The organism is Paenibacillus silvestris (genome assembly GCF_009882985.1).
Classification (GTDB): Bacteria; Bacillota; Bacilli; order Paenibacillales; family NBRC-103111; genus Paenibacillus_E; species Paenibacillus_E silvestris.
The window spans coordinates 576,717-668,128 of record NZ_WTUZ01000039.1 but is presented as its reverse complement, the minus strand read 5'-3'; the positions used below and the strand labels follow the sequence as shown (position 1 = coordinate 668,128).

Genomic DNA, 91,412 nt, shown 5'->3' with positions numbered 1-91,412 from the left:
TCTTATAGGCAGGTTGCCTACGTGTTACTCACCCGTCCGCCGCTAAGCACCGAAGTGCTCCGCTCGACTTGCATGTATTAGGCACGCCGCCAGCGTTCGTCCTGAGCCAGGATCAAACTCTCCATAAAGATCTCCCCAAAAAGTGAAGCGAACCTCCGTAGAGAATTCCGATTACTTTTCGGGGACCCCGTTAAGGGTCAGACGATCGCTCGTCTTTATATCTGAAAGCTTAATAGCTCATTGACTTGCTAGCGAGATTATTCATCTCTTTAAAGTCGATTACTCGACTGTGCTTACTCACTCGTTGTTCAGTTTTCAAAGATCAATTTCTTTCGTTCTCTGCCGCGTTACCGAAGCAGCGAGAAGTAATATACCATGTAAGAATTTCAATTGCAAGCACTTTTTTCAAATCTTTTTTCCCATCTATTCAACAAGTTATTTCTCACTTCTTGTAAGACAGGTTTCATAATATACCATGGATATCTAGGTAACACAAGCACTTTTTTCCGCAAAAAAGACGGCCACCTAGGACAACAAAAATTGCCCAAGACAGCCGCAGCTTTTTACGGAATATAGGTCACACCCTCTGAATAGTTATTGTTTGCGTTCCATATAAGGTACTCCTGAACACCTGCATCGTGCAAAGCTTTAATTTGTGCATCTACCTCAGGCTTGCCGTATTTGATGTAATTGCCGGCCCCTAACCAGCTTGCTGTAAAGTCTTGAATCCAAGGACGCGATTGCGGTGGAGACTGGAGCTGCGCAAACTTCGCTTTCTCTGCCTTCATATACTCAGCCACAAGGTTATACGGTTCTTTGTCAGGTTTTGCGATGCCGAAATAACCGCTAGACCAATGGCTCGGATAAATCATAGATGAAATTACATCTACCGAGCTAGAGATGCGATTAAAATTCTGGCCGATACCTGGAGCCTCAGGCAATGTGGCTGTGTACCCGAATATATCAACAGAGACATCTACGCCGTACGGTTTAAGTTGGTCTTTGGCATAGGCAACAAAATCGCTGACTGCATCAACACGAAGCTGTGTCATACGTGCCTTATCACTAAAATCCGGCGCTTTGGGAGCTCCTTTTTTAAGGTCAGACACGCTCTTTTGGGCATCATCCATAACTTTTTTATTGGCATCGTTCTTCTCTACATTGTAGGCATTCACAGCCTCTGCCAATTTTAATTCGAAGGAAGCTAGATCATCTTGGTACTTCTTAGTAGCCTCAGCGTAGTCCTTTTCCTGCTGCACAAACTTCATAGGTTTCTTATCCTTGTAATCACCCATTGCGTATTTAAGGACACTGTCTCTGCTTTCAAAGCCCTCCGGGAAGCGAACATAATCAAATTGGATCTCTTTAAAACCAAGTTCTGCAGCTAATTTGGCTACTTCAACATTATGCTCCCACGTTTCTTTAAGAAATGGATTGATAAAACTATCCCCATTCGAATTACGCCAAATGCTGCTGCCATCTATAAAAGAAAGGTCCGACCGTTTTTTGGCCATAACCGTATCCTTAAAGACGACGATTCGAGCAATCGGATAGATTTTATGCTCCTCGAGTGTTTTCAAAAGCACTTTGGGATCCTTGATGTAAGACTGGCCAAATTCAGCAAGCTTCCCCTCCGGCTTAAACGTGATATAGCCATCATCATCCTTCATATCTATTACCATGGCATTTAAATCCGTGTTATCAACGAGTGAAAGGAGTTTAGACATACGTTCCCCGCCAGCTGACCAACCTGTTACATAAATTCCGCGTACCGCATCTGGATAGTCAAAGTGCGTTGGGGGGTTAAACCCAGGTGCTTGTGTTGCTGCCGGCGTAGGCGAGAGCGCGATGGGAGAAGCTGAGGGCGATGCCATAGGTGTTGGTGCGGGCGTCAGCGTGGGTGTAGGCTCTGGGGTGGTTACAGAAGGCTGCTCCGCTACATTCGGTGTGGTCAAAGCGTCTTTGGACGACAGACAGGCTGACAACGTGAGAACTAAACCTAACATCAAGCAAATAAGTACTTGTTTCTTCACCTTGTTCTCCCCCTATTTCGAAGCATGCTCTGGAAATTCTATGCTCATACTTGAAGTATTCGGGAAGCGACAAAACTATGCTGCACAGGCCCTCTCTCGATAAAAAAAAGAGCAGCTGCAATCGCAGGTCTGCTCTTTTAACTATATTTCTGTATCTAACGAATTACACCGTTGCAGCATGATTCTCACGAGCAATCTTCGTCGCTTCAACCATGTTGCGCAAGGAGGCAACTGTCTCTTCAAGACCACGTGTTTTCAGTCCGCAATCCGGATTAATCCAGAACAATCGAGCGTCCAATACGCGTAGTGCTCGTTCGATCATACCCGTCATTTCTTCTACACTTGGAACACGTGGACTATGGATATCATACACCCCTAAACCGATGCCTAGCTTGTAAGTATTTAGCTCAAAACTATGAATCAATTCACCATGGCTGCGGGATGTCTCGATAGAAATAACATCAGCATCCATCGCTTCAATGGAGTCAATCATGTCATGAAACTCGCAATAGCACATATGTGTATGGATTTGTGTTGTTTCATGTACGGTGCAAGTGGTGATGCGGAAAGCCTTGACCGCCCATGCAAGGTAGTCAGCTTGCTCTTCTTCTTTCAGCGGCAATCCTTCGCGAACAGCTGGCTCATCGACTTGAATCATGCCAATGCCTGCTTGCTCAAGAGCCTCCACTTCTTGTCTCAGCGCATAAGCCAATTGATAAGCAATCTGCTCACGCGGGATATCGTCACGAACGAACGACCAGTTCATGATGGTAATCGGACCTGTGAGCATCCCTTTGACAGGACGGGAAGTTTTGGACTGCGCATACTTCGTTTCTTCAACCGTCATTTCACCCGTGAACGCCACATCTCCGAAAATAACTGGCGGCTTCACGCAGCGTGAACCATAGGACTGTACCCAGCCATTCTGTGTAAAAGCAAAACCAGCCAGCTTTTCTCCAAAGAATTCAACCATGTCGGTACGTTCAAACTCTCCGTGTACGAGCACATCCAAACCGATCTCTTCTTGCAAATCAACCCAAGTGTCGATCTGATCACGGATATATTGCGCATACTGCTCGTTGTTCCACTCGCCCTTACGCCACGATTGACGCGCTTTGCGCACTTCTGCGGATTGCGGAAAGCTACCGATTGTCGTAGTCGGAAAAATAGGCAGCTGCCATTTGGCCTGTTGAGCTTGATGACGCTCGGCAAATGGATGGGAACGCTCAGGTTGCTGATTGTTTAACGCTGCGACAGCTTGCTGAATGTTAACGCGGTTGCGTTCCTCAGACTGCTGCAAAGCTTGGATAGCAGCTTCACTTTTGATTATTTCATCTATATCGCTTTCGGAGCTTGAAGCTAATGCTTTCGTTAAAAGAACAAGCTCACCGAGCTTTTCATCTGCAAATGCAAGAGCATTTTTCAATTCGGATGTAAGTTTTGTCTCGCGTGCAGTCGTTACAGGAACATGAAGTAGGCTGCATGAGGACTGTACAATAAGACGATCTGGAGTTACGAGTTTAGTTAGCGCAGTAAGCAGCTCCAGCTTCTCACGAAGCGACGCTTTCCAAATACCGCGTCCGTCAATAACACCTGCACCTAACACCTTGTCAGCTGGGAAACCAAGCGTTTTGATGGCTACTAGATTGCCTTTGTATCCATGTACGAAATCAAGTCCAATTCCTTTAACCGGTAATTTTACAATGTCAGTATAGTTCTCTACCGATTCAAAATAGGTTTGCAGCATGATGTTAAGGCTCGGAACAGCTGCAGCAATCGTTTCATAAATTTTCGTCAACCGCTGTAAATCATCCTGGCTTAATTTGGTTACAAGAATTGGTTCATCTATTTGTACCCACTGTACGCCCTCTTCGGCAAGTTCTTGGAGAACTTGGACATAAAGCGGAACCAATCGCTCCAACCATGTATCCGTCTCTGATGCACTATACCCTTTAGAAAGCTTGAGGAAAGTCAATGGTCCAACAATGACAGGTTTTCCTTCGATACCAAGCTTTTCCTTAGCTTCTCTATATGCTGCAAGAGGTTTATTCTCCGTAAGCACAGGCGAAGCATCCGTCAATTCAGGGACGATATAGTGATAGTTCGTGTTAAACCACTTCGTCATTTCGCTTGCTGCGGCCCCCTTCGTTCCACGAGCTACGCCATAATAAACTGATAAAGGTACAGCGCCACCCTCATAAGAGAAGCGTTTCGGGATAATTCCGAACATAGCGGCTGTATCCAGGATATGATCGTAATAACTGAAATCATTAACCGGAATCAAATCGATCCCCTTCTCTTGCTGTTTACGCAAATGATTCAAACGTATTTCTTGCAACCGAGCTTGGAATTCAGCCTCTTCAAGCTTGCCTGACCAGAATGCTTCCAAAGCTTTCTTCCATTCGCGATCTTCACCAATACGTGGGTATCCCAATACACTGCTCTTCGTCATCATTCAAACCCCTCTTCAATTTGTTATATAAAAATTAACACAAATTGATAGATATAAAGTAATTCGAATAACATATATCTAGCTATAGTTTGGGGCTATAACGTTCCTTTCGAACAGTGCTTGGAAGGTGCATGGCATTACTTGGAAATCGCCACCTTTAGAGCTTCAACATAAGCTGCGCCTAACTTCGTTAACATCGTATTTTTATGAGAAATCCACCCCACATGAATGGTTTCCTCGCAATCTAATGGAACAGGAATGATCTCGTTACCGTTCAAATCGGCGTTCAAGACACCCGTTGAAATCGTATAGCCATTCAGTCCAATTAATAAATTGAAGAGCGTAGCGCGATCCGTCACTCGTATGCTTTTCTTATGGGAGATCGTACTCAGAATTTCCTCTGAAAAATGAAAGGAATTATACTCCCCTTGATCAAAAGACAGGTAAGGATATTCCTGAAGCTGCTCGATGGTGACCATCGACTGATGGGCCAATGGATTTTTGATACTAATAAATACATGTGGGTTCGCCTTAAACAAGCTGTTGAATTGCAAATTGGCGGCTTTAAGCATCTTATTGATCACTTTTTCATTAAACTCATTCAAATATAAAATACCGATTTCGCTTCGCAGCGTTTTGACATCCTCGATGATTTCATATGTTTTGGTTTCACGCAGCGCAAATTCATATTCGTCTAATCCAAATTCTTGGACCAAGCTGACAAAAGCGTTTACCGCAAAAGCGTAATGCTGGGTGGAAACGGAGAAATGCTGCGGAGATGGCTTCGCATTCAAGTACCGACTTTCCAATAATTCAGCCTGTTCGACAACTTGCCGCGCGTAGCTTAAGAACTCAACACCTTCTTTGGAAAGTGTTATGCCTTTATTGGATCTTTCAAATATGGAGATTTGTATTTCTTCTTCTAGATCCTTGATCGCATTGGATAGGCTGGGCTGCGTAATAAACAACCTTTTGGCAGCTTCATTAATGGATCTGCGGTTCGCTACTTCAATTACATATTTTAATTGTTGCAGAGTTGTCATCGCTATCCCCCTAGGATTCAATTAGGCCGTATTTTAACTTTATTCGATCAAGCTTGGATAACATAGGTTTCGCAATGAAATACAAGAAAATTACCGTAGAAACAGCATGTATGAGATCAAAGGGGAATCCTTGCAGATAGGCTAGCAAAAACATTTCTTTGGTTGGCTGTAAAGGGGACATGAGCACAGAAGCTGGGTTCAGAAGACCTCCGTAGATGAAAAATGTAGTTAACCCTCCGAAAATGCATAGCGCTACCTTATTTCTCCTTAGAATACCTTTCTTAAATAGCAAGCCAGCCAGAAAGCCGATGATACCGAAGGCGAACATCTGCCATGGCGTCCACGGACCTTGTCCAAAGAAAAAATTGGAAACGAACCCAGTAACAACACCAACAAGAAAGCCCGCTTCTGCTCCTAAACACACACCAGCAATAATCACCATCGCAACCACGGGTTTAAACTGGGGAACCATAAAAAACGCCGCTCTTCCGGCCACTGCTATTGCACATAAGACAGCAATTACGATCAGTTCTCTCGCTTGGGGTTTTCTAGATTCAAATAACATCACGAACGGCAGCATGGTTTCAAGGATAACCAGTAAGCTAATAAAATAGTACTTCCGATCATTCAAATAATAAATACCAAACCATATGGTTAACGGTATGATTAGCAAAATTATAAAAGATGCGACGATCGTTCTTTGTGATAGCTTCCTTTTATCAACTGGCGTTTGATCCGTTTCATTAATTTCTTGGGAGGATGTTTCTTTCTTAGTAATAAGCAGTGACTCCGGTACTTTCCTGGTTCTAATAGGCATCTGTGGCACAGTTCCACCAAGAGCCCGAATCACATCCTCCGTCGTAACCGCACTGGGAATCAAATGCCTGGCCATTCGGCTTGCGGCCGTTGTGTAGAAGCTATTGATAGTGAAAAATTCCTGTGGCGTTCCTTCTGATACAATCTTGCCATCAAAAAACATCGCACATTTATCCGCAAAGGAAGCACAAAACTCCACATCGTGGCTCACCATAATGATGGCCGTTCCTGCGAGCTTGAGGCTCTGAAGAATCTCTCCCAGCTTGAGCTTGAAGTGGTTGTCCAGCCCCTTAGTAGGCTCATCCAACAGCAGGATCTTAGGCTCAAGAAGTAAAATCTTCGCAAGCGCAGCTCTCTGCTGTTCGCCTCCGGACAAGTCATAGGGATGGCTTTGTAATAGATCCCCAAGCTCACAAAGTTCAGTCACTTGCTTTATTTTCTCTTGCAAAACCGCTTTGTCGATATTTCTGCCAACAAACATTTCTCGAAGATCCGCTTCTACCGTTTTACTTACAAAAAGCGTTTGTGGATTTTGCGGAAGTACCCCAAGCAAGCCACCGTATTTCTCATTGTCAGATAGATCTTGAATCTTTCTGCCACCTAGTCTAACTTCTCCCCTGTATGGCTTTTTCAAGCCTGAAATGAGAGATAATGCGGTCGTTTTGCCGGCACCGTTCCCCCCTAGAATGGCATATATTTCACCTGAACGAACGGATACGGACAAACCTTTTACGATATCAGCAGCTGCTTTTTCATACCTAAACCAAGTTTCCCTCAGCTCAACTGCGACTTCACCCGTTTGATTCGTTTGCTTCTTTTCCGGCGTAGTTGTAAGGATATGAGTAGTCTGTGCTAGCTCATCCAACCATTTCCTGCCTTCCCGAACCGTAATTGGACACTCCAAATGATTAGGGATATGAGAATAAATTCTCATTGGCGCAGGCATCGCGAAGAACATCGCATCCATCGTATCATTCAGTACTTTGCCCACATTCCTGGGTGTATCAAAGGTAATTACTTTGCCGTTGTCCAAAATGGCTACCTTGTCAGAAACAGGCAGAAGTTCCTCCAAGCGATGCTCGGAAATGATGATCGTTGTTCCTAGCTCTCTATTGACCTTCACTAGTGTATTCAGAAAATCAGATGAAGCAATAGGATCAAGTTGACTCGTTGGTTCGTCCAAAATTAAAACCGAAGGCTGCATGACCATCACGGAGGCCAAGTTTAAAAGTTGCTTTTGACCACCCGAAAGCTCTGAGACGGACTTATGAAACCAGGTTTGCATGCCGAAAAAGTTAGCGATCTCAGAAACCTTCAGCCTGATGGCAGGCGTACTGTATCCTAAACTTTCTAGCCCGAAGGCCAGCTCATGCCACACTTTATCGGTAACAATCTGATTATCCGGTGACTGGAATACGAAGCCGATCTGAGAGGATTGTGTTCTTGTATCGACCATGCCAAGATCAACACCTTCGAAACGGAGCATGCCGCTCCTTTTGCCATGAGGCGCTAGCATCGTTTTAAAATGGCGCAGCAGTGTCGATTTCCCACAGCCTGACTTCCCGCATAAGGTAATAAATTCACCTTGTTCAATCGTTAAAGAGATGTTGTCCAGTGCAAATTTATCGCTACTAGGATAAGAAAATGTTAAATTTTCGATTGCAAAAGCTTCCACTTCCTATCCTCCCATACATTCATAATTAAAGGAATTGCACACATTAAGGCATAACAGCATAGGGAACTAATCATAAAAATGGAAGTTTCATGACCTTTCATCGACGGATAATATCTGAAATACAAGGCTCCGCGTAATGAACTTATCAAAACATAACCTCCTACAATGATTAAAGCACCAAGAGCCCACTGATCACGCCGGTCAAATGTATAGTTGGAATAAGCCGTTCTTCCCTTCAGGCCGTATCCGCGGCTTCTCATGGAATCCGATGTTTCAATGGCATTTTCAAGTACCCAGGTTATCATGATCGACATGATTCGGATGCCATGCCTGACACGCGAAATCACACTGCCATTGGAAATATCTCTGCCAATACATTTTTGTGCATCCGAAACCCTTTGGAATTGCTCTTTGAATGTCGGTACAAATCGCAGCACCATCGAAAAAATTAATGACAAAGCCGGGATGAGTTTGCCAAACAGATAGATGAACTTATCGGATGTCATCACAGCATTGTAACAAGAAAACCAACTAATGACCGTTATCAGCATAGTAGCCGAAGCCGCGCCAAACGTAATAGATTCCAACGTAAGCGGATTCCCGTTGTCCAAATAAGTTAGAATCGTTACGCCTTCGTGATTAAACGCAGGGTTGATAAGAGCCGTTACAATCAACATTGGCAGCATAACCAGAAAATTAAACCGAATCGCCCTCTTCCCGTTTAAGTAGATGGAGTAGGCAAAGGAGAAAAAAAGTGAAATTAGCAAGCAGGCTGGATGCAAGAAAAACATCGAACAACCAACGACCATCACAAAATAAAGGAAGTTAACAAGAGGATGATAGCTTGAGAAAACATCTTTCATTGTTTTGTTGCTCCTAAAGCATTATAGGTGTCGCCAACATCACGTCCTAAATCACAGGTATAGACCCATTCAATGACGTCGCCTTCTTTCAACTGATACCGACTGCTTCCATAATTGGGAAACCAGCCATTGACCTTAAACATCCAACCTGAGAGTTCTCCGACATCAAATTCATAGAGATTGTTGATCCCTTCGATATAGGCGGAATTGTAGATGGGGGTATTCACAAACTCCATATGAATTTTATGCTTTTTCATTTCCCTTTGCAGCACATTAAATACAGATTCGCCTTCATAGAAAGTTACCTTCGTGGCTGGAAAGATGACCCCATCCTTCGGAACCAATTCCACCTTTTCCTTATCCAGCAGTTTCATGTTATCCAAAATAGTCAAGCAAGTAACGGACATCGTGGCTGTCATTGCCTTGTCAGAAATTTTGATGTTCTGTGGCTCAACAGGCAGAGGTTTACCAGACGGAACTGGTTCTGTTAAGTATTTATCTTTCCCTGTCTTAGGGTCAATCTCTTGCTTAACAGCAGGTTGGCTGGCAGCAGATTGACTAGCAGAAGCTGATGGTGTTTCTTTTATAGAATCTTTATCGCTCTCTTTAGCAGGTACAGCCTCTGCCTTTGCTGGTGACGGCGTTTGCGTAGACGCTGCGTCTGGCGGCTTCATCGTACTTACCGGCTGATCCTTGGTTGACGGGTCTGCTGAAGGTTCTGCTTGAGAAGAATCAGGCTGCTGGCCCGCCTGATTCCCCACTTCAACTGCTACCTGAGATTCCTGCTGTTTCTCCGGTTGAAGAGAAGCTTCCGCCGTACGTGCAGGCAGTTTCCCAGAGTTGCTCGGTTGCGGTCCCATAAACAGGTAACTGGTTACGAGCGCAACCACGATAACGATGGCCGAAACTAATTTCGTTTTCGTTATTTTCATTCGATCACCTGTTTCACAAAAGTTTAGATCCCATCAATAGATGGTATAGCATTTCAGATACTTCACTGCGCGTTACAGCCGCTTCAGGTAGGATCTCTATCATTTCTTGCGATAAAATATGTGCTTTGTAAGAAAAAGCTAGACTTGCTCTTGCCCATTCTGCCGTTTTCGTGTAGTCCGTAAACTGAGCAAGCATATCCCGTATTTCGATGTCCTGTACATTCGTATCCATGCCACTGAGTTTGGCTGCACGGGCAACCATCACAGCAGCTTCCTGCCGGGTAATCGTTTGTTCAGGAGTAAATGTATCCGCTGATGTTCCTTGGATGAGGTTATAGCTGTAAGCCGTGCCTACATAGGGTGCATACCAGCTTCCTGCAGAGACATCTTTGAAAACATCCGCTGCCTTGGGTGCCAGGCCTAAACTTCTGGTTACAATGGCAGCAAATTCAGCTCTTGTCATTGTTCGATCCGGTGCAAATTGGGTGTCAGATATGCCGTTAAGAATATTTCTGGCAGCCATAGCTTCTATAGACTTCTGATTAACATGCCCTTGAATATCAGCAAAAGTTCCGCCAGGACTAAGGATGACGCTTGGTTTAACATCTTTATTTTTATTCGGTAATCCTCCGTTTTCCGGCGTCGTGGTTTCGTTGCCCGGATTCGTCTGGGACCCCTTTTTCACATCTGCCATGTTGTAGAGACTAGTTTTCCCTGCATCTACCCTTTGTACGTTGACCAACGTATAAAATGCCTGCTCCGTAGACATCAGATTTTCACCGCTGCCGTCAGCCGTATGCAGAAATCCCTGTCCTTCTCGATAATAACTTAACAAGGTGTCGATAAGATTGTGACCACTTTTAGTAAATCTAGGGTCTTCCGGATCGATACCAAGCTCACATAAAGCCATGAGAACTTGCGCCGTGCTTTCCAAATTTTCAGTCCCCCAGCTAGCATAGCCCCCTGAGCTATTCTGCAGTTTGGACAGTGTTTCAATAGCCTTAACTGTTGCTGTTTTCACGTTATCCCTATTCTGATACTTAGCGAGAGCTTGCAAAGCCATACCCGTAACATCAGGGTCAGCTTTGTTGCCAGATAAAGCAAATCCCCCGTCTGCGAGCTGCCTTGCCAGAATTTCATCGATATACATTTCCCTAGTCGCCTGGGTTTTCGCGTTCTTGTTCATAGGCAACTTATATTTACCTGAATCCAAGGCAATAAGGGCGAAAATCGGCCCGTTAATGCCCTGCCATATCGTTTTATCGAAATCCGCTAAAGGCTCTAACAGGTTATAGCCCGCTACATTTGAAGGATCTTTGCCGATAGCGGTTAATGCTATAATCACTCTCGAATACTCCGTGTATTTCTTGTCATGCAAAACGCCGCCAAGCTCCTTAACATACTTTTCTACGACCTTGTAGTAATTATCATAATAACTCTGCGGCGTTGAATATCCTGATCGAGCAAGCCCTATAATTGCCCATTCTCCGCCTATTGAGCCAACCTCCGGTTCTGAAACGGTTTTGGTAAGATAGGACGCAGTGTTGGAAATAGCCTGCGAAATTTCAGTTTTATCCGCTGTTGCAAAAACTTGAATCGAACTGGTTAAATAAAGACAAAGAATAAGAAGTAGTGCTGAAAGCTTTTTCAAAGTTCTCACTTATATCCCTCCATTACTCATCATACATATTAGAGAAGGAGCAGAAATTATTCTGCTCCTTCTCCCTGCGCTCTGCAAGCCTATAATTCCATACTATCTTTTTTTATAAGCTCTCATAGCAACGACAATCGCCATTTCTCTTGTCACTTTGTCATTCCTCTTTCCTACCAAATTTGGACAACAGCGCAAAAAAGCCACCCTAAAAAACTAGGGTGGCTGTACATCCATACGTTCGCACGAATAACATGTTGTAATAGTAAGAATTATGCCGTGGCATAATCTATTGTTGCTAATTCCCACCCCCAAAGAATTAGTAACCTACTATAAATAAAGGCAGGTCTCCTGGCTCATGCGTCATCGCTTCTCTTTCGCCTTCCCAATCTCGTGAACAAGTCAGTGGCATATGAAAGAGTTACTCGGCAATTACAGTGGTGGGACCGCGTCGGCTTGTACCGAACTTCCCTTTTAAGCAAGCATCCAAATCGTATACTTGCACCCTTATTTAGCATATTATCTTTTGTCATCGCTAATGTTATATCGTTTATTTCGTTTTGTCTACTTCATAATTTATTTCATAGCATTCAGGACAAGCCTTGTAACTATCACCAATAAATCGATGATCCTTAATCCATTCGGAAACGATCTTGTAAACATTATCTTTCATATAAGGACTAAAAGTGCTGTCATTCATAATCTCAACTTGCTTCGGAATATCATCTACTAACATGATACCATTTGTTTCAAAACCGTCCGGAAGATCTCTAAGAACACTGACCGTGGAAATATAAATATTTTTCACAAACACGAGATTCTCATTTTCAAAAATTAGATATTGTCCAACTTTCTCAATCGCATCGAGCTCTCCGCCAGCCTCTTCCTGCATCTCCCTTCGAACTGTTTGAAGAATTGTCTCGCCCCTCTCTCTTTTTCCTCCAGGCAGCTCCCACCCCCGGCAGTTATGTCTAACAAGAATCAATTTACCTTGAAAAAAAGCAAAAATCAGAACACAATTAGCCTCTCCAATAAGGCAATCCCTTGATAAAATAATCTTTTGATTCAGCAAAGCACCCGGAAATTCATACTTCACTATGCCCACCAACTTTTTGTCTGAAATTTTCTTATAATAAAAAAAGTATTTGATCCAAAGATCAAATACTTGGCCCAGAGCTAAATCTAAATTTAGTAGCTCAACCCTGGATATAATGGGAATTGCGCCGTCAGATCACTTACCATCCCGCGTACTTGGTTATGCACAGCTTCGTCCGTTGGATTTTTCAATGTTAACGCCACAATTTCGGCAATTTTTTTCATAGCTTCTTGATCCATGCCACGGGCGGTAACAGCTGGCGTTCCGATTCGGACTCCGCTAGTAATCATCGGCTTCGCAGGGTCAAAAGGAATGGCGTTCTTGTTCACGGTTACTCCTACTTCATCCAGTAAATGTTCCGCTTCCTTACCTGTGATGTTCAGGCTACGCAAGTCGATCAGCATCAGATGATTATCTGTCCCTCCGGATACAAGATTGACACCTTCTGCCAATAGTTCCTCTGATAACGTTTTGGCGTTAAGAATAACATTTTGAGCATACGTTTTAAAATCTGCGTGGAGCGCTTCACCAAAAGCAACTGCTTTAGCGGCAATAATATGCATCAAGGGTCCGCCTTGCGTCCCCGGGAATACCGCTTTATCAATCGCTGCAGCCCAAGGCTTGCGACAGAGAATCATTCCGCCGCGGGGTCCGCGAAGCGTTTTATGCGTAGTTGTTGTTACAAAGTGGGCGTGTGGAACTGGGCTAGGATGCAACCCTGCCGCAACTAATCCGGCAATATGGGCCATGTCCACAAAGAACAAGGCTCCTACATCATTTGCAATCGAACCTAATGCTTCAAAATCAATCGTGCGAGGATATGCGCTGGCACCAGCCACAATCATACGAGGCTTATGCTTGAATGCCAATTTGCGTACCTCGTTGTAATCAATATACCCATCACTTTCTCTTACACCATAAGGAATAAAATTATACAAGATACCTGAAGCATTAACAGGGCTACCATGGGTTAAGTGACCACCATGCGCCAAGTTCATGCCAAGAACCGTATCGCCAGGCTTCAGAGCAGCTAAATATACCGCCAAATTGGCCTGTGCGCCAGAATGTGGCTGCACGTTGGCATGTTCTGCGCCAAATAATTCATTTGCACGATCACGCGCGATATCCTCAACGATATCTACATACTCGCAGCCGCCATAGTAACGTTTACCTGGATAGCCTTCCGCATATTTATTCGTCAGAACCGTCCCCATCGCTTGCAGCACAGCTTCGCTGACGAAGTTTTCAGAAGCGATCAACTCAATTTTGTCACGTTGACGGCCGATTTCCAGATTCATTGCCTCAACAATTTTAGGATCTTGTTTGCGTAATTGTTCCACAGTAAATTGCTCCTTAGCATCATATTCTACAATTTGTTATAAAGAAGATATCATAGAGATGTGGCTATAGAGTAACTGGATTTACCTATATCTAGATATAGGTAATGGCTATATCAAAAGCTAATCACCCGATCACACAACCGCTTAATCAACTCCTGCTCGTGACTAATCACCAAAACGCCAGCACGCTGCCGTTCAGCAAAGCTCAGCACCGCACGCCAGATCTGCGCTTGTGTAATGGCATCTAACATGGTGGTCATCTCATCAGCAATGAGATAACGCGTTTGCTCCCCCAGCGCTCTAGCCACACAAATCCGCTGCAGCTCCCCTCCGGACAGCTCGTTCGGATATCGATCTAACCAGTCGTCTTCAATCGATAGTTCCGATTGCATAGACGGGTCTATCACCCCTGATTCTTGCAAGGTTTTCCGCAGTTTCCACCGCGGATTAACCGCTTGTTCAGGATGCTGCAGCACGAGCTGGACAGGGTTCCGCAACCCTTTCCCCTGTCCGTGTGGAACACCGTCCACGCTTACGCGTCCTTCTTGCAGTCCCACATGGCCTGCAAGTAATTGCCCTAGCGTGGACTTCCCGCAACCACTTGGCCCGATGAGTCCTACGATCTCTCCGGCTTCCAAATGAATATCGAGGTTTCGGAACACCCACGCCTCTTTCCCATAACGATACCCCAAAGATTTCCCCTCAAGCACTATGTATGCACCTGACCCTTCCGCTTCTTACTGTGCGCGACTCGGGAGGGAACTGTTCACATTCCGAGGTGGCTAGAGCGCATCGTGGAGCAAAAACACATCCCGTCGGCAGCGCATCAGGCAGCGGCTGAGCCCCAGGTAAAGGAACAAATCCGTTGCCGGGGAGCGCTCTCCATAACGCTTGGGTATACGGATGACGCAGCCTCTCCCCATCCCCTGTGAAATCACTGCGGGATGCAATTTCAACTACCGTCCCCGCATACAACACAGCAATCCTATCAGCTATCGTTAAAGCAGCTTCAATATCATGCGTAATCAACATCACCGCACACCCTTCCTCCGCCAGCTGCTTGAATCGACCTAACGTCTCACGCATAGAAGAAGGGTCCAGCCCCGGTGTAGGTTCATCTGCAATCAATAGTTGAGCACCACTTACTGTTGCCGTTGAGACGAGAATTTTCCGGGCCATTCCTCCCGAGAGCTGGAAGGGAAACAGTTTAGCGACAAAGTCGGATAGCTTATATTTGTTAAAAGCCTTCTGCTGAAGCACGGCGGGATCTCCTCGCCGAACCGCTTGTTTGACTTGATCTCCAACCCGCATTAAGGGATCCAAATACTGCACGGACTGAGGGATCAGCGCTATGTCTTTCCCACGCAGACTTTGCTGCCTGTCAGCAGTCAGCTTCTCACCTTTAAAGTTAATCGTCCCCGTAACCTGAGCATTGCGAGGAAGTATGCCCAAGATGGCGTGAGCTAGCAGACTTTTGCCGGAACCACTTGAGCCTACGACGGCTAGAATTTCTCCTGCCTCAATAGAAAGTTCCAATTTATGAATAGCTACCGTATGTATGGGGCGATAATGGCGGTCCAACCGATGAAAGCTGATCGAAAGTTCACTGACTTCCAACATAGAAGTGACTCCCTCTTTTCCAGGCTTAAAATTTGTTTAATGCTCATGTGCACGTCTTGGATCTACCCACATCTTCAAGTTCTCTCCCAACATGGCAAAAGCCCTAACCAACAACAGCAAGCATAAGCCAGGGAACAACGCCAACCACCACATACCAGAGGATAAATAACGCATCGATTCAGATAAAATAATGCCAATCGCCGGCTCATGCGGGGAAAGTCCCATCCCGATGAAAGTAACGGCAGCCTCATGCAAAATGGCATGAGGAACGATAAGAATAAGCCCGACCAATAGTTGGGGCAGCAAGTGAGGGATGATATGTCTTGTCGCAATCCACCAACTGGATTTACCGAAATTACGCGATATGGAGACATACGATGCCGAACGAATCTGCATCACCTCAGCACGTATAACCCTTGTTAGACTAGGCCAGTGCGTTAGTGCCACACCTATGATAATCCCTTTGGCACCTCCACCTAGAACAAAAGCAATTAACAGCAGCGTTACAAGATGAGGGACACTGAGAAACAAATCCGTCAGCCAACTCACGAGTCGATTCACGGTTTTCCCCATTACAGCAGCCGAAAGCCCCATAATTCCGGCAATAATAACGCTTGAAGCTCCTGCAACAACCCCGACCCCAAGGCTAAGTGCCAGTCCTTTGATCGTACGTGTTAACATATCTCTACCTAACCAATCCGTTCCAAAAGGGTGCGCAGCAGATGGCGCGAAATTACGCTGAGCCAAGTTGGTAGACAAACCTGAAGCATCCATCCAAACAGACATCGCGAAAATGGTAAGCAAGACAAGGAAAGCAGCAAGCGAAGTTAACCCGAGCTTATGACCGGCATGAAACCTTGGATACCTCGCCCTGTTACCGCTTATAACATGCTTCATGACTTCCCGCCCTCTTTCATTCTGGGATCAATAAGGCGATAACTCATATCAGCCATCGCATTTCCTGAGTAAACGAACACGCTACTAAACAAAACAATGCCTAACAAGAGCGGAACATCGCCTCGAAGTCCCGCCTCCACAGCCGCATGCCCAAGCCCAGGATACGAAAATACCTGCTCAGCAAGAACGGCTCCGCCAAATAGCTCACTAAACGAAGCAAATTGCAGAGTAATTGCGGGAAGTGCCACATTTCTGAGCCCATGTCTCCAAAAGATTTGGAAGCCCCGCTCCCCTCTTGCTCTTGCAAATGTCCAATAATCTTGATTGATAACATCAATGAGCTTTTCTCGCGTATGCAGAGCAATTGCCGCAACACCGGTTACACTAAGTGTCAATGCTGGCAGCAGCATATGACGGATGCGATCGAGCAGGTTGACATCATCTGATGTAACCCCGGCAGGAACAGCTAGACCAACAGGCAGCCATCCGAGCCATACCGCAAATACGAGCATAAAGAGTAAGCCAATCCAAAAGGTAGGTGTCGAGGATAGCGTATAGCAGTACCAACGGATAAGCCGATCGATCCAAGTATTCCGATTCATAGCAGCAAGGACGCCTGAAACAAACCCGATGATACCAGAGAGCACCCAAGCAGTCCCCATAAGCGCAAGTGAGGCAGCGAATCGTTCGCCAATCACCTCTAGCACCGGTCTTCTGTAGATCATGGAGGTTCCCATATCACCGCTTGCCACAGCGCCCAGCCAGTTCCAATACTGCTTTAACGGGGGTTCATTCAATCCCCAGTATTGCATGATTATTTCTCTTTGTTCAGCACTAACCTTCATCATATCGGCACCTACATAAGCTTGGACGGGGTCAATAGGTGAGAAGTGAATGAGCATAAATGAAACGGCGCTCACAGCAAGTAAAAGCAAGATCAGTCCTAGTCCTTTTCGTAAAAGGAGGGGAGCCATCATTCGGCTTACACGTTTTACGAGTTCCATTGCCAATCCTCGATGTTATCCGTTACCGGCCAGCCATGACCATGCGGATGGATTTTTTGCTTGCCAATATCAAGTCCTGTTTTCACCAAGTACAAATGATCCAGATTAATCAACCATGCCCAGGGTGCATCACCTAACGTGCTTAAGCCGGTTTCGCCATCCCATTGCGCCTTTTTCCATAAACCCCATGCCTCTTTTTCATTGGTTGCTCTCAAAGCTTGGCTCATATATCCCTCAACCTTCGCGTTGTTGTAGTACCCAGGGTTATAATAATCCACTCCACCATATTTACTGCTGTAAACGTTGTACATCTCCAAAGGATCATGACTTCCCCATCCAAATAGAACGGGATTTGCATGCATTTGCTTCTCGATGTCATCCCAGCTCTTGCCTTCTGCCTTCACTTCAATGCCCAGAGGCTTCAACATATCTGCCGATGCGATAGCAAGCGATTGACGCGTGACATCACTGGCAGGATACAGCAGATTAAACGCTGCTTTCAGCGTTCCTTTTTCAACGACTCCGTCATTATCCGTATCCTTCCAACCGTTATCTGCGAGTATTTTCTTCGCAGCATTCATATCCGCATCTGCAAAAACGGCTTCGGGATTAAACCAAGGAAGACCGTCATTTAAGGTATAGGCCGGAGTACCATGACCTTCAAGTATCCCTTGAACCAACGCCTTTCTGTCGAGCGCCACATTAATCGCCTTACGAATGGATACGTCCGCTGTGACATCGTTGCCGATCGGGTAACCGTCTTTCGTCTTCTCTCCAGATTTTACAAAAGGAAACATAATGCCTCGATTGTCCACGGTCGCTGCTGTTTTTAATTCCATGCCGTTCACAGTTTGCTTGGAGAACGCCGCAGGAATCGCAGCCATATCGACCGTTCCCGCTTTGGCTGCTGCAAAGGCGGCATCTTCACCAAGGAAAAGGAAGGTGACCTTTTCAAAAAACGGCTTCTTCCCATAGTACTCTTGGTTCACTTCAACAATCAGCTGCTGCCCTTTGTCCCATTGGACCCATTTGTACGGACCTGAGCCGACTGGTTTATTGGCATAATCCTTGCCGTGGGCATGCTTGGGCACAATGCCTGTTGAAACAAGCATTTGCGTAAACGTAGATTGCGGCTCTTTCAGTGTAAATTTAATGGTTGCCTCATTGGGCGCTTCTACACTCTTGACATTGCTCAAATCAATGGCAGATCCGCTGGACGCAGCGGTTTGATAGGTATATACAACATCTGCAGACGTTAGTGGTTGACCATCACTGAACTTGACATCCTTGCGCAATTTTACTGTCCAAATGATGCCATCTTGGCTAACCTCATAACTTGTAGCCAGATCATGTGTAATATTCAAAAGGCTGTCACGTTTAAGTAGTGTGCTTTGGAACAATGGCGAACCGTATCGCCCCCACCCTGTTGTTGGGTCAAAACCGGCTTCGGGCTCACCGCCGATAGCTAGAATGAGTTCTTTCTTGCCTACCTCTGCCTTTGGCTGTGCTTCTGGTTTTGGCTTCTCCACTGTACAGCCACTCATACAAATTGTGGTAGTTAATAGAATCAAAAAAATGACTAGCCGATGTCTCATTTTCATTCCCACCTCTCAATGTTCACGTGTGCAGTAGCACGATTAATTGAAATAGTAGCACAAAAATGACGGCTAGTCATTATCCATTTCATCGAAATTTCGTACCTGTCAACAAAAGAAAGATGAGCACCCTCATCTTCCATTCTGTAAACTTCATATGCTTCCTAAGCATCCACGAATTCCGTCACAGCATTCGGCAAATGATCCTCAAAGTGACGCCAATCAACGAGCATCTCGGCATCCGTCAACAAACAGGCATCCAGCGAAGCTGTAATGTCTGCCCGATCCATCTCGATCCCAATGAATACGACCTTATTCATTCGATCCCCGTAAGTGGCATCCCAATACGGGATCTGGTCCTCTTCCTCCTCGAGGATAGCTTCTCTTTCCTCGTCTGGAAGCGCAGCTATCCAATACCCTGCGGGTCCGAACCGAACAGAGGGACCTGCTTGGCTTAGGTTTTGGGCCTGATCGTTCCGAGTAGCCAGCCACATAATCCCCTTGGCTCTCACGATCTCTGCAGGCCAATCCTCCATCCAGCTCATCAGCCGCGAAGGCTCGAAGGGCCGAGCTCTTTCGTACACGAAGGATGAAATGCCATATTCCTCCGTTTCGGGCGTATGCTTTTCCTTCGCCAGCTCCTTCATCCAGCCTGCGGATGTGCTAGCTTCATCAAAATCAAAGAGATGCGTATTCAGAATGTCCGCTGGCGCCACCTGTCCATGCATAGAGCGAATAAACTTGGCTTTTGGCTGCAGCGCGCGGAGTACGCCTTCCAGCTCATTCAGCTCCTCTTCCTCCAGCATGTCGCATTTATTCATAATCAGCACATCGCAGAATTCGATTTGATCGATCAGCAGATCCACCACTTCTCTTGTGTCGTCTTCCCCAACAGCTTGACTTCGTTCAAGCAGCGTTTCGCCTGAAGAATAGTCCGTCCAGAAACGATAGGCATCTACAACAGTCACCATGCTATCCAACCGACAAAACTGGGAAAGGTCTATGCCCTGCTCCTCATCGATGTAGGTGAAAGTTTGAGCTACTGGCAAAGGTTCGCCGACACCGGTTGACTCAATCAGGATATAGTCGAATGTATTCATTTTGGCAAGCCGCTCCACTTCCCTCAGCAAATCATCCCGCAGCGTGCAGCAGATGCAGCCATTGGACATTTCAACCAGACTCTCATTCGTCCGAGACAGCCCGTTACCCTCACGAATAAGCCCAGCGTCGATATTAACTTCACTTAAATCATTGACGATAACCGCAACTTTTAAGCCATCCCGATTATGTAAAACGTGGTTTAACAGCGTGGTTTTACCTGCTCCCAAGTACCCGCTCAAAACCGTAACTGGTATTTTATGATCCGACATATTCATTCTCCTTTATTAGTCATTCAAAGCTTTCTTGAGTGCTTCCAAATTCTTAGTCATAATCGCGATGTAATCCAAATTTTGCTTCATATCTTCATCCGTCAAACCTTCTACCGGGTTCAGCACATCCGTTTTCGCATTGATTTCTTTGGAAATTGTTTGGGCCACTTTTGGATCAACTAACGTTTCAAAGAAAATGGTCTTAACTTGATTTTGTTTGGCAAAATCGATGATTTCAGCCATTTTAGCCGGTGAAGGCTCCTCTTCTGGCGAGAGTCCAGCGATTGGCACTTGGGTCAATCCATATTCTTTGGCCAAATAACCGAATGCGGCATGCTGCGTCACGAAATCTTTCTGTTTCGCCGTACTGAGACCCGTTCGGAAGGACTCATCCAAGGCTTTGAGCTTCGCGATGTAAGCATCGGCATTTTTCCGATAATCCGCAGTGTGTGCAGGATCAGCTTGAGTCAGACCAGCCGCAATGGACTCCACCTCTTTCTGAGCGAGAACAGGACTTAACCAAACATGCGGATCCAGGATTTTACCATCAGCAGCCTCTTTGTGGTCTTCATCTTTATGGTCCTCTTCTTCTTCCGGCAGTCCTTCCATTAAGTCGATGCCTTGGCTGGCTTCAACGACAACACGCTTCTGATTGTCTGCACTCGCAAGCGCTTGTTCGGCCCAGCCTTCCACGATTCCGTTGAAAACAAATACATCCGCATTGCTGACTTTCTTCATATCTTTGGCGCTGGGCTCCCAATCGTGCGGCTCGGTACCCGAGGGTATCAAAGCGATAACGTCTGCATGCTCGCCAGCTACTTGCTTGGTGAATTCATACATTGGATAAAAGGTGGTGACCACGTTGAGTTTACCGGTGGCCGAGGACTGAGCTGCACAGCCTGATAAAATGAGTGTGGATACAGTGGTGAATACGAATGAATTTGCGATCCATGATTTTTTCATTGTGATTTATTCCTCCAAATAGGTTGAAATGATGATGATTAAGCAGACTCCTGCGAAGCTGGAAGCAGAGCGCTGAATGCCGTTTGTTCGGCTTGAAGACTTTTTTGGTTGCTCGCTTTACTGAACTTTACGATCAACTTTTTGATGCTTAAACCAGCAATTAAGACGATTAATAACAGAATCGCAATGGTTCCACCGGGTGGTGTGCTTAGTTCATAGGAAGCCGTAAGACCTGAAAAAACGCCAACCAAGCCAATCCCCATCGCGATAAAAAGTGACGAAACAAAGCTAGGCGCGATACGAATAGCCAGTGCTGCGGGAAGAATAATTAGCGCCGATACAAGGAGCACACCAACAATAGGCATAGCAGCGGCAACGATCATGCCCGTTAGAACACTGAAGCCAAGTGAAATCCATTTGACAGGCAGTCCATTCGTTTTCGCTGTATCTTCATCGAATGTCATTTGATAGAGCGGCCGGCGAAATACGAAGAAGAAGAGGCCGCCTATGAAGGCAACGATGAGCATGAACAACAGCTCTATTTCATTGACAGCAACAACGGAACCGAATAAATAGGCGGAAAACCCTTTATTGATACTTGGATTAAGGCTCATAATAATGACAGCGGAAGACAAGCCGCCAACCATGATGATCGCAACAGAAATCTCACTATAGGATTTATAGGATCTTCTCACATATTCAACAGCAATTGCCCCCAGGGTTGCCACAACAAATCCGGATAACGTAGGGTTGATGTGCAGATAAGCACCTCCTGCTACTCCCGCCAAGGAGACATGCGAGAGCATATCCGCCATGAGCGCTTGCCTTCGAAGCATCAAATAAACGCCAAGAACTGAACCTATGATTGCGATTAACCCACCGGCACAAAATGCCCGCTGCATGAAGTCGTAGTGCAGCATTTCCATCCGCCATCCTCCTTTCTTTCCAGTTCAATGATGCGATTGAGGTAAGGGGCTACTTCGTCAAGACTATGCGTCACCATAATAACTGTGCGTCCGTGAGCTTTGACTTGATGGTGCATAAGTTCATAGAACCCGAACCGGCTACCTTGATCCATCCCCGTTGTAGGCTCATCCAGTACAAGCATATCCGGCTCTTGGGCGAGTGCTCTGGCGATGCAGATCCGCTGCTTCTGTCCGCCAGAAAGCTCCCCTATTTTGCGTTTCCGCAAATCCCACATGCCTACCTGTCGCAGCGCCATCTCCGTCAATCGGTCATCTTCTTTCAGAAGCTTCCGGAACCAAGAGCCGCTCGCGTATCTGCCTGAACGAACAAACTCAAGGATTGTGCTGGGAAATCCACTATTGAATGCTGAGATTTGCTGCGATACATAACCGACCCGCAGCCTCCTGCCCTCTTCGTTCGCAGATGATAAGAACACCTTCCCCTTCCATGGTTCAAGCAAACCCAACATGAGCTTAAGCAAGGTTGACTTCGCTGCGCCATTGGGACCAGTAACGGCAACAAATTCACCTGATTGAATCTCAACATTAGCATCTTGTATACAGGGAATATCGTTATATCCGAACTCCACCTCTTTCAAAGAAGCCACTAACATACGTACAATCCTCCTTGAATGTAAAATTTACGAATAAACATTAATAAAAAAAGCAGCATCTGCTTATACATGTAATAGTGATGGCCATCATTCCTTAAATCGTAAATATTACTATTACAACGACAAATATAGCTTGTAAAAAAGACGTTGTCAACAACGAAATCAACGGATGCCCCCCTTCTTGCCTTTTATTTTAAAAGCTTATCTTGCAGCTATCCCTTATTTGTACTACAATCTAATTCGTAAACATTACTTTTAAGAAATGTGAAAAGGAGTCCTCTTATGAGTAAAGTACCCGTAATCATATTAAGTGGATTTCTAGGCAGCGGTAAGACGACTCTGCTCCTGCGCATGCTCCGAGAAGCCGCTGATTTTCGCCTCAAGCCAGCCGTACTTATGAATGAATTAGGGAAACAAGATGTCGATGGCCACCTTCTACAGGATGCTTCTCCAGATCTCCTACTGACCAAACTGCTCGATGGGTGCATCTGCTGCAGCAAAAAAAGCGATATCCAAGATTCGCTTAAACAACTAATAAAACGCAAGCCGGATGTTATTCTCATCGAATTAACTGGAGTCGCTAACCCGGAAGAAATCGTCGATGCCTTGACAGAACCTGCCCTGCTGCCCCATGTGAAACTTCACAAAGTCATCACCGTCCTCGACGCCGAAAATGTGCTTGCGTACAACAGCATCTTTGCTTCAGATCGAGAGCTCGTCCATACGCTTAGGAGACAAATCGAGGTTGCCGACCTTCTTCTATTGAATAAAATTGATCTCATCTCAGACAAGCAGCTGAAGTCTATTGAGAAAACCGTGCGAAAATTCAATCATCAGGCTTTGTTACTGCCAACGACATTCAGTCAACTGGATTTAGACATCATTTTCGGCAGCCTACAATCCAGACAATCACAGCCCCCAGCAGCAGCACCTAATTTGAATAAAGGCTTACACATGCGCGCCATTAAAGCTTTCAAAGAACCGCGTCCGGCTTCTAAGCACGCCACTTCCTTTTCACGTGTTCAGACACTTACCATCCAGATTGAACATGAGGTTGTGGTCACCCAGAGCCTTGTGGAGCATTACTTAGGGAAATGGGGAAAATCGCTTCTTCGCGCCAAAGGCTATTTACGCATCGGCTCCAAACGTGAAGCCTATCTGCTGCAATTTGCAGGCAAACGCACGAATTGGCTCCCGACTGCTTATCAAGAAGCGCCTTATCTTGTTCTCATAGGGCTTGATTTGGATGTGCAATTGATTGAGGATGACTGGAATAAGCGGCTGATTGACTCTCAAACCAATTGAAATGAAGGAGCCTTTTCTAATGCCGAACACCGTATTTCGAACAAGCATGCACGTCTTGACTGCCCTTATTTTCGTGCTCCTTGTCCTCATCTTTTGGAACCAAGATGTATCCCTGCCGGATGTCCTGCAAACGGAGCAAATCCAAGCATTTAAAACTATTTTTATTAGTATCCTATTAGAAGCGATCCCTTTCATTGTAGTAGGCGTATTGCTCTCATCGCTGCTTCAAACGTTTGTTTCCGAACAAACCATCCGCCGATTTATACCAAAGAACCCTATCCTCGGCATTTTATTTGCCTGTTTGTTAGGTATCCTTTTTCCCATGTGCGAATGCGGTATGATCCCTGTCGTGCGTAGGCTTATTCTCAAAGGAATGCCTGTTTACATAGCCGTTGTTTTCATCATAACGGGTCCTATTATTAACCCCATTGTTTTTGCAGCCACATTCATGGCGTTCCGAAATCACCCTGCTATGGCGTACTCCCGTATAGGACTAGCTTTTGCTGCCGCTGTTATCATCGGGCTTTTCCTTTATCGTTTTATCAAAAGCAATCCACTGCGTAACAGCCGCGCTAACTTCTCGAATCAAGCTGATTGGGAGGGGCATCAGCATCAAGGTAGCGGCTTCTCTAGCAAAATCAACACCTTTTTCGTCCACGCTTCTGATGAGTTTTTCGAAATGGGCAAATATCTCGTGTTTGGTTCCCTGCTTACCGCTCTAATTCAAATCTTTATGCAGCGCGAAAGCCTGCTTGCGATTGGACAGGGTCCGATCAGCTCCCATGTGTTTATGATGGGTTTCGCCTACATTCTGTCTCTATGCTCGACTTCGGACGCCTTCGTCGCTTCCTCATTTCAGACTTCGTTTACGCCTGGATCTCTGCTAACCTTCCTGGTATTTGGTCCCATGCTGGATTTCAAAAGCACGCTCATGCTGCTTTCTGTCTTTAAATCTAAATTTGTGCTCCTGCTCTCGATTTTGATTATCATTACAGTTCTCAGCTGCTCGCTGCTCGCCCAGCATTTCTTGTAAATTTGGCTTTCAAGGAGGAATAACGTTGAGTCAAGCTCGCTTAATTAGTTTCCATTACTTCTTACGCACTGTAATTTTGTTGGGATTCTCAAGCTACATTGTGATCCTTTCCAAGTCGGATACCCTTACGTATTACATTGCGCCGCGAATGATGATTTATGTGAAAGTTGCTTCCGTTATTTTGTATATCATTGCTTGCTTTCAAGGGTACATGGCCTTGCGTGCCTACTGGGGAAGGCCTGTCACATGTGAATGCGAGCAGCCCGTTTCCCGCTCCGTTTTGCGGAATACACTAGCCTATGGACTGCTGATTTTGCCGCTTTTAGTAGGCTTTGTGCTTCCAGATACTGCCTTAAGCAGTACGATGGTAGCTGCCAAAGGGATGAATCTTTCCGCTTCCAAATCGAGTCTTACGACGACGACAACGGTGACAACAACAGCGCCTCCAGCACCCACAGTGGCTCCAGCCAGTTCCAGCCCCGTTGTGACAGCTCCTCCTGACACGGAAGCGGACTTACAGCAATTATTTCATGCTGATAATGAATGGGACGAAGACTTTTCCAAAATCGGCATGATCCTTTATAAAAAGGATACCATCGTCGTTAAACCTGAGATTTACATGGAGATTCTCTCTACGATCGACCTATTCAAGGCTAATTTTATCGGCAAAAAAATCGAACTCACTGGCTTTGTCTATCGGGAAGACAATATGACAAGCAATCAATTTGTCGTTGGCCGATTTGCGGTTAGCTGCTGTTCCGCGGATGCAACTCCCTACGGTGTAATGATTGACTTCCCCACTGCCGCGACGTATCCCAAGGACATGTGGGTCAAGGTCACGGGTACTGTTCAAAATGGCAGCTACAATGGCAACGATATTTTCGTCATCAAAGCCACGCAAATTGATAAAATCACCGCGCCGAGCTCGCCGTATGTTTATCCTAACTTTGAACCGTTGAAGGAGCTTCAATGAGTAATGAGCAACGTTGCACGTCTCGGTCGTCCGGAAGAAATAAGGGAACTCCATTCCCTTATTTCTTCCAAAAGCCACGTTTCGGGCGTGGCAGGCGAACTACAGGGTCCTATTTCACCCAAACCGCCGAGGTTTCTGCCCACAGCGACGAAATAAAGGACCACAGTTCCCTGGCGAAGACGGATACGGCTATTTTCAGCAAAATAACGGCCTGTAGTTCCCCCTGCTGGGTAGGCGGGGCGGGAGATGTTGTAGCAGGTGCCGCAAGATTTGATAGTGAAGGAGCGGAATGGCGACTAATGTTTTGCGCCATACAAATCCTGCAAAAAGTGCAGCTAAATTGGTGATTTCTGCTTATGTCGGGTAAAAGGCAAGGAATAACATGTACTTTTTACATGTTTATCTCTGGAAACGGCAAAAGTGAGATCATTTTGCTGTACTTTTTGCAGCTTGTCTTGTGCTGTTGGATGGGACATCTCTTTCTCGGGAGCGAGACTCTCACGTCGGGGATAAGCTTGTTTTGCGACGTTAACTTCTACCCGGCTCATTTCCCACACGTTAGCGGTGAAAACAACGTTACAGCGCACTTTGACCGTGGCTGCAGCTCCCACGCCATTGACGTCAAAAAAAAAGAAGCTGGATCATCGATCCAAGCTTCTTTTTGATGCGTTTTATGTGAAAGGAGAATTTAACCATGCTGCAGGCAATACTTCATTCCATTTTTAAATTCCAACAATTTGGATATCATTTTTCTAAGCGAACATTATCCGGTAAACAGGTTCTCTATCTTTTTCGTTTTCACGCAATAAATAATAGTATGCCCCGAAACATAATAAATATACATGCCGAAAATTTTATTTATAGCGGCACTCTCATTTCCGCAACCGATACCCGCCTCTGCTCCAGCTTTCTGGCTTTCGCAGGACGTATCACCGGCTCCTCTTCACCTGCTTCAATGATGCGGGCAATGAGCCGCTCTCTCAATTCAGCCGTAATGCTTGCGTAACTTTCCACGCCGATTAGATTGCTAAGCTCATGCGGATCCGCATGCAGATCATATAAGAACTGCTCTTCATAGACATCAGAAGCAGCATCCTGCCAAGCATTCTTATCCGGTGCATGGACGCTATATTTCCAACGATTCGTCCGTATAGCTCGACCTACTTCGGATTCACTAATTTGTATAAAGGCTTCCTTCGGCCAATCCACGCTTTTCTTCTGCGCCAAAGGTAAGATGGATCGACCTTGCATGCTCTCAGGCACAGGAATGCCAGCTGCATCTAGAAGTGTTGGCGGCAGATCCAACAAGCTAACCAACTCTTGAATTCTGCCTCCTGCTTGAAAGCCTGGCCCCATCAAAGCCGTTGGCACCCTAATCGAGCTATCGTGGCAGGAGCGCTTATACTCAGAGTTACGCGTCTTGAAATGACAACCGTGATCGGATGTAAACAGCACGATCGTATTGTCCAGCAATTGTAAGCTCCGCAATGCATCAACCAGACGACCGAAAGCTTCATCCAACCGCTTAACCATCCCGTAGTAGCCCCCTAAGTGCTGATGGGCAGTTCCACCGAGCGCTGCGAGATCTGGCGGCATCCAACGACCACTATATTGATCCTCATACCCGATTGGAGCCGGGTAGTTGTCAAGATGATTTTGGTGATGGGGCTCAATATAAGACAGGAATAGGAAAAATGGATCTTCCGACTTCTCCTGACGGTTCCGTTTCTGCTCTTTATGAACAAATTGGATAGCGGCATCCGTTAAAGCATCGGCTCGGTAACCTGGCAGGTACACCGGTTCATTCTCATTATTGTACATGACCGTATCGTACGCATCCGAAGAAAATTCCAACACATTAGAAGCTAACCAATGCTCGTAGCCACCCCTCTGCTCCTCAGGTACAGGTTCTGTATTCGCCAAATGCCATTTGCCAATATACCCAGTACGGTAGCCAGATTCACGAAAATAGTGGGCTAATGTCTTGTTTTCCGCAGGCAGCGGAATACCATTTCGATAACATCCCGTAGAGGTTGCGTACCTTCCCGTTTGCAGGCAGGATCGAGCAGGACCGCACACGGGTTGGCATGTGATTGAATGATTCACGTGTGTACCCTCGACGGCCATCCGGTCGAAATTCGGGGTAAGTCCAAGTGGATTGCCATGCACCCCTGTGGTATCCCATCTTTGTTGATCGGTAAAAAATACAATAACATTCGGGCGCACTGCTCCCTTTTCTGCCATAAACATCCCATCTCCTTCATTTTATCTGCCTAAGATTTTTTTCCAAGTTACCATAATCCTTGATCGCTGAATCGACGCGCCAGCCAGTTGGTGAACAAGAGCAGCAGTAAACCCGCCAAGGACTGAAATAGTCCTGCAGCAGTTGCAATCGAGAAACGTCCCAAACTCAAACCTACCCGGTACACATACGTGTCCAAAATATCGGCAACATGAAGCACAACATCGTTAGATAAAATAAAGACCTGATCGAAGCCAGCCGACAATATTTGTCCTGTTCGGAGTATCAGCATAATAACGATCGTCCCCGATATCGCCGGAAGCGTCACATGACTAATTAGTCGGAATCGATTAGCTCCATCCATGCGTGCCGCCTCATACATCTCTGGATTAATGCCTGCGATGGCCGCCAAATAAATGACAGTTCCCCAACCAACTTCCTTCCAAATATGGGAGACTACGAGCAGCGACCGGAACGATTCTGGCTGCATAAGTGGGGAACTGCTGAATCCTAACCACGCAAGCAGTCCCGTTCCCGGTGACAGGATGGCGAACAATATGCCTCCAAGAACAATCCACGATAAAAAATGCGGGAAATACAAAATGCTTTGAATAATCCTTTTAAACCTGCGGTTGATGACCTCATTCAGTAAAATAGCTAGTGCGATGGGTGCAGGAAAACCAAAGATTAGCTTATAAAAACTTATGAGTAACGTATTGTACAGCGCATTCCAGAAATCCCCTGTGGACCATAGAATTCGAAACCATTTCAGCCCGACCCAAGGGCTGCCCATAACCCCCTGCGTTAATTTATAGTCCTTGAAGGCAATGATAACGCCACCCATCGGAACATATTTGAACACGATAAAATAAATAAGACCTGGCAGCAGCAGCGCGTAATAATATTTATATTTCAGCAGCTTTCGAATAAGAGAGCTTGGTGGCGCTGCTTTTGCGCGTAATACCGAGGGCTTGGAATGGCTGGCTTGGCTGCTCATATGACACCTCCCTTGTCTAACCGCAGTTTGCGGTATTCACCTGGTGTGATTTTTTCCCATTTTTTGAAAAATCGAATAAAGCTCTGCACATCGTGATAGCCGATCTGACCGCATATTTCCTGCAAGGAATATTTGCAATTCCCTTCGAATAGCAGTTCCTTGCTTTTATCAATGCGCAGCCGGGTTAAATAATCGAGTGGTGCTTTCCCTGTCTCCGCACGGAACATTCGGCTTAAGTAGCTGGAGCTGACACCGACATGATCGGCAATATCAGCGATAGATTCGATCCGGTCATAATCAGTTTGCATATAGGCAATAGCCTTACTGATGTATGTATTGCTCATTTTATTATCCTGAAACTGTTCGAGCAGGTTCATAATATCGGAGATATACCCATAGAAAAGCTCCTTCACTTGACCAATATGCTGGCATTCACTAACGGATTGGAACCTTAAATGAACTTTATCGAGCGAATAACCATCCTCGTACAGCTCTTGCACGATAGCCCCCATCATCAAAGTGATGGTGTCTTGCACGTCATCTCGCGAATAGGATTTGCCTACCATATAGCGGTCGAATAATTCGTCGAGGGACAACTTGGCTGACTCCCGGTCTACCGCCTTCAGACGCCGCAGAAGTTCCTTCTGAATCGCGAGCGGATAGCTCCATTTTCTAGCATCGACCGAATCTTCAAAAAAGACGCAATCTGTTTGGTACGTCCAAGCCGTATTATGCAGCGCGCGTTTCGCCTCGTGGTACGACTTGTTCAAACCGTTCATAGCCGAATAAATGCCCCCGAAGGCAATCTGCACAGTGATTCCGAACTCCTCCAGCCCGATCCGGTTCACCGCCTGGCAGCAAGCATCCAGTTCCAGCTTAAGCTGGGTCATATAAGTAGACACTGGCACATTCAGAATAAACCCGAACTGGTGGTTTTCAAGGATTGTACCTACAGCAAAAAGTCGCTTCCGCAACTCATTCTCAATCGTGCTGAACAGCAGCAATCGAATCTCGTTGTAATCTTCCTGGTCCTCCAATAACTGCATGTCTGCCCGAACGATGAACGCCGCATAATAAGCATGCGGGAAAACGATTCCGAGATGCTGAAGCCGATTAGCCATCACCGAAGTTTCGAAGACACGATTGGTTAAAATGTCATAGATCAACCGGAAACGGATGATCGGTTTACTCTGCTCCAGCGTTTGTTTGATATAGCGGTTCTCTGAAACAAGCTCTCTGATCGCTTCGGCAACCAGCTGGCTCTCATCTTTTTTCACCATATTGCCTGGGTAGTCCGCCTGCTGATCAACATAGTCCCTCACCATGTTCTTCCATGGCCGAGTGAATCGAATACTATAGAGGCAGGCAAGCGCTATACTGATCAGCAGGATAACTGCTGCAACTTGAACGGCAGCATGCATCTTGCTTTTCCAAGCAAGTTGGTAAACCGAGTAGGGGATACGTTCGGCAACCAACCACGGATTTGTATCAGATCTAGCATAGCTGAGGAAATAGGTCTCATCTTCCCCCTCTATTTTCACCATCCCTGAGGAACCTGGCAGCGAATGTCCATCATTCATAGATCGTAAAGCCGTCGTGAATCCTCTACTTCTGGCATTGCTCTCTGAAAGAACGACATAGCTGTCGCTGTCCATGATCATCATCTTGCTGCTATCGACATTCGCATAACGAAACAAGGCGTCGAAGAATGCTTGACGCTTCACATTCAGAATGAGCTCCCCAAGCGGTTCTTTCGCAGTTAATGGCACGAGTCGATGGAAAGTCAGCAATTCAACTGGCTCCGAAGGCGACGTATCCTGCAGGCTGCGCACCTGATAGCCCTTGCTGCTACTCTCTTGGAAGTTAGTAGTCACGATTTGCTTATCAAAGAATTGATCCAACGCATAGAGGCCTTCGTTCGTAGTCAGAATGCGGTTGTTTAGACGAAAATACAAATAAACAGAATACAACAGATTGTTGGAATTAACTTCATCTTTCAGCTGATTTTTTAATAGGCCATATTGCAAAATCGTGTACGGAAAGGGATTCGTTAATGCCTCATTAACTCCGGGCTTCAGAGAAATTTGCAAGGATAGCTGCTCAATATTCTCTATTAATGATTCCGCATGTTTCATCATCCCCGAAATCTCTCCCTGAGACGATCGCGCAAGCTCGGATTTGATATCGTGAGATACAATCATCAGGTACGACGAACCGACCGCCAAAACGAGGATCACTATGATAGTCATATATGAGATAAGCATTTTATTAAACATAGACAGTCCCCTCTTTCTTTTTCAAGCAGAATTCGATTCGTCGTCCTTTGGCTATTTGAGCCTTATTTCGCTTTCTTCCATTCGGCATTGACTTGCTTCTCGATTTCCTGCCCGCCCTCTTGGTAATACCGTTTGACTAGTTCATCCCACTTATCGACGGACCATGCACCAGTGACAATTTTGGCAAAATACTCATCCCAAAGCTTCTTGATATCCGGATAATCGTTCATTGCTTGAACGCTCTTCCAGAACTCGTTGTGAACCAGATTTTGAGGATCGTTGGAAACCGTCATAGCCGCTGTCGCTTCTTCCGTTAACCAACGGCGGTCTACAACTTGCAGGAAGCGAATTGGATTCGAATACCCTTTCTTATACAACTCGGAATAATTCGGGACAAGCAGCTTAATTTTGTTTTTGTCTTTATCGAATTGATAATCCTCATTCTCAATCCCATAAGTGACGAGATCAAAGCCTGGACCTGCCGACCAGTTGATTAACTCGATCAGCTTCTCGGGATTCTTAGCTTTGGCTGATATCGCCCGGATATCGCTATATGCCGGCGAGTTCTCGGCTGCCCCCTTTTTCCCATTCGCACCAGCTGGTGGTGTAAGGAAGGAAAGCTTGGCCGTTGCAACCGTCTTCTTCAGAGCGCTATAGTTTGCTCCTGTCGGATCTGCATCAAACGCTGTTCCCTCGAAGATGCCCGCTTTGGAATTGATGATCTTTTCGTTCATTTGCTTCGATTCCATGATGGGGAACTCTGGATCGATGATGCCTTCTTTGTACCAGCTTTGTAACAAAGCAAGCGCTTGCTTCGTCTCCGGCAGCACCATTCCCTGCTTCAGCTGTCCGTCGCGCTGCTGCCAGAACGTCGGAATAACACCGAAAGCGCCGAATACCGCGCTGAAATAATTACCATTAGCGCCTGCTCCCAGAAGCTTGTTAGTCGTGATGCCGAAGGTATCCTTTTTCCCATTCCCATCTGGATCATTGAACGTGAAGGCCTTGAGTACATCATGAAGCTCCTCCACGGTGGTCGGCGTTTTCAGCTTGAGAGTATCCAGCCAATCCTGGCGTATGACCAGCCCGTTCACGTTAGGTCCATTGAAGGTCTCTGGACGGTACCCCGGCGGCAAGCCGTACAGTTTGCCCTTATATTTCAGAATCTCCAAATCTTCAGGCTTCAGAAACTTCGTGACATTAGGCGCATTCTTTAACAGGTCGTCCAGTGGCAGAATCAAGCCTTCATCCGTCAATCTGTTTAATGTCAGCAGATCCGGCACACTGAAGTAATCCGGCAGGTCCCCGGAAGAAGCAAGCAGATTGAGCTTGGTCTTATACTCCTCGCCAGAGGCCATTGAAATATTGTAATCAATCCCTTTGATTCCCGCCTGATCCAGCGCAGCCAATACCTTTTGCTTCGCTGGACCGCCGTCTGCAGGGTATTCAGGTGCTTGAAAGTTGCGGAAAATCTTAAATGTGACCTTAGCGGAGTCACTGCCGGAAGCCTTATTTGGCTGAGCTTCCGTGCTAGCGGCATTCTCGGACTCGGGGTTACTGCTGCACGCAGCTGTAAGGCTAGCTGCAAGCGTCAAGATTAGAATCGATTTATATGTACGAAATGACATGGTATTTACTCCCCCTATTCAATCTTATTCAAAGCTAGTCAACAATAATATAAAGTCTGAAGCTGATCTTAAGCTTTCACCGAACCGATCAGTGTCCCCTGTACGAAATACTTTTGTAAAAATGGATAGACAATAAGGATCGGCAGCACCGCCATGATGGTCGTCGCTGCAATCACCGATTCTGTCGATGAGCCCGTGCTTTCCCCCGTCATTTGGGCAATTGTCTGTCCGTTGATAATGTCCCGCAGGAGCACGGGAAGTACGTACTTGCTTTTGTCATTCAGGTAATAAAGCGCCTGCAAATAGTTGTTCCAGTAACCAACGGCTTCCCACAATGCAATTGTAGCGAGTACAGGTTTAGAGAGCGGGAGAATCACACTGCCAAAAATACGAATGGCATGAGCCCCATCCATGGTCGCCGATTCATCCAATTCTCGGGGAAGCGTTCGAAAAAAGCTCATCATAACGATCACGTTATACGCCGATATAGCCGTCGGCAGAATCAACGACCATAAGGAGTTGATCAGTCCGACGCTTTTAACCAGTAAATAGGTAGGAATAATTCCACCGCTGAACAGCATCGTGAACAAAATAAGCAGAACGAACATTTTTTTGCCGGGTAAATCTTGTTTAATAAGTGGAAAAGCAGTTGCCGCCGTCAAAAATACGCCGATCAACGTGCCAACTAGGGTAATAAATAAGCTGTTTCCGTACGCTAGCCATAAATACCGAGAATGTAAAATGTTGACGTAAGCATCTGTAGTAAAATCTCTCGGCCATAAAAATAGGCCGCCTTTCATCGCCTCTTCCATGCCGCTGAAGGACACCGCCACTTCCCGCCACATTGGATATAGCGTGACCAGGGTCAACACGCTCAAAAAAAGGATATTCAAAATCGAAAATAGGTTGCCTCCTTTTTGTCTCATCTGCTACTTCTCCTCCATCGAACTCTATTGTCACTCGGTTAATTCCGACTAATTTAATTATGTATAAAACGAGGGCGTGAATATATAATTAGTTTCTGAACCAATGATTAAAATTTGAATTCACCACTTTAAAAGCTTGTCCCATCAAGGGTTTGTCAAAAAGTTAATAAACGAAAAACCTACTTGGTATTGTATAACGAAAACCATAAGTGAATTAAAAATTAAATTAATCTTACTATTTCACTCGGAATAATTCAATCGAAAATCGATATTTTCCAATCTAGTGGGAATCGCATAAGACTTTACTTTGGGATTTTATGTGCAAGTAATTCGACCGTTCGGTTATCTGTTCCGAGGGAATGGTACCGATTGGGGCTATTGAGAACCCTTGGAGTTTCTCGGATGAAATAACTGGAAAAACTACCGTTAATCTGCGCTATTCAGTGGCAGGGAATGAAATAACGGTAGAAACTCCATCTAAATCACCAGCAGATACCCGTATTCTTCTAAATCCGGAAGAATTAGCGGGAGAAACTGGAGCTACTTGGGAAAAAGTGGGACAATCGCGGAAATTAGCAGGAGAAATCGGAGGTAAAGTGTAAATAGGTCCCATGTTCGGTTAACTCGTTCCGAGGGAACGGTATCGATGGGGCCCTTGGGATCTCTCGGAGTCTCTTGGAGTCTCTCTGATGGCATAGATAGAAAAACTGCCGTATAAATACGTAAAAAACATCTAAATACAAAAAAACACGCCTATACAGGCGTGCCTTTTTCGTCTTTTGAATATAGTTAACGCTCAAACCGGAACCAACCAAAATCAAATTGGGAACCCGGAAGGAAAATGAACGTTACTTTGTGAACGCCAGTGACCTTTTCCAATTTATAAATCCGCTCCTCATACCCTTCAGACATTGTGAACTCCACGAGCTGAGTACTTTCCCCGTCCTGATGCCCATTCTGATCTCCGATCTGGTCCCCATCCTGATCTCCGTTCTGATCTCCGATCTGATCCACATTCTGATCCCCGCTCTGCCCCCTACTCTGATCCGCGAACCGAATTTGAATCGTGTTTTTATCAATCGGCGAACGTCCGCACACAACCAGCCTCTTTGCACCATCACGGCCGAAATCCATGTCTTCATAAGCCAAGGAAACATTATTGCCAATCCCCTCAACGCCTGCTTCTGTCATTTCGAAGGTATCCCCATAGATGTGGTCGCAATCAACCGCGAGGTTATGCTCATAAGCCCTATTGCTTGGCTCGAAAGTGAACCCCTTAATATGCACCTTCTGGCGAAGAACAAAGCAGATTGACGTAATGCCACGCAGCTTTTTGGACAACCGATACGTTTCTTCCTGATACGTATTCCATTTGGATGGTTTTTGGTAAATAACATCGGCTAGTAAAGAACTTCCCTCCTCTTCGGGCATGCCTTCCCAAATTTGCAGAGCGTATTCTTCACTGCTCAAGGCGAATATAGGCATAGTAATCGTATCAGAACCGTGGCTGCCAAAGTCAATCTGGTGAAAGCCTACTTGCGTTTCGCCATCCCTGCTGGTAGCTACTCCTCGTTCATTCCCGTTGCCTACTTCACCCTTGCTATAATCATATAAGCCAGCGGATATAAAACCATAAGGGTCCAGATAAGCTGTCCCTAGACCAGCCACATTAAATTCCAATTGGGATATAATTTTGGTCTTGTCACTGCCATTCTTGCTCGTGCAGCGAAGACGGAACTCGCCATCACCAAGCGCAGTGATCTTCGCTTCTAGACCCTTCGCTTCCACCATCGCGATATTGGATATGATCCCAGCAGCATCTACTACACTCCACTCTACTTCTTGATAAAAAGTGTTTGCAGGGTGCAATTTAGCCCTTACCTTCATCTCTTTGTTCGTTTGATCCAATAGTTGTCCATCTTCGCTAATGATTTCTATTTTACGAAGAGGAATTTCCTCGCTGCTTCCCATGACACACGGCAGCTCTTGATTCCGGGTATTTGCGGAAACACCAACAAGCGTCCCCTTTTCTGCTGGCAAAGATTCAAATTCTTTGGACGAACGGCCATCCAAGCCCTCTGAGCGCACCTCGACCTGAATTTTTCCAGGCTCTGTCGTTGCTCCAATGATAGCCATCAGCTTGCCGCTAAACAGCCTTCGGCTCAGTCCCTTATAGGGATCATAATCGGTGCTATCTCCGTTATCCAGACCAAGCAACCGGCCTGCTCCCGTCACATGAACATGCACGCGGTTATTGGCATTTTCTACAGTATGCCCGTCTTCATCTTCCATCCCGATTTCCAGGAAAATGAGATCCGTGCCACCCGCTAGAAGCGTTTCTTTATCCGCCGTCAAACGGATTTTTTTCGCATCTCCGAACGATTGGCGACTATCGGTAGCAATGATATGTCCCTGTTCATCATAGGCAATCGCCTTCAGTTCCCCTTCTTGATATGGGAGCTTCCACCAGCCAACAAGCTGTGTACCCTGTTTATGATCAATGTCATAGCTGCCTACTTTAATGCCATTAAACTGCAGTTCAACCCTCGGTGCATTGGAACAGACCCTGACATCGATCATCTGACCCTCATTGAAATCCCAATATGGGAAGATGTGTACCATCGGTTTCACTTTATAATCCGTCCAAGCCGCTTGATAGATGTAATAGGAGTCTTTCTTAAAAGTTGCGGTATCGATTTGCCCAAAATAGGAATTTTTCGTATGATACGGCGTCGGTTCACCGATATAATCAAACCCCGTCCATATAAACTGGCCAAGCGAAAACGGTGCGTCTCTCTCCGCGATGATGCAAGCTTCCGCAGATTTGGCCCCCCAGCTTGTCGGGCTGTTTCCAAGCGCGGAGCATTGTTCGTCATCATCGGCAAGAATGGATCTTTCGAACGGGAAGTGGTAGATCCCCCGGCTCTGCACGACAGAAGATGTCTCGCTGCCATAGATAATCCAGTCTCCGTGCGCCTCATGATGCTTGTGATAGTACTTTTCTGCATAATTATATCCGGCGACCTTAACTAGATCGGCACATTTTTGAGCATTCTCCCAGGGCATGTAATTGGAGCCAATCGTCACCCTTGCGTTTACTCTGGGGTCGAACTGCTGGACATAGTCCATCAGCATCTGGGTTATTTCTTGTCCTCGCTCACCCGCATGCGTATCATAAATCTCATTGCCGATACTCCACATCAGCAAGCTTGGATGATTCCGATCCCTCATCACCCAGCTTCTCACATCAGCGAAAGCCCATTCCTTAAAAAATCGGGCGTAATCAAACTTGGTTTTGGGTCTTTCCCACATATCGAAAGCTTCCGTGACGACAAGCATGCCCATCTCATCTGCAAGGTCCATGAAGTCTGAGGCCGGCATGTTATGAGCGGTCCGAATCGCGTTGACACCCATTTCTTTCAGGATCTCCAGCCTTCTCTTCATCGCTGTTTGATGAAATGCGGCCCCTAAAGCTCCTAAATCATGGTGCTCGCAAACCCCATTTAATTTGATCTTATGCCCATTCAAATGGATGCCCTCATTGGCGTCCATAACAAAGGTTCGAAATCCTAGATTCTGCGAAATAATCTCGATTTCACGTTTCGAAGAGACCAGCTCTAATCTGGTCATCAACTTGTAGAGATTTGGAGCATCTGTGCTCCATAGCTCAGGATTCTGAACAAACAGTTGCTGCTGATTAACATTAACGATGGCTGCCTCACTGCCTATGACAGCCCTCTCCGCCGCACTTACAGAAGCAATCATTTGATCGCCTAACAGGATCGAATGCGAAATCAACACGTCTTCAGTTAGGCTTACTTCTGTATCGACTTCAACCTGCCAGCCTTTATCCGTTTTCTTCGTTGAAACATAGATACCATTCGTAGCAATATGATTATGCTCTCTGGTCTTGAGCCACACATTGCGATAGATGCCTGCACCAGAATACCATCGGCTGTTCGGGCTCTGATGGACAACTTTCACAACAATTTCATTCTCCCCTAGGGTGAGGGCATCTGTAATCTCATGTTCGAAGGAGGAATACCCATACTTCCATTCCCCTACAAGCTTCCCATTCGCATAGACCGAAGAATCCATATACACGCCATCAAAATGAAGTAAAAGCTGCTTATGCCGATCTTCTTCGATCATATGAAAGGTCTTGCGATACCATCCGATACTGTTTTCATACAGATCCAGCGTGTTATAAATAAGCCAGTCATGGGGAAGATCCACAGGCTCGAACGCTAGACCCGTACAATCAGTCGTTTCCAAGCTGCTTTTCGCAAACTCCCATCCGTCATTAAAGAGCGTCTTCTTATTCACGAGCTTAAGCCCTCCTCTACAAAAAGGGCTGTCGAAATCAATCGGCAGCCTTCTTGTCCTAATTAATAAATCATTCGATAACTCATCAGCCTTTCAACGCGCCAACCATAACCCCTTTTACAAAATACTTTTGCAAAAAAGGATACAAAACTAAAATCGGAAGCGTCGTTACGATAATGGCTGCATACTTAAGCGTTTCGGAAACACTCTGACTATGTGTAAGTGTCGTCGTGCCTATCATGTTGGCGCTGTCATTCTCTAATAAAATGTTCCTGACCACCAGTTGAACGGGGAATAAACTCTGATCACGCAGGAAAATCATGGCATTGAACCAGCTGTTCCAGTGCCCTACCCCATAGTACAGAATCATCACGGCTACAACAGGCATGGATAACGGAAGGAAAATGCGAAACAAGATGGTGAAGTGACCGGCTCCGTCCAGGAAGGCCGATTCCTCCAGCTCTTTCGGCAAAGCCTGAAAATACGTTCGCATAATAATTAAATTAAAGGTACTGATCGCTGATGGCAGAATTAACGCCCATAAGGTGTTGGTTATCCCATAAGACTTTACGATCAAATAGAAAGGAATGAGTCCGCCTTGGAAAAACATCGTAAATACAATGAAAAACATGATTGGCTTGCTTAGCTTCACATCATCTCGGGATAGCACATAAGCACCGAGTGAAGTTAAGGTTAGATTGATCGCCAAGCCAACAAACAGCACGAAGAACGTATTTTTAAAAGCATGAAGAAACGTTGTATTACTAAAGACGGCTTTGTAGCCATCGAGCGAGAAACCTTGCGGCCACAGCAAGATGCCATCGAATGAGATCAGCCTGTTGCCATCACTCAATGAGGAGAACAAAATATATAGCAATGGGTATAACGTGGCTAGAATTAATACCACCATAATCAAACTATTCATTCCATCAAAGACTCTTTCTCCAAAAGTCGGTCGGTTCATCGTCGTTTCCTCCTTACCACAAGCTGTTCTGACTGACCCTCTTACTGAGATAATTAGCCATCAGAAGAATGATGAAATTGATGACGGAATTGAATAAGCCTACTGCTGTACTAAAGCCATAGTTAAATTCCAGAATCCCCTTCCGATACACGAAAGTGGAAATGACATCCGCGGTATCGTAGATGCTCGCGCTGTACAACAGAATGATCTTCTCAAAGCCAACGTTCATTAGATTACCTAACGCGAGAATGAGCATGATCATAACGGTAGGAAGGATACCCGGCAGCGTAATATGCCAGATTTGACGAAACTTCGTAGCCCCGTCGATCTTGGCTGCTTCGTACTGTTGCTGATCAATACCAGATATCGCTGCTAGATAAATGATGGTTCCCCAGCCTACTTGCTGCCAGATTTCACTGATGACATAGATGGGACGAAACGACTCCGGCTGCTGCAGGAAGGATGCCCGTTCCCCGCCGAAAAAGGCGATCACGTCGTTAACTAATCCATCTGATAGCGTAAAATACCGAATGATGCCCGCAACTACGACCAGCGTAATAAAATGGGGCATGTACGTAATCGTTTGCGTAATGCGGCGAAATATCGGACTCTTTAATTCATTTAAGAGTAAAGCAAGAATAATGGGCGCCGGAAATCCGAAAAGCAGATTGCTCATGCTGAGCAAAATGGTATTTTTGATCACCCGAAAAAAATAAATACTGGAAAAGAAATCATTGAAATGTTTGAAGCCCACCCAATCGCTACCCAGGATTCCCTTGGCAGGCACAAATTGTTTAAAGGCAATGATCGCGCCATACATCGGCGCATACTGAAAAGCAATGTAATAGATGACGACGGGGAGTATCATGATGTAAAGCCACTTGTTGCGTATCAAATCTCTTCTTAAGCTGGTCATCGCTCCACCTTCCTTCGTATAACCCCTGATCGGCTTCGAGCAAAGGACCGCTGCTTGCTGCTTGGCAGCGGCGGTCCCCAGCCTCGGCTTTCCTTATCGCTTCATATATCGTTCATAAGCCGCTTGTTGAATTTTAAGCGCGCGTTCAATTCCCATACTCTTCATTTGTTGAACATACTTGTCATACGCTTCGATCGGCTCAGCTCCAAGAATAATTTTCAGCTCCGCCTCTTTCACCAGCGCGTTAATATCGTTCATGATGGAGGACATTTCATCCGCTTCTGCCGCAGTCGGCGTTACCGGCGGCAGCAAATGACTCGCATGATTCGTATTTTTCCAAATATCAATGGCCTCTGTCGTTTGCTTATATTTCGCTGGCAAATTATTATCCTGCTGAATCATTGGGAAATTCGTGCCATGTGCGTATTGCATCATAACTTGGTCACTGCCCAGACCTTGCGGATTCTTGACGACCATATCGGTATACGCAGGCTTGCCGTCTTTCAACGCATAGGTAACGCCTTCGATACCGAAAGTATTCAGCATGCTGCCTTCTTTGGAATAGGCGTAATCCAACCAACGCATGGCTGCTTCAATGTTCTTGGTTTTAGCCGAAATGGCCGCAGAACTCGTACCTGCATAGGCATTGTCCAACTGCCCGAATTCAGGCTTTGTCCCTTTCGTTAATGTCGGGTACGGTGCAGCCACATAGTTCGCTTTAGGGTCTGTCGCTTGTACAGTCGAATTGTACTTCTCGATATAGAATTGCCAGCCGAATGTGGCCCCACTCACTTGGGATGTCATCTTCTTGTCGACTGTCGCTGCATCGATCGACGCAAAGTCTTTATCAATGAGCCCTTCTTTGTACCATTTACTCATCGTCTTGAGATACTCTTTGTACGCTGGCTCCAAATAACCGTAGACAACTTTGCCGTCTTTCACATAATAGTTGCCCATGACGCCATATGCGCCAGCGAAGCCCCCAGTACGTTCGCCTAGGAAAATCGTACGGAAAGTTACCGGTGCCGCCGCATTCTTCTTCTCCTTAAATGCCTTCAGCGCTGTATACCACTCATCGATGGTCTCAGGAATAGCGAGTCCTAGCTCGTCAAGCCAATCTTTGCGAATAATAGGGCCTCCATACACGCGACCAGCCTCCGAACGGATGAATGGGAATGCGTAGTAAGTGCCGTTATCCGTTTTGATCATTTTATCGATCTCCGGATTGTCCTGCAGCGTTTTCTTCAGGTTAGGCGCGTATTTATCGATATAATCGTTCAGCTTCAATATATAACCTTGCTCTACCGCTTTCTCCGGACCACCCGGATATTGCAGCCATGTATTCAGGAAGATGTCAGGAAGCTCACCGGATGCAAGCTGCAAACTGAACTTCTGATCTGCCATCGGCGTGCCGCCCAAATGCTTAATGGCGATGCCTGTTCGCTTCTGGTATTCATCATCAATCGGCATTCTCTCAGGAATGCCGCCGAGCGCTTCCGTCATGAACGTAAGCTGTGTATTCCCTGGCATCGGATAAGAGAAGTTGGCATTGCTGCTTGTATTCGCTGCTGTCGAAGGCGCTGCTTCATTGCTCTGGCCTCCCGTACAGCCCGACAAGAGCAGCGCGGAACCTACTATAAGAGCTACGGAACTGCGCAGCTTGCTTGATCTTATTGATTTCATTAACAATATCCCCCTCATCAATTGGAAAGTAAAAGTAAGTTGATCTGTCGCTTTCCCAATGTAATCGACCTGATCTTCACCGACAATGTTCAATTTCGCAACTCGATTGACAGTATGAAAAAAAGACGATCGTCAATTTGACTACAATCGTCTTTTTGGTTATTCACAGCTAAATTTGCTAGGGCAAGCTTTTGTATCGACCTGGCGTGATGCCTTCATATTTTTTGAACACTCGAATAAACGCGCTGCTGCTGGTGAAACCGACTTTCAGCGCTGTCTCATCAATAGAAGCTCCCTCGTCCAAGAGAAGTTTCGCCTCTCCCATCCTAATCTGGCTAATATAGTCATGGAGACCCTGTCCTGCATGCGCCTTGAATACTTTGGACACGTACTGAGGTGTGATGCCAAAGTGCGCCCCGATCATGGAGACGCTTAAATTATCATCCGTAAAATTGGATTTTACGTATTCTTCCACCTGATTGCCAATACCCATATGGCTCGCAAGAGACATCCGGGACTGAACACGTTCGCAGACGAGCGTGACAATCTCTAGCAGCTCTCGCCGGAATTCCGCGCGTGTGGAACAGCTCAGCAATCGTTTGACTGGGCGGCGCTCTTCCCAAATAGCCGATTTACTCGTTTCTAAAGGGATGGTCTTCATCATCGTACTGGCCAGATCAATCATCGCACATTTAATCATTTCAATAGAGGATTGCCGGCTGAAAATACCTTCAATCAGCTCATCCAACAGCTCGGTAGCCTTAGGCAAGTCTCCAACCTTGATAATATTGATCAAAATCAGCTCATCATTCATGGAATAATAGTAATCTGTTTCCTCTTGTTTAACATTCCCATACCAAATAAATCCATCTTCATTAAGGAGCAGGCTATATTCTCTAGCTTCAAGCGCTTGCAAGAAACCTTGGTGAATCCCTTTGAGGCCAACCTGCCGTTCACTTCCTGCTACAGCAAAGGTCAATCCGTAACGCTGCTCGATAAATTCCAACCCTTCCGAGAGCGCTTGTTCAATGTCCTCTTTCCAAGAGCTTGTATGGATCGGATTCATGTTCACGATGGCTCCGAGCATACCGTCCAAATCAGTAAAATGAATCAAGTGCCTGCGGCGAATCAGATCCATCACGATATTTGAAACAATAAAATGTGATAACTCCAGCGAAGTTTTGCGGCTATCTTGGGCTAACTCTATATGAAACAGCAGTACCGTGAACTGCTCGGATGTCCATTGTAACCGATAGATTTCCGCTGCTTCTTCTACAGATAATGATTCTTCCACATGCCCCTTTAACAGTCGTGACAAATAGTAGCCCTGGAGCACTCGAAATTGCTGGTGCTGCTGATTATTCATATCATCCCGCTCCTGCAAAGTCGCAAGCACACTCTCCCGAATGAAGGCGTATTCATCTTTGTCGCCTTCACTGTCCTTCTTGAAGCGAGAAAATACATGAACCAGTTCACGGACAGGACCGTAATTTTTCTTAGCAAAATACGAGATCACACCGGCTCCGATCAGACAGCAAATCAACAGTCCTATTAAGTTCAAATTGCGAATTTCTCTTGCTCGTTCCCAGAATACATCAGAGGGAAATACACTCACATATCGCCATGCCGTGGTATCTGATTCCACAATTGTCGTCATGCTGTCGGAGCCTTGTAAAGATTGATAGTACGATTTCGGTACAGTTTCTCCATTACGGTTTTGAAACAGGATCTCATCATGCTGATCGACAATGAAAATTCTGCCCCTATTCACCCAATCCACGTTTTCCAGCAAATGCTGAATGTTGTTTCTGTTGATCGGCATCATTAACATCCCGGATTGTGTTCGCTCAACCTTGTTCGTTAACGATTCCATGAAGACAACTGTCTCTCCTGGCCTGTCCAACTCCGTAATTGGCATCAATTGATATTCCTTCTGGTTTGGTTCCTGCACACTAGCCAACCACGTGTCATAAGACATTTGAGGAGACTGATGGGTCATTTCATAGAACAATTTGGAATCCACATAGGTTTCATTGGTTAAAACCTTATCCAGTTGGGACGAGTAAATATAAATGCCACTGATAAAATCATTAATAGACTTGTAATTGCTAAGTTCCTGTCCCGTTTTGTAGATAGGGAATGCATTCTCGGATTCTGCCGCCTTATCAAGCTGCAAATATCTCTTGATATCCGGTTGAATGGTAAGCTGAGCGGCGAGTTTCTCCGTTTGTTTCAACTCATTATCAACAATGAATTTCACTTGATTCAGCATGGCATTACTGGCCCGCCGAATTTCATATTCAATAATTTGTGTTGTTTGCAAATAGACGATCGCACTTACAATCAAAGGAATAATCATAATTATGGCATAGGAGACGATCCACTTAAACGCTACACTATTGCTAAATTTCTTAAAGTTTCGTACCATAACCGACGCTCCTCCTATGAACACTTCCTGTCCTCTTGCTGTCTTTCATTATAAAGGATCATTCGGTCAATTCAATCAAACCATTCTAGAATTGGATCTACAATTTCGCAACTATCGGAATCTACAATATGAATCTAATCAGCAATTTGTAATCTAGCGGGTTCCAACGGCCATTTGCTTCGGTATACAAATAGAGGCTGTCCCACGGTCATTGGATGACTTGGAACAGCCTCTTTAAAAATAAACAAATAACTGGAAATTATATCGTTAATCCACGCCGACTCCCCTACTTTCTGGCTCAATCGTCCCCATTAACAGGACAAATTCCATTTATTTACCCAGAAGCAGTGTTACTCAATTAAATAGCGGTAGTTTTTCCTGTTAATTTAAGGGATTTCTCCTGAAAATTTCAAAAGTGGCTGCAAGCCGATAAATGCTTCCTCAGCTTCATCGTTTCAATGCCAGCCAACAACACAATGCCGATTCCATGCGTATCGTTCAACTGCCAAGACAGCTGATCTTTATAGTACAGCTTATTGAACGAATAACCCGAGCCTCGGCATACGCCGTACACATTTCCATTTTTGTCGATGGCATAACGCGTTAAACCTTCCCAACCTTGCAGCACAGCCTCCACATAAGGAGCTGCCTCCTCCAGCCAGCCGAAACGGACGCCTCTAGCGAAAGCGTAGATAAACATCGATGTGCAGGAAGCTTCCGCATACGACTCCGGGTCTGTCAGCACTTGATGCCATAAGCCCTGCATCCCCTGTAAGCGCCTGTACCCTAGGCACAGCTCACGAAAAAATGCCAATAACTCGGGACGTTCTGGATGCTCGCTAGGCATGACCGCCAGAAGTTCGGTTAACGAAAACAGCACCCAGCCATTGCCTCGTCCCCAAGGCACGCCATTTCCTTTGCTGAATTTAAAATCGAATACATGATGCATGATGCCTTGCTCAGGAATAAACATCAGCTTTTTATATCGCAGAAACTGTTTCGCTGCATCATCCAGATACGCAGCATCACCTGTAAGCTCGTAGTATTTACTCAGAAACGGCGTGCTCATATATAAATCGTCACACCAAACCGTATCCTTCATGAAGTCAGTTGTCCCTCGCGTTCGGTACAATGTCCCATCCTCAAGCCGGCTTTGTTCTCGCGTAATGTAATGGGCTATGTGTTCGGCTGCTGCCTCTGCCCCATCCAGTGCTCGAAGCTTGCCTGCCTCCAGCATGGCAGCGCCAAAGGAGCCGCAGTCATCCAAGCTGTCGATCAGCGTCAGTTGGTGATTCACGCCCGGCGAGCCATATTGCGCCTGATCCCAACGGCTATAAGCGAACAACGTGGTGCATTGTTCGATATGATCTGCGGCGTAGTTCGTGTAATGCGGGTCCCCTAACTCCTGACCTGTTCGCAGGATGCCGTAGAGTGTCACCCCAAGCGGATAATTCCATTTTCCGTAAATGGCATTCTCCAGATAAGGCCGTACCCAAGCTCCAGGCATATCAGCGCGCCAGAAAGTGCGCTCATCTTCTGAGCCAAGCGGTGCATCCATGCGAGTAATTGTGGCTGGGTGCGGAGCATTATCAGCTGAGAAAGGTCCTGCGTACAACCAGCCATCCGTTAGTCCTTCAACAGGATAAGGCGGGATTCGCTTCACAGGAGCGGCTTCTTCCGTGCTCGCGTGTTCGATTTCTAGGTTAACACCCCAAATCGAACCCTCACAAGTAGAGCAGGCAACGAGATCGTGGGCACCAAACGGGATCGCAAGAATCATCTCAAGCGAGCCATCCGTTAAATGCTTCTCGAACACGGGAGTGCCATTTAAGTACACGGTTAGTTGGCCTTGATACACACCTATTAACCTGACCCTTTGCACGCTTGGGTTTCTGTTCTCCAGCTTCGTCCACGCATAGGCGATCTGCCCTGGCTTTTCGCCGTAAATGCGGCTGAAGCACCCGCTGTTCAATTCCTCTGGCGTCCACGCCATTCGCGGATACCACTTATCGACAGCCGAGCTTGCCCAGTCTTTCTCTTCCGCGCTACCTGGCATGACTTCCCATGTCGCCGATTGCGGGCTGCTGTATACCCAGCCCTCTTGACCGTCCCGGTCAGCTATTGGGGCAAGCATATGCATCGGGAAACCTTTGATACTCCCTGTTCCGAACTTACCGCCACAGCCCGTCGCCGTTGCCACGAATTCCATAACGATGTGATTCCAGCCTTTGCTGAGTTTGGCACGGAAATAGCTGCTCCGCTCCGGAAACACATCGTCATTCAGGTTTGACGCGAATTGCTGCGTCCCGTTCACCATAATACGTACAGGGCAATAGCAGCTTACGCTGAATGGATGCTCGATCTCCCCATCGCTCCACAGCTTCCCCCAGACGTAGACAAACTGCCCGTTCTCCAGCTCTGGCCATCTCTGCGCAAAATCCATTTCGTAGCGGTAATCCGCTTCACGGCGAAAGCCTTCCGCCGAGTAGATCCGATAAACCGGAGGATGCTTAGGGTTAGCGCCGATGAACCTTCCAGCGATAGTCGCTAGTATATGTTCGTCAGACTTGGCTTTGCCAGCGATTGATTCGGTTGGTTGAAAATAGGGACTCATCTTCATGTCTTCCTCCATTAGATTGGGATCTCGCCGCCGGGATACAACGTGGAGCTGGACAACCGTTTCGGCTGAGGCAGCGGTACACCGGAAGGCTTCTCGGTCACATCATAAGGCTGACTCGCATAAATCGCCATCGTTTCGTTATTAAAGATAATAACCTGCTCGCTCCCGCTTCCGAATAAATCAGCATGCACCACATAACCTTCGAGTGGAAAAGAAACGACCGCGTTCATATGGCCGTCATATAAGGTTGGGCATACACCCCCGCCACGACGATAAGCTAAAATGTAATCCGCTGCGCCCTTCTCCCAACCGCGGAGAGGTTCAATGATGGTCAGCCAGCCGTCGGTTTGGCGATCTTCCTTCCAGATCTCTCGCCCTTCACTGTCCAAAAGGAAAAGCGCGTCTTTGCCTTTCAAACCCTTGCCGTCATCCTCGCGCACGAGACGATCGAGGCCTGCGATCTGAAGGCCCGGCAAGTCGTTGCGGAATCGGCCGAGCGCGATATGCTGGGACTCGATCGAGCCTTCGTAACGCCAGAGTTCTTGCCCGTGGCGATCATACATGACCGTGACACTGCCGCCGATCACTAGCTCCGGCTCCCCATCGCCATTCACATCGCCAACCCATATACAGTCTGCGTGATCGTCCAAATCCCGGCAGCTCCAGAGCAGCTGGCCATCATGGTCAAGCAGGTCATAACCAGCCATGACTTCATCAAGCCCGTCGCCGTCGAAGTCGTAAACCCAAGGGAAATGCCCTGGGTTGCCCTCATGTTTCCACAGGAGATTAAACGAGCGATCGAGCGCCCACAGGGTGTGATAGCGATCTTTCAGAATGATATCTCCCGCCGCACAACCGCCCGTCAAATTCGCTACGATAATACAATCGTGAGCGTGCTCGCTAGGTAATGCATGAGATGCTTTTACCTGCCCATTTTGCCCATCCAAAATCAAGAATCGATTGTCCATCACGCATAGAACCTCTAAGCGTCCATCACCGTCAATATCTGCAATTTGCGCAGGATAATCCGACCCTTGGCTTCCCGCTCCGGAATCCGGCTTGCCAGTCTGCCAAAGTAGATTGCCCTCCAAGTCGAACGCAGTCAAGCATTGTACCTGATGGGGAATGTACCTGACATCTTGGCGGTTGTCAGGGTGCACCAAGAGCACCTCCATCCTGCCGTCTCCGTTCAGATCGCCGAGCAGCATTTTGCAGCGCGGACCCGCCGCCTGAATATCTATTTTCGCAATAAGATGCGCTTCCTTCAACGTTTGTTGCATCCAATATCCCTCCGTATGTTAACTCTTTAGCAAGGTGCAAAGACTTGCATATTCCCGTATTCCATTCGGCATTCCCTCCATCAGCGCTGCTCCTCCGGCAACGTATCCGGAATGAACTCCAAAGCGATAATGGTGTTGAGTGACCATTGCGCCGCCTCATTCGTATTCATCCAATCGATCTCCTTGAGGTCGTTCACATGCGTGACATGCGATGCATCTACTTTCAAATCGACACGGGCGAATGCGTTGCCCAAAAGAATGGACCAGCATGCACGTGCTGTTTCTTGATCTTGCTTGTAGTACGCGCCAAAAGCCACGATTGCCGCACTCAGCACAGGGTGCCCGAAGTGCTTGGTGCTAATCGCCCCTTTCGTCAGCAGGTCCTTCTCTTCTTGCGATTTGTTATAATAAACACCGAAATCGACTAGCATTTCTTCCCACTTCGGATCCTTCAGCATGCCGGCGAGTTCGAACCATACTTGTGGGCCACCCATACAAATGGCCAAATGACGGTCATAGTTATCATCACCAAGCGGCGTTAGCACACCTGTTTTCGGATCATACCCATAAGTAGGCCCGGAGATCAGTCCGTAGTTTGCTTCTTTGATGCATTCGATCCCTACCATCATTTTGTCCCTGTAAAATGTATCCTCATAACGTTCCCAACGGGTCATCCAGTTGGAGCTGAAGGCCGCCCAATCCGGGCCTACACGGATATGAGTCGGGTGCTCATCCTTCGGAAAGTAGGCTCGCATCGGGTCCAAATTCACAGTCGTGAAGTCCGAATCCCTCACTTCATCCATCACATCGCCGATCCGCTCGTCAGCCGTCAAATAATAGTAGTAGCGATGAAGGCCTGCCATGGCAATGCGAGCTTCCTTGCAGCCGCAGCCCCAATGCACCACATTATGCCTTGAACCAAGTCCGGCATATTCGCCGAAATGGTACACATCGACTTCGCTCGTGTGCCGAGTCATCGCCTCCGCCATGCGGAAAATATCCCTCCTGCCTGAGCGCAGAAACATGATCCACAGCCACATATTTGGCGCCAGCTCTGTATTTTGCCAAGCACATCCGCCAAGATCGTAGTTCCACACATGTCTAACGGGATCATAACTATGCATGTAATCACCATAGTCCCAGAACCCGTACCATTTGCGCTGTTCCACCTCGTCCTGGTAAAACGCAATAATGCCGTCCAGCCGTTGCTCCAGCGATGCTTTCGCCAAGCTGCTCCGATCAGCAAGGCTCCAATAACCAAAAGCGCGCGCAGCATGATAATACGCCGGTTCACAAACAAGCAAAGACGGATCTTGCATCTCGGCAAGCAAGCTGTCCAGCAGCTCAGGGCCAGGTGTCGCTGCCAAACACCATAACGCCATCTCGCTCGTGTTCGCGATGCCATACGGCGTGGCGCGAAGCTCGTCCGCACCTTCATAGGATGACTCCACATGTGTTTCCGTATCGTAATGGCGAAGATCCATTGGCGTGCTGTCCGGCGACCACAGCCATACCGTCAACGTGGCTTCTGCCTCTGCCATACCTTGCACATCAAAACCTGACGGATGCTTTTCCCAGAAATGGCGCAGCCCTGCAGCCAAGCCGCCGCCTTCCCCGCCAACATAGCTAAGCCCGCCTGCCCGTTGTCCATCCGTCACTTTCACCCAGCTGCATACGGCCTTCGTTTGCTTCCAGATCCGGTAGTGATCGGATGAATCCTGAACGAGCTTAAAGCTGTCCCACGTTGCCGAATCATCCAATAGGCTTAAGAAATAGCCGTCCTCCTGCGGATCGAAGTCAACCGTTTCGCCTAACGTCTGGCGTTCAAACAGGTCACGGTATTTCCCCTTTGTACGCCGTGTGTGCAGCGTTTTCGGCGATTCACTGAAATACCCGCTATCCCCGGCAAACCGAACATGCCGATTATAGTGGCTGCCACGCATCGGCACCGCAAAACGGATGCCAAGCCCTTTGATAAAATCCTCGTTCGGGTTGCCATCATAATGGAACGTATGCACAAGCCGAATCGATTCCAGCCCCGCATAGACATACAGCCGCATTGTAAAAGGTAGCCATTCCCGCGAGCCATGAACCGCACGGTGCCTTCCGCTGAGCTTCACCACCGCGCGGATTGGCCCGTTCTGCTCCACGACGGCCTGATGAACACGGCTTTCGAATGGCTCTTCCTTCACCGTCCGAGTCCCGGATACCTCGGAGCGAGACTCCTTCAGGCAGATCAAATGGCCTCCACTGCACACTTCCGCCCCTTGGCGGACGATGCTTCGGAGCCAATGAGCGCCCTGCTTGCCCAGCGTGCAGAGCATCACACCTGTATCCAGCGTAATCGTATCGTCAGTTTCACGAACTATGACACGTTTGTCAGGGATAGGTCCTCTTCCTTTTTTAATGACGAAACTGTCCGTTGCCTGGTGGGGAACTGCCGCCGCATGGGCAGACCACTTCACACTGCCATCCGGCCAATAAGCCGTCGGCCAGCTTTGCAGCGGTATGGCTCCCTCGCCATCTGCTTGTGCTAGAAGCAGCGATTCCTCCCTGCGCAGTTCGCCTTCCCTCCACGGTATTCCCCAAGTCATGCCTACAGGCATAGACGCCACTTTATCTTTGGTTAACCTGCTCAGCTTCACTTTCGTTTCCGTTGCCACATGCATGCATCTCCCTTCCCCTCATAACTTCATTGTAAAAATGAGACCTCTTGCCTACAATGAGACATTATTGCCCGGGCTACTGGGGCGGTTTGCACTTTTTTATGCCATTAAAACATTATTGTTCACGCGTTCATGTACTCCGGCTGAGCTCCCGATAACGGGTGGGCGTCATGCCTTCCAGCTTTTTAAAAATACGGTTAAAATAACTGTGCTGATAGCCGACCTGATCGGCAACATCGCAAATTTTAATCTCTGACTCGCGCAGCAATTCCTTGGCTTTGTCCATTCGCAGTTCTGTTAAATAATCGATAAAGTTTTTCCCGGTCACCTGTTTGAACGTCTTACTCAGGAAAAACGGATTGGTGCCGGTATGATCCGCACAATTATCAAGCGAAATATCTTTCCTGTAATTTTGCTGCAAATAAATCATCGCTTGCTCGATCATACGCTTGACCTGTGCATCAGAGCGGCCTGACAGCTCCTGCTGAAATGGGGCGAGGACCTTGATCTTGAACCACTCCAGGATTCTCCGAGGCTCTCTGATTTGGGAAAGCTGCTCGTACAAATTTGCCCCTTTGAACAGCCGGTTCGGGTTAATCCCGGAAACCATAATCGCGTGCTGAACGTTGCCGAGCAAATGCAGCATGCCTTGCTGCACGTCGATCTCCTTTGCTCCTTTGCCAGATAATGCGTCAAGGAACGATGCCAGCATGTCATGCGCCTCCTCTTCCCGGCCAGTACGAAGCGCCTGAATCAGCTCCCGCTCCAGCGCAAATGGATATTGAGGCTCCGACGCGTCATCGCCATTCAGATGATCCTTCTCCATATCGATAATTTGATTGACATTTTCAAAATTACGGTAGCTGACTGCCTGTTTCGTTCTGTCAAAAGCCAGCGGAACATCCGAAATATGCGTCACTGGGCGGCTGATCGCGATAGTGACGTGCATTTTCAGAATGCGATTAATGTACTGTGTCAACTCTTCACTGAAAATCTCAAAGTCATCCACGACAGATTGATTCTCAGGTGTAATAAGCAGCAGACCTGCCGTAAGGTCATGGAAATTGAGCGTATCGCATTGCTCGAAATGTTGGGCCGCCAGCTCCTTGATCATGTTGACCGCCGCAAAGGTCACAAGCCCCTCATCGCCATGGCGGAACGTCCCATCCAAATTCGTCATGCCGACTAACTGGACATACAGCACCGTATAGTGGCGATGCCTCACATCCCACTTAAACCGCTCCATACGGCTGAGCAAGTCTTCCTCTGAGTACTCGTTCAGGTAGCCCTGCAGCAATTGGTGCAGAAAGCTGTCTTTCACATGCGGCAGCTGCTCCTTTAGCTTGGTATTCAGCTCAAGACTTTCCGTGTGCAGGTCTCGCCACTGCTTTTCGATCACGGTGAATTCGTCTACTCGACCGGCCCAATTCGCGTGACCGCCTAGCAGCGTGACGAGTCGTTTGACGGGCAAATAAATGCTCCGCGAAGCCAGCCAAGAAAGCAGAGCAGCGAGCAGCAAAGCGATCAAACTTACCGTGATGATCACCTTGGAAATAAACACCACAGGCGAGATGATGCTTGTGATTGGAGAAGCGGATACGTAAGTCCAATCGTCGGCAATTCGGGATAAGCTGCCATAGGAAACCGTATAGGTCTTCCCTTGATAATCTAAGAAGAAGGAGCCTTTGGGGGCGCCCAGGGATGCGATTTTCTCCCGTAAAGCCGTGACGAAAGGTGAATTGGAAGCGCTTCCGGCAGATGAGACATAAAGCTCACCCGCATTTTGCAACACGAAAGTTTCGCCTTCATCGTACGGTGTCATCGTTTTCAACATGTTCGCGATTTTATCGTTGTCAAACCTAAAGACTAAGACGCCAAAAGGATGCAGGCTCCCACCAGGAATATGATGAATTAGCGTCAGATCCTTCGTATTCGGATGCGCCGCATCAAAGGACCACTGCGTCCAGTAGGTTACATTTTTGCCATGAATCAGCTTATCGTACATGCCAGATGTCGTCTTGTTATCCAGCACGGTATATTCAGGATTAAAAAGGACGGTACTCGAACCGCCGACATACAGCTCGGCCTTCTTCACCAGCGCATTGGAGCCCTGCATAGCAATTAGCGTTCTCGTAATATCCTGCGTTCTTTCGAAATTTCTCACGAAATCGAAACCATTCAGGCTGTAATCGAATTTATTGTCAAATGCCCAGTGTGACAGCAGCAGCTCAAGATTGCTCAATTGATCGTCAATGTTCTGGGAACGCTGCTCGATCTGCCCGTAATGCAGCTGCAGCAGCTCGCTCTCGACTCGCCCGCCGGCTATCCAATACACCAGCGCACCCATAATGAGTCCCGGGATGCCGGAGACGATAAAAATCATGATCAGGCTTTTTCTAAAAAAGCGGCCTTTGCCGCCGTCCGTCCGGCCCTGCCTGTTACCGAATCTTGCTTTAACGGTGCTTAAGCGCATGTTTTCACCAACCCATTCTTAAGTTTAGCTTCCAGCGATTGACACTATAACCTTGAGCATATTACGGAAAGTTGGCGATGGGAAGTTAAATTTCAGTGTATTTCCCCTACTTTTCCGACTTTTTGGAGGGATCCCCTGGTGCAGTTAAGACCCTATCGCAAATAAGGGAACTCCATTCCCCTATTTTGGTGAAAAGCACGGTTTCAGGGGTGGGTTGGGAACTACAGGGTCTTATTTCGCCTCCATCGGCCAAATATCAGCCCCGCGTCGCGAAATAGCGGACCCTAGTTCCCTCTAATCCCGCCAATCGCCATTTTTGGCGGAATAGCGCCCTGTAGTTCCGCTAACCTGCGGTAACCTACCGAGATGGAGGCAACTAGCACAAAAGGCACCCAAGATCCGCTACGGATCCTGAGTGCCTGGGCCAACTATTGCTGGACTTATTCAGCCATTACTTCTTCACAGCTGCATAAAGCTCGTTCATTTCTTTCACCAAATCATCGCCACCTGATTTTTTCCACGTTTCAAACGCGGTTTTCAAGCCCGCTTCGTCCGTTTGCCCAACGATGAATTTGATGCGTGCATCATTGATAACATTGTCGAGCTGCTGACCTTTCTGCGAGTAAACTTGGGAGATAAATGGCTCAGCAGGGTTAGCCACGATGAACTGCTCGGCCTCTTTTTGAATTTTGGCCGTTTGCAGGCGAAGTGGTGTTTGCTTCACTTTCAAGCCTCGATCCTCTGGAATGAACGGCAACATTTGGTTCAAGCCTTCAACTTCGGATTCCAGAAGCGCGGAATCCTTGCTAGGCACTACGGCGTCGCCTTCTTTGGTATAGTGCTTGCCTTCCAAGCCATAACCAGCCATTGTTGTAAGCTCCGGCGAGTTCATTTGATCCAGGAATTTCAGTACGCGTTTCACATCGTCTTCCGTTTTCACCGACGATTTCGGAATGGCGAGCAATCCAGCGAAACCGGACGTTGGCAGCGCTTTGAGACCCGATTTGCCTGTGACGCCAATCATGTTATCAATATAGTGAATATCGGGCTTATCTTTGCCTTCTTTCGCAAGCGTCTGGTGGATTTTATCGTCCAAACGAGCAGCATTATCCGTAACGTCAATGATGACGCCGGCTTGGTTATTGACAACAGGGTCGTTCCATTTTGCCGAATCAAATACAGCAAAGTCCTGGTTGATCAGCTTTTCATCATACAGTTTTTTCATGAATTTCAAAGCTTCCAGGTACTCCGGCGTTTGATGCTCAGGCACCAACTTGCCGTCAACAACCCCCCATTTGTTCGGAGCGCCGAACCACAGCTTCATAATATCAAAGCTGCTTGCCCACTGACCGGTCCATTTCACCATAACCATACCGTACGTGTCATTTTTACCGTTTTTGTCCGGATCCTTCTCTTTAAACGCTTTCAGCATAGTATAGAAATCATCAATCGTTTTAGGCGGCTGCAGGCCCACGGCTTCCAACCAGTCTTTTCGGTAGTTGATACCGTTTCTGCCAAGCGCACGTCCACGGTAAACACCGTAGTTTTTGCCATCGATAGAAGAGTTGTTCATGATGATGGAATTCGCCTGATTTAGCGTCGGGAAATCCTTCAAATATTTTCCTACTTCCCAGAACGCGCCGGACTTCGCTGCATTCACAAAGCTCGGATTTTTCACGTCAGGTACATAGATGATACTAGGAAGCTTGCCAGAAGCGAGCGTGATGTTGAATTTATCCGTATAGGATGCGTTAGGTACCCATTCCAAATGGATGTTCGTGTTGGTCTTTTTCTCGATTTCTGTCACAACCGGACCGTCGTCCTTCGGAAAGTTTGTTTTGAAAATCGGCAGCATGACGTTAAGATCCAGCGGAGCTTGCTGCTGGGCAGGCGTAGCTGCACCTGGTGCAGCTGATGCTGCGGATGAAGGAGTAGTTGCGGCATCCTTACCTCCGCTGCTGCAGCCAACAATAGTTGTCATAGCCACTGTACTGACTGCTGCGACGGAAATCCATTTTTTTGAGTTCTTTTTCATATGATCGCTCCTCCTTTAAAATGGGCAGTCTCCAGGCATGGCCTAAGCTGAATTGCCGAGAAACTGTAAAGATTAACTATCGTAATCCGTTTACCCTTTGACCGATCCAATAAGGACCCCCTTGGCAAAATGCTTTTGCAGGAACGGATAGACGAGCAAAATAGGAATGGTGCCGACGACGATAACCGCCATTTTGATGGACTGCTCCTGCTGCTTCACGAATTGCGGATCGACTGTGGTCATATCGCCTGCCGCCATTTGCGAGAGCAGGACAATCTGCCTCAGCATGACCTGAAGCGGCCATTTGGCGGGATCGTTGAGATACAACAGGGCGGAGAAAAAGTTGTTCCAATGGCCAACCGCATAAAACAAAGTGAATGTAGCCAGAACTGGCATGGATAAAGGAAGAACAATGCGCCAGAGAAGGCCAAGCTCTGTGCAGCCGTCAATTTTGGCCGCTTCCTCCAACTCTTGTGGGAGCTCTTGGAAGAAGTTTTTGACGATGATCAGATTAAAAGCGCTGATTGCCCCCGGAATCATTAGAGCCCAATAAGTATCAATCATATGCAGCTCGCGAATAACGATATAAGTCGGAATTAAACCGCCACCGAAGAGCATAGAGAAAACAATCATGTTCAAGACCGTATTTCGTCCCATAAGCCCTCTTTTGGACAGGGCATACGCCATCGTTACGGTAAAAAAGAGATTAACCATCGTACCCAGAATGGTTACGTAAAGCGAAACCCAAATACTTTTCAAAATCGTATCCGTTGAAAAAATAAATTGGTAAGCCGATAAGGTGAACGTTTTCGGAATCAGGAAGACCGCTCTTTGCGTCAGCTCCGTATCCGAGGCGAATGAACCGGCTACCACATAGATGAAGGGCAGAACGGCCACGATACCGATAATACTAAGCAGGATATAATTACTTACGTCGAAGATGGTCCCTGATAAGCTTCTGTATTTTGTATTCAATGTGCCTCTCCTCCTTCACCTAATAAATGCCGGATTGGCCGAAACGCTTCGCCAGCCAGTTTGCCCCGAGCACAAGAATGACGCCGACGATGGCTTTGAATAAACCAACCGCAGTACTGTAACTGAAAGCGCCTTGCGTAATCCCCATCATATACACATAAGTATCGAAAACTTCCGCTGTTTCCCTATTCAAGGGGTTCAGCATCAAGAAAATTTGCTCGAAACCATTGTCCAGCACATCCCCCATCCGAAGAATAAGGAGAATGATGATCGTGCTTCGAATCGAAGGCAGTGTAATGTGCCACACTTGTCTGAAGCGATTGGCGCCATCCATAATGGCAGCTTCATATTGCTCAACATCCACACCTGCCAGAGCAGCAAGGAAGATAATTGTGCCAAATCCGCATTCCTTCCAAATGGTTTGAACGATGATCATCGGACGGAACCACTCTGGGCTAGCCAGGAAATCGATCTTGGCACCCGTATACTGCTCCAGCATCTCATTCACAATCCCGCCTTGCGTTGTCAGGAACACATACGTCAAGCTCGCCACGATAACTAATGATATAAAATGTGGCACATAAATCAGCGTTTGAATCGTTCTTTTGAAGAAAGCCAACCGAACTTCATTTAAGAGAAGCGCCAGAATGATCGGTGCCGGAAAGAAAAACAGCAAATTATAAAATGAAAGCAAAAGTGTGTTGCGAAGCAGCATAAAAAATTCAGGGTTTGTGAAAAACACGCGAAAATGCTCCAAGCCAACCCAATCGCTTTTCCAAAAGCCAAGGAATGGCTGATAGTTTTTAAAAGCAAGCAGCACGCCCCACATCGGGACATATTTGAAAATAATGAAATACAGCAATCCCGGAGCTAATAGCACGTACAGCCATTTGTCTTTCAGCAATCTTCCGGTTATGCTTGCACGGCGTTTCGCATGCTCACGGGTACCCGGTTGCGCAATTTCTATTGAATTAGGTGCAGTCACCCGTTTCATCCTCTTCACCTCCAAGAAAGTTGATCGCCCTTGCGAGCGGTGTAGATTCAGTATGCTGCCATATCCGTTTTCCGCCTATCGGACATTTTTGTAAGCCCTTCCAACTCTTGATTTCAGCTGAAATCAAGAAAATGCAAACGCGATAAAACAGTCGAAACTCCGCTTATTCCCTGGTGCAAACGGCTCAAGAATGTCCGATTATATAGCAACAACGGACGGCGCCGGGGGCTACTTCCGCGTGAAGGACAAAGAGACTGCCCTAAAGTCATCTTAAATGACGGAGGGGCAACCTCTTTGTTCTTACCAACTGTATCTGTGAAGTAAAGAGGTTCGTCCCCCTTCACCGAATCGCTCACGCGGTAAGCTAATTTAATATTAACGGGAAATTCTCCCGCTATTTCAGCATGACCAGGCTCGAAAATCCAATTAACTGGAAATTCTCCAGCTAATCCGCTCCGAGATCCCGTTTTCCAGCTCAAATGTCTCAATTAACAGGAGAAATTCCATTTATTCTCATTATAGCTGAGTAACTCCATGAAATAGCGGGAGAATTTCCTGTTAATTGAAATCGACTGCCCCATAGCCATAATAATGGCTGAGGAGTAGCCTCTCTGTTGATTTCACGCCTTGTTGCTACTTCGCTAACAGACACAGTCTCGCTTATTCGGCACAAATGCGGCATTGGATATCCGCGATTTCACTCAAGCTGACTACTTAAAATAAATCGAATACTTATGCAATAAAGCCAACTTATCGAAATCCTGCAGTGTGAAATGGTTACGCAATACGGCCACCCCTTGCTCGGGGTCCTTGCTCTGAATAGCTCGCAAAATCACCTGATGCTCACTAATCATCGTCCGCCAGTACGCTATCGTTGGCTCCATCAAAAAACGAACCCGCTTACTATTCACCGACTTTTGCTGCAGGACAGCCCATGTACGTTCCATGTTGCAGCCGATGAAGATCTGTTCATGAAACTGATCATCGAGTTCTATGCATGTTCTGAATTGCTGCGCTTCAAGAGCAAGTTCCTGCTGTTCAAGCAAATCCTGAAGCACGGTAATATGATCCGCCGTCATCCTCATACACGCCAAGCGAATCACTTCCGCCTCCAGCTGCTCTCGTATGAAACCGGTTTCATCTACATGTGTGAAATCGATTTTCGTAATATAACAGCCCTTTTGAGGAATAATGTCCACTAATCTGATCTTCGCCAACCTCGCAAATGCTTCACGAATGACTCTGCGGCTAACGAGCATCATCTCCGCAGCCATCGATTCCGAGATCAGCGTCCCTGGCTTCCAGCTCATTTCAATCATGTTATCCTTCAACGCTTCATACACTTGGTCCCGCACGGAACCACTCACATCATGAAGTTGCAAAGACAATGGACTCACCCCTATGGAAAGATTGATTTTCTTCACTTCATTTCACTAGGTCAGTTGGATTCATGCCGGTATATTTTTTGAACAGGTTGCTAAAATAGGGAACGTTTTTATACCCCACTCTTTTGGCCACTTCATAAACCAGCATATTGCGATCCAAGAGCAGCTCCTTTGCTTTCTCGATTCGTACACGAGTCAGATAGTTGTTAAAGGTTTCTCCTGTAGCATTTTTAAAGATGATAGCCAGATAATTTCTAGAGACGTAAACTTTGCTTGTAAAATCAGTGAGATTAATATCTTCCATATAGTGTTCATGGATATACTGTGTCATGAAGTCGGCGACTTGCTGATGCTTGCTGTTTCCCTTGAATTCTCTGCTTGTGCAAATCACGGATATTTTCTCTTTTAACCATTTGGCCAGATGCTCAGACTTGGTAATACCAGCCATTTCCATGACCACTTGCTCATTGGAAAACAGATCATCCAGCACCATCCCAACCTCATACAGGCAATAAGCAAAAATCCCCCAAAGCTCACCCGCCAGCATCTGTAGGTAATCAGGTGTACTCGACAGCATATTCCGCTCAATCGCTTCTACATGCATCTCGATAATCTCATAAGCCCTGGCCTCGTGAGATATTTTAATTGCCCCGGCAAGTTCAGAATATAATTTCACAGGCCGTATTCTAGCCGTTTCCTTTTCCCCTTTGAACGTATTGCTGTACATGAACACATCATAGATGGTGTTTACGCGCTGCTCCTTGAGGTCCATAGCACGGAAGGCTTCTTCCGTAGAATCGGGAATATCCATCCAATGCGATTTAATCGCCCCAATACCAACACGAACCGTTAATTTCAAATGAAGTCTAATGCATTCTATGATTCGGATGGAGAGCTTAGTTAACTTCACTAAGGAATCCGTGTATGCTTCCTCTGTATCTAGATGTAACAACAACGCTGAGCGTGTGCTGTGCAGATTGGTGTATTCATAATTTTCAAATTGCTCTCTAACGATCTCCGAAACGATATTATGAACAGCAAATCGGAATAAGTTCCAATCCGACAGCAAGACTTCACTGGCGCGTAAATCACGAACAATTTCGATTCCCAAGACAATATGTGTTTTGTTTTGCCAATAATGAAACTGAGGCGGCAGCATAGACTCATGCCAGTTACTTCCGAGTGTGCCCGCAACGGCGGATTGAACCCATTCCCTCTGGACAAAAGGCTCGTACATCGATAGCTTCTGCTCAAGATCAACCTGCTTCATTCGTTGTTCTTCCTCATCCGTAAGCTCCTCAATCACTTTGGAAAGAACAGAGTTAAGCGTTTGCAAGGAAATAGGCTTGGACACATAATCACTTACCTGAAACCGTAAGGCCTGCCTTGCGAATTCAAAATCGGAATAGCCGCTTAGTATGATAATTTTCCCTTGAAACCCCTCTTCACGCAACCGCTCAATCATATCAATACCATTCATGACAGGCATATAAATGTCCGTAATGACGATATCCGGCTGAGCTTCCAATACCATTTGTAAACCATCTTCACCGGTCATGGCTTCCCCGACGTATTCGGCATTCAGCGCCTCCCAAGGGATGGCCAACTTCATGCCCTGAAGCACTTGGCGATCATCGTCAATGATTGCGATTCTCCACATAGTTTGGAAACCTCCTAAATGAAATGATAGCATGATCTCTTAAGCGCTTAAATGCGACTAATGCACAAATTATTATAAAATCCATTCAAATTAATCTGGGTGTTTCCCCCAAAGGGTTGAATCCGGGCGTGACGTTAAGGCTGGCAGCGTGATGTGAACAATCGTCCCGCCTTCTTCACGCGGCTTCAAGACAGCTCCGTAATGATCCCCGAAATAGCCTTTGATCCGCTCCTTCACATTGCGAACGCCATAGCCTCCTGTATGCCGTTGCTGCTGCTTGTCCGACTTCATCTGTAAGCCAACTCCATCATCCTCAATGACGATATGCAAGGTATCATTACTTACTCCAATGTTTAGCTGAATGCATCCTGTACTACGAACTGCAAAGCCATGAATGATGCAATTTTCTACAAAAGGTTGAAGAATCAGCTTGGGCAGGAATAACTGCTTAATGTCTTTGCTTACCGTGATCGCATACTCAAGCCCGGTTTTCCAGCGCAATTGTTGGATCTCCAAATAGCTTTCCACATGCATCACTTCCTCCGCCAAGGTCACGAAGCTCTCCCCATTCGAGAGTCCTATGCGGAACATTCGCCCCATTAATTCTATGATTCTGCTGATCTCATGCTGACCTCGAGTTATAGCCATCCAGTTCAATTGGTCCAGCGTATTATATAAAAAATGAGGATTGATATTCGCCTGCAAAGCCTCAATCTCCGCTTTGCGCTGCTGTTCATGACGGATTTGCAGCGAACGATACAGTTCCTCAATCCGTTCATTCTGTTTGGAATACCCTAAGAACAAGTAGCCAAATTCGTTCTCATAGTCCTTAGGTACATTGATTTTCTTTCCACCTAACGAATATGCCGACATCATGCTAATCAAATATTTAATCGGTTTGGTAAATTGCTTGCTAAGCCATAAAGCAAGCAGCAAGGCTAAGAGAATAGCTATTACACCTATGATTCCAACTGCTTCCGCAAGCTTAAATCCACCAGCCGTTATTTGCTCCCAAGGCGTTACTTCTACTAGAATCCAATGTGAACTAGGTGACTTGGAATACACCAATAAGTTATCATCTAATCCAGCTTCTCCCCGAATCCGCGTATAGCCGGAATCGTCCAATTTATGTTCCAGCCACTGTGACAACTGAACGTGATTCGAGGTATTCCCCGTGTGCAATAATAATTTGCCTGTATCGTCGAGTATCAAACGATTTACTTCCGATGATTGTCCCGCCAATGCAGCTCGAATACTGTCGGCCTTGATATGGATGACAAGGATACCCAAATATTTATTGTCATACATAATTTTTCTAGCATAACTCAAAACAGGTACCGTCCCTTGGAAACTTGGAATCACGTGTTCACTAGACAAGGTTGAATCGTTATCTTGCAAGGCGCTGTACCATATTTGACTTGAAGCCGCGGACCTTTCAATATATTGAATATAACTCTTGGAATCGCCGAATACCGGCTCATCCATATACAGATCAATCCCTTGGATCATGGGAATGGAGTACGTGACGTTGGCCAATGTTTGGGCTACGTTCCTTGACTCTTGATAGCGCTGATACTCATCCTTCTGTACTCGAAGGTAAGATATGAGCTGCTCCTCACGAGATAAGGAGAGGGAGATCTGCTCAATGGATTGAAGCCGAGTAGAAATTTCCTTATTTAACTCTACAAGGAGTTTATGCTGATAAAGCGACGTCGTTTGGGCCAGTTCGTTCGATGACATACGAAAGCTGATCAAGACCGTTAAAGTGAGCACAATTACAATTAACGTGGCAAAGCTGTAGAAGAATAACCGATCAATGCGATACTTTTTAAACGGATTGAACACTTTCAGACCAACCATCCTCTCCACAAGTAGCACTTCAGACTAATCGAAGACCTGCCGAGTATCGACAGGTCTTCGAGGTTAACATCCTATTTAAAATACGTTGGATATTTGTTCTTTAATTCTTCTTTTTCAAACCGTACTCTGCTTAAATGCTCACCCATAATTTTCTCCGCACGGTCCGGGTCTTTATCGCGAATTGCCTGAATAATCCCTTGATGCTGCTCTAGGATAAGCCTCCAGTCTTCGTCATCTGCAAGTCGCAGAATACGAACCCTGTTGTAATGGACATTCATCTGCTCCAGCATGCTCCATGTATGCGTTTTGCCGCAGCCCACAATGATCGTTCTATGAAACTCTTCATCTAATTCAAAAAAGCGTTCATAGTTTTTCTCTTCCACACATAACTCCTGAAGAGAATGGAGATGCTGCAGCTGCATAATCTGCTCCGTCTTCAGATCTTGGCAAGCTCTGCGTACAATCTCCCTTTCCATCGTTTCTCGAACGAATCTAGCTTCTTCCACAAGCCCGAGATCAATCAGTGAAATATAAGTCCCCTTCTGCGGAACGGTCTCAATTAAATCTTCTTGAGCGAGTAACACTAAGGCTTCTCGAATAGGAGTTTTGCTTACTTGAAGCATCTCGATAACTTCCTTCTCCGAAATGAGACGGCCTGGCTCAAGTTTTAACTCCATGATATTATTTTTTAGCGTATTGTACACGTGATCCCGAATCAGTAGACCCTTGGTATCACGCGAAGAAACGGGAAGCTTCATGTCCACCGGATAACACTCCTCCTGATACATCTAATATGATTAGTATACCAGATATGCCAAACAGTTTAAAGACACAACTAGTTTTCATATTTTTGCGCAGCCACTCTAAGCAGCTCCAGCGCTTCCTCTGGCGTAATTCTGCCAAAGCTCAGTTGATCCCTGACCAACGGCCAGTCCCTATCCACATAATTGATCCAACCGTTCGGGCCAGGACTATAAGCTTGACCGTTTTTTAAGGTCGCATAGAACATGCTCAATCCGTCCTTGTCGATGTCACTCATGTACTTTTCAATAGAACCTGCAATCTCGTTATTAACAGGCAGCCCGCGAACAGTCTTTAGGATGGCCCCGGCTTCCGGATCATTGATGAACCAATCGGTGAATGCCTTCGCCTCTTCCGGGTAATTGCTGTTCGCTGAAACACCGAAGAACATCGAGGGCTTCAGCCACCCGCCTGCTTGCTGTGATCTCGGCATGGTGACAAGCGCATATGCACCTTTCTTCAAGCTGTCCCAGCCGCCTAGATTGTTGGAGAAGGACATTCTCATAATGATTTTGCCGGCTACTAACAAATCGAGATTAGGATCAAACTCCTTATCGGAGAGATTAATCTCTGCTGGAGGAACAATGCCGTCCAACCGCATTTGCTCGAAGGTATATGCCCATTCTAGGAAGGTGTTCTTATCAATATTAAACTTCCCGTCGTCCGTCATCACCTTGTCCTTGCCTCTGCTGTATTGAAAGGCTGAATAGGCAAAGTAATCACCAGCAAAATCCTTTGTAAAGTACACCCCTTTCGGCAATTTAGACTTGGAGTCCCTTGCCATTTGGAAAAAATCATTCCATGTCCATCCATTGCTTGGAGCTTCAATTCCTAGCTTCTCTAGGGCTGAACGGTCATAAATCATTCCGAAAGCAACGGAGCCTAAAGGCACGGCATATAACTTCCCCTTGTACTGCCCGGAGGTTAGGAGCTTCTGGTCCACCTTGGAGATGTTCACGCCAGGTTCTAAAGGAATCAACTCCTGCCGACTTGCCCAATCCGATATCCAGCCTGCGTCTAGCTGGACAATGTCTGGTGGATTTTTCGCTAAAGCCTGGGTATTAATCTTATCTAAGTACCCTTCCAGACCGGAATACTCCGGCTCGAAGGTAATGTTGGGAAACTTCTGTGTATATACGTGTAGAACTGACATGGTAGCTTCATGACGCTCTTGAGAGCCCCACCATGCTATCCGCAATTTCACTTTCCCTCCCCCATCTGGAAACGGAACTTTCGTTGGTTCTTTGGTTGAATAACACGAAGTAAGCAAGGTGCCCAGAAAGATGCCTGTTAATGCAAACAATTGAAAACGCTTCCATCTGACCATATCTATCTCCCCTAGACGGTTAATAACTCGAAGCTTCGGTACCTTTCTAATATACCATTTTTTTCTTGCTTATAGATGAGGTATGATTTAAAATATGAAGCATTAAACGTTCTAGTAATATCAGTATTATCAGAAAAGAAACTTCAGTTTCTTGTCATTTTAATGGAGGTAGTTTTATGAAAGGACATGATTTGAAGGTCATCATGGTAAGCTTAATCGTTCTCCCTAATCTGGTAGGATGTTCCACAGAAAATAAGACTCAGTTTCCGAGCTTAACGACCGTCCTAACAGAGGAACAACCATTCCAGATTAACATGTCTCTAGACTTTGCCGGTAAAGAAGTTCCCCAAGCCAGCAATGAGGTGCAGCAAACCATTGAGCTGTACACGAACACGAAGCTGCAGATCACATATAACCAAGCTAGCGATTATAACAGTAAACTACCAGCTATGATTGCTTCTGGACAATTACCGATGGTCATTGCGGGTGACCCTAGACAGTCCTATATTCTCAGTGCGATTCAGGAAGGCGATTTTTGGAACCTAACCGATTATATCGACGACTACAGGAACCTCTCCACCTTAAACCCCTTGATTTATGATAATGTCAAAGTGGATGGTAAGTTATATGGATTGCCTCGAACGCGACCAATCTCCAGAAACACTGTGTTTTATCGCAAAGACTGGATAGAAGCGCTTGGTTTAAAACCACCTGCGACGATGGATGACTACTACCAGATGCTTAAAGCATTTACGGCGGATGATCCGGATAAAAATGGCAAAGATGACACCTACGGAGTCTCGTATATGATGACTGCTGGACAATTCATCCCGGATTTCGGCGTTACTTTTGGCTCACCGAATAACTGGCGGTTAGAAGAGGGTACGTTCACCCGAATGGAAGAAACCCCCGAGTATATGGAAAGTTTGAATTTCACGAAAAAGCTGTATGACGAGAACTTAATGAATCACGACTTCGCTACCGTCGAACGTACCAAATTCGAAGGGGATTTCGAGAACGGCAAAGCAGGCGCCATAGGCAATACGACGAATACAGCATTAGCCTATCAGTCGCGTGTTCAAAGTCATAGCCCCATGTCACTGATGGATATGACGGGCCCACTTGCGGGTCCAGCTGGCCTTCGTGTTGCTGGCGATCGCGGATCTAACGGAATGATTATGTTCCCAAAGTCATCTGTCAAAACGGAAGATGATCTCAAAAAGCTGCTGACTTTCTTCGATAAACTTGCTGACAACGAAATGGCTGATCTTCTCGAATGGGGCATTCAAGGCAAACATTATGAACTGAAGGAAGGAAAGCCACTGCGTACCAATCAAGATCAGTATGAAAACCAAGTGGCTTTTCCTTATAAGTGGGTCATGCGAGTTGTTCCAACCGATGATCTGAAAACACCCGGCGATATAGATCCGATAACCAAACGCCAGTTAGAGGTCGAAGACATGAACGGAACCTATGCGGTTCCAGACCCCACAATAACGCTATTCTCTAGAACTTGGACTGAAAAAGGAAATGAGCTTCAACAAATCCTAAATGATGCCAAAGTGAAATATGTCATGGGTAAATTAGATGAAACAGGCTTTAAATCAGCGATTGAAATAGCAAAAAAACATGGCTTAGATCAAGCAGCCCGCGAGTATGCAGAGGCCTTTGCCAACAGTCAGAATAAGGATAACGAATAAAAGTGGCTGTACAGAAATCATTCTGTACAACCACTTTTTTGATTATGCTATTTAACTGAAATTACTTTTGGTTTTTGTAGAACTCTTCATAAGCTTTTTTCTTTTCTTCTTTAACAGCCGTACCGCCCATTTCCATATACGCTTTCACTTGGTCGTCGTATACTTTACTGAAATCAGCTGTTTTGGCAGTGGCGATTTTGGTTAACATTTCTTTTTCTTTATCCTTCAAAATGGTTGCATACTTCACTTCAGCCTGAATCGGTGTATCAACTCGCGGAATTGTATAGGCATCATTAGCTCCGGCTTGAATACTCTTCACTGTAAAATCTTTAAAGTTCGGATCTGTTGCATTTGCTTCGATATTTTTTTGCGGCTCATCTGGACTCACATATTTACCATTTAAGATGATGGCATAATCATAGTAGTTATACAGGATTTGTTTCGCTTCCGCAGTATCAAGGTTAAGAGGTACACCGTTACTGTCTAGTTTGTAGGAAACGCCTTCCTTACCATTTTGAAGCGCCAGGATATTTTTAGGCTCAGACATCCAGTTCAAATATTTCACGGCCGCCTCAACATTCGGGCTTGCTTTTGGAATCATTAGATACGCACCGTAGGCAGGATATTTAGGCTTAGGATGTTTGCCGTCTTTCGTTGAGAACGGATCGATTGCCACCAACTCTGCTGCTGGGTTGTTCTTCTTCAAGTTCGAATAATAGCCATTATAAACGGGTTCATTCGTATTCGGTGTACCTGCTCCTGCGATGCCATTCACCATTTGCTGAGCGAATGCCTGGCTAAAGTCAGAAGCAAGCGCAAAATCCTTATCAATTAAACCTTCATTGTACATTTGATTTAAGAATTTGAGGCCGTCTTTATTACCGGGCTGCTCCCAGTTTGGCGTAGCATACAGATCCGCTGGCGTGATTTTGCTCCAATCCCAGAAGGATTGAATTAACGGCTGCATGTGGAAAATATCGATATAGGAATAAGGGATAACTTTTCCGCCTGTATTTCCCGGGTCTTTTTCTTTAAAAGCCCTCATTGTTTGCAGAAATTGGTCCGTCGTCGTCGGCACTGGCATATTCAGCTTATCCAGCCAATCCTTACGAACAAACGTTGTTGTCTGGGATTGAATAACGCGAAGTGCAGGAATCGCATATTGTTTACCATTGAACATGCCATCTGGTAAGGAAGGTGCTAGTACTTTTTTCAGTTGAGGACCCACTTTATCAATCACTGGCCCCAAATCCGCCAATCCTCCACTTTGCGCATAGTTCTGTACTGTCGGCTTATCATAAGTGAAGACAATATCCGGCGCAGAGTTAGAAGCCATCAAGACATTCAGCTTTTTAACTTCTTCAGAACGTGGCACGGTTACGAATTTGACTGTGATATTGTTCGGTTTACCGAAATTTTCTTGAATGTATTGCGTCATGAAGTTGTCTGTGATTGGTGGAGCGCCTGCTGGCGTATTAGCCCTGTCAAAAAGCTCTACTGTAAGCGTAATTGGCTTTGAGCTTGGTGCCGTAGTGGCGCTGCCAGCCGCAGGTGAACTGCTGTTTTCGGTGGTACTACTTGAAGGATTACTGCTGCAAGCAGTTAGTACTAAACAAGATGCCATTGCTACTGTCAATGTCGTATTCACTGATTTATGAAGCATTTTCCGCATTGTGTTGCCTCCCTTTAATCTCAACTGATTTTTTAATATAGAACCTTCGGCAGTAGAATGCTTGCCTTGTCCACCGAAGAGGAACTATTAACCTTTAACGGCACCGACAAGCATACCGGAAATGAAATAACGCTGCAGCCAAGGATATACGAGCAGGATCGGCACGGTCGAGAACATAATGCTGGCAGCCTGCAAGCTTTGAGGAATCGGCGTCGAGGAGTTGAACCCCTCCTGAGCGGATGCATCATTGGCTTGACTATTAATGACCATTTCGTAGAGCTTCAATTGAATCGGATAGAGATGCTGATCGTTCACATAAAATAAGGCATCCTGGAACATATTCCAGCGATCTACCGCAGAATAAAGGCCAATCGTCGCTAAGATCGGCAGCGAAAGCGGAAGCACGATTTTGAGCAAGAATCGGAAGTGTCCACACCCATCCATCCATGCGGAGTCTTCCAGCTCAGCCGGAAGCTGTGAAAAGTTTGTTTTTAGAATAATCAGGAGAAACGCGTTGATCAAGATCGGCACGACTAAGGAGAAAACTGTGTTTAACATGCCAAGCTGCTTGATCAGTAAGTAATGCGGAATGATTCCCGGATTGAAGAACATCGTGATGATAATAAGCAAGAAGAAGATATGTTTTCCTTTGAAATCCCGTCGGCTCAGTGGATACGCAGCCATCACTGTTACGGCCATCGTTAGCAATGTATACCCAGCAACCAACAGAATCGTAAAGAATAGTGAGCGAAGCATTGCGAAATCTCCAAGCACCGATTTGTACGCTCCCCAGGTCCATTCAATTGGCCAGAGGGTTACTTCGCCAGACATAATCGGTCTGTTTCCGCTTAACGATAAAGCGAACATATGAATCATTGGCACAACACAGAACAAACAGAAAACTCCAATTACAACAATAATAGCAGCGTCTACAATTCTATTTGTAGGATTTTGATACATCGTTTCACCCCTTAGAAAATCCCTTGGTTATTGACTCTTCTAGATATAAATTCAGCCGTTAAGAGTAAAATGAGCCCTACCACCGATTGGAACAAACCTACTGCTGTAGCAAGAGCGAATCTCGCTGACTGAATGCCAACCGTGTATACATACGTACTAATAACCTCGGATACATCTTTCACATAGCCATTTTGCAAGACATACGGCTGTTCAAAGCTAATGTTCGCCATGTTACCGATCTGTAGAATGAACAAAACGATGATCGTAGGTTTGATGCCTGGCAATGTAATATGCCAAATCTTCCGCATACGGGACGCTCCGTCCACTTCCGCAGCTTCATATAATTCCTTATTAATTCCTGTAAGCGCAGCCAAATACAAAATCGTTCCCCAGCCCGCATGGTGCCATAAGCCAGTTCCTACGTAAGTAGAAATCCAGTACATCGGTTTTTCCAGAAACGGAATCGGTTGGCCGCCAATTGCCTTGATCATTTCGTTAATCGTCCCATTGTTGGTGGATAGAAGCTCAATTGCCATCCCACCGACAATTACCCAGGAAATAAAATGCGGCAAGTACATTAACGTTTGACTCACTCGCTTGAACCAGCTAATGCGGATCTCATTGAGCATGACCGCCAAAATAATGGGGACTGGGAACGTAACCAGACCCAAAATGTTTAAGACCAGCGTGTTGCGGAACGCTCTATAAAATTGAGGCAGAGAAAAGACTTCTTTAAACACGTCTAGTCCTACCCAATCACTGCCCCAGACGCCCTTGAACAAGTTATAGTCCTTAAACGCAACCGCAACCCCCGCCATAGGGATGTACTTGAAAATTACAAAGTAGGCCATAGGGATAATCATTAGGACATACAACTGCCATTGGCGTCTAAAAAAAGACACTCGACTTCGTTTGATCGCCGCTGAGGATGTCGTCTGGCTAATTTCAATCTGCATAAAGCGTTCATCCTTTTTAATGAAATTTTTGATACCAAGTTGATCTACTAACAAATCGCTCCCAATAAATAATACCAGTCTAATTAGTCTTACTAGTAATACTAGTCATCCAACTGTGTTCATTATAATTCACACTTGTAACCGATTGCAATACCTTTTTTTCAAATCTTCCCAGAAAACAAAAACAGCCCTCCATCCTTTCGAATGTCAGGGCTGTCTCGCATGATTTATCGATTTGCGATGTCGTCATATAATGCCAAAATCAAAGTAACGGCTTCTGCACGGGAAGCATTAGCATACGGCACGAACTCATGCTGCTCTCTTCCTTGTACGAGCCCCTTTTTCACGGCTTGCGCAATAGAAGCATGAGCCCATGATGGGATCTCATCGGCATCTGCAAAGTCAGTCGTGCTTTGGGGATCTATGTCCTCGCCTAGAGCTCTCATAATCATTACGGTCATTTCTGCACGGGAAATAGGATTTGCTGCACGGAATGTATGATCATCATAGCCGTTTATTACACCTGCGGACACCGCCTTGAAGACAGCGGGTTGCGCCCAGGATGGAATGCCTAGCAGATCGGCGAAATCAAGCGACTGCTCACCCGAGGCCAATAAAGCTACAGCTCGATCTAACATGACGGTAAACTCCGCTCTTGTAATCAATGCCTCAGGCCGGAAGGTCCCGTCCGGGTATCCATTAATAAAGTCAAGCATTGACGCTCTATTTATATTCTCCTGAGCCCAGTGACCGGCAATGTCGGTAAATACCATCGGTTGTTTCACCTTTGTCCCACTCACATCCAAAGCAATTCGTGCTTTTGGTTTAAGGGTGGATGCTACAACTGCACTGTTAACGAGTTTCACTTGATTAATCTCGACACTCCCCGTGCCCTCAGCAATGCTCTCAAAGGTAAACGCAGCCATCTCGATCGTTCCGGAATCTCCTGGCGTCGTTGCCCCTACTTTGGTGTGCCCGAACCTAATTTGACTACCGCTAACCAGTGCAGGCACAGATAATCCGGGTATGCTGCTTGTGGCATTTTTAAAAAGCAGCCTCTTCGTATCATAATTCAAATTTATTTCAAATCCGTAGAGATCCAGCAGGTTCTCTCCCACAACGACTACTTGGACCTCATGCCCGATTCCTATGCTCGATTCCAAAGTTCTTAAAGTAAAAGAAGGCGTTGTATCCGCTTCAGCTACTGCCATATTCGAGCCCAAAATTAGTATACAGAGCCATATGATTACGACGAAACGCGAGTTTTTTTTCAAGCGAGCTCCCTACCTTCCTTCAAATAAAAGCAGAGAAAGACAGTTTCCTGTCCTCCTCTGACTTCCTGTTACTTCCCAATTACCAATTAAATATCAATTTGGCCATTTGGACTAAATCTTCAATATCGATGAATCCGTCTTGATTGAGGTCTAAGCTCATTACGGAATTCCAATCTGGATCTTGCGATGTTTTGCCGTAAGCTTTGACCATTCTCGACAAGTCCCCAACACTTACTTTATTATCATTGTTGGTATCCCCAGGTATGGAAACAATGACCAAGCTGCGGAACAATTGCAGAGCCTCGTTCAAGGAAGTTTTGGCTTGATCTACAGCACTTTGTGTAGCAGACGAATCATTTGCAATTTGCAGAGCTGCGCTGATTGCTGTATTCAGTGCTGCTTTCGATCCGACAGGATATTGACCCACGAGCCTACCTTCGGTTGCATTCGCATAGGTGCTTTGTGCTTCTGCAATCAACTCGGATAAATCCTGCTTCTCAACGGTAGTAATATGAATGTTATGCGATGTTCCTGCGACTTCATTCTCAACGTCATCCTTGCCAACTACAATGACATTGGAAACCGTAACAGCGGCATCCCCGGATGCATCCGGCTTGGCTTTGAATTGCAGCTTCAACAGAGCTCCATTCGGATCCCCTTGCAAATTGCCGAAAAACACATTAAGCAAGCGGATTTTGCCTGGTTCTATGACTTTATAATCGACCACTTTAAAATCGTTATTAAGTGAAGCTGGTGCAATAAAGTCCAGCTTATACGTATTGAAGGTTACCGTCATATCTTGAGCCAGGGCATCTTGGCTGTATCCGTTTAACCCAAAGCTCAAATCAAATACATCGCCAGTAGATACATTCTCTGGTCCTGTCAGACTGGTTGCATTAACACCTTGAAGATCAAAAACATAAGGCTGAACGTTAGCGTTACCCGCTGAGTCTTTAAGCTGAGCAAGAATAAGCTTGCTACCTGATGCTACAGGCTTATCAAAGCCAATGGTAGCAATGGTATTATTTTCGCTCCATGTTACAGTGTAGTCATTAGCGAAATTGGTGCCGAAACCGAAATTCTGTGGGTCCATCGCATTCTCAAAGCCAATGGAAACACTAGTAGTGTCTGGTGTAATTACAGCATTGCTCGGATTAAAGGTGACCGCTCCCAAGTTGGTCGTTGGCCACGGAAGGGATTCGGGTCTTGCCCCTGTATCCGTGTTTTTGTTCGGATATTGCGGCCAATTGGCGCTCGGGCCAATCTTCACATTCGTGGACGGCCATGACGGCGGCATGACTGACTTATTTTTGTTCAAATCATAAGAAAATTGAAAGTTATAACCTGGCAGTGATTCCAGCTTCACATCTTCGAGACGGACAACCCTATTCGTCCCAGCGGCATAACTAGCCGGGAAACCCGTAACTTCTTCTTGAAAGAAGGAGTGCTTGTTGGTGTTATCAGCGTCAGCGCTCGAATAGCCAGTGTTAATGGAAGCGCCATAAGGCAGTATCCACCCCGGCTCCAGACCTTCATTCACACTTGCTGGAACTGGTACGTTGTTAGCGAAAATCTTGATAGCATTCTTATCGACTTTACTTGTAAAACCAAAAACCCACCGTTGATCGCCCGTGTCATCACCCGTGATGCTGGTGCGAAGAATCCCCTTGAGGTCATAACTTTGAAGGTAGACCGACTTATTATCCTTGCTGCTTCCAATGGTCGAAAGCGTATAGCGGCCTGCTTTGACCTTATCAGCGCTTAGCGTAAAAGTGGCAACACCTTGGACGACATCTGCGGTATAAGTGCCTGCGCCTGTGTCCAGCTTAACCTGTGGAGCATCCGAATAGGCTTTGATCGTTGCGGGATTGTCCGCTGTCAACATCTCATTCGTCGTATAAATCGAGTACTTGCCCGGCTGCGACCAACGGATAAATGAACTGTCTACTTCATACGGATAGACAGACATATTCCACACGCTGCTGTAGGTGGCAGCAGGATGAAGTGGCGGGTTCACGTTAACGCCTAACGTGTCAGGTCCTTCAACCTTGAGCGGATCGCCGTACTTTCCTCCGTGGAATTCACGGTCCATGATCGCCAGCAGGTAGGCGTGGTCACGATCTTGGAAGGCATGCGCGCCGTCATGGACGCGGACGGCGATGTTGTCGCCCACACCAAGGAGCTCATAGACCTCTTTGGCTGCGACTGTAGCTAGCACTGTACCTGGGGAGCTCAGCCAGTCAAAGCCTTCACCCGTATAGGTGATAAGTGGTCGGGGAGCAACCAGCGCAGCAAGTGCATGCGAGTCAAAAGGAAGATTGTCGAGTTCATTCCGGAAATCCTCCGCTTTAACGTCCAGCCAATGGGCTTCGCCGGTAGTGAGCAGGTTGGTAGGCTTCTCGTTACGGAAGAAACTCCGGTTCATATTGGAGTTGCTGTAAGAAGCATTCGGAGCTCCAGTACTGCTATTAGGCACGTTATAGTTGTAGATGCGACCTTCGGAGCTATATCGCATCGAGGCTATTCCGCCCTGGCCGGGATCGACAGGCACGACAATGCGGATACGTTCGTCGAAGGCTCCAGCGAGAGCTGCGCCTTTACCATTGCGCGAAACACCCGTGACAACCGACCGAGTCGGGTCGATGAGGCCTTGATATGCGCCATTTTCGAGCGCGTCGATGGTGCGGGAAATTCCCCATGCCCAGCCCATCAGCGCGCCGGAATTGCCCTCGTATGTATCCTTATTAAAAGGATACAATGTGGTGTACAAGCCGCTTCGGCTCGCGTTGTCGCTGTAGATTGTGCCTGTGGGATTGTTCATCACAGCGTAACCGCGACGCAGGAAGGCATTGCGCATGTTCGCAGAAACGCCGCCACCTACGCCGATAACAAACGGATAGGGAGGCGCGATATTGGTTTCGCCAGCTTTTAGATCGGCATCCGCTACTCCCTCTTTGTAAGTCGGGATGTAAATGCCGGTTACATTGTAGCTGCCGGACTTGTCATTTTCGGGGTTCTTGACGGTAACCGTAAGCGTTGCGTTGCTCGTACCTAGGTTGCCTGAATAGGAAACATTCTCTTTAGCGGTCTTCTTTTCGTAGCCGTAGTAGTAATACTGAAGCAAGTCAGAGAGTTCTGAACGCCTTTGTGTCCATTCTTCCTTCGTAGTCACAGAACCGTTCGTTCCCTTCGTGGGGTCAAGTTGCTTAAACAGATCTGGCAGGCCTTCAGAACTTGGCAGCTTACTTATATCAGTAGGGAAATACTCGCGTCCTGCTGGCGGTTGGGCTTGAGAAGGACCTTGATTGGACGGGTAGTAATTGTTAGTCGCGAAGGCGGCGGGCGCCATTGAGAAAAGTAGAGATACGCCCAAGACGGAGCTTAAGATTTTTTTCTTGGCATTCATGCAGCTTCCTCCAATTTTTGTGAGTGTGCATATCAGAGCTAGTGTGAGAAACGTCTTGGTGGGTGTTAGTTAGTGAGTGTATGTAAGAGTGCGCTAGTAAGCGTAGTAGTGAGCTTATGCGAGTTAGTGTGGGAGATTGATTTTGCGAGTGTGTATGTGAGTGCTTAAAGGTGATTCTGCAAGCGTGTTATGTGAGTGCTTAAAGGTGATTCTGCGAGTGGTTGTATGTGAGTGCGTATAGGCGATTCTGCGAGTGTGTAAGGTCGATTATAAGGAAAATTGTAATAGTGAGCTAAGTACGAGCGTTTGCTACAATCCATCATAAAAGTAGCTAGCAGCCCCTCATTTTGAAATCGCTTCCATTCAAAAACAAAAGTTGGCGCTTATTTGATATCCCCCGTGTTGACGTACACAGGATGGTCCGGAATCTCTTCTTGAACGACTCCAAGTGTAGCTCGAGGCGGGCCAGTATAATCGGAATGAAAAACTGCTCACCAAATTCAAGGTGATTCCATATTGTCCTTGACCCAAGAAATGATGCCCTCCTTCCCTCCATAGTCGTAAATTGTTTTCGTTTTATATAACTAGTATTACTAGTGATATTAGTTTGATTATAGATCAAATCGTAAGCGATTTCAATCTTGTTTTTAGATGATTCTTCAAAAATACTTAATCGATGCCCCTCCCCCGGAGGCACCGCAATGAATAAGGGAACTCCATTCCCTTATTTTAGTAAAAAACGCTCCTTCGGCGGGGACAAGGTAACTACAGGGTCTTATTTTGCCCCCTTCGTCCCAAATGACCTCCAGAATGACGAAATAACGGATCATAGTTCCCCTTCCCTGGCCAATTGTCCAATAATTGCTGAAATAGCGCCCTGTAGTTCCTCAAGTTTCCCACAATTTCTCACACGCTCGCTACTTTCCTCCCCATAATCCCTCACATTCGCCACTTCCCCGCCTCCCCAAAAACCAGTAAAAAAGCAGTCCTGTCGAATACATCAACAGAACTGCCTTAACCAATCTATGAAGCTGTCATAATCGCCTAAACACTCTGCTCAGCCAAGGCTTTCTTACCCGCTTCCAAAACAGCGATAATCCGCTCCACATCATAAACGCTTCCTGCCCAAGTCCCACCGCTGACAGCCTGCAAAGCTGCCCATAATTTCGTATCGTCAGGAAGTCTTGGATCTGCGGCGAGCTCGGGATGGGGCTCTCGAGCAGCAAGCACAAGCGCTCCTTCATCCGGAGTAAGCACTACGTCACCATCGCCCAGAAAATGGATCGTGCCTTCCAAACTGTTGCGATCCACGACGATGTCGATGGTATCACCATCCCGCAGCTTACCAATCGGCCCGCCAGCTAGCGCCTCAGGTCCAACGTGGCCGATGCAAGCGCCTGTGGATACCCCCGAAAACCGCGCATCCGTAATGAGCGACACGTATTTACCGAACGGCAGATGTTTCAGCGCCGAGGTTAACTGATACGTCTCCTCCATCCCCGTACCCGAGGGTCCTCGCCCGATTAACGCCATAACATCCCCGGCCACAATGCCGCCGTTCTTGATTGCCGTGATAGCCGCTTTCTCCGAGGTAAACACCTTGGCTTTACCCCTATGGCGGTAAATACCGTCTTCTCCAACGGTTGTCGGATCAATCGCGGTTGATTTGATGACTGATCCTTCCGGAGCCAGGTTCCCCATCGGAAATGTTACCGTCGAGGTCAGTCCTCTTTCTTTGGCACGCTCCGGACTCATAATGACCTGATCGGGATCTATGCCGTCCATTTCCATAAGAAGGCTCCGCATTTTGTGGCGACGCTCGCTCGATTCCCACCAATCCAGTACAGTCCCTAGCGTTTCGCCCGTTACGGTCAATGCATTTTCCTTCAGTACGCCCAAACGGCGAAGATGCAGCATCACTTCTGGCACACCGCCAGCCAAAAACACCCTCACAGTCGGATGATACTCTGGACCGTTAGGTAGAACGCTGACTAACCTTGGCACGCTTTTATTCACGCGTATCCAATCTTGAACGGTCGGGACCGGCAGCCCTGCCGCATGCGCGAAAGCAGGAATATGCAGCAGCAAGTTTGTCGATCCTCCAAAAGCAGCATGAACAACCATGGCATTATGGATAGACTCTTCCGTCAGAATATCCTTCATCCGAAGGCCTTTTTCCTCCAGCGTCATCATTGCGCGTGCCGATTGCCTAGCCATCTCCTCCCATACGGGCTGACCGGATGGGGCCAGCGCAGCATGAGGCACCGTCATGCCCATGGCTTCTGCAACCACCTGCGAAGTGGCTGCTGTGCCGAGAAATTGGCAGCCTCCGCCTGGTGTTGCGCAAGCCCGGCAGCCTAGATCAGCAGCATCCTCAAGGCTTAGTTCGCCATTTGCATACCTGGCGCCAATGGTTTGGATTTTGCCAGCGTCCTCACCTTCCGTCGGGGGCAACGTCACTCCCCCAGGCACGATTACGCATGGGAGTTCATGCATACCAGCCAGTGCGATCATCATCGCTGGCAGTCCTTTATCGCAGGTTGCCACACCGAGGACACCTTTGCGTGTCGGCAACGAGCGGATGAGACGACGGAATACGATCGCTGCATCATTGCGATAAGGAAGAGAATCAAACATACCTTCCGTCCCCTGAGACCTGCCGTCGCAAGGGTCGCTCACATAACCAGCGAAAGGAACCCCGCCGCTTTCTGTAATCACCTCGGCAGCAGCTTGCGTCAACAGGCCAACCTCCCAGTGGCCGGTATGGTAGCCCAGAGCAACGGGACTGCCGTCCTCTTTACGAATGCCGCCTTGCGTGCTCAGCAAAAGGTACTGCTTCCCCTTCAGGCGAGATGGCTTCCACCCCATCCCCACATTTTGGGTAAGACCGAACAGCTCTCCGCTCGGAGCATGCAGTAACATTTCTTTCGTTAATGGCAATGAGCCTGTGGGGCCTTGTGCATGTGTATGAATCGTATACAAATCGTTATTTTCATTGATCATAATCGACTTTAATTGCTCTGTCATCAACCTTCACCCTTCCGAATCAGGCATCCTAGCAAGGAGCTACGCTTTGAGAAACACAGTTTTGATCGAGGTGAAAAATTCGATAGCCGCCTGCCCTTGCTCACGCGAATGAGAGCTGGACTGCTTCATACCACCGAACGGAGCCTGCAGCTCCACACCGGCTGTCTCGGAATTAATTCTCACTAAACCAGCATCCATATCTTGAATAAACGATAGAATATTGCCTATATTTTGCGTATAAATAGAAGCGCTCAAGCCAAAGTCCGAATCATTAGCCACCTGAATGGCTTGTTCCATAGAGTTCACCTGAATAAGGGCAAGAACAGGTCCGAAGATCTCTTCCCGGGCTATCGCCATTTCCGGTGTGACTTTATCGAAGACGGTAGGCTGAATATAAAAGCCTTCGGCCAGATCCGGGTGGTCTGGGGATGAACCGCCGAACAACAGCTCAGCACCTTCCTCTATCCCTTTTTGAATGTACGATTGCACGGTTTTGAGTTGATTTTCGTTTGCGCATGGACCCAGCCATGTTCCGGCATCTAGACCGTGACCTACGGTCAAGCCTTTTAATTTGCTCAGCAGCTTCTCTTTAAAAGCTTCATAAACCTCGCTCATCACAATGACACGGCTTGTTGCCGTACATTTCTGACCTGTCGAACGGATGCCTCCGCTAATTGTCGCATCAACAGCCAAATCTAGATCAGCATCCGCAGCGATAAGGATCGGATTTTTCCCGCCCATCTCGAGCTGGTATTTCGCTCCTCTAGCTAGTGCCGCTTGCCCGACTCGTTTGCCAACCTGATTAGAGCCGGTAAATGTAATTCCGTTCACATCCGGATGCTCGGCAAGACCTTGCCCGATAACGGCTCCGCTGCCGGTTACCAAGTTTAACACCCCGGCTGGAAGTCCCGCTTCTGCGAAGCATTCCACGATTTTGGCAGCCGTTACGGCCGTCTCCTGAGCAGGCTTCAGCACAACGGCATTGCCGTAGATTAAGGATGGCGCCATTTTCCAAATTGGAATAGCAACGGGGAAATTCCAAGGTGAAATAACGCCGACAACGCCAAGCGGCACACGCGTCGTAAACATCAGCGCTTCGCTATCTGTCGAGGGTATGACGTCGCCGATTTTCCGCATTCCTTCGCCAGCGTAGTAGCGCAGGATGGCTACGCCTCTTGCTGTTTCACCCTTTGCTTCTGGCAGTGTTTTGCCCATTTCACGCGTCATGCTCTCCGCAATTTCATCGATGCGACTCTCAAGCACATTGGCTGCTTTAAACAGATAGTCGCCTCTTGCCGCCCCGGACAGCTTTCTCCAACCTTGCTGCGCCGATTTGGCGGATGCTACTGCCTGGTTCAAATCCTCCAATGACGACGACTGCACATAACCGACGACTTCGCTCTTTCTAGCTGGATTAATGCTCGGTACGGTTTGCCCAGTGCCAGCAGCCTGCCATTCCCCGTTGAAATAATTCAAATACGTTTGTCCGCCAACAAATTTGGATGTCATGTTTATTCCTCCTACAAGATATGTTTTTTTATAAGTCGAAATTAGTTACCAGCGCTTACAACATGATTAACAAGTGTCCCAATACCCGTGATCTCAATTTCAATTCTGTCACCGTGAGCAAGTGTAAATTCGTTAGGAGGCACAATACACGTTCCAGTCAGCAAAACGGTACCTTCAAACAACTCATTATCCCGAATCAAATATTCCGTCAGTTCCTCGAGTTTGCGTTTGAGTTGATTGGTATTCGCCGTTCCCTCAACGGCCTTTTCCCCGTCACGATAGATATGGCTTGTAATTTGGAAGTTATAAGGATTATCTACCGCTTCGGCTAAGCGAATTGCAGGTCCTATGGAACATGAACGCTTCCATACCTTGGCTTGAGGCAGATAAAGCGGATTCTCGCCTTCAATATCTCGGCAGCTCATATCATTGCCAATGGTGTATCCGATAATTTTTCCTGCGGCGCTGAGAACAAGACCTAACTCCGGTTCTGGCACCTGCCAAACGGAATCGCTTCGCAGCTGTACTTCGCCGCCAGGGCCAACCGTCCGCGCCGCTGTTGACTTGAAAAAGATTTCCGGGCGGACAGCATCATAAACTTTATCATAAAAAGTGGAAGCATCCAGCCTGCCTTCCGTGGCTTCATAGTTGCGCGCATCGCGGCTTCGCTCATAGGTAACCCCTGCTGCCCATACTTCCGGAGCCTCGATGGGAACCAGAAGCTGAAGCTGATCAATTTGATCATGCAACGCTTCAATGCCTTCAATCGCTTTGGAAACCAATTCGAGCGGTGTAATCTCCAACCGATCAGCTTCATGAATCAGTGCTAAAAAATCGCTTTGCTGCAGCGCAAAAATTTGATCTTGATCATTAACAGCAGCTAACTGTGCAGACCCTTCCTTTTCAAAACGAATAATTCTCATTTTTGTTCACTCCTTCTAATTTGTTTTATATTATAAAACAGCGTTCTATAATACAGACGAAAAAAATGCCTGGACTCGACATGCTTTACAAAACGTGCCGAAACCCCAGGGTGAGCGAAATTGCTTCTGCTTCCTTTTGGAGAAGCGCAATATACGCCTTAAACAATGAATCATCTACCGTTGAGACTAATGTTGAAATACTGATTGCTGCTACAATCGAGCCATTATGCTCGAAAATAGGAGCCGCTGCACATCTTACGCCAGGTTCGTTCTCTTCGTTGTCAATGGAATAGCCCTGATGCTTGACCAGATTCAGCTCGTTAACGAAAGCATCTTTCGACGTAATCGTCACGTCTGTAATCTTGGAGAATTGGTAATTCCGAAGGAGCGAATCGACCTCATCCTTCGCTCTATAAGCTGCCAGGACCTTGCCTACTGCACTGCTGTGAAGTGAAATTCTGCGCCCTATTCGGGAATAGCGAATCGCAGCTTTTTCCCCTTCGACTTTATCCAAATATACGCCTTCTTTCCCATCCAGAATCACGAGATGGGTTGTTTGCCCTGTTTGTTCCGACAAAGCAACCAAGTGTTTGCGGGCGGCTGTACGGATGTCCAAGCTTTGCAGCATCAATTGTCCCTTTTCCAAAAGCTTAAGCCCTAGCTTATACTTGCCAGTCTCCGCATCCTGATTGATGTAACCGTGCATCTGAAGCGTTTTCAATAAGGAGTGTACCGTACTTTTGTGAAGCTCCATTCTTGCGCTGATTTCTGTAATCTTAAGTTCTGTCGTATACTCGTCGAACAAGTCCATAATTTTCAATGCTCTGTCCAGCGCTTGAATAATAGGCATGGTCTCACCTCTATCTACAGATCCATAATAATCCTAAACGCTCATTCAAGCAAGATGAACTTGTCATCGGATATCTTTTTTCAATAAATATAGGTGTTTAAAAAGTCATTTCGGAACTTCCCTTGCGGATCACAACGAAGGAGCATTTCTTGGAAATCCGGCAGCTTCTCGTATAGAGATTTCAGGACTGCGGGCTGCATAGTAAACAGTTTCGCCCAATGCGGACGGGCCTGGAAAGGCGCAAGCTGCTTCTCGATAACGGGCAGAACTTGCTTGACCGCTTCCCAATTCGGCTTCCATGTGAAATGAATAGCGACCGAATCCTGATGATAATTTGGACTCATCCACAGGTCATCTTTTGCAATTGTGCGAACCTCAGAAATGTATAGAAATGGCGAAATTTGCTCTCTGATCTCATTAATTGCACACAAGGCCTGATAAGCAGCATGGCGCGGCACGAAATACTCGCTTTGCAGTTCTTCTCCAGCACTCGGGGTGAAGTCCATGCGGAAGTGTGCCAATCTCTCGTAAGAAGGTCCCGGAATCCCCATTTGTTCACTGCAATTCTCTGCCGTATGCCCTGGCACTGGATGTCGTGGTGAGTCCGCTAATTTAGCACCAAAAAATTCAGGTTCAGCCTGATTAGAGATGTGATCTGTCACTTTCTGCTTTAGCCAGACTTGATTGACATTGTCGCTACTCCAATCGGTAAACAAACTAACACTATACGCATGGGAAAAAATATCGTCAAAGTGCTCTTCCAATTGCTCGAAAGGAAGATTGTCATAGACATGCTGACTGATTTGAAAGGTTGGAATTACATCCAGCGTCATTCTAGTGACGACTCCCAGTCCTCCTAACCCAACGATCGCACCTTCTATGTTTTGTTGTTCACGCGAGAATATGGCCAGTTCCCCGTTCGCATGAACCATCTCTATCGAATCAACGATGGTAGCAAGATTGCCATTTCGATCGCCAGATCCGTGCGAAGCGGTAGCACATGCGCCAGCAACAGTGATGTGCGGCAGGGAGGCCAAATTGTGAATGGCATAACCATGTTTATGTAGATACTCGCATAATTCGCCGTACCGGATTCCAGCTTCAACCGTTACCTTATTGCTAACGGTGTCTAATGCCACCACGCGATTCAGATTTTGCAGCGAAAGCAAATCTTCAGTGCAATCGGCAATGCTATTAAACGAATGTCGTGTGCCGAGGACCTTCATTTGTTTACTTCTAGCAACCAATTCTTGCACGTCTTCTACTTTTACTGGAGTATGCAGTTCTGTGGCGTTATACCTGTAGTTTCCAGCCCAGTTCAAATTATTAATCATATGATCACGCTCCTTCGAGTTAAGAATTCGCTATAGGACTCATGAATTCCTTGCTGGAAGGATCGCTTTATCGACGCTGAATCGCCAGCTTAACGGCAAGTCCCGCTAACACTCCGGACATCACCAAGCGCTGTGCCTTAAGCCATGTCGGCCGCTCGCCGAACCAGCTGGCAATTTTACTTGCCGTAAGAACAATAAGTAGATTCACAGCAAAGCTAATTACGATTTGCGTTAGACCTAGAACCGCGCTCTGTGTGAACAATGAGCCTTGAGTTGGATCCTGAAATTGTGGGAGAAGGGAAATGTACAATACGGCGATTTTGGGGTTAAGCAAATTGGTTATAAAGCCCATCAGGAACAATTTGCTTGGCTTCTCAATTGGGAGCACGATAGGCTCAAGTATAGAGGCGGAGCCTGGTTTAATTGCCTTCCATGCCAGCCAAAGCAGGTAAGCCGCACCTGCCCACTTCATTGCCGTGTAGATGATCGGCACGGTATTGAATATAGCGATTAGTCCCGCCATAGATGCAATCAGATATACGAGGAAACCGAGCACAACGCCCATTAACGAAATCATGCCGGCTTTGCGACCTTGCGATATCGAACGCGAGATCAGGTAAATCATATTAGGTCCGGGAGAACAAACCATCCCAAGCGATACAACTCCAAAAGCAATTAATGTACCTAGACTAATCAAAGACATTCCCCCTAGCAGAATCGGATAAATTCAGAATATAGTATCATACTTACATTTTGATGTATATCACAAACGGGTAAATGAAGAAAACCATCAGGGTAAATTCTCCTGACGGTCTGGTTAGTCGTTGTATTCGTGTCCACGAAGAGAGGGAACTTGAGTCGCTTATTCGCAGAATAATGCGCTGTTCCTACAATCTGGGGAACTACAGGGTCTAATCTATGCTCCATGACAGCTTTTTCAGGGGAAATGGGCAAAATAACGGAACGCAGTTCCCCCTAAACGTGAAAACTGTGCCATTTCAGAGATATAGGGGGCTATAGTTCCCTCAAATCAAATCATTTCCCAGACAACGTGTCACCCTGGGCTATCAATCTAACAGCTCTAGCAATTGCATCCTTTAGCTCAGCAGGATTGTCCGCAGCCTCTGGATGAAGCGATGGCCCAAAGGGGTTCGTCGCGGTCCAAGCTGTAGCTAGCGTCATGATCGCCGTCAGAAGAAAACCCGGTGAGAAGCTCGCTCCCACCTTGCCATCGCTTTGTGCCTTCTGCAGCGCCTGAGTCTTCTTGCCATGAACCTCATATCGTTCAGCAGGGCTTTCTGCTCGTTGTTCCAGGCTTGACCATGTCATAAGCCGCATCAAATCCGGGTTCGACATCGTAAAGTCGAATACGCGCTCCGCATAACCTGAGAGGTCCTCAGGTGTGAAAACTAATTCCTCATAGACACGCATGAGATGTTTCTGAAGTGTGGTGGTGAACAGCTTCTCTTTGCTCTCGAAATAGATGTAGATCAAGTTTTTGTTGCATCCGGCTGTCTTGGCAATACGATCGACTCGTGCGCCTGCGATGCCATAGGCAGAGAACTCCGCCAAAGCCGCCTCCAATATCCGTTCCCGCGTTGCTTCGGCGTTGCGCATGGCGGTTCCTCCTTGTACCCTCATTTTAGCTACAATATATCATGGGCATTATTACGTTGACAAACGACTCGATAGGTTTTATTATTTAACTAAACAGTTAGTTAACTGTTCGCAAACTACAAATTCACGAAAGAAGGAATAGAAAATGAACCCAACAACAGCAGCTACAAAGATCGCCATCGTCACAGGCGGAAGCCGCGGCCTTGGCCGTAACACGGTGCTGAACCTTGCCAAGCGGGGCGTTGACGTGATCTTCACTTACCATACGAATCAAGCGGAAGCTGAAATCGTCATAGGCCTCGTGCGCGAGATGGGTCGCACAGCTATTGCTTTGCAGCTCGATACCAGTCATGTCAGCTCATTCGATCCATTCGTACAGAACGTGCGCCAGGCGCTAGAAGAACTTGGCTCTGAAAGCTTTCACTTCCTTGTCAATAACGCAGGGACATCGCATCACCAAAGCTTCGAGCAAACGACGGAAGAAGAGCTGGATAAGCTCTACAACGTCCACTTCAAGGGAGTATTTTTCCTTACTCAGAAGCTCTTGCCACTTATCAGTGATGGCGGCAGGATCGTGAACATCTCCACGGGTCTTACTCGTATCATATCTCCAGGAAGTTCAGCTTATGCATCCATGAAGAGTGCTATTGAGACTCTAACCCGCTACCAGGCGAAGGAACTAGGAGCACGCGGAATTGCCGTGAACACCGTTGCACCGGGAGCCATCGCGACTGATTTCTCTGGCGGCATGGTGCGAGACAATCCCGAGTTGAACAAACGTATCGCGGAGATGACAGCTCTTGGCCGCGCCGGTGAACCTGACGACATTGGCCCGATGATTGCCTCGCTGCTTTCCGAAGAGAATCGCTGGGTCAACGCCCAACGCATTGAGGTATCGGGAGGCATGTCGATCTAAACCGTACCAGTTACGCAAAAAAAGGGTGTCACTCTAGTCAATATGACTGAGCGGCACCCTCTCTATATCTACTAGTTACGCCTGGATCGACTCTAAATGCTGGGCAAGTCTGTCCCATGTTTCTGTGACACCTTGCAGCATGCCCATGTCCATCACTTTCTGTACATCTTCAGCCGACGCATATTCTCCGCGGTTAATGACTTTCGTCCCGTTCTCCGTCTGGATGAACTCCAGCGTCACGATGGTTGCTGGCATATTCGGCGCCTCATTGCCTTCTGCATCGGAGAAGTAATCCACTGCCACAATCTTCTCAGGTACGATGATTTCACGGTACACACTTTTGCCCCATGATTCCATGCCATAGAAGTCGCCTTGGTTCTTATCTTCGCATTTCATGCAATAATGCCAAACTCCGCCTACACGGAAATCAACATGACACACCGGAAGGGTCCAGCCTTTTGGCCCCCACCAATGCTTCAGATGTTCCGCTTGCGTGAAGGCTTGAAATACAAGCTCGCGAGGGGCATTGAATTCGCGCTCCAGAAATAATACCTTACCCTCTACCCTGGATACCATTTGATTCGCCATGTTAACTTCCTCCTTGATATCTGTAATTGGTCATAATCGCTCTGTTGCTGCGTTCACTTCTTGGTGTCCTTACCCTGCAGCTTCTGCAAATAGTCATCCAGGCGGTCGAAACGCTGCTCCCAGATGACGCGGTAGTTCGCCAGCCATTTGTCGAGCTCTCGAAATGGATCTGGCCGAAGCCTGTAGATTCGGCGATTCGCATCCACCTCAGCCTCTACAATGCCAGCTTCGCTAAGAACACGCAAATGCTTGGAGGCTTGTGGCTGACGCAGCTGCAGCCGTTCGGCGATTTCCCCCACGGTGAGCGGGCATTCGCGCAAAAGCTCAACAATTTGCATGCGGGTTGGTTCTGCCAAGGCACTCATGACGTTAATATCCATTGTCATCATCCGTTCTCTTGCTGTAAGTTTACGGGGCCTTTGGTTCGGCTAGGTCATAAGTACTTCCCTCGCTAAACCAAATATACCACGAATGGAATATTCCTGTAAAGGAATATTAATAAATACCTCTTTAAAATTTCATTGTCAGGCCCTCATTTACAAACCATACTTTCCTACAAGCCCTGAAGTCTACCAATATTATCATTCTAGCTTACGTATATGCCTTACTCAACCAGTATCGAGGGCACTTTGAACTTCTTTTTCACCCAAAAGCTTCGCGGTAACCACGCCCAGCAACAAAGCCCAAACAGGCGTTGAAATACCAAAAAATGCACGATTTGAAATGGCAATAATAAATGTAAACAACACGGAGAATCGGAAATTTTTATCTGAAAAAGCAGATTGTAGACTATTCATCAGAACTCCGACTAGAGAAAAGCCAGTAATCATGGTGACAAAGGGGGTTGGAAGCAGTTCGATGACATCAATGATTTTCCAAGCAAATAGACCAAAAAGTGTAACTAAACTTCCCGAAACAATGGCCGCCCACACTCTGCGATCCTTGCTCCCTGCGTCATCTCCGCTGCAAAGCGCACTCATCATTCCACCTACATTGGCAGCATGACCAGCGAATAATCCAGCAAGCGCTGAAAATAAACCTGATGCAACTATCGTTTTATTAACGGGAGGATCAAATCCATTGCTTTTCAAAGCCGTCAATGCCACAGCTATATCATTACTGATTACTAGGATAGAGATGGGAATCGCAAGCGATACTAGAGCCTCTATCGTGAAAGAAGGCAGGACAGGAAGAGGAAGGCTGAAGCTTGTATGCTGCATTCCTGGAAATGTGTAACTACTGAGTAATCCGACTAGCCCCAACACAAGTACCCCCATAAATGGAGGGATCTTTCGAGAAATGACACCCGTTAGAAAGAATCCAAATATAGCTAGCAATCCGACTATTGGCATGGACATAACAGCTGGTACAATTTTTACAACATAATTGAGTATAAGACCTGCAAGCAAGGCATCAATCAACGGTTTTGGAATATAGTAGAGCACCTTTTTGAATAGACCTGTGAAGCCGAATACAGTAATAATCAGGCCTGACATAATAAAACCGCCGGCCAATTCACCAAGACTGAATTGAGCCGCTACGGAAGCCAAGAAGGCGATTGCCGTGATGGAATGAGCCCCGCCATAAGGGATTTTATAGATGAACGTCATCACGAGGTTAAGGAGTCCACCAAGAAAATAAACGGCAAACATCCACGTAACCGTTTCGCTTCGACTGAGTCCTGCACTTTCTGCTACTTGCATAACTAATAAGGCACCGCCGCTGCAGGCCAGCAGCGCAGACATAATGCCGGTCATGACATTTTGAGTGTTCATAGTCTCTATTTTCAGACCTGAGTTCACTTGCTGTAATCCTTCACTAATTCAATGATCATAGCGCCCATACGCTCCGTTTCAGGCACAATCACTCGATTCAAACCTTCCTCTTTCAACGCCTCAGCCGTAACTTTGCCAACAGCAACTGCCTTGACATCGCTGGAGAAAGCTTGTCTAACGCGATCAATAATCCCTTGACGTCTCGTATATTCGAACAAATATCTCACTTGCACAGCGGTAGTAAAACACACAGCATCAATCGAACCCGTTATAAGTTCCTGACACAGCGTTTCAAGTACAGAGGACTCCGGTTCAATATGCCGATAAGGCAAAAGTTGAACAACCGTTGCTCCCCGCTCCTCCAAGAATTGAATCAGTGCTGGTTGTGGCTCTCCATGCAGCTGGACTACCACCGTTTGATCCTCAAAGTTGGATGATTCCAAACGATGAATTAACCCTTGTATGGTCCCATCTTCATCGATGACGATCGGTTTTATATCTAGCTTCTTCAGCCAATTAATTGTCTTATATCCGCGCGCGGCAACATTTGCATCCTTCATTTTTTGCACCAAGGTGGAAGAAAGATCTAATTTATCAGCCGCATTTAGCATCGTATCTGCGCCAACACCCGTTGTGAATACAAACCAATCCACTTTGTTATGTACACAAAATAGTAATTCTTTCTCCACAGCTGACTCATCCAAATAAATGAAACCTTGTAAAGGGCGAACCACCGGGGTTCCTCCCTGTTTTTCAATTAACAAGCTCATTTCCTCTGTTTTTCTGGAACCCGCAATAACGATTTTCTTGCCATTTAGTTTCTCCATCTCTCTGATTCCCCCTATCTTAATAACAAAAGTATATAGAAGTTAGTCGATAAATTCATCAACCAATTCTAGATGATATGAACCCTCCACTTGCCGGACTTCTGATCTACTCGAAACCCAGCCTATACTTCCTCTAATCCATACATGAAATTTCTGTTAAATAAACATAATACATACGGGGGTGTTGTCAATGTGGCGTTCGATAGCGGAAGCTCTTCCGGGTTGGAAAATGCTCATGTGGGCATCGCTCACTTTTCTTATTCCTTATAGTTTCTCAAGATTATTTGGTTGGTTTACTCAAAAAGAACGAATCAATCGCGGTTGGAACGAAGAAAACGAGTCTATGGCTCCTAACAACTCCCTCTGGACCACAAATAACTCACCGTCAAAACCGTGGACGGATTGGCCGCCCACCGATAGGCTGAATAGTCATTTAGAAGAAAATTTAAACCTGTTATCCGAGCGGCTAGGCAATAACTCGGATTATTCTGTGCGCGAATTCAATATCGGAGGGAGCACGATTCGCGCGGCTATCGTTAGTATGAACAAGATATCCGACGCAACGATGATTCAAGAGTATGTTCTCAAACCGTTAATGGTGGAGCTTCGGAAAACAAACGTGACGGAATTATATGCCGGCACCGATTTCAAAGCTTTTATTAAAAATCATATTTTACCACTCTCCAAAATAACCGAAACTGAGCATGTCTATCAGATGATTGAAACCGTGTTAACAGGTTCGACAGCTTTGCTTATTGATGGGATTCCTGGGGGTTTGATCCTCGGAACAGGTTCCACGGAGCCGCAAAATTTCGAAGAGCCTTCTTCGGAATCGCTTGTACGCGGGCCGAAGATCGGCTTTGTCAACTCGCTCGAAGAGAATATCTCCCTGCTGCGTTCAAGAGCATCCGATCCTAATCTACAAATGCTGGGCTTCCAAGTTGGAGAGAGGAATAAGAAGAACTTGGTCATCTCCTACGTTGATGGCATTGCGGATCCGAATCTGGTGGATGAAGTGAAGCGCAGAATTGAGAAAATCAAGATCGATGACCCTCTTGAATCCGGATATATCGATCAGTTAATTGAAGATAACTTCATGTCACCATTCCCGCAGGTACAAAGCACAGAGCGGCCAGATCGCGTCATTGCCTCGTTGTTGGAAGGGCGAGTAGCTATTCTGACAGATGGAAGCTCCTACGCTTCTATCGTTCCAGTGACGCTTAGCATGATGCTGCAATCTCCCGAAGATTATTATGTACATTGGCTTCCATCTTCCTTGGTGCGTTTATTACGCTATCTGGCCGCATTCGTTGCACTGCTAGGACCGGCCATCTATATCTCTTTCTTATCATTTCATCAGGGTTTGATCCCTACCAAGCTTGCCATTTCTATGGCTGGAACTCGTGAAGGGGTTCCATTCCCCCCATTCTTAGAAGCTTTGATCATGGAGGTCGTTATTGAAATTTTACGTGAAGCAGGGCTTCGTTTGCCTAAACCTGTCGGTCAGACGGTCGGACTTGTCGGAGGACTGGTCATCGGTCAAGCCGCTGTTGAAGCCGGCATCGTAAGCCCATTAATGGTTATCGTTGTCTCTTTAACTGCAATCTCATCTTTTGCTATCCCACAATATGATGCAGGAATTGCATTACGCATATTGCGTTTTGTTGCCATGTTTTCCGCAGCGATGCTTGGGATCTACGGTGTTGTTATGTTCACGCTGTTCCTAAGCATTCATATTGCCAAAATCAGAAACTTTGGAATCCCTTACGCCAGCCCTTTTGCGCCTTACCGGTCAAGCGATTGGAAAGACCTATTAATACGTGCTCCTCTTTCGAGTATGAAGAAAAGGCCTCAGATGATGAATCCACAGGACCAAACACGGCAAGGAAATCGTCCAATGAAAGGGGAACGGTCAGATGATTCGTCCGAATGATCGTATTACAACTCCTCAAGCTGCTGTCATCTTAGCGAATATTCTGTTAGGTGTGGGCATCCTGACTTTGCCGAGATATCTCGCAGATACGATGAAGACGCCAGACGGATGGATAACCGTAATCCTTGGAGGTATCCTTGCGTTTGCTTTCGGATTGATTATGGTCCGACTTAGCCAGCGCTTTCCAGGGAAAACCTTTTTTGAATACAGCCAAATCATCGCAGGCAAATGGATGGGAAAACTGCTTAATCTGGTTCTGATCGTGTACTTCGTTCTGTTTGCCGGATTTGAAGTCCGTGATATGTCAGAGATAATCAACTATCTTTTCCTTGAAAAAACACCTAAGGAATTTACCATTCTCGTCTTTATGTGCGTTGCCGTTTACCTTACCGCAGGAGGAATCAATGCCATCGCCCGTCTGTTCGAATTCATTTTGCCCATCAGCATCCTCATTATTATCACAAGTTATTCCTTAAGCTTAAGACTGTTTGAACTTGAAAATTTGCGGCCTGTGCTAGGGATGGGGATTGGACCTATCTTCAAAGGACTGCCTGAAACATGGAGAGCCTTTGCAGGTATAGAAACGATGTTATTCGTTACTGCTTATATGAGCAGACCTGAAAAAGCTGGCAAAGCACTTCTAGCTGGCGTTGGTATTTCCGTATTCATATATCTGGTCACCCTCATCGTCGTCTTGGGGGGCATTCCGTTCGAACAAGTTGCCACTTTGACATGGCCTGCCATCTCCATCGTCCGGTCATACGAAATTACTGGTTTTTTTCTTGAGCGGTATGAGTCATTGCTCATTGTAATTCGCTTAATACAAGTATTTACCGGATTTGTTATGTACCATTACATTGCTGCTCTAGGACTCTCAATTACGCTTAAGAAAACCTACAACCGCTATATTTACATCGTTCTTCCCGTGATTTTCATGATAGCTATGTATCCCAAAAGCATAAATCAGGTCAAAGCGCTTGGGGATGTAGTCAGCGGCATCTTTTTGGGAATCATTGCTCTGGTAGCGCCAATCCTTCTTATTATCACCGTGTTAAGGAAGAAATCCTATGTTCAAAATTAAAGTAATCGCTGCCAATTTGCTCTTGCTGTCGCTACTTGTTATGACCGGCTGCTGGGATAGTAAAAACATTACGGAAATGTCCATTGTGGTAGGTGAAGCTATTGATCAAGGGGATGAAGCGCCGAAAGAGGACGAATTAAATAAAAAAGGCGGTGGCTATCGGAAGCAAGACTTGATCACGATAACCTGGCAGATTGTGATACCGAAGATTGCTGCGTCAAGAAGTGTCTCTGCAGACATGAAACCATATAAAAACCTCTCTCTGTCTGGAGATATGATTCATCAATTCGCACGAGAAGTTTCACTTGAGTCCAAACCGCTTTTCAACCAGCATCAGAAAATGTTTGTTTTCGGGGAGAAGC

Annotated in this window: 66 protein-coding genes, 1 rRNA gene and 1 riboswitch (1 of these 68 only partly in view); of the genes, 10 read left to right on the top strand and 57 right to left on the bottom strand. The window is 46.6% G+C overall.

Annotated features, from left to right (window positions below; genetic code table 11):
• From GQF01_RS32035 to GQF01_RS31945, 19 genes are all read right to left on the bottom strand, one after another.
• A 16S ribosomal RNA gene (locus GQF01_RS32035) occupies nt 1-128 on the bottom strand; the annotation flags it as partial.
• Between the two features lie 435 nt (nt 129-563).
• Entirely contained in the window at nt 564-2,033 is a 1,470-nt protein-coding gene (locus GQF01_RS32030) for a putative glycoside hydrolase (protein ID WP_161411105.1), read from the bottom strand.
• Nucleotides 2,034-2,196: 163 nt separating this feature from the next.
• The gene (metE, locus tag GQF01_RS32025) at nt 2,197-4,485 is read right to left on the bottom strand and encodes a 5-methyltetrahydropteroyltriglutamate--homocysteine S-methyltransferase (protein ID WP_161411162.1); all 2,289 of its coding nucleotides are present in this window, start codon (nt 4,483-4,485) and stop codon (nt 2,197-2,199) included.
• A gap of 137 nt (nt 4,486-4,622) precedes the next feature.
• Nucleotides 4,623-5,528 carry a LysR family transcriptional regulator gene (locus GQF01_RS32020; RefSeq protein WP_161411104.1) on the bottom strand — a complete coding sequence of 302 codons (906 nt, stop codon included), beginning with the start codon at nt 5,526-5,528 and terminating at the stop codon, nt 4,623-4,625.
• A 10-nt stretch (nt 5,529-5,538) separates the two neighbouring features.
• A complete protein-coding gene (locus GQF01_RS36090; protein ID WP_161411103.1) occupies nt 5,539-8,019 on the bottom strand; it encodes an ECF transporter S component in 2,481 nt (826 codons plus the stop codon).
• Nucleotides 7,992-8,882: an energy-coupling factor transporter transmembrane component T gene (locus GQF01_RS32010; RefSeq protein ID WP_161411102.1), complete on the bottom strand. Its 891-nt coding sequence runs from the start codon at nt 8,880-8,882 to the stop codon at nt 7,992-7,994. The genes GQF01_RS36090 and GQF01_RS32010 overlap by 28 nt, the downstream gene beginning before the upstream one ends.
• Entirely contained in the window at nt 8,879-9,814 is a 936-nt protein-coding gene (locus tag GQF01_RS32005; protein WP_161411101.1) for a DUF4430 domain-containing protein, read from the bottom strand. The genes GQF01_RS32010 and GQF01_RS32005 overlap by 4 nt, the downstream gene beginning before the upstream one ends.
• Nucleotides 9,815-9,827: 13 nt before the next feature.
• Nucleotides 9,828-11,474 (bottom strand): S-layer homology domain-containing protein, encoded by a 1,647-nt coding sequence (locus tag GQF01_RS32000; RefSeq protein WP_161411100.1) that lies wholly within the window; start codon nt 11,472-11,474, stop codon nt 9,828-9,830.
• Between the two features lie 315 nt (nt 11,475-11,789).
• Nucleotides 11,790-11,989, bottom strand: a riboswitch (cobalamin riboswitch).
• Nucleotides 11,990-12,015: 26 nt separating this feature from the next.
• Nucleotides 12,016-12,561, bottom strand: coding sequence for an NUDIX domain-containing protein (locus tag GQF01_RS31995; RefSeq protein WP_161411099.1), 546 nt, complete (start codon nt 12,559-12,561; stop codon nt 12,016-12,018).
• Between the two features lie 92 nt (nt 12,562-12,653).
• Complete coding sequence (gene glyA, locus GQF01_RS31990) at nt 12,654-13,901, bottom strand: serine hydroxymethyltransferase (RefSeq protein ID WP_161411098.1); 1,248 nt, start codon at nt 13,899-13,901, stop codon at nt 12,654-12,656.
• Nucleotides 13,902-14,014: 113 nt separating this feature from the next.
• On the bottom strand, nt 14,015-14,593 hold the full coding sequence (locus tag GQF01_RS31985) for an ABC transporter ATP-binding protein (RefSeq protein WP_202556795.1): 579 nt from the start codon (nt 14,591-14,593) through the stop codon (nt 14,015-14,017).
• A gap of 10 nt (nt 14,594-14,603) precedes the next feature.
• On the bottom strand, nt 14,604-15,521 hold the full coding sequence (locus GQF01_RS31980) for an ABC transporter ATP-binding protein (protein ID WP_161411097.1): 918 nt from the start codon (nt 15,519-15,521) through the stop codon (nt 14,604-14,606).
• Nucleotides 15,522-15,557: 36 nt separating this feature from the next.
• Nucleotides 15,558-16,418, bottom strand: a complete 861-nt coding sequence (locus GQF01_RS31975; RefSeq protein WP_161411096.1) for an ABC transporter permease — start codon at nt 16,416-16,418, stop codon at nt 15,558-15,560.
• Nucleotides 16,415-17,422, bottom strand: coding sequence for an ABC transporter permease (locus GQF01_RS31970; protein WP_161411095.1), 1,008 nt, complete (start codon nt 17,420-17,422; stop codon nt 16,415-16,417). The genes GQF01_RS31975 and GQF01_RS31970 overlap by 4 nt, the downstream gene beginning before the upstream one ends.
• Nucleotides 17,410-19,017, bottom strand: a complete 1,608-nt coding sequence (locus tag GQF01_RS31965; RefSeq protein WP_202556794.1) for an ABC transporter substrate-binding protein — start codon at nt 19,015-19,017, stop codon at nt 17,410-17,412. Before GQF01_RS31965 ends, GQF01_RS31970 begins: the two co-directional genes overlap by 13 nt.
• A 164-nt stretch (nt 19,018-19,181) precedes the next feature.
• Nucleotides 19,182-20,393, bottom strand: coding sequence for a GTP-binding protein (locus tag GQF01_RS31960; RefSeq protein WP_161411093.1), 1,212 nt, complete (start codon nt 20,391-20,393; stop codon nt 19,182-19,184).
• Nucleotides 20,394-20,402: 9 nt separating this feature from the next.
• Entirely contained in the window at nt 20,403-21,350 is a 948-nt protein-coding gene (locus GQF01_RS31955) for a metal ABC transporter substrate-binding protein (protein ID WP_161411092.1), read from the bottom strand.
• A gap of 38 nt (nt 21,351-21,388) precedes the next feature.
• Nucleotides 21,389-22,276, bottom strand: coding sequence for a metal ABC transporter permease (locus GQF01_RS31950; protein WP_161411091.1), 888 nt, complete (start codon nt 22,274-22,276; stop codon nt 21,389-21,391).
• Nucleotides 22,222-22,929, bottom strand: a complete 708-nt coding sequence (locus tag GQF01_RS31945) for a metal ABC transporter ATP-binding protein (RefSeq protein ID WP_161411090.1) — start codon at nt 22,927-22,929, stop codon at nt 22,222-22,224. Before GQF01_RS31945 ends, GQF01_RS31950 begins: the two co-directional genes overlap by 55 nt.
• Nucleotides 22,930-23,211: 282 nt before the next feature.
• On the opposite strand from GQF01_RS31945, the gene GQF01_RS31940 reads away from it, so the two are divergent.
• The 4 genes from GQF01_RS31940 to GQF01_RS31925 all read left to right on the top strand — a co-directional run bounded on the left by GQF01_RS31940 (nt 23,212) and on the right by GQF01_RS31925 (nt 26,905).
• Complete coding sequence (locus GQF01_RS31940) at nt 23,212-24,234, top strand: CobW family GTP-binding protein (protein ID WP_161411089.1); 1,023 nt, start codon at nt 23,212-23,214, stop codon at nt 24,232-24,234.
• 19 nt (nt 24,235-24,253) lie between these two features.
• Nucleotides 24,254-25,267 carry a permease gene (locus GQF01_RS31935; protein ID WP_161411088.1) on the top strand — a complete coding sequence of 338 codons (1,014 nt, stop codon included), beginning with the start codon at nt 24,254-24,256 and terminating at the stop codon, nt 25,265-25,267.
• A gap of 25 nt (nt 25,268-25,292) precedes the next feature.
• Nucleotides 25,293-26,240 carry a TIGR03943 family putative permease subunit gene (locus GQF01_RS31930; protein ID WP_161411087.1) on the top strand — a complete coding sequence of 316 codons (948 nt, stop codon included), beginning with the start codon at nt 25,293-25,295 and terminating at the stop codon, nt 26,238-26,240.
• 395 nt (nt 26,241-26,635) lie between these two features.
• A complete protein-coding gene (locus GQF01_RS31925) occupies nt 26,636-26,905 on the top strand; it encodes a hypothetical protein (RefSeq protein WP_161411086.1) in 270 nt (89 codons plus the stop codon).
• A 193-nt stretch (nt 26,906-27,098) separates the two neighbouring features.
• Here the strand turns inward: GQF01_RS31925 and GQF01_RS31920 are convergent, their stop codons facing one another.
• The 5 genes from GQF01_RS31920 to GQF01_RS31900 form a co-directional block, all read right to left on the bottom strand.
• On the bottom strand, nt 27,099-28,484 hold the full coding sequence (locus GQF01_RS31920; RefSeq protein WP_161411085.1) for a sulfatase-like hydrolase/transferase: 1,386 nt from the start codon (nt 28,482-28,484) through the stop codon (nt 27,099-27,101).
• A 47-nt stretch (nt 28,485-28,531) separates the two neighbouring features.
• Nucleotides 28,532-29,479 carry an ABC transporter permease gene (locus GQF01_RS31915; RefSeq protein WP_161411084.1) on the bottom strand — a complete coding sequence of 316 codons (948 nt, stop codon included), beginning with the start codon at nt 29,477-29,479 and terminating at the stop codon, nt 28,532-28,534.
• The gene (locus GQF01_RS31910) at nt 29,476-31,755 is read right to left on the bottom strand and encodes a helix-turn-helix domain-containing protein (RefSeq protein ID WP_161411083.1); all 2,280 of its coding nucleotides are present in this window, start codon (nt 31,753-31,755) and stop codon (nt 29,476-29,478) included. The genes GQF01_RS31915 and GQF01_RS31910 overlap by 4 nt, the downstream gene beginning before the upstream one ends.
• Before the next feature lie 62 nt (nt 31,756-31,817).
• Nucleotides 31,818-33,383 carry a type 2 periplasmic-binding domain-containing protein gene (locus tag GQF01_RS31905; protein ID WP_161411082.1) on the bottom strand — a complete coding sequence of 522 codons (1,566 nt, stop codon included), beginning with the start codon at nt 33,381-33,383 and terminating at the stop codon, nt 31,818-31,820.
• Between the two features lie 68 nt (nt 33,384-33,451).
• Nucleotides 33,452-34,255 carry a carbohydrate ABC transporter permease gene (locus GQF01_RS31900; protein ID WP_328803575.1) on the bottom strand — a complete coding sequence of 268 codons (804 nt, stop codon included), beginning with the start codon at nt 34,253-34,255 and terminating at the stop codon, nt 33,452-33,454.
• 413 nt (nt 34,256-34,668) lie between these two features.
• Here GQF01_RS31900 and GQF01_RS31895 point away from each other — a divergent pair, with 413 nt between their 5' ends.
• Complete coding sequence (locus GQF01_RS31895) at nt 34,669-34,911, top strand: hypothetical protein (RefSeq protein WP_161411080.1); 243 nt, start codon at nt 34,669-34,671, stop codon at nt 34,909-34,911.
• A 187-nt stretch (nt 34,912-35,098) separates the two neighbouring features.
• Here GQF01_RS31895 and GQF01_RS31890 read toward each other — a convergent pair whose 3' ends face one another.
• From GQF01_RS31890 to GQF01_RS31805, 17 genes are all read right to left on the bottom strand, one after another.
• On the bottom strand, nt 35,099-38,635 hold the full coding sequence (locus GQF01_RS31890) for a glycoside hydrolase family 2 TIM barrel-domain containing protein (protein WP_161411079.1): 3,537 nt from the start codon (nt 38,633-38,635) through the stop codon (nt 35,099-35,101).
• Between the two features lie 85 nt (nt 38,636-38,720).
• The gene (locus tag GQF01_RS31885) at nt 38,721-39,599 is read right to left on the bottom strand and encodes a carbohydrate ABC transporter permease (protein ID WP_161411078.1); all 879 of its coding nucleotides are present in this window, start codon (nt 39,597-39,599) and stop codon (nt 38,721-38,723) included.
• 13 nt (nt 39,600-39,612) lie between these two features.
• Nucleotides 39,613-40,515 carry an ABC transporter permease gene (locus tag GQF01_RS31880; RefSeq protein ID WP_161411077.1) on the bottom strand — a complete coding sequence of 301 codons (903 nt, stop codon included), beginning with the start codon at nt 40,513-40,515 and terminating at the stop codon, nt 39,613-39,615.
• 93 nt (nt 40,516-40,608) lie between these two features.
• Nucleotides 40,609-42,198: an extracellular solute-binding protein gene (locus GQF01_RS31875; protein ID WP_161411076.1), complete on the bottom strand. Its 1,590-nt coding sequence runs from the start codon at nt 42,196-42,198 to the stop codon at nt 40,609-40,611.
• Between the two features lie 178 nt (nt 42,199-42,376).
• Nucleotides 42,377-44,626, bottom strand: a complete 2,250-nt coding sequence (locus GQF01_RS31870) for an AraC family transcriptional regulator (RefSeq protein ID WP_161411075.1) — start codon at nt 44,624-44,626, stop codon at nt 42,377-42,379.
• A gap of 409 nt (nt 44,627-45,035) precedes the next feature.
• A complete protein-coding gene (locus GQF01_RS31860; RefSeq protein WP_235960727.1) occupies nt 45,036-47,246 on the bottom strand; it encodes a glycoside hydrolase family 88/105 protein in 2,211 nt (736 codons plus the stop codon).
• Between the two features lie 11 nt (nt 47,247-47,257).
• Complete coding sequence (locus GQF01_RS31855) at nt 47,258-48,526, bottom strand: FG-GAP-like repeat-containing protein (RefSeq protein WP_161411073.1); 1,269 nt, start codon at nt 48,524-48,526, stop codon at nt 47,258-47,260.
• An 80-nt stretch (nt 48,527-48,606) separates the two neighbouring features.
• Nucleotides 48,607-51,189, bottom strand: a complete 2,583-nt coding sequence (locus GQF01_RS31850) for an exo-rhamnogalacturonan lyase family protein (RefSeq protein WP_161411072.1) — start codon at nt 51,187-51,189, stop codon at nt 48,607-48,609.
• A 133-nt stretch (nt 51,190-51,322) separates the two neighbouring features.
• Entirely contained in the window at nt 51,323-53,665 is a 2,343-nt protein-coding gene (locus tag GQF01_RS31845; protein WP_161411071.1) for a helix-turn-helix domain-containing protein, read from the bottom strand.
• 451 nt (nt 53,666-54,116) lie between these two features.
• Nucleotides 54,117-55,700 carry an extracellular solute-binding protein gene (locus tag GQF01_RS31840; RefSeq protein WP_161411070.1) on the bottom strand — a complete coding sequence of 528 codons (1,584 nt, stop codon included), beginning with the start codon at nt 55,698-55,700 and terminating at the stop codon, nt 54,117-54,119.
• A 90-nt stretch (nt 55,701-55,790) separates the two neighbouring features.
• A complete protein-coding gene (locus tag GQF01_RS31835; RefSeq protein WP_161411069.1) occupies nt 55,791-56,675 on the bottom strand; it encodes a carbohydrate ABC transporter permease in 885 nt (294 codons plus the stop codon).
• Between the two features lie 19 nt (nt 56,676-56,694).
• Entirely contained in the window at nt 56,695-57,669 is a 975-nt protein-coding gene (locus GQF01_RS31830; RefSeq protein WP_161411068.1) for an ABC transporter permease, read from the bottom strand.
• Nucleotides 57,670-58,379: 710 nt separating this feature from the next.
• Complete coding sequence (locus tag GQF01_RS31825) at nt 58,380-59,051, bottom strand: GntR family transcriptional regulator (protein WP_161411067.1); 672 nt, start codon at nt 59,049-59,051, stop codon at nt 58,380-58,382.
• Between the two features lie 43 nt (nt 59,052-59,094).
• Entirely contained in the window at nt 59,095-60,714 is a 1,620-nt protein-coding gene (locus GQF01_RS31820; protein ID WP_161411066.1) for a response regulator transcription factor, read from the bottom strand.
• A gap of 90 nt (nt 60,715-60,804) precedes the next feature.
• The gene (locus tag GQF01_RS31815; RefSeq protein ID WP_202556790.1) at nt 60,805-62,574 is read right to left on the bottom strand and encodes a cache domain-containing sensor histidine kinase; all 1,770 of its coding nucleotides are present in this window, start codon (nt 62,572-62,574) and stop codon (nt 60,805-60,807) included.
• A 71-nt stretch (nt 62,575-62,645) separates the two neighbouring features.
• Nucleotides 62,646-63,332, bottom strand: a complete 687-nt coding sequence (locus GQF01_RS31810) for a GntR family transcriptional regulator (protein ID WP_161411158.1) — start codon at nt 63,330-63,332, stop codon at nt 62,646-62,648.
• Between the two features lie 77 nt (nt 63,333-63,409).
• Complete coding sequence (locus GQF01_RS31805) at nt 63,410-64,702, bottom strand: ABC transporter substrate-binding protein (protein WP_161411065.1); 1,293 nt, start codon at nt 64,700-64,702, stop codon at nt 63,410-63,412.
• Between the two features lie 176 nt (nt 64,703-64,878).
• Here GQF01_RS31805 and GQF01_RS31800 point away from each other — a divergent pair, with 176 nt between their 5' ends.
• Nucleotides 64,879-66,402, top strand: a complete 1,524-nt coding sequence (locus GQF01_RS31800) for an extracellular solute-binding protein (RefSeq protein WP_161411064.1) — start codon at nt 64,879-64,881, stop codon at nt 66,400-66,402.
• 61 nt (nt 66,403-66,463) lie between these two features.
• Here GQF01_RS31800 and GQF01_RS31795 read toward each other — a convergent pair whose 3' ends face one another.
• The 12 genes from GQF01_RS31795 to GQF01_RS31740 form a co-directional block, all read right to left on the bottom strand.
• On the bottom strand, nt 66,464-68,050 hold the full coding sequence (locus GQF01_RS31795) for an extracellular solute-binding protein (RefSeq protein ID WP_328803570.1): 1,587 nt from the start codon (nt 68,048-68,050) through the stop codon (nt 66,464-66,466).
• 111 nt (nt 68,051-68,161) lie between these two features.
• Complete coding sequence (locus tag GQF01_RS31790) at nt 68,162-69,034, bottom strand: carbohydrate ABC transporter permease (protein WP_161411062.1); 873 nt, start codon at nt 69,032-69,034, stop codon at nt 68,162-68,164.
• Between the two features lie 11 nt (nt 69,035-69,045).
• Complete coding sequence (locus tag GQF01_RS31785) at nt 69,046-69,990, bottom strand: ABC transporter permease (protein ID WP_161411061.1); 945 nt, start codon at nt 69,988-69,990, stop codon at nt 69,046-69,048.
• Between the two features lie 227 nt (nt 69,991-70,217).
• On the bottom strand, nt 70,218-71,264 hold the full coding sequence (locus tag GQF01_RS31780) for an S-layer homology domain-containing protein (protein ID WP_161411060.1): 1,047 nt from the start codon (nt 71,262-71,264) through the stop codon (nt 70,218-70,220).
• 79 nt (nt 71,265-71,343) lie between these two features.
• Nucleotides 71,344-74,670: a glucuronyl esterase domain-containing protein gene (locus GQF01_RS31775; RefSeq protein WP_161411059.1), complete on the bottom strand. Its 3,327-nt coding sequence runs from the start codon at nt 74,668-74,670 to the stop codon at nt 71,344-71,346.
• A 1,044-nt stretch (nt 74,671-75,714) separates the two neighbouring features.
• Complete coding sequence (locus GQF01_RS31770; protein ID WP_161411058.1) at nt 75,715-77,697, bottom strand: YjhG/YagF family D-xylonate dehydratase; 1,983 nt, start codon at nt 77,695-77,697, stop codon at nt 75,715-75,717.
• Nucleotides 77,698-77,736: 39 nt separating this feature from the next.
• Nucleotides 77,737-79,206: an alpha-ketoglutaric semialdehyde dehydrogenase GucD gene (gene gucD / locus GQF01_RS31765; protein WP_161411057.1), complete on the bottom strand. Its 1,470-nt coding sequence runs from the start codon at nt 79,204-79,206 to the stop codon at nt 77,737-77,739.
• 41 nt (nt 79,207-79,247) lie between these two features.
• Entirely contained in the window at nt 79,248-80,129 is an 882-nt protein-coding gene (locus GQF01_RS31760) for a fumarylacetoacetate hydrolase family protein (protein ID WP_161411056.1), read from the bottom strand.
• A gap of 85 nt (nt 80,130-80,214) precedes the next feature.
• Nucleotides 80,215-80,979, bottom strand: a complete 765-nt coding sequence (locus GQF01_RS31755) for an IclR family transcriptional regulator (RefSeq protein WP_161411055.1) — start codon at nt 80,977-80,979, stop codon at nt 80,215-80,217.
• Nucleotides 80,980-81,059: 80 nt separating this feature from the next.
• Nucleotides 81,060-82,313: an FAD-binding protein gene (locus GQF01_RS31750; RefSeq protein ID WP_161411054.1), complete on the bottom strand. Its 1,254-nt coding sequence runs from the start codon at nt 82,311-82,313 to the stop codon at nt 81,060-81,062.
• Nucleotides 82,314-82,380: 67 nt separating this feature from the next.
• Complete coding sequence (locus GQF01_RS31745) at nt 82,381-83,010, bottom strand: LysE family translocator (protein WP_161411053.1); 630 nt, start codon at nt 83,008-83,010, stop codon at nt 82,381-82,383.
• 338 nt (nt 83,011-83,348) lie between these two features.
• Nucleotides 83,349-83,930 (bottom strand): TetR family transcriptional regulator, encoded by a 582-nt coding sequence (locus tag GQF01_RS31740; protein ID WP_161411052.1) that lies wholly within the window; start codon nt 83,928-83,930, stop codon nt 83,349-83,351.
• 145 nt (nt 83,931-84,075) lie between these two features.
• Here GQF01_RS31740 and GQF01_RS31735 point away from each other — a divergent pair, with 145 nt between their 5' ends.
• The gene (locus GQF01_RS31735; protein WP_161411051.1) at nt 84,076-84,846 is read left to right on the top strand and encodes an SDR family NAD(P)-dependent oxidoreductase; all 771 of its coding nucleotides are present in this window, start codon (nt 84,076-84,078) and stop codon (nt 84,844-84,846) included.
• Between the two features lie 75 nt (nt 84,847-84,921).
• Here GQF01_RS31735 and GQF01_RS31730 read toward each other — a convergent pair whose 3' ends face one another.
• The 4 genes from GQF01_RS31730 to GQF01_RS31715 form a co-directional block, all read right to left on the bottom strand.
• Nucleotides 84,922-85,434 carry an SRPBCC domain-containing protein gene (locus GQF01_RS31730; RefSeq protein ID WP_161411050.1) on the bottom strand — a complete coding sequence of 171 codons (513 nt, stop codon included), beginning with the start codon at nt 85,432-85,434 and terminating at the stop codon, nt 84,922-84,924.
• 53 nt (nt 85,435-85,487) lie between these two features.
• Nucleotides 85,488-85,820: an ArsR/SmtB family transcription factor gene (locus tag GQF01_RS31725; protein WP_407945439.1), complete on the bottom strand. Its 333-nt coding sequence runs from the start codon at nt 85,818-85,820 to the stop codon at nt 85,488-85,490.
• A 222-nt stretch (nt 85,821-86,042) separates the two neighbouring features.
• On the bottom strand, nt 86,043-87,209 hold the full coding sequence (locus GQF01_RS31720; RefSeq protein ID WP_161411049.1) for a benzoate/H(+) symporter BenE family transporter: 1,167 nt from the start codon (nt 87,207-87,209) through the stop codon (nt 86,043-86,045).
• Between the two features lie 23 nt (nt 87,210-87,232).
• Nucleotides 87,233-88,036 carry a uroporphyrinogen-III synthase gene (locus GQF01_RS31715; RefSeq protein WP_161411048.1) on the bottom strand — a complete coding sequence of 268 codons (804 nt, stop codon included), beginning with the start codon at nt 88,034-88,036 and terminating at the stop codon, nt 87,233-87,235.
• A 190-nt stretch (nt 88,037-88,226) separates the two neighbouring features.
• Between GQF01_RS31715 and GQF01_RS31710 the strand changes: the two genes are divergently transcribed.
• The 3 genes in view from GQF01_RS31710 to GQF01_RS31700 are tightly spaced (each overlapping or abutting the next) and all read left to right on the top strand, a layout consistent with a single transcriptional unit that may run on beyond the window.
• Nucleotides 88,227-89,969, top strand: coding sequence for a spore germination protein (locus GQF01_RS31710; protein ID WP_161411047.1), 1,743 nt, complete (start codon nt 88,227-88,229; stop codon nt 89,967-89,969).
• On the top strand, nt 89,953-91,050 hold the full coding sequence (locus tag GQF01_RS31705) for a GerAB/ArcD/ProY family transporter (protein ID WP_161411046.1): 1,098 nt from the start codon (nt 89,953-89,955) through the stop codon (nt 91,048-91,050). The genes GQF01_RS31710 and GQF01_RS31705 overlap by 17 nt, the downstream gene beginning before the upstream one ends.
• On the top strand, nt 91,037-91,412 hold the 5' end (the start) of the coding sequence (locus GQF01_RS31700; RefSeq protein WP_161411045.1) for a Ger(x)C family spore germination protein. 812 nt of this gene lie beyond the right edge of the window; only the first 376 of its 1,188 coding nucleotides appear in the window; its start codon is at nt 91,037-91,039; the stop codon falls past the right edge of the window. Before GQF01_RS31705 ends, GQF01_RS31700 begins: the two co-directional genes overlap by 14 nt.

Bases quoted from the DNA above. Each gene is read 5' to 3' on its own strand.
- metE (WP_161411162.1), bottom strand. From the start codon at position 4,485: ATGACGAAGAGCAGTGTATTGGGATACCCACGTATTGGTGAAGATCGC.
- GQF01_RS32020 (WP_161411104.1), bottom strand. From the start codon at position 5,528: ATGACAACTCTGCAACAATTAAAATATGTAATTGAAGTAGCGAACCGC.
- GQF01_RS32010 (WP_161411102.1), bottom strand. From the start codon at position 8,882: ATGAAAGATGTTTTCTCAAGCTATCATCCTCTTGTTAACTTCCTTTAT.
- GQF01_RS32005 (WP_161411101.1), bottom strand. From the start codon at position 9,814: ATGAAAATAACGAAAACGAAATTAGTTTCGGCCATCGTTATCGTGGTT.
- GQF01_RS31980 (WP_161411097.1), bottom strand. From the start codon at position 15,521: ATGTTGGAAGTCAGTGAACTTTCGATCAGCTTTCATCGGTTGGACCGC.
- GQF01_RS31975 (WP_161411096.1), bottom strand. From the start codon at position 16,418: ATGAAGCATGTTATAAGCGGTAACAGGGCGAGGTATCCAAGGTTTCAT.
- GQF01_RS31970 (WP_161411095.1), bottom strand. From the start codon at position 17,422: ATGGAACTCGTAAAACGTGTAAGCCGAATGATGGCTCCCCTCCTTTTA.
- GQF01_RS31965 (WP_202556794.1), bottom strand. From the start codon at position 19,017: ATGAGACATCGGCTAGTCATTTTTTTGATTCTATTAACTACCACAATT.
- GQF01_RS31960 (WP_161411093.1), bottom strand. From the start codon at position 20,393: ATGAATATGTCGGATCATAAAATACCAGTTACGGTTTTGAGCGGGTAC.
- GQF01_RS31955 (WP_161411092.1), bottom strand. From the start codon at position 21,350: ATGAAAAAATCATGGATCGCAAATTCATTCGTATTCACCACTGTATCC.
- GQF01_RS31950 (WP_161411091.1), bottom strand. From the start codon at position 22,276: ATGGAAATGCTGCACTACGACTTCATGCAGCGGGCATTTTGTGCCGGT.
- GQF01_RS31945 (WP_161411090.1), bottom strand. From the start codon at position 22,929: ATGTTAGTGGCTTCTTTGAAAGAGGTGGAGTTCGGATATAACGATATT.
- GQF01_RS31940 (WP_161411089.1), top strand. From the start codon at position 23,212: ATGAGTAAAGTACCCGTAATCATATTAAGTGGATTTCTAGGCAGCGGT.
- GQF01_RS31935 (WP_161411088.1), top strand. From the start codon at position 24,254: ATGCCGAACACCGTATTTCGAACAAGCATGCACGTCTTGACTGCCCTT.
- GQF01_RS31925 (WP_161411086.1), top strand. From the start codon at position 26,636: ATGTTTATCTCTGGAAACGGCAAAAGTGAGATCATTTTGCTGTACTTT.
- GQF01_RS31920 (WP_161411085.1), bottom strand. From the start codon at position 28,484: ATGGCAGAAAAGGGAGCAGTGCGCCCGAATGTTATTGTATTTTTTACC.
- GQF01_RS31915 (WP_161411084.1), bottom strand. From the start codon at position 29,479: ATGAGCAGCCAAGCCAGCCATTCCAAGCCCTCGGTATTACGCGCAAAA.
- GQF01_RS31910 (WP_161411083.1), bottom strand. From the start codon at position 31,755: ATGTTTAATAAAATGCTTATCTCATATATGACTATCATAGTGATCCTC.
- GQF01_RS31905 (WP_161411082.1), bottom strand. From the start codon at position 33,383: ATGTCATTTCGTACATATAAATCGATTCTAATCTTGACGCTTGCAGCT.
- GQF01_RS31895 (WP_161411080.1), top strand. From the start codon at position 34,669: ATGGTACCGATTGGGGCTATTGAGAACCCTTGGAGTTTCTCGGATGAA.
- GQF01_RS31885 (WP_161411078.1), bottom strand. From the start codon at position 39,599: ATGAACCGACCGACTTTTGGAGAAAGAGTCTTTGATGGAATGAATAGT.
- GQF01_RS31880 (WP_161411077.1), bottom strand. From the start codon at position 40,515: ATGACCAGCTTAAGAAGAGATTTGATACGCAACAAGTGGCTTTACATC.
- GQF01_RS31875 (WP_161411076.1), bottom strand. From the start codon at position 42,198: ATGAAATCAATAAGATCAAGCAAGCTGCGCAGTTCCGTAGCTCTTATA.
- GQF01_RS31870 (WP_161411075.1), bottom strand. From the start codon at position 44,626: ATGGTACGAAACTTTAAGAAATTTAGCAATAGTGTAGCGTTTAAGTGG.
- GQF01_RS31860 (WP_235960727.1), bottom strand. From the start codon at position 47,246: ATGAAGATGAGTCCCTATTTTCAACCAACCGAATCAATCGCTGGCAAA.
- GQF01_RS31855 (WP_161411073.1), bottom strand. From the start codon at position 48,526: ATGCAACAAACGTTGAAGGAAGCGCATCTTATTGCGAAAATAGATATT.
- GQF01_RS31845 (WP_161411071.1), bottom strand. From the start codon at position 53,665: ATGCGCTTAAGCACCGTTAAAGCAAGATTCGGTAACAGGCAGGGCCGG.
- GQF01_RS31840 (WP_161411070.1), bottom strand. From the start codon at position 55,700: ATGAAAAAGAACTCAAAAAAATGGATTTCCGTCGCAGCAGTCAGTACA.
- GQF01_RS31830 (WP_161411068.1), bottom strand. From the start codon at position 57,669: ATGAAACGGGTGACTGCACCTAATTCAATAGAAATTGCGCAACCGGGT.
- GQF01_RS31820 (WP_161411066.1), bottom strand. From the start codon at position 60,714: ATGTGGAGAATCGCAATCATTGACGATGATCGCCAAGTGCTTCAGGGC.
- GQF01_RS31815 (WP_202556790.1), bottom strand. From the start codon at position 62,574: ATGGTTGGTCTGAAAGTGTTCAATCCGTTTAAAAAGTATCGCATTGAT.
- GQF01_RS31810 (WP_161411158.1), bottom strand. From the start codon at position 63,332: ATGAAGCTTCCCGTTTCTTCGCGTGATACCAAGGGTCTACTGATTCGG.
- GQF01_RS31805 (WP_161411065.1), bottom strand. From the start codon at position 64,702: ATGGTCAGATGGAAGCGTTTTCAATTGTTTGCATTAACAGGCATCTTT.
- GQF01_RS31800 (WP_161411064.1), top strand. From the start codon at position 64,879: ATGAAAGGACATGATTTGAAGGTCATCATGGTAAGCTTAATCGTTCTC.
- GQF01_RS31790 (WP_161411062.1), bottom strand. From the start codon at position 69,034: ATGTATCAAAATCCTACAAATAGAATTGTAGACGCTGCTATTATTGTT.
- GQF01_RS31785 (WP_161411061.1), bottom strand. From the start codon at position 69,990: ATGCAGATTGAAATTAGCCAGACGACATCCTCAGCGGCGATCAAACGA.
- GQF01_RS31775 (WP_161411059.1), bottom strand. From the start codon at position 74,670: ATGAATGCCAAGAAAAAAATCTTAAGCTCCGTCTTGGGCGTATCTCTA.
- GQF01_RS31770 (WP_161411058.1), bottom strand. From the start codon at position 77,697: ATGACAGAGCAATTAAAGTCGATTATGATCAATGAAAATAACGATTTG.
- gucD (WP_161411057.1), bottom strand. From the start codon at position 79,206: ATGACATCCAAATTTGTTGGCGGACAAACGTATTTGAATTATTTCAAC.
- GQF01_RS31760 (WP_161411056.1), bottom strand. From the start codon at position 80,129: ATGAGAATTATTCGTTTTGAAAAGGAAGGGTCTGCACAGTTAGCTGCT.
- GQF01_RS31755 (WP_161411055.1), bottom strand. From the start codon at position 80,979: ATGCCTATTATTCAAGCGCTGGACAGAGCATTGAAAATTATGGACTTG.
- GQF01_RS31750 (WP_161411054.1), bottom strand. From the start codon at position 82,313: ATGATTAATAATTTGAACTGGGCTGGAAACTACAGGTATAACGCCACA.
- GQF01_RS31740 (WP_161411052.1), bottom strand. From the start codon at position 83,930: ATGCGCAACGCCGAAGCAACGCGGGAACGGATATTGGAGGCGGCTTTG.
- GQF01_RS31735 (WP_161411051.1), top strand. From the start codon at position 84,076: ATGAACCCAACAACAGCAGCTACAAAGATCGCCATCGTCACAGGCGGA.
- GQF01_RS31730 (WP_161411050.1), bottom strand. From the start codon at position 85,434: ATGGCGAATCAAATGGTATCCAGGGTAGAGGGTAAGGTATTATTTCTG.
- GQF01_RS31725 (WP_407945439.1), bottom strand. From the start codon at position 85,820: ATGACAATGGATATTAACGTCATGAGTGCCTTGGCAGAACCAACCCGC.
- GQF01_RS31720 (WP_161411049.1), bottom strand. From the start codon at position 87,209: ATGAACACTCAAAATGTCATGACCGGCATTATGTCTGCGCTGCTGGCC.
- GQF01_RS31715 (WP_161411048.1), bottom strand. From the start codon at position 88,036: ATGGAGAAACTAAATGGCAAGAAAATCGTTATTGCGGGTTCCAGAAAA.
- GQF01_RS31710 (WP_161411047.1), top strand. From the start codon at position 88,227: ATGTGGCGTTCGATAGCGGAAGCTCTTCCGGGTTGGAAAATGCTCATG.
- GQF01_RS31705 (WP_161411046.1), top strand. From the start codon at position 89,953: ATGATTCGTCCGAATGATCGTATTACAACTCCTCAAGCTGCTGTCATC.